Here is a 115343-nt window from a genome sequence, read left to right on the forward strand (position 1 = left end):
GGGGACGTTCCGATCCGCGCGGTGCGCAACGTGCCTTCGACGAATGTCGGAGGAGGTGTCGGCTGGCGTTCCTCCCGGAAGGTTCTGGCTCGGTCGTGACGTCGCGACCGTGCTGATCCGCAGCTCGGACGGGTCCTCGAGGGTCGTGAGGAACTCCCTCCTGTCTGACAAGCCCACCATCGTTCTCGTCCACGGTGCCTTCGCGGACGCCGCCAGCCAGGCGCCCGTGACCCTCCGCCTCCTCGGCGAGGGCTACGGGGTGGCAGCCGCACGCGATGACTGCGGCGGCGCGCGTCGATCGCGTCGTTCGACGCACTGCGCGGGCCCAGCGGATCCCCCAGTCGTTCACGAGTCGCCCCACATATCGCTGAGTATCGTTCGGAGAAACGGAGGTCATCATGAACACGTCATCTTCCTCGACCGGCGGCTTCGGCACCGGCAACCCCATCGACAGCATCTGGCAGGCCATGGAGCAGGCGCGCTCGAGCTTCGAGAAGCGCGTCGGAACGCGCGTCGGCCGCGGCGACGTCCGCGCCGCCGTGCTCGCCCTGCTCGCGGAGCAGCCCATGCACGGCTACCAGATCATCCACGAGATCGAGGAGCGCAGCGGCGGCGAGCTGGAAGCCCAGCCCCGGCTCGGTCTACCCCACCCTGCAGCTCCTGGCGGACGAGGGCCTGATCTCGGCCGACGAGTCGAACAGCCGCAAGACCTACTCGCTCACCGAGGCCGGTCACGCCCAGGTCGCGGCATCCGGAACCGGCTCGCCCTTCTCGGAGGGCGACCAGGTCGAGGCGGGAGCACTGCCGAAGGCCGGCATCGCGCTGGCCCAGGCCGCCGCTCAGGTCCAGCGCTCCGGCACCCCTGCCCAGATCCGGCAGGCCGTGACCGAGCTCGAGGACGTGCGCCGCCGCCTGTACGCGATCCTCGCGCAGGACTGACCCGGGTGTCGTCGGTCAGCCCGGGTCCGAAGTGACCCGGGCCGCCGAGCGAGCGGTGAGCGGCGGCGCTACCGCCGCATCCTGCGTTTCGCCGCCTGGCACCTCGCGGTGACCTGGTGGTTCGATCTCGTCCTCCCCCGGTTCGGGCTGTCGGTGATCGCACTGCGCACCCGCCCCGCCCGGATGCGGCGCTTCGCGCGGAGCTTCCACGTGCTCGCGGTCGAGCTGGGCGGGCTGATGATCAAGGTCGGGCAGTTCATGTCGTCGCGCCTGGACGTGCTGCCGCCGGAGATCACGCGCGAGCTCGAGGGGCTCCAGGACGAGGTGCCGCCGGTGCCGTTCCCGAGGATCGGGCTCTCGCCGAAGCGGAGCTAGGGATGCCGCTGGAGCGCGCCTTCGCGCAGGTCGACGAGTCCCCGGTGGCCGCGGCGTCGCTGGGGCAGGCCCACCGCGCGTCTCTCCGCTCTGGACTCGGGAGGCACCGGGCACAGCACGGCGATCGTCAAGGTGCAGCGTCCCGGCATCGACGCGATCGTCGACGTCGACCTCGCCGCCCTGCGCCGGGTCGGTCGGTGGCTCACCCACGTGCGCCTCGTCTCGGACCGCGTCGATGCTCCCGCACTCGTCGAGGAGTTCGCGGCGACCAGCCTCGAGGAGATCGACTACCTGCGCGAGGCCGCCAACTCGGTCCGCTTCGCCGCGGACTTCGCCGACGACCCGCGGGTGAGCGTGCCGGACGTCGTCTGGGGCGGTCGACCCGCAAGGTCCTCACCCTGCAGGACGTCACGGCCGTCAAGATCACCGACGCCGACGGACTGCGCGACGCGGGCATCGACCCCCGCGACGTCGCCCCCGTCTTCGCCGCGGTCATGTTCGATCAGCTCTTCACCACCGGCTGGTTCCACGCCGATCCGCACCCGGGCAACGTCTTCGTCACTCCGACTCCCGACGGGGAGCTCCCGTGGAAGCTGACCTTCATCGACTTCGGCATGATGGGCGAGGTGCCGCCCACGACCAGGGCGGGCCTGCGGGCGATGCTGATCGCCGCCGCCTCCCGCGACGGCAAGGGCCTCGTCGACGCCGCGCGCGACGTCGGCGTGCTCCTACCCTCGGCCGACTCCCGCGAGCTCGAGCGCGCCATGACCCAGCTGTTCGCGCGGTTCGGGGGCATGGGCTTCGCGGAGCTGCGCGAAGTGGATCCGCGGGAGTTCAAGGAGTTCGCCGTGCAGTTCGGCGACGTGGTGCGCTCCCTCCCGTTCCAGCTGCCGGAGAACTTCCTGCTGATCATCCGCGCCATGTCGTTGACGTCCGGCGTGTGCAGCGCGCTCGATCCCGCCTTCAACCTGTGGGACTCGGTGGAGCCCTACGCGCAGCGGCTGATCCGGGAGGAGCGCGGCAACGTCGTGCAGGATCTCGGTCGGCAGGCCGTCGACAACCTCGACTCTGCTCTGGCGCCTGCCGCGCCGCCTCGACGCGCTCGCCTCGACGCTCGAGGACGGGACGCTCGCCGTCACGGTGCCGAGCGTGGAGCGGCGGCTGAACCGCCTCGACGCGACGGTGCGCCGAGTGGTCTCGGCGGTGCTGTTCGCGGGGCTGCTGATCGGCGGGGCCGTGGTCCGGCCCGACGACGCGGTCCTCGGCTCGGTGCTGATGATCGTCTCGGTCGCGCCGCTGCTGCACGCGCTGTTCTCGGGACGTCGCGCCGCCTGAGGCGCTCCTCCAGTGCCGCTGCGCTCCCTGGGCGCGACCGGTCCCGCTAGGGTGACCGGTCGGGCCCGTCGGGGACCGGTCAGGGGGCGGGTGTGGACACGCTGAGTGCGGTCGTGCTGCTGGTCGTCGCCGTCGGGGCGGTGTGCCAGATCGTCTCGGGAGTCGGATTCGCCCTCGTCACCTCCTCCCTGCTCGTCCTCGCGCTCGGACACGATCGGGGCGTCCGCACCGTGCTCCTGCTGTCGATCCTCCTGAACGTCGTGGTGCTCGTCCGCTCCTTCCGGCATGTGCGCGCCGCCGACGCGCTGCGACTCCTCGTGCCCGCAGCGCTCCTGATCGTGCCGGCCGTCCTGCTCTCGAACGCGTTCCGGCCCGCCGTGCTGGCGGTGGTCGCGGGTGCCGTCATCCTGCTCGCCACCGGCCTGGTCGCGGCCGGACGCGCCCTCCCCTTCCTCGACGGAGCACGAGGGGCGGTTCTGGCGGGTGCGCTGAGCGGGGTGTTCACGGTACTGGCGGGTGCAGGCGGCCCTCGGTCGCCCTCTTCGCCGCGCAGCGGCAGTGGCCGCCCGCGGTGGCGAGCGCCACGCTCCAGGCCTTCGCGCTGCCCCTGAACGTCCTGACGCTGCTGGTGCTCGGTCCGACCGCGGACGACCTGCCCGGGCTGGGCTGGGCGTTCGCGGGTCTCGCCCTCGGCGCCCTGGCAGCCCTGCTCCTGGCCCGACGGGTCCCGGCCGCCGCCGTGCGGCGCCTCACTCTCGCGGTGGCCGCTCTCGGCGGGGCCGCCCTGGTCGTCGGAGGGCTCGCAGGCGCTGCCTGAGCCGGGCCGATCGGATCCTCACAGCACTCTTGACACCTTCTGGCGCGGGGCATACTTTATCGATACACGAAACGCCTGTATCGATACAGGCACCGGAGCACGAAGGAGTGCGATGACCGGCACGACCGCGAGGACCTCCTCGTCACCCCTGGAGCGTTTCCTCGCCGATCCGTCGCTCGTCGTCTCCGGCGGGCGATGGCACCCGTTCCCGACGACGGACGGGATCCAGGACTGGGGGGCGAGCGCCTTCCGCTGCTACTCCTCCCCCGATCTCGTCGACTGGACCGACGACGGCGAGATCCTGCGTCTGGGACGGGACGTGTCCTGGGCGGACTCCTTCGCCTGGGCGCCCGCAGCACTCGAGGCTGACGGGACGCACTACCTGTTCTTCACCGCCGACAACAGCATCGGAGTGGCGCGCGCCTCCGACCCCGCCGGTCCCTACGTCGACCTCGGCGCCCCCCTGGTGCGCGCGGGGAGGTTCGCCGGAACGAGCATCGACCCGTCGGTGTTCGTGGACGACGACGAGAGCGGTCTACCTGCTGTGGGGCAATTCGGTGGCGCACATCGTGCGTCTCGGCCAGGACCTCGTGTCGTTCGACGAGGACGACGTGCACTCCTGGGTCCCCACGGGCTTCCGCGAGGCGGCGCACCTGCACCGCAGGGGCGACTCCTACTTCCTCACCTGGTCCGAGAACGACACCCGGGAGGAGGACTACCGGGTGCGCTGGGCGTTCGGTCCGAGCCCGTTCGGTCCGTGGACGGATGGCGGCGTCCTGCTCGAGAAGAACACGGCGGAGGGGATCCTGGCCACCGGCCACCACACCGTCTGCCGCGTCCCGGGAACGGACGACTGGGTCATCGCGTACCACCGCTTCGCAGTCCCCGACGGCGACGGCGTGCACCGCGAGATCGTCTTCGACCTCCTCCAGCACGACGGCGACGCCCTCGTGCCCGTCGTCCCCCGCCATGCCCACCTCCGGATCCCCCTGCCGGGCTCCTCCTCCCGACTCCACCCCTCCACCCACCCTCATCGAACAGAGGAAATGCAATGTCGCATCGCCCCCACTCCCGCCGCCCTCCGCGCGGCCGCTCTATCCGTCGCCGCGGCGAGCGCTCTCGCCCTGACCGCCTGCGGCTCCGCCGGCGCCGATTCCGGGAAGACGCAGCTCAGCTTCTTCTCCTGGGACAACGAGGCCACGATGACCCCGGTCATCGAGGCGTTCGAGGCCGAGAACCCGGACATCGCGATCGAGTTCTCGAACGCTCCCCCTGTCGCCGAGTACATCTCGACGCTCCAGACGCGCCTCGCGGGAAACAGCGCCGCCGACGTCTTCGTCATCGCCGCCGAGAACAAGACGAACCTCATCGAGGGCGGTTTCGTGAAGGACCTCACCGACGAGCCGTTCATGGCCGACATGTCGCCATACAACACCGAGACGTACAGCAGCGACGGCAAGGCGTACGGCATGTCGACCTCGTCGTGGGCCGGCGGGATCCTGGTCAACCGGGCCCTGCTCGACGCAGCCGGAGTGACCGAGGTCCCGGCCGACTGGGACGGCTTCCTCGACGTGGTGGAGACCGTGAAGGACACGGGGGTCGTTCCGTACTACGACTCGGCGACGCAGATCCCGATGGGCCTCTCGGCCATGGTCGGCTCGGCCGACGCGGAGCAGGGCGGGAACGTCGACGAGGCGATCTTCGACGAGGAGCGCTCAGTTCGGCGACCTGTGGAACGAGCCGCTCACCGCCTGGAGCGAGCTGCTGAGCCGCGGGCTGATGAGCCAGGACGTCGTCAGCCTCACCGGCGATCAGATCGTGGACGAGTTCGCGAACGGCCGGGTGGCGATGATCGCCGCCGGCCCCTGGAACCTCCCCGCCGTGCGCGAGAAGGCGCCGGACCTCGACGTCGTCTTCGCGCCCTTCCCCACCCTCGACGGAGCGGGCTACTGGGCGGGCGCCGCGTCGCCCGGCTTCGCCATCAACGCCAAGACCGACCACGAGGCGGAGGCGGAGGCGTTCCTGAGCTTCCTCGGCAGCGAGGAGGGCGTCCGCATCTACCAGGAGGGCACCTCGGCGCTGACCACCACCGGCAACTACACCCCGGTCGTCGATCCGGCGCTCGAGCCGAACCTCGCGGGGCTGCAGGCGGGGCGCTTCTACCTCCCCTCGATCGCCTGGCCCCGGGAGCAGGACGCCCTGAGCACCGAGGCGGTGGCGCAGATCCAGCTGCTGGCTCAGGGCCAGTCCTCCCCCGAGGACGTCTCCGCAGCGCTGCAGGCGCGTCTCGAGTCGCAGGACTGAGGGCGCGGCCCGGCTCCGGCCGGGCCCGCTCTCCGCGAACGGAGGATCCGTGTCCACTCTCACCGCCCCGCGCCGAGGCCCCGCCCTCGCCCTGCGCCGCCGCATCGACCCGCTGCGCCGGCGGGAGACCGTCAGCACGAGTCTCTTCCTCGTGCCGATCGTCCTCGTCTTCGTCCTGCTGTTCGCCGTGCCGCTGGCCCAGTCCTTCTACTTCAGCCTCACGGACTTCGACGGCTACTCGGTCGACTCCGACTTCGTCGGTCTGGCCAACTACGTCAGCATCTTCCGCGATCCCGCGATGCTCGCGGGGCTGGTCTTCACCCTCACCTACAGTCTCGGGACCACCGTCCTGGTGACAGCGCTGGCCATCCCGCTGGCGCTCGTCCTCAACCGGCCCTTCGTGGGGCGGGGGCCGTCCGGGCGATCCTGTTCTTCCCTGCGATCCCGAGCATCGCGATCCTGGGCCTGGTCTGGGGCCTGATCCTCTCGCCCCTCGGCTCCGGAGCGATCAACCGTGTCCTGGACGCGGTCGCCGGGCTCGGACCCGTGCCGTGGCTCTCGAACGGCGCGCTCGCCCAACTGTCGGTGATCATCGTCGGCGTCTGGTCGAGCACCGGCTGGCACGCGATCCTGTACCTCGCCTACCTCCAGTCGATCCCCGAGGACTACTACGAGGTCGCCCGGATCGACGGGGCGTCGGCCCCGCGCCGGTTCTTCTCGATCACGCTCCCCCTCCTCGCCCCCGCGGTGACGGTGAGCACGCTGCTCCTGATGACGGGCGGGCTGAAGGTCTACGACCTCCCGTTCACCCTGACCAAGGGCGGACCGGGCTTCTCGACCTACACCATCACGCAGTCGATCATCCAGAACGGTGTCGCTCAGGCGCAGTTCGGCAAGGCCTCGGCTCTCGCCGTCGTCTTCCTCCTCGTCGTCGGGTCGATCGTCGCCGTTCAGCTGCTCATCTCGCGCCGCTTCGAGGAGAGGACCTCATGACCTCCACCGCCGTCTCGCTCCCGTCGGCTCCCCCGGCCGGGGATCCGCCCGCCGCCGCCCGTCGTCGGCGACGCACCGCGGCCCAGCGCCGTCGGGGCTGGAGCAGTGCGCTGACGAGCATCGGGATGCTCGCCCTGGCCGCCGTGGTCGGCGCACCCTTCTACTACATCGTCGTCAGCACCCTGAAGACGCAGCAGGAGGTGCTCGAGCGATCCGTTCGCGCTGCCGAGCACCCTCGACCTCGGCAACTACGCCGACGTGTTCGCCTCCGTCCCGATCGTCGGCGCGTTCGCGAACACCTTCTACCTCACGGTCGTGTCCGTCGCGCTGATGCTCGTGGTGGGATCAATGGCGGCCTACGCCATGCTGCTGCGGACGACGGTCCTCACCCGGATCGTCTCGGTGGTGCTGATCATCGCCTTCCTCGTCCTGGGTCAGGCGACCCTCATCCCGCTGTACCGCCTGCTCGCGAACGCGGGGCTCGTCGACAGCCTCGAGGGGCTCATCCTGCTCTACTCGGCGGGCTCGATCTTCTGCTACTTCCTCATCCAGGGCTACATGAAGTCGCTGCCGCTCGAGATCTTCGAGGCCGCGCGGATCGACGGCGCGGGTCCGTGGCAGATCTACTGGCGGATCGTGCTGCCGCTGATCCGCCCGATCCTGATCACCGTCGGGGTCTTCCAGACGATGTGGGTGTGGAACGACTTCATCACGCCGAACGTCTTCATCAGCTCGCCCGAGAAGCAGACCCTCGTCCTGCAGGTGTACAAGGCGGTCGGTCAGTTCGGGGTGAACTGGCCCGCGTTCCTGACGCTCAGCGTCGTCGTGCTCCTGCCGATGGTCGTGTTCTTCATCGCGATGCAGAAGCACATCGTGGGAGGCCTGGTCTCGGGCAGCGTGAAGGGGTGAGCGGCTTCCTGCTCGCCCACTTCCTCCCGGGTGCGGACGGCGAGGCGGTGCGGTTCGCCGTGAGCGAGGACGAGACGCCTCACGCGTTCCTCCCGCTGCCGATCGAGCCGCTGCGGTCCGCGATCGGAACGGGCGGTGCGCGCGACCCCTTCCTGGTCCGCGACGCCGCCTCCGGTCGCGCCGTCCTCCTCGCCACCGACCTGCGGACCGCGGAGGAGGCCGACTGGCACTGCGCCGTGCGGAACGGGAGCCGGTCGATCCTGGTCTGGCGGTCCGCCGACCTCGTGACATGGAGCGACCCCGCGCTGAGGAGGGTGGCGCCGGCGGCTGCGGGCAACCGCGTGGGCCCCGAAGGCGTACTGGAGTGCGGACCGCGACCGCTGGCTGGTCTTCTTCTCCTCGGCTCTTTTCGACCCGGAGTCGGACCGCATCGAAGCGGCGCACCAGCGGATCCTCGTCTCGGAGACGAGGGACTTCGAGAGCTTCACCTCGGCGCGGACCGCGCTGGACACCGGGCGCGACGCGATCGATGCGGCGTTCCTCGAGGACGGCGACGGCTGGCTCCGCTTCACGGTGGAGACCCCGCCCGGGTCGGACTCGACCTCCGTCTCCCTCGCGCAGGGCCCGGCGCTCGAGGGCGCCTTCGAGACGGTGCGCACGGGCATCGGCAGCCCCGAGCTCGCCCGCGGTGAGGGCCCGGCGCTCGCGCGCTCGCCCGACGGTTCGAGGACCTGGCTCCTGATCGACGAGTTCGGGATGCGCGGCTACCGCTTGTTCTCGTCGTCGGACCCCGGCAGCGGAGTGTTCGAGCCCGTGCCCGGTGCTCGGCTGCCGCCCGCCGCGCCGGCACGGATCGCTCCTCGCCCTCGACGACGACGAGGCCGCCCCGGCTCCGCGCCCTGCTGCCGTGATCGGGCCCGCGTTCGTGGCAAGCTCGACGAGGAGGAGGTGCGTCATGGTGACCATCCACGACGTCGCGAAAGAGGCCGGGGTCTCGGCGATGACCGTGTCGCACGTCCTCAACGACCACCCGCACGTCCGGGAGACCACGCGCGAGCGGGTCCTGGACGTGATCACTGCGGCTCGACTACCGCGTGAACGTGGCCGCCCGCAATCTCCGCACCGGCCGCACCGGGACGATCGAGGCTCGCCGTTCCCGAGATCGACCGGCCGTACTACGGGCGCCTCGCCGCCGAGATCATCGCCGCCGCCGAGAAGCACGGGCTCCGCGTCGTCATCGAGCAGACCGGTGCGCGGCGCGAGAACGAGCTCGGCGCCCTCGCGTCGTCGAGGAAGCGGCTCTACGACGGGATCATCCTGAGCACCGTCGGCCTCGGGGCGGCCGACACCGAGCTCCTCCGGGTCGACCACCCGCTCGTGATCCTGGGCGAGCGGATCTTCGAGGGCCTGGTCGACCACGTCGCCATGGCGAACGTCGAGGGCGCGCGGACGGCGGTCGCCCACCTGATCGAGCAGGGCTGCCGCAGGATCGTCATGGTCGACGATCCCGCCGACGACGAGGTGGACGTCTCGAGCCTGCGCCTCGAGGGCTACCGGCGCGCGCACGAGGACGCCGGGCTCGCGATCGATCCGGCTCTGCACGTCGCGGTCGGGGAGTTCACGATGGCGGGCGGGTCCCGCGGCATCCGGGACTTCATCGACCGGGGCGTGCCCTTCGACGGTGTCTTCTGCATCACCGACACGGTCGGCATCGGAGTGCTCCGCGGTCTGGCCGATCGCGGAGTGCCTGTTCCGGGGCGGGTCCGCGTTGCAGCCTTCGACGCGATCCTCGAGGGCGACTACACCGTGCCCCGGCTGACGACCATCGACCCGGATCACGGATTCATGGCGCGGACGGCCGTCGAGCGGCTCGTCTACCGGATCGGCGGCGGGACGACTCCGGCGGAGGAGTACATCGCCGCACCGCGCCTGATCGTCCGCGAGAGCCTCGTTCTGATCGCCCGACCGCTCGCGCTGCGTCGCCGCCGCCGGACTGGCGGCCCTCGCGAGTCGTCGACGCGCAGCACTGGATCGCCTCGCGGAGAGGGGTCCGACCGCCCGCGGGCGACGTCGGCCGCGAGTCCGTCGTCGTGCTCGGCTTCCGGAACCGCGGCACGCGGGCGAACGCGGTGAACCGCTACCGCGTGCGCGCCGCCCTGCGCTCCCGCCATTCCTCGAGGAGCGTCCTCGTGCTCTGCGGCGGGGGCGTCGCCGGGTCGGTCCCGGAGGCCGACCTGATGGCGCGGTACGCACGCGGGGAGAGGCGCTACCGCGGCCCCCTCGTGCTCGAGCGCGAGAGCCGCACGACCGAGGAGAACCTGCGGAACGCCGCCGCGCTCCTCGAGGAGTCCGACACCGTCGTGCTCGTCTCGAACTCCCTGCACGCTGAGCGGGCGCGTCGGCTGCTCCGGACGCTGCGGCCCGACCTCGCCGCCCGGCTCGTCCGCGCCGAGGAGCACCGGTTCGCCGAGATCCCGCTGCAGAAACTCGTCGCTTCCGTCCTGGAGGCGGCTCGCACCGTAGCGGGGCGCACTCCCCCGCTAGGGTGAACCCACCGCAGCGCGAAGGGGGCCTCGATGGCGCGGAGCAGCACACGTGGACGACGGTGGATCGGCACGATCGGGGCGGCGCTGCTGGCGCTGCTGCCGCTCGCCGGGTGCGCCGGACCGACGCCCTACTCCGATTTCGAGCGGGAGCGGACCGAGGCGGACGTGATGCCCGAGGCCGGCGGCATCGACCCGGGCATCGATCCCGAGTCCGTCCGCTTCGCGGGCACCGCCGAGGGGATCGACGTCTACCTCGGCCTGTCGGACGAGCGGGGCCGCTGCGTCGTCGTCGACGACGGCGCCGACTCCGCGAGCGGCTGCAGTGGGAGCGGCGGCTCGGAGACCTCGAAGCCGGGCGCCTGGACCGTCCGCGTGCACCCCGACGGCGAGGGCCCGGAGGACGCGCCCGGACTCGACTGGACCGCGCTCGGGAAGAACGTCTCCGTCCGCGCGGGCTGAAACGGTGAACGGATCGGTCGCCGTCCGGCACCGTGCCCTAGCGTGGACCCATGCCCAGAACCGTCTCCACGAGCACAGAGGTCGACCGCGAGGGAATGCTCTCCTTCGTGCGGCCGAGGCACCGGATGATCGTCGCCACGACCGCGCGCTGACGGCCGCCCGCAGATGTCGCCGGTCTCCGGCGGCGTCGACGAGCAGGGCCGGATCGTGATCTCCACCTATCCCGGCCGCGCCAAGACCCGGAACGCCGAGCGTCGTCCCGCCGCCTCCGTGCTGGTGCTGTCGGACGAGTGGGACGGCGCGTGGATCCAGGTGGACGGCGACGCGGAGGTGCTGCACATGCCGGAGGCCGCCGACGGCCTCGTCGACTACTACCGCTGCATCGCCGGCGAGCACCCCGACTGGCAGGAGTACCGGGAGGCGATGGCGCTGCAGGACAAGTCCCTGCTGCGCATCACGCCCGCTCGCTGGAGCCCCGTCTCGACGGGGGGCTTCCCGGCGGACGTCGCCGAGCGGCTCGACGCCCGCTGACCGGAGCGCGCGGATCCGGGGGTCGGCTCAGGGTTCTCCCCGATCCGCCGGCCAGGTCCTGCGCGGGATGCTCGGAGCATGCCCCCCGCCAGACGCGCTCCCCTCCTGCCCGCCGTCGCCCTGGCGATCGGAGGAGGGCTTCTCCTCGGCGCGCTCACGAGCCTCCTGCAGACCGTCCTGCCGACGTCCGTGAACTCCTTCGCGAACTCCTCCGGCGGCTGGTCGATGCTCGTCTTCGCCCTCGTCCGAGGGGGACGAGCAGTCCGGTCGCCGGCGCGGTGCTCGGACTGCTGTCCTTCTTCGCGATGCTCGAGGGCTACGACATCGTGACGGGCGCCAGGGGCTTCGGCTGGTCCCCTCCGTTCTCCGACCCCTTCTGGCTGCTCGCCGTGCCCGCCGGCCCGATCCTCGGAGTCGCGGCCTCCCTCACCCTGCACGGGACCCGCGGGTGGCGGGTGCTCGCCGTCGCGCCCCTCTCGGGAGTGCTCCTCGGCGAGGGGATCTGGGCGCTGGGCGCGGTCGCCGACACCACGAGCCCCGTCTACTGGTGGCTCGAGATCCTGCTCGGGGTCGGCTTCCTCGTGCTCGCCGTCGTGCGCCGACGTCCGCGCCCCGTCCTGGTACTCGCGGCCGCGGCGATCACCGCCGCCGCGGCGTGGTGCTTCGTCGTGGTCTACTCGCTGTTCTGACCTCCGGGAATGCACGGCCGCCCGCCGTTGCTGAACGAGGGGGCTGAGGAGGATCACGTGGAGCTCGTGCACTGGCTGTTCGATGCGCAGATCGTCCTGGGCGACCAGGAAGTCCTGTGGCGCGAGGTGATCGGCAACGCCTTCGGCCTGGCGAGCGCTCTGGGCGGGATGCGGCGCAAGGTCTGGGCCTGGCCCGTCGGCCTCGTGGGGAACGCACTGCTGTTCACGGTCTTCATGGGCGCGCTCTTCGGCACTCCGAACCCCGTGAACCTGCTCGGTCAGGCGGGTCGGCAGGTCATGTTCATGATCGTGAGCGTCTACGGCTGGTACCGCTGGACGCACCGCCCCGACGCCTCGACGACCGTGCTCGAGCCGCGGTGGGCGTCGTGGCGCACCCGGGGTCTCCTCGTGCTGGCGATGGTCGGCGGCACCGCGCTGCTGACCCCGCTGTTCCGCGCGCTCGGCTCCTACGAGCCCGTGTGGAGCGACGCCTGGATCTTCGTGGGATCGCTGCTCGCGACCTACGGCATGGCGAAGGGCTGGGTCGAGTTCTGGCTGATCTGGGTCGCGGTCGACGTCGTGGGCGTCCCGCTCCTCTTCTCGGCCGGGTACTACGCGTCCGGCCTGATGTACGTGGTCTACGGGGGGTTCACCCTGGTGGGCTTCTTCGTCTGGATGCGGCACGGCCGCAAACCCTCCAGTGCGGCGGTCACCGTCGGCTGACTTCCCGGTCGGCCTGGGCGCGACGCCGCGGCGAGCGCCGTGAGCACCCGCCGTCGTGCTTCTTCGCGAGTGGAGGAGCAGACGGTGGCGAACCGGTCTGCGTGCGCGGTGGAGAGCGGCCCGTAGGCTGGCACGATGACGTCCAGGTGCGCCTCCTGCTGGCCTCGTCCACCCCGGGCCCACGGTCGCGGTGACGGTGCTCGCGACAGTGCTCGCCGCCGCCGCGGGCCGCCCCCGGGCACCGTCGTGCTGGTCGCCCTCGCCGTCGTCTGCGGTCAGCTCTCGATCGGCCTCGCGAACGACTGGATCGACGTCGACCGCGATCGCGCCGTCGGCCGCACCGACAAGCCGGTCGCGTCGGGCCTGATCGATGTCCGGACGGTCCGGGCGGCGGCGATCGGCACGGCTGCCGCGTCGATCCTGCTCTCCCTCCTGCTCGGACCGGTGGCGGCCGTCGCCCACCTCGTCCTCGTCGCGGCCGGCTGGGTCTACGACGCCGGGCTCAAGCGCACCGCGTTCTCGGTGGTGCCCTTCGTCGTGGCCTTCGGCCTCCTGCCCGTCGTCGCCGTCTCGGCGGGGGTGCGGGGCGCTCCCTGCCGCGTGGGCGATCGCCACGGGCGCCGTTTTCGGTGTCGCGATCCACTGCACGAAGCGTGCTCCCCGACCTCGTCGACGACGCGGCCACCGGGGTCCGCGGCTTCCCGCACCGGCTCGGACTGCGCCTGTCCGGCGTCGTCGCCTTCGGGTCCCTGGTCGCGGGTGCGCTCCTCGTGCTGGTCGGCCAGCTGTCGGGCGACGATCCCGTCAGCGGTCCCGGCGCCCTCCTGGCGGTCGTCGGCACCCTCGCGGTCGTCGTCCTCGCCGCTGTCGGCGTCCGCCTCGTGCTGACCGGGCCGCCGACGCGGCTGCTCTTCCGGATCGTCATCGCCGCCTCGCTCGTGCTGGTGGTCGAGCTCGGCCTGTCGGGCGCGCGCCTGGTCGCCTGAGGTCAGGACCAGCGCATCGCGTAGACCCTCGCCAGGACGTGCGACGTCGGCGGCGCGAGGAGCACGCGCAGCAGTGCCGTTCGCCCGCGGTGCGCGGCCGCACACCGAGCGGCCTCCCGAGCGCCATGTTCAGCTCCGCCTGGCGAGCCGCCCGCCGGGCGGCCCGCGCCCGCCGCCGCGCGTAGGACGGCCAGGGACCGGGAGTCCCCGAGCGGAGCGACTCCGCCAGGAGCGGAGCCAGCGCCGCGGCGTCGAGCCAGCCCAGGTTCATCCCCTGACCGCCGATCGGGCTGATCTCGTGCGCGGCGTCGCCGACGAGCACGACTCTGCCGTCGTCGAGCGCGCCGGCCTCGCGACGGCGGACCCGGAAGCCGCTCACCATCGTGCAGGTCGCGGCATCGACCGGTGCGCCGGTGCGGGAGCGGACGACCGCTGCGAGACGCGCCGCCGCGTCGTGGTCCGGCGGGTCCTCGGGGCGCCAGGCGGGAGCGCCGAGCGAGGCGTCCGCTCCGACGAGTGCCACGTAGCGGCGACGACCCCCGGGAAGCGGGAACGACTCCACGACTCCGGCCGGCCCGACGTCGACGAGGGCCGAGCCCGCGAGAAGGCCGGCTCGGGATCGGCGAAGTCCCCCATCACGTAGCGGTCGGGGTAGTCGCGGCCCGAGACGCCGATGCCGAGCAGATCGCGCACCGTGCTCCGGGCTCCGTCCGCCCCCACGACGAACGAGGCGCGGACGGTGGCCGTCCCACCGCCGTCCGTCAGGCCGACGGCCTCGACGAGCGGACCTCGCCGATGGAGAGAAGTAAGGGATCGCCCGGGTCGCAGGGCCCCGGGCGAGAGCTCCTCGAGCCGCCCCCGGAGGATCGACTCGGTGCGGTGCTGATCGAGGGTCGCGACGTAGGGGTGCGAGCGCGAGGCGCGGGCGAACGACAGGGCACCGAGGGCGCGGCCCTCACTGCCGGCGATCCCCCGGGTCACGAGCGCCGCCTCCGCGAGGACGGACTCGGCCGCGCCGATCCCGGCGAGGACATCGAGGGACGGCGGATGGATGCCGATCGCCCGTGATCCCGCTGGGAGCGCGACCCGGCGCTCCCACACCTGCACGTCGATCCCCGATCGCGCCAGCAGGGCGGCGAGGAGGACGCCCACCGGACCGCCGCCGACCACGAGCACGTCCGTCCGCTCCGCTTCCACGCTCCGAGACTACGGAGCCGGCGAACCGCTCGCGGGCACTCGTGCGGGCGGCGCCCGGTCGTTAGGGTGACGGCATGACCGACCGCGTGCTCGCTCCGGAACCCCCCGCCGACGGCTCCAAGCCCAAGGGGCCGGCGTCCTACTTCCCCAGCATCGAGAAGACCTACGGGCGCCCCGTGCAGGAAGTGGCTGGACCTGGTCGACGCGCGGCTCGACACCGAGCCGCACATGCAGGTCGTGGCGTGGCTGAAGTCCGAGCACGGCCTCGGGCACGGGCACGCCAACGCGCTCGTCGCCTACGTCAAGGCCGCTCGGGCCTGATCAGGGCTTCGCGGCGGCGCGAGCGGCCTTGGCCGCCTCCCGCGTCGCGATCGCGGCGGCCGCGCGCTCGCCGACGCGTCGGCGGTTGAAGGCGATCGCCTCCTGCACGAGTGCGGTCAGGGCGCCGGCGTCCACCCGGTCGCCTTCGGCGAATTCGGCGGAGCGGCGCTGGTTGCCGCCGAGCTCGCCGTTGAAGACGCCCTGCGGGTCGGGCAGCGAGGCGCCGTAGAGGAAGCCGAGCTTGACCTTCGAGGTGAAGACGTTGCCGACGCAGAGGATCCCGTCGAGCTCCCACACCGGTGCCCCCTCCACTTCCACTCCTCGACGATGCCGGGGTCGGCGGCGCGGACGACGCGGCGCAGCTCGGCGAGGGTCTCCCCGCGCCAGTCGGGCGTGCGGGCGATCAGGGCGTCGATCTCGTCGCTCGGGGTCATGGGGTCCTCTCGTCGCAGGAACGCGCCGATGCTGCTCCGCGGTGCGGCGGCGCGCCCGTCAGGAGAGGATCCGCCGCACGGCCTCCTCGACCAGCGCGTCGTCGGCGGGCTCGTCGTCCAGAGCGCGGTGGATCGTCAGCCCCTCCATGGAGCGCGTCGAGCATCCGCGCGGTCGCCGGATCGAAGTGCTGCTCGAGCGCCGCGCGCGTCCTGGCCATCCACGAGTGCGTGAGGCTGCGGAACGCGGGCTGACGCGCAGCGAGCGTGTAGAGCTCGTGGGTGAGGACGAGCTCGCGGTGGCTGCCGAGGACGTCGTGCACGACCAGGTCCACGAGCGCCTGCCGGGCCTGCTCGGGCGAGCCGGCCGCGTCCATCCGCCGCTGCGCCTGGTCGGCGACCGAGTCGGCGAAGCGCGAGAAGGCGGCGTGCAGCAGCTCGTCCATCCCGGCGAAGTGGTAGGTCATGGAGCCTAGCGGCACGTCGGCGGCCGCCGCCACCCGTCGGTGCGAGGTCCCCGAGACGCCCGCCTCCGCGATCACCTCCAGGCACGCGTCGATGATGCGGGTCACGCCGGTGCGGATCCGTCCGCCGCGCCGCACGCGCCGGAGCGTCCTCGCTCACTCGTCGACCCTCCGGATCACCGTGGCCGGACTGCCGACCGCGACGACCCCGGACGGGATGTCGCGGGTCACGACCGCCCCCGCTCCGATCACGCTGTCATCGCCGATGCTCACACCCGGGCAGACGATCACGCCGCCGCCGAGCCAGACGTTGTCGCCGATCGTGATCGGCCGGGCGGCCTCGAGCTTGTCGCGTCGCGGGCCGGGCTCGATCGGGTGCGTCGGCGTCAGCAGCTGGACGTTCGGTCCGATCTGGCAGTCCTCGCCGATCGTGATCGGCGCGACGTCGAGGGCGGTGAGGTGGTAGTTGACGAAGGTCCGCGCACCGATGCGGATGTTCTCGCCGTAGTCGACGAACAGCGGCGGCTTGACGGAGGCGCCCTCGCCGAGCTCGCCGAGGAGCGCCTCGAGGAGCGCTCGGGCGGCGTCCTCGTCGGCGAGCGAGGCGCGGTGGTAGGCGTCGGCGAGGCGGGCAGCAGCGCTGCGCGATCCGGATGCTCTCCGGATCGTCGGCGAGGTAGAGGTCTCCGGCGAGCATGCGCTCGCGATTGGTGCGGTCGTCTCCCGCGAAGTGATCGGTGGTCATGCGCACGATCGTACACACTGCGTGTACGGTCGTACGCATGTCTGCTCCCGCTGCCGCTCCTCCGAGCAGAGGTCCGCCGTGCCCGCGGGGCCGTCGCCGCTCTGTTCCTCACCAACGGGGCGCTCTTCGCCAACCTCGTCCCCCGCTTCCCCGAGATCAAGGCCGACCTCGGGCTCGACAACGCCGCGTACGGAGTCGCGATCGCGGCGTTCCCGGCCGGCGCGATCCTCGCGGGCCTCGCGTCCGGTGCCGTCCTGCGCCGGATCGGGAGCGGTCGCGCTGCCGTCCTCGGCACGATCCTCACGGCGATCGGCACCGTGGTCGCGGGCGTCTCGCCGACCCTCCTCGCGTTCGCGGCAGCGCTGCTCGTGTCCGGCGCGACCGACGCCGTCACCGATGTCGCCCAGAACACGCACGGCCTGCGGGTGCAGCGCCGCTTCGGCCGCTCGCTCATCAACTCCTTCCACGCCCTCTGGTCGATCGGAGCGGTCCTCGGCGGCGCGATGGCCGCGGGAGCGATCGCCGTGGGCCTCCCCGCTCGACGCACCTCGTTCTCTCCGGCACCCTCTTCGCGATCGTGGCCCTGACGGCGCTGCGCTTCTGCTCTCCCGGGGCCGCGACGACGCGGAGCGCCCCGAGAGGGCGGCGACCGGTCCCCGGTCGAGCGTGAGGGGCCGTGTCGTGCTCCTGCTCGCCGCCCTCGTCGGCGTCGCGATCGCCGGAACGCTGGTCGAGGACGCCGCCTCCACCTGGGCCGCGGTCTACCTCTCGGGGAGCTCGGGGCGCCGGCCGCCGTCGCCGCGACCGGGTTCGTCGCCCTCGTCGGCGCGCAGTTCGTGGGGCGGATACTGGGCGACCGCCTCGTGGACCGCTTCGGTCAGCGCGCGGTGGTGCGCACCGGCGGTGCCATCGCGCTCCTCGGGATGGGCGCGGCGCTCCTGCTCCCCTCCGTCCCCGGCACGATCCTCGGCTTCGCCGCGGCGGGTCTCGGTCTCGCTACGACAGTGCCCGCGGCGATGCACGAGGCCGACGAGATCCCCGGGCTGCGCGCCGGCACCGGAGTGACGCTCGTCTCGTGGCTGATGCGCCTCGGCTTCCTCCTGTCGCCGCCGCTGGTCGGGCTCGTGGCCGACAGCGCAGGCCTCCGCGCAGGCCTGGCCGTTGTCCCGCTCGCCGGCCTCCTCGCCGTCGTGCTCGCGCCCGCCCTGACGGCCCGCCGCAGGCCCGGATCCGCGTCCGCGGACGGGGTCGCGGAGGTGAGGGGGCCGCTCGCCGCCGTCCTCTGGGACATGGACGGGACGATCGTCGACTCCGAGCCCGCCTGGATGGCCGCTCAGCACCGTCTCGTGACCCACTGGGGCGGCGAGTGGAGCGAGGACGACGCGCTGGCCCTCGTCGGCTCGACCCTCGAGCAGACCGCCCTCGCACTCCGGGGCGCGGGGGTCGGGCTCGACGACCGCGCGATGGAGGAGGAGCTCGAGGGCGACGTCGCGCGGACCTGCGCGCAGGGATCGTCTGGCGGCCCGGAGCGCTCGAGCTCCTCCGCAGCGTCGCGGCCGCCGGGATCCCCAGGCGATCGCGGACCACCTCGTCCCGCCGTCTCGCCTCGATCGTGGCGGCGGCGCTCGCCGAGCACGTCGTCCTCGCCGGGGTCGTCACCGGAGAGGACGTCTCCCGCGGCAAGCCGGATCCCGAGCCCTACCTCCTCGCCGCTCACCGCCTCGGAGTCCCGATCACGGAGTGCGCAGCCGTCGAGGACTCGCCGATCGGGCTCGCCGCCGCGGTGGCCTCGGGTGCCGCGGCGGTGGGGGTCCCGCACCGGGTGCCGCTGGCGGAGGGCCCGGACCGGACCCTGTGGCCGACCCTGCACGGACGCACCGTGGAGGATCTGCGCGCGCTGCTGCTCTGACCGGCCCGGGCGGCGGCTGCTGCCGGTAGGACGCCAGGAAGTTGCCGAGCCGCTCGATCGCCTCCGAGATCACCCGCTCCTCGGGGAGGGTGACGATGCGGAGGTGATCCGGCGTCGGCCAGTTGAAGCCCGTCCCCGAGCACCAGCAGGATGTGCTCCGCGAGCAGCAGGTCGCAGACGAGCCTCCCGTCGTCCCGGATGTCGTGCACCTCGGGATCGAGCCGCGGGAAGGCGTACAGGGCCCCTCTCGGCAGCTCGCAGGACACCCCGGGGATCCGCTCGAGGCCCCGACCACGCCGCGTCCCGCTGCCGGTGCAGGCGCCCCTCCGGTGCCACCAGCGCCTCGATCGACTGCACCCCCGAGAGGGCGGCCTGGATCGCGTACTGCCCCGGGACGTTCGGGCAGAGCCGCGTCGACGCGAGGAGCGTGATGCCCTCGAGGAACCCCTCCGCGTGGTCGCGCGGACCGGTGATCGCCAGCCAGCCCGAGCGGTAGCCCGCGACGCGGTAGGTCTTGGACAGTCCGTTGAAGGTCAGGCAGAGCAGGTCCGGCGCCAGCGACGCGAGCGGGATGTGCTGAGCGTCGTCGTACAGGATGCGGTCGTAGATCTCGTCTGCCAGCAGCAGGAGGGAGTGCTCCCGCGCAACGGCGACGAGTCCCTCGAGCACAGCGCGGCTGTAGACCGCGCCGGTGGGGTTGTTGGGGTTGATGACGACGATCGCCTTGGTCCGCGGAGTCACCTTCGAGCGGATGTCCTCGAGGTCCGGCTGCCAGCCGTCCTCCTCCGCGCAGCGGTAGTGCACCGCCGTCCCACCCGAGAGGCTCGTCATCGCGGTCCACAGGGAGTAGTCGGGGGCGGGGATGAGAACCTCGTCGCCGTCGTCCAGGAGCGCCTGCATGGTCATCGTGATGAGCTCCGACACCCCGTTGCCCAGGAACACCCACTCGGGGTCGACGGGCGGGAACCCCGCGATCTCCTCGTAGCGGTACGTCACCGCGCTGACGGGCCGAGAGGATCCCCCGGCTGTCGCTGTAGCCGTGCGCGTGGGGCACGGCGGCGATCATGTCCCGCACGATCTGGTGCGGGGCCTCGAAGTCGAAGCCCGCCGGGTTGCCGGTGTTGAGCTTGAGGATGCGGTGCCCCTCGCTCTCGAGCCGCGACGCCTCGACGAGCGCCTTCCCCCGGATCTCGTAGAGGACGTTCCGGAGTTTCGCGGACTGCTCGAGGGGCGCGGAGTGCTCATCCGGCCAGGGTAGTCACCGGGCGGGGTCGGCACCGCCTCCCGCGCTGCTGGGCGGAGGACGTGTCACGCTGGAGCCATGAGCGACGCCGCCGATCCCCGTACCTACGACCTCGACGCACTGCGCCGTCGCGTCTTCGCCGACGACCTCGAGGACGACGGAGCCGTCGACGACAGCATCCCCGAGCTCGCCGCGGCCGACCCGCGCCTCTGCGGCCTCGCTCTCGTGCTGCCGGACGGCTCGGTGCGCTCCAGCGAGCAGGCCGACGTGCTCTTCAGCATCCAGTCCGCCGTCAAGCCGTTCCTGTTCGCTCTGGCGCTGCTCGACACCGCCGCGGGAGGCGCTCGAGCGCGTGGGCATCGAGCCGACCGGCGAGGCCTTCGACGCGATCAAGCTCGAGGGCGGCACCGGCCGCCCGCCGAACCCCATGGTGAACGCGGGCGCGCTGCTGACCGCCTCCCTCGTCGACGGCGACGGTGCCCGGGAGCGCAGTGAGCGCATCCTCCGCGGCCTGTCCGCCTTCGCGGGACGCCCGCTCGAGGTCGACGAAGGGGTCGCCCGCAACGAGCACCTGCTCGGCGACCGCAACCACGCTCTCGCGCACCTCATGCGCTCCGAGGGGGACGATGCACGTCGGCGCCGACGACGCGGTCTCCTCCTACGCCCGGGCCTGCGCGGTGCTGGTCGACGCCCGGGCGCTCGCCGTGATGGGCGCCACGCTGGCGTTCGGCGGAGTCAATCCCGTGACCGGGGAGCGGGTCGTGCCTCCCGCGGTGGCTCGCGACGTCCTCTCGGTCGTGGCGACCTGCGGCGTGTACGACGGATCCGGTCGCTGGATGCAGGCGGTCGGCATCCCGGCGAAGTCGAGCGTCTCGGGAGCCCTCGTCCTCGCGGTGCCCGGTCGCCTCGGAGCCGCCGTGGTCAGCCCTCCGCTGGACGCGTCCGGGACGAGCGTCCGCGGCCGCCGCGTGAGCGATCGGCTCAGCGCCGATCTCGACCTGCACGCGTTCGGCCACCGAGGCACCGGCGCCTGAAGCCGGTGCTCGCCGACCGGGGACTCCGGCGTCCTAGGGTGAGCGCCATGACCGCTCCGCTCCCCTACCTCGCGTTCCCCGGCACGGCGCGCGACGCCCTCGGCTTCTACCGCGACGTCTTCGGCGGCGACCTGTCGCTGCACACCTTCGAGCAGTTCGGTCGGACCGACGGCCCGGGTGGGCTGATCGCCCACGGCGTGCTCACGGGGCCGGTGTCGCTCGCCGGCTCCGACACGTCGGTCGGAGAGGAGCCGCTGCATCTCGAGGGCGTGCTCTTCGCGCTCCTGGGAGCAGCGGCGCCGGACGTCCTCGCACGCTGGTTCGACGCCCTCGCCGAGGACGGCCGGGTCGTCGATCCTCTCGAGGCGAGGCCGTGGGGTGCGACCGACGGACGGGTGCGGGACCGGTACGGCGTGTCCTGGCTGGTCGGCTGGGAGCACTGACCCCGCGACCGCGGCCGGCGTCGACCCCCCGGACGCGTCCAGCACCCGCCCGCTACAGTGCCATGATGCGCCGCTGGGAGTTCATCGATGACCGCCGTCCGCTACGTCGCGATCGGCGACTCCTTCACCGAGGGCGTCGGCGACGAGCTGCCCGACGGGTCGACCCAGGGCTGGGCCGATCTCGCCGCGCAGGGCTGGGCCGAGGCGAGGGGCGAGCGGATCGAGTACGCCAATCTCGCGATCCGCGGTCGGCTCATCCGGCCCATCGTCGAGGAGCAGCTCGAGGTCGCTCTCGCGCTCGAGCCCACTCACCTCTCCTTCAACGGTGGCGGGAACGACATGCTGCGGCCGCGCGCCGACATCGAGCGCATCGCCGACTCCTATTCGCGGGTGCTGCAGCGCTGCGACGAGGAGGGCGTCGTCCTGATCGCGCTCGCCGGAGCCGACCCCTCGGCCAGGCTCCCCCTGAGCCGGATGATCAAGCGGCGCGGAGACGCACTGACGAGCGCGGTGCTGCGCCGGATCGAGGCCCGCGACGACGTCGTGGTCGCCGACAACTGGAACGACCCCGCGTTCCAGAACCCCCGGATGTGGTCGGAGGACCGGCTGCACATGGGACCGCGGGGCCACCACCGCGTCGCCTCGAAGGTGCTCGGCTCACTGGGACTCACTCCCCCGTCCCAGTGGCGGGAGATGCCGTCGGATCAGGCGTCGCGACTCGGGTCCGCGCGCTACTACCGGGAGCACGTCGCACCCTGGGTGCGCCGTCGCCTCACCGGCACCTCCTCGGGCGACGGCCGCACGGCGAAGTACCCGGAGTTCGTCCCGATCGATCCGATCGGCTGAGGCCGGACGGTCAGCGCCAGCCGTAGCGCGCCGAGACGGTCCTGGCGACGGTGTCGAAGCGCGAGCGCTCGAGCACCGCGCCCTCGCGGCGCATACCGGCGGGGTGGATGCGGAAGACCCGCTCCGGATCGACCCAGCTCGGCCGCCCCTCGGCGTCCCACTCCCCGGTGCCGACCGGCAGGTAGCCGTCGTGCTGCTTGGAGCTCAAGCGCACCGCCAGCACCGTACCGGCCTTCTCGACCGCGAGGACGAGCACCGGGCGGTCCTTGCCGCGCCCGTCGTCCTCCTCGTAGGGCACCCAGGTCCAGACGATCTCGCCCGGATCGGGATCGCCGTCGGCAGTGGGCGCGTAGCCCGCGTGCACCCCGCGGAGGCGGGCGGGGTCGACCTCGACGGTGCGGCCGACGCCGCTCGCGCCGGGAGTGGTCGCCGTGGGCGTCAGGAAGGGACGCTGCGCCGGCGGTCCCGCGTCGGGCCTCGGCGCGACGGTGCGGCCGAGGAGTCGGAGGAGCAGGGACACGACGGAGCGTGAGGAAGTCACCCGGGAACCCTAGCCCGGAAGCACGGCCGCGCGCGGGAACGGGAACGGGGTGCCGCCCTCGAGAGGGCGGCACCCCGTCGGGTGCAGTGCGGAGTGGAGGGGTCAGTCCGCGAGGACGTAGCCCGCCTCGCCGTGGATCGCGGTGTCGATCCCGGCGACCTCGTCCTCGTTCTTGACGCGGAACCCGATGGTCTTCTGGATCACGAAGCCGATCAGGAGGGTCATGAGGAACGAGTAGGCGAGGACCGTGAAGGCCGCCAGGGCCTGAGCGCCGAGCTGGGCGAAGCCGCCGCCGAGGAACAGCCCGACGTCGGTTCCGAAGAAGCCGATGTAGAGCGTTCCGATGAGGCCGCCGACCAGGTGGACGCCGACCACATCGAGCGAGTCGTCGTAGCCGAGGCGGTACTTGAGGTCGATCGCCAGGGCGCAGACCGCACCGGTGATGACGCCGAGGACGATCGCCCAGAACGGCGAGAGGCTGGCGCACGCCGGGGTGATCGCGACGAGACCTGCGACGGCGCCCGAGGCGGCGCCGATCGAGGTGGGCTTGCCGTCCTTGATCTTCTCGACGACGAGCCAGCCGAGGATCGCGGCGGCGGGAGCGGCGATGGTGTTCAGGAACGCGATCGCCGCGATGCCGTCGGCCGCGAGCTCCGAGCCCGCGTTGAAGCCGAACCAGCCGAACCAGAGCAGACCCGCGCCGAGCAGCACGAACGGCGGGTTGTGCGGCTGGTGCGCGCCCTTGGTGAAGTTGACGCGCTTGCCCAGGACCAGGGCGAGGGCCAGGGCGGCCGCACCGGCGTTGATGTGCACCGCGGTGCCGCCGGCGAAGTCGATCGCGCCGACGTTGTAGGCGATCCAGCCGCCGTCCACGACGCCCTCGTCGCCGACGGTGAAGTTGAAGACCCAGGAGGCGACGGGGAAGTAGACGACCGTGGCCCAGACGCCGGCGAAGACCATCCACGCGCCGAACTTGGCGCGGTCGGCGATCGCACCCGAGATGAGCGCGACGGTGATGATGGCGAACGTGGCCTGGAACGCGGCGAAGGCGATCGTCGGGTAGGCGCCGGTCTGCTCGGCGAGCGCGTCGTTGTAGACGCCCTGCAGACCGATCTGCGCGACGTCGATGCCGAGGAAGCCGTCGATGCCGAAGAAGGAGTCGGTGCCGGCGGGGCCCGCGGGGCCGTTGCCGAACACGATGGCGTAGCCGTAGAGGACCCAGAGGACTCCGATCAGCCCCATCGCGCCGAAGCTGAGCATCATCATGCTGATGACGCTCTTCGCCCGGACGAGACCGCCGTAGAAGAACGCCAGTCCTGGCGTCATCAGCAGCACGAGTGCTGCGGCGATGAGAAGGAAGGCGGTGTTGCCTTGATCCATTCTGAAACCTTTCTTCGGGTGCGCAGGAGCGACCCGGAGAACGCCTGGGCGTCAGCGGAGTCGAGTCGCTTGAGTACGCCCGTCAGTCTGGCGGCGCGACGTTTCGGTTCGAGGGGACCTGCGTTTCGAGCGCGTTACAGGGAAGCCGTTCGTGTGAACAACGCGTTACACGGACCTGCCGAGGCGCTCGGCGCCGGACCGCCGACGGGGCGTGGAGCCCCCGATCCTACGAAGCGGACGACCGGAAAGGGCTCATGCTCGTGAGCGCGATGGAGCCGGGACATCGAGCGCGAGGTACTTCTTGCGGTAGCCGCCGGTGAGCATGTCGCCGCCGAAGACCCCGTCCAGCGGCACACCCGAGGCGAGGACGGGGATCTGCGCGTCGTAGACGCGGTCGATGAAGGCGACGAGGCGGAGGGCGTCGGTCTGATCGGTCAGCGCGGTGACGTCGCGGAGCACGATCCGCGTCCACGCCGTCGATGACCTTGATGTAGCGGGACGGGTGCACGGAGCCCAGGTGGTCGACGGCCGCGCGGAACGCGTCGTCGGTGACGACCGCTCCGGAGGGCGCCTGCGCGAGCGCGGTCGAGATCTCCTCGTCCGTGCGCACGACGGCGTGGCCCTCGATGTCGCGGCGGCGGTAGTCGGTCCCGTCGATCCGCATGGGTCTGGAAGTGCTCCGCCATCGCGTGGATCTCGCGGAGGAAGTCGGCAGCGGCGAACCGGCCCTCGCCCAGCGCGTTCGGCGGCGTGTTCGAGGTGGCCGCGATGCGGGTCCCGGAGGCGACGAGCTCGCCCAGCAGGCGGGTCATCAGCATCGTGTCGCCCGGATCGTCGAGCTCGAACTCGTCGATGCAGAGCAGCGCCGATCCCTTGAGGAGGGACACCGTCGCCGCATAGCCCAGCGCCCCCACGAGGGCCGTGTACTCGATGAACGTGCCGAAGTAGGTGCGGCCGGGCACCGCGTGCCAGATCGCCGCGAGGAGGTGCGTCTTGCCGACGCCGAAGCCGCCGTCGAGGTACACGCCGGGCTTGACCTCGGGAGCCTTCTTCCGGCCGAAGCCGAAGAACCCGCCGCCGCCCCGGGAGCCGCCGCCCGCGGCGAAGGCGCGCAGAGCCTCGACGGCCTCGGCCTGCGAGGGGTACTCCGGGTCCGGGCGGTAGCTCTCGAAGGTCGCGCCCTCGAACTGCCGGGGCGGTATGAGGCGTCGAGGCGATCTCGTGACCGCTGATCTGCGGCGAGCGCGTCGTGAGGCTGCTCGTCGAACGGACGTCGTCGGGGATCACGCGCACCTCGCATCGTGCGTCCGGAGGAGGCCGGCCGCTCTGTCTGACTCTGCATCGAACCGTCCGGCCCGGCGCCGGCGGGCTCCCGGCTCTGTGTCGAACTCTTGCGGCGCCTTCCGTGCACCCGCGCTCGGGGGCGCGTACTGTCGCTGAAGGGCGGGCTCCAGCGTAGCCCGCTCCTGGATTCACGCCCGCGCTCCGCGCACCACCCTGGAGGTCCTCCTTGTCCGTTGAACTCGATCCGTCGCCGAAGTTCGCCGCCTACGCGCACCCCGAACGACTCGTCAGCGGTGAGTGGCTCGAGCAACGGCTCGGCACCCCGGGTCTCGTGGTCGTCGAGTCCGACGAGGACGTCCTGCTGTACGAGACCGGCCACATCCCGGGATCGGTGAAGATCGACTGGCACACCGACCTCAACGACCCGGTCGAGCGCGACTACATCGACGGCGCGGCCTTCGCCGCCCTCCTCGGCGCCAAGGGCATCGCCCGCGACACGACCGTCGTCGTCTACGGCGACAAGAACAACTGGTGGGCCGCCTACGCCCTCTGGGTGTTCACCCTCTTCGGTCACGAGGACGTCCGTCTCCTGGACGGCGGCCGCGACAAGTGGATCGCCGACGGCCGGCCCGTCACGACCGACGCGTCGACTCCCGACGCGGTCGAGTACCCCGTCGTCGAGCGCCGCGACGCGGACGTCCGCGCGTTCAAGGAGGACGTCCTCGCGCACTTCGGCAACCCGCTGATCGACGTCCGCTCCGCCGAGGAGTTCTCGGGCGAGCGCACCACGGCGCCGGCGTACCCGGAGGAGGGGCACTGCGCGCGGGCCACATCCCGAGCGCGCAGAACGTGCCGTGGGGCAAGGCCGCCGCCGAGGACGGCACGTTCCGACCGCTGGACGAGCTGAACGGCATCTACCGCGACGGAGCCGGCCTGCAGGACGGCGACACCGTGATCGCCTACTGCCGCATCGGCGAGCGCTCGTCGCACACGTGGTTCGTGCTCACCCACCTCCTCGGCTTCGAGGGCGTCCGCAACTACGACGGCTCGTGGACCGAGTGGGGCAGCGCTGTGCGCGTCCCCATCGTCAAGGGCTCCGAGCCCGGCGAGGCCCCCACGGCCCGCTGACCGTCGTCCAGGGAGACCCCGACCGCTCCGCGGCCGGGGTCTCCTGCTCTGAGAGGATGGACGGGATGACTTCCGACGACCTTCTGCCCGATGCTCTGCGCGACATCCGCGACGAGTTCCTCGCCCTCGAGAAGCCGGAGCGACTGCAGCTCCTCCTCGAGTTCTCGAACGACCTCCCCGAGCTGCCCGAGCGCTACCGCGATCACCCGGATCTCTTCGAGCGGGTCGAGGAGTGCCAGTCCCCCGTCTTCATCGTCGTGGAGTTCGACGGCGACGTGATCCACCTGCACGCCACCGCGCCGCGGGAGGCTCCCACGACCCGTGGATTCGCCTCGATCCTCGCTCAGGGGCTCGACGCACTGACGCCGGAGCAGGTCCTGGCCGTCCCCGACGACTTCCCCCAGACGATCGGCCTGTCCGAGGCCGTCTCGCCGCTGCGCCTGCGCGGGATGAGCGCCCTGCTCGGCCGCACCAAGCGCCAGATCCGCGCCCACCTGGCCGCGTGATCCTCCAGCCGCTCGTCCCCGCGGGACCCGCGGTCCGCCTGGGGGACGACGGCGCCCGAGCGGCGGTCGAGGACGCGTACCGGCCCTCCGACTCGGTGCGCGTCCGACTGAACATGATCGCGAGCGTGAACGGCTCGAGCATCGGCTCGGACGGCACGAGCGAGACGCTCACCAATCGCGTCGACCGCACGATCCTCGGAGTAATCCGCGCGCAGGCGCAGGTGGTCCTCGTCGGCGCCGCGAGCGTCCGGGCCGAGGGCTACCGCCGTCCCCCGGCGGGTCCCGCTGGCGATCGTCTCCTCGGAGCGGCGATCTCGCCGGTCACCGGTTGGAGCTGCAAGAAGGTGCTCGCGTGCTCCTCCTCGTCCCCGAGTCGCTCCACCTCCGCCGCGGTCCCCGACGGTGCCGAGGTCGTGCACGTCCCCGCTCTGGGACGGGCGGATGCGCGTCGAGGACGTGCTCGCCGCCCTGGCCGCGCTCGGTCTGGACCGCGTCGTCTGGCGAGGGCGGCGCCTGCTGTCCGCCATCCTCGCCTCGGACTCGTGGACGAGATCTGCCTGGACCACCGCTCCGCGCGTCGTCCTCCCCGGGCTGCCCGTCGCCGCGACCGGAGCGGTCGTCGACGACTCCTACTCGCTCGAGCGCCTCGCCGTCGACGACGCCGGCTTCACCTATGCGCGCCGGACGCGGACCAGCTGAGCGCCTGCCGCCGCAGCCACGCCCTCGACGGCCTGGCCCCCAGCGGCCGAGGCCGTCGTTCCAGATCCTGGTGTGCCGAGCACCCTGCACCAGCACGAGCTCGACGAGATCGAGCGCGCCGCGCGCGAGCGCCTCGGAGGTGCCCGCTCGGCACGAAGTCGTCGTCGACGCTGTGCAGAGAGGAGGACCGGAGTCGCGCGCTCGTCGGCGCGGGACACGAGGTCGAGGTCCGCGAGCGGCACGACGGCGCTCTGCCCGGTGAGAGCGGTCGACAGCGGGCTCTGCATGGCGGTCAGAGCGAGCGCCGCGATCACCGGCGGGATCCCTCGCAGCCGCGCCTGGCCGCGCAGGGTCTCGTGCCAGTCGATGACCGGGGAGTCGAGGACGAGTCCGGCGATCAGGTGCCGCCGGGGCGAGCGCAGCACCGTCTGCAGAGCGATCGCCCCGCCCATCGACCAGCCCACGAGCACCACGGAGCGGGCGCCCCGCTCCTGGGCGAAGCGGATCGCCGCGTCCACGTCGCGCCACTCGGTGTCGCCGAGGCCGTAGCGTCCGTCCGGGCTCGACGGGGCGTCGCCGTCGTTGCGGTAGGAGACCACGAGGGACGTCAGCCCCTGCGCGGTGGAGGACAGGGACGCCGCGGAGCGTCTCCTCCCGGTGGGTGGCACGCCCGTGCACGTCGGATCGCCCAGGTCGCTCCGTCCCCGCCGGGGAAGAGCCAGGCGGGCGCGGGGCCGTACTGGGTCGCGACCTGCTCCGCCGTGAACGGCACCTGCGTCTGGCGCGGCGACAGGAACAGCCAGCCGTTGATGCGCGCGCGGGCACCGGCGTGCAGCCGTCCCCGATCCACCGTCTCGGAGCCTCGCGCACGACCCTGCCCGCACCGGTGGCGATGATCCGACCGACGCGGGCGTGGCCCCGGCCGCCGTCGAACCAGAGGCTGAAGCCGCCCTGCACGGTCGTCTCCGGCCCGGCCGCGAGGACGATCTCGCGCGCGTCGGGCCGCACGTCCAGCACCCTCGCGTCCTCGCTCCGTCGCGACGGCGGGATCACGACCCCGCGCAGGAAGGCGGTGACGAGGGCCGACGCCCCCAGGGCGAGCGTCGCGGCGAGAGCGGGCGGGGCGAGGAGGGTGAGCAGGAGGGCGCCGGTGCGCCGACCGCCCTCCGCGGCGTGCCTGCGGGGATCGGGCATGCGGGAACTCTAGTCTTCGGAGCGTGCCCGACTTCCCAGCGCCGTCTCAGCCACCGGAGGAGTTCCGGGCCGCGACGGAGGCGATCCGCGCGGCCCCGACCCGCTCCGAGCTGACCGTGTCCGAGATCCCGTCGCCGACCGGGCTCGCTCCGTGGGCCCTCGCCCTGTCCGCCGATGTCGCCCCGCATCCGCACGGGCGCGACTCCGAGCTCGGCACGGGGCGGTTCATCCTCCTCTACGACCCCGAGGAGCCCGAGCAGTGGGGCGGCGCCTTCGCGTCGTCTGCTTCGCGCAGGCACCGCTCGAGGTCGAGATCGGCACCGACCCGTTCCTCGCCGAGGTCGCCTGGTCGTGGCTGATCGATGCGCTCGACACCCGGGGCGCCGCTTACCACGCGGCGTCCGGCACGGCGACGAAGGTCCTCTCGACAGGATTCGGCGAGCTGGCCGCCCAGGGCGACGGCGCCCAGATCGAGATCCGCGCGTCCTGGAGTCCCGAGGATGCGCAGCTCGCCGCCCACGTGGAAGGCTGGGGTGAGCTGTTGTGCATGCTCGCGGGCCTCCCGCCCGTATCGAGCGACGGTGTGACCTCGCTCGCCTTCCGACGGAACAACCGTGACTGATTACCGCGTCCTCTCCACCCGCGACGAGTTCCTCGCCGCCGTCGACGCCCTCGCCGCAGGCGAGGGGCCCGTCGCGGTCGATGCCGAGCGCGCCTCCGGCTTCACGCACTCGCAGCGCGCGTACCTCATCCAGGTGTACCGCCGCGGAGCCGGCGCGTTCCTCTTCGATCCCCCTGCGATCGGCCGGATGGACGCTCTGCAGGAGGTCATCGGCGACGAGGAGTGGGTGCTGCACGCCGCCAGCCAGGATCTCGCGTGCCTGCGCGAGGTGGGCCTGGACCTGACCCGCATCTTCGACACCGAGCTGGCGGCCCGCCTGCTGGGACTGGCGAAGGTGGGTCTCGGAGCGGTCGTCGAGGACCTGCTGGGCATCCATCTCGCCAAGGAGCACTCGGCAGCGGACTGGTCCACCCGTCCCCTCCCCCAGAGCTGGCTCGTCTACGCCGCGAAGGACGTCGAGCTCCTGGTCGACCTCCGCGACCGGATGGAGGAGATGCTCATCGAGGCGCGCAAGACCCGCATCGCGCGCGAGGAGTTCGAGGCCACCCTGGCCCGGCAGCCAAGGCCGCCCTGGCCGACCCGTGGCGGCGGCTCTCGGGCATGCACTCGCTGCGCGGACTCCGCGCCCTCGCCGTCGCCCGCGAGCTCTGGCTGGCTCGGGACGCCTTCGCCCGGAGCGCGACATCGCGCCCGGCCGCCTGATCCCCGACTCCTCGATCGTCGCGGTCGCCCGCAACATCCCCAGCAGCATCGGTCAGCCTCGGGCCGCCGCGACTTCACCGGCCGCGCGAGCCGGGAGGCGAGGTGGAGCGCCGGTGGGCGGCGATCCAGCGCGGTCTGAGCACCGAGGACCTCCTCGGCCACCCGGCCCGCCGTCGAGACCCTCCTCCGCCCCGGGCATGGGCCGATCGGAACCCCGCCGCCGATCTGCGGCTCAAGTCGGCCCGCGCCGTCGTCATCGAGATCGCCGAGCTGCTGTCACTGCCCGTCGAGAACCTGCTCACGCCGGACCTGCTGCGCCGGCTGGCGTGGAACCCGCCGGAGCCGCTGACGCCGGAGACCGTCGCCGCGGAGCTGGCGCGGGGCGGAGCGCGCTCCTGGCAGATCGACGCGACGGCGGGTCCGCTCGTGACCGCGTTTGTGGAAGCCGCCCAAGCGCCCGAGGAGAGCATCGGAAACCGCTTCGTAGGAAGCGGCAAAGGATTCCGGTCGAAGCCGTGCTCTTCCTACGATCGGGGCGACCGTGAGTTCCTGGGAGGCATTGTGGCCGAGAGATCCGAAGTCGTGTTCGTCGACGGAGTCCGTACTCCGTTCGGGCGTGCCGGCGAGAAGGGCATGTACTGGCAGACGCGGGCCGACGACCTTGTCGTGAAGGCCATGATCGGTCTGCTGGAGCGCAATCCGTCACTCCCGAAGGATCGCGTCGACGACGTCGCGATCGCGGCGACCACGCAGCGGGGGGACCAGGGTCTGACCCTCGGGCGGACGACCGCGCTGCTCGCGGGGCTGCCCCGCAGCGTCCCCGGCTTCGCGATCGACCGGATGTGCGCCGGCGCGATGACCTCGGTGACGGCGACCGCGGGCGGCATCGCCTTCGGCGCGTACGACGTGGTGATCGCCGGCGGTGTCGAGCACATGGGGCGCCACCCCATGGGCTTCGACGCCGATCCCAACCCCGCTTGCCTGGTCCGAGCGCCCCGTCGGCGACGAGGCGCTGAACATGGGGAAGACGGCGGAGAAGATCCACGACCGGTTCCCGCAGCTGACCAAGGAGCGCTCCGATCGCTACGCGCTGCGCAGCCAGCAGAAGCTCGCGGCGGCGTACGAGTCCGGCGACATCCAGCCCGACCTCATCCCCGTCGCCACTCGCAGCGCCTCCGGATGGGGCCTCGCCACCGCCGACGAGGCGCCCCGTCCTGAGACGACCCTCGAGGCTGGCGGGGCTCCGCACCCCGTTCCGTCCGCACGGGGCGTGACCGCGGGCAACTCCTCCGGTCTGAACGACGGGGCGACCGTCTCGCCCCTCGCGAGCGCGGACGCGGCGAAGGAGCTCGGGCTCTCCACCAAGATGCGCTCGTCAGCTTCGCCTTCGCCGGCGTGGAGCCGGAGATCATGGGCATCGGCCCCGTCCCCAGCACCGAGAAGGCGCTGCGCAAGGCCGGTCTCGGCATCGAGGACATCGGCCTCTTCGAGCTCAACGAGGCGTTCGCGGTGCAGGTGCTCTCGTTCCTCGACCACTTCGGCATCGACGACGACGACCCCCGGGTCAACGAGTACGGCGGAGCGATCGCCGTCGGCCATCCGCTCGCCTCCTCGGGCGTGCGCCTGATGATCCAGCTCGCGCGGCAGTTCGAGGTGCACCCGGAGGTGCGCTACGGGCTCACGGCGATGCGTCGGGCTCGGCCAGGGGGAACCCTCGTCTGGGAGAACCCGCACTTCGACGGCAAGCGCACACGACGGAAGGGACGCCGATCATGCTCGACGGTTTCGAGGACCTCGCAGACCTCACGGAGGGGAGGTCGTCACCCACTCCTACGTGCGCGACGTCCGGCCGCCAGCGGGCGCGTGCTCGCGCTCGTCACTCTTCGACAACGACCGCGACCACACGCGGCCGAGCACCTTCGGTCCGGCGTCCCTGTTCGAGCTCGCCGACGTCCTGATCGCGCAGAAGGCGCGCGCGGCGGACGGGGAGATCCAGGGCGTCGCCCTGACCGGCAAGCCGTTCATCCTGGCCGCGGGCGCCGATCTGAGCAAGGTGGGCACCATCCCGAGCCGGGAGCTCGGCCGCCAGCTGGCTCGACTCGGGCACCGGCACCCTCGGCATGCTGTCCGACCTCGGTGTCCCCTCGTTCGTCTTCATCAACGGGCTGGCGCTGGGCGGCGGCACCGAGATCGCGCTGAACGCCGACTACCGGACCGTCGACGAGTCGATCCCCGCGCTGGGCCTGCCCGAGGTGTTCCTGGGCATCATCCCCGGGTGGGGCGGGACCTACCTGCTCCCGAACCTGATCGGCATCGAGAACGCTCTGAAGATCGTCGTCGAGAACCCGCTGAAGAACAATCGGACGATCAAGGGGCGGGAGGTGCTGGAGCTCGGCATCGCCGACGCGCTCTTCCCGTCGGCGTCGTTCCCTCGAGGACTCGCTGCGCTGGGCCGACGGCGTCCTGGGCGGCAGCGTGACCGTCGCGCGTCCCCATGCTCCCGGGAGTGATCGAGCGGATGGTGAAGTGGGACGTCGCCGTCGGCATCGCCCGCAAGCAGCTCGAGTCCCGCATCGGCACCGTCGTAGCTTCGCCCTACCGGGGCGCTGGAACTCCTCAAGGGCGCGAAGACCGCCACCCGCGAGGAGGCGTTCGCCGCCGAGGACGAAGTGCTCGCGGATCTGATCTCGGGCGATCAGTTCCGGGCGAGCATCTACGCCTTCGACCTCGTGCAGAAGCGGGCCAAGCGGCCGGCCGGCGCTCCCGACAAGGCGCTCGCCAAGCCCGTGACGAAGGTCGGAGTGATCGGCGCCGGCCTGATGGCCACCCAGTTCGCTCTCCTGTTCGTCCGACGCCTCCAGATCCCGGTGGTCATCACCGACCTCGACCAGGAGCGGGTGGACAAGGGCGTGGCGACGATCGTCGGGGAGATCGACGCGCTGCTCGCGAAGGGGCGCCTCTCCCCCGACGACGCCAACCGCCTGCGCAGTCTCGTCACCGGCACGACGGATCGCCTCCGAGTTCGCCGACGCGGACTGGGTGATCGAGGCGGTCTTCGAGGAGCTGTCGGTCAAGCAGGAGGTCTTCGCCGACATCGAGCGGTACGTGTCCCCCACGGCCGTCCTCGCGACCAACACCTCCTCGCTGTCCGTCGAGCGGATCGGAGAGGGTCTGGAGCACCCCGAGCGCCTCGTCGGCTTCCACTTCTTCAATCCGGTCGCGGTCATGCCGCTCATCGAGGTCGTGCGACCCCGCTGACCGACGACGAGACGCTCTCGACCGCCATGGTGACGGCGGCGAAGCTCAAGAAGAACGCCGTCATCACGCGGGACACCCCCGGTTTCGTGGTCAATCGCGTGCTCGCGAAGGTGCTCGGCGAGGCGATGCACGCGGTCGACACCGGCACGCCCTTCGAGGTGGTCGAGCAGTCGCTCGCGCCGTTCGGCCTGCCCATGACGCCGTTCGAGCTCCTCGAGCTCGTCGGGCTGAAGGTCGGAGCGCACGTGCTGGACACCCACCACGCGGCCTTCCCCGACCGCTTCTTCGAGAGCGCGAACCTGCACCGGCTGGCCGAGCTGGGCCACGTGTTCGAGCGCGATGCGAAGGGGCGGGTGAAGGGCGTCGACAAGCGGGCGGTGGCGATCGTCGCCGGCGGCTCCGACCCGATGACCGCGGAGGAGCTGCGCCTGCGCGTCGAGACCGGGCTCGCCGACGAGGTCAAGCGGATGCTGGACGACGACGTCGTGCACGCGGCCGAGGACATCGACCTCTGCCTGATCCTGGGCGCCGGCTACCCGTTCCAGATGGGAGGGCTGACGCCCTACCTCGACCGGGTCGGAGCGAGTGAGCGCGCGTTCGGCGACACGTTCCACCACCCGGTGATCCGCGGCGTCGACTGACGCCGCGCCTGATGACCGTCTCCGGCTCGCCGCCTCGCACGGTGAGCCGGAGGCGGTGCCGGCGCTGCGGGCGGCCGTCGAGGGTCGTGTCGGTGGTCCGTCGTACCGTGCCCGCATGACCCGCATCGTCTACTACGTCGCCTCCTCCCTCGACGGCTTCATCGCCGATCCCGACGACGACCTCGGCTGGCTCCTGCAGTTCGGCTTCGAGGCGTTCCAGGAGCACTACGACCGCTTCCTCGCGAGTGTGGGGGCCGTCGTGATGGGCTCCACCACCTACGAGTTCGTCCGTCGCGAGGGCGCCTGGCCCTATGATCTGCCGGCGTGGGTCCTGACCTCCGCCGAGCGTCCGCAGCCCGAGGGCGGTGAGGTCCGCTTCGCCTCCGGCGACGTCTCCGAGCTGCTGCCGGCCATCCGGGAGTCCGCCGGGGAGCGCGACGTCTGGATCGTGGGCGGCGGTGCCGTCGCCGCCCGCTTCGCCGAGGCCGGCGCGCTCGACGAGGTCAGGGTGACGGTCATGCCCGTCCTCCTCGGAGGCGGGCGGGCGCTCCTGCCGATGCGGCGCACCGAGCCCTTCGAGCTCGTGGGTCGACGCCGTTCTCCGGCGGCGCGATCGAGCTCGTCTACCGGCTCTGACGCGGGTCCCACGACGACGGAGCTGCCCGGAGGCCGCCTCGCAGGTGATCCCTGCGCGACGGGCGCCGAGGGTCGATCCTCAGTCGGTGCGGGCCTTCGTCGTGCGCCGCGGCTTCCTCGGGGAGCGGTCGAGCCACGGGGATCTTGCTGCCGAGCACCTGGGCGACGACGTCCCGAGCGATGTGCTGCGGGGTGAGATCCGACGTCCTCGAGGATCTCCTCGCGCTTCGCGTGATCGAGGAACTGGTCCGGCAGCCCGAGCTCGGTGACGGCCGTGTCGACTCCCGCCTCGCGGAGGTCCTGCCGGATGCGGGTCCCGATGCCGCCCACGCGGACGCCGTCCTCGATCGAGACGACGAGGCGGTGCTCGCGTGCGAGCTCGATGATGCTCCGCGGGGACGGGCACGACCCAGCGGGGGTCGACCACCGTGGCGCCGATGCCCTGGGCGGCGAGACGACGGGCGACGTCGAGGCCCATCGTCGCCATCGGTCCGACGGTCACGATCAGCACGTCCTGGCGCTCGGCACGCGAGAGCACGTCGACCCCGATCGTGCAGCCGCTCGAGAGCCTCGATCTCGTCGCCGACGTTGCCCTTCGAGAAGCGGACGACGGTGGGAGCGTCCGTCACTCCGACGGCCTCGCGGAGCTCCTCGCGGAGGCGGACCGAGTCGCGGGGAGCCGAGAGGCGGATGTTCGGGACGACCTGCAGGATCGCGAGATCCCACATCCCGTGGTGGCTCGGGCCGTCGGGTCCGGTGACCCCCGCGCGGTCGAGGACGAAGGTCACACCGGCCCGGTGGAGGGCCACGTCCATCAGCACCTGGTCGAAGGCGCGGTTCACGAAGGTCGCGTAGAGCGCGACGACGGGGTGCAACCCTCCGAACGCGAGGCCGGCGGCGGAGGTGACGGCGTGCTGCTCCGCGGATGCCGACGTCGAAGACGCGATCGGGGTGCTTCTCGGCCATCTTGCAGTCCCACCGGCCGGAGCATCGCGGCCGTGATGCCGACGATCGTGGCGTCCTCGTCGGCGAGGGTCACGATCTCGTCGGCGAACACCGATGTCCACGAGCGGGCGCCGGGCGCGGCGAGCGGCTCCTCGGTCTCGGGCGTCGATCTGGCCGACGGCGTGGAACTGGTCGGCGAGGTCGTCGACGGCCGGTCGGAAGCCCTTCTCTCCTGCGGATCGCGTGCACGATGACGGGCTGGCCGTAGTCCTTGGCCTGCTGGAGCGCCTCCTCCATCGCCGTCACGTCGTGCCCGTCGATCGGGCCGAGGTACTTGATGTCGAGGTTGGAGTAGAGGGCCTCGTTGTTGATGAAGCGGCTGAGGAAGCCGTGCATCCCGCCGCGGACCCCGCGGTAGACGGCGGCGGCAGGGCTGCCGAGCCGCTCGGAGACGGCGCGCGAGCCCCGGTGCAGCGTGCGGTAGCTGCGCTTGGTGCGCACCTCCGTTGAGGAACCGGGCCATGCCGCCGATGGTGGGGGCGTAGGAGCGCCCGCTGTCGTTGACGACGATGACGAGACCGCGGGCGTTGTCGTCGCTGATGTTGTTCAGCGCCTCCCAGGTCATGCCGCCGGTGAGGCACCGTCGCCCACCACCGCGACGACGCGCCGGTCGGTCTGGCCGGTCATCGTGAAGGCGCGCGAGATGCCGTCGGCCCAGGACAGGGAGCTGGACGCGTGCGAGCTCGACGATGTCGTGCGGCGACTCGGAGCGCTGCGGATAGCCCGCCAGTCCGCCGCGCTGACGCAGGCCCGAGAAGTCCTGGCGGCCGGTCAGCAGCTTGTGCACGTACGACTGGTGGCCGGTGTCGAAGATGATCGCGTCGCGCGGCGAGTCGAAGACCCGGTGGATCGCGATCGTCGTCTCGACCACTCCGAGGTTCGGCCGAGGTGACCGCCGGTCTTCGAGACCTCGCGCACCAGGAAGTCCCGGATCTCCTGCGCCAGGGCCCGAGCTCGGAGCGGGTCAGGCGATCGAGGTCGCGCGGTCCGCCGATGGTCTCGAGAACAGCCATTCGCGCCGCCTTCCGGGGTCGATGAGAGGGAGTGGACGTCTGTCGAGTCTACGCACCGGGGTGCGCAGGAACGCCTGTGCGCCTCCCCTTGCGGGAAGGCGCACCAGGCGTGTCGGCTCTAGACGAGCGAGCGGAGGACGTACTGCAGGATGCCGCCGTTGCGGTAGTAGTCCGCCTCACCGGGAGTGTCGATCGGACGACCGCCTCGAACTCGATCGGCTGCTTGGCCTGCGGGCGAGTGCTCGGTCGGCTCGGCGACGACGTGCACCGTCTTGGGGGTGACACCCTCGTTCAGCGCCTCGATGCCCGAGATGCTGATCGACTCCGTGCCGTCGAGCCCGAGCGACGCCCAGGTCTCGCCGGCCGGGAACTGCAGCGGGATGACTCCCATGCCGATCAGGTTCGAGCGGTGGATCCGCTCGAAGCCTCGTCGACGATGACGGCCTCGACGCCGAGGAGGCTGGTGCCCTTCGCCGCCCAGTCGCGCGAGGAACCGGAGCCGTACTCCTTGCCGCCCAGGATGACGAGCGGCGTGCCCTCGGCCTGGTAGTTCTGCGACGCGTCGTAGATGAACGACTGGGAGCGCTCGGCTGCGTGAAGTCGCGGGTGTAACCGCCCTCCACGCCGTCCAGCAGCTGGTTCTTCAGGCGGATGTTCGCGAACGTGCCGCGGATCATCACCTCGTGGTTGCCACGCCTGGACCTCGTAGGAGCTGTAGTCCTTGCGGTCGACGCGGTGCTCGGCGAGGTACTGGCCGGCGGGGCTGGTCGGCCTTGATCGAGCCGGCGGGGCTGATGCGGTCGGTCGTCGCTCGGAGTCGCCGAGTTCGGCGAGCACGCGGGCCGAGGCGATGTCGGCGACCGGGGCGGTCTCCATCGTCATGCCGTCAGCGGGTACGCGGGCTTCCGGACGTAGGTCGACTCCTGGTCCCACTCGAACGTCGCGCCCTCGGGGCCTGGAGCGAGCGCCAGCGCTCGTCGCCGTCGAACACGCCGCTGTACTGCGTGTCGAACATCGACTTGTCGATCGACCGAGTCGATCGTCGCCTGCACCTCGGCGCGCGTCGGGCCAGATGTCCTTGAGGAACACGTCGTTGCCGTCGCCGGCCGGTGCCGAGGGCGTCGACCTCGAAGTCGAAGTTCATCGACCCGGCGAGGGCGTAGGCGATGACCAGCGGCGGGCTCGCCAGGTAGTTCATCTTGACGTCGGGGTTGATGCGGCCCTCGAGCTGCGGTTGCCCGAGAGCACCGCCGTCACGGCGAGGTCGCCGTCCTTGGACCGCGGCCGAGATCTCCTCGAGCAGCGGGCCGGAGTTGCCGATGCAGGTCGTGCAGCCGTAGCCGACGGTGTAGAAGCCGAGCGCCTCGAGCGACTCGGTCAGACCGGCCTTCTCGTAGTAGTCGGTGACGACCTTGGAACCCGGTGCCAGCGTGGTCTTGACCTGTCGGCTTGGCCTTGAGGCCCTTCTGCGCCGCGTTGCGAGCGAGCAGGCCGGCGGCCAGCATCACAGAGGGTCTCGACGTGTCCGTGCACGAGGTGATCGCCGCGATGGCGACCGCGCCGTGGTCGATGGTGAAGGTCTCGCCGGGTCGCCGAGCTCGACGGTCGTCGGCTTCGAGGCCGTGCTCGGTGCGTGCGAGCGGTGGATGTGCTCGTGCGCGCAGGCTCGTCCTGCGGTTGAGCTCGCCCGGGTCCGACGCGGGGAAGGACTCGGCGATGGTCAGGTCGACGATGTCGTGCGAGACGTCGGCGTAGTTGTTGAGGTCCGACTCCGAACTGCGTCTTGGCCGAGGTCAGCTCGATGCGCCTGCTCCTCGGGCCGGCGATCGACGGGACGACGGTCGACGAGGTCGAGCTCGAGGTACTCGCTGACCACGGGCTCCACCTCGGCGTCGTGCCAGAGCTTCTGGAGCTTGGAGTACTGCTCGACCAGTGCGATCTGGCTCGTCGCTGCGCCCGGTGAGGCGCAGGTAGTCGAGGGTCACGTCGTCGATCAGGAACATCGCGGCGGTCGAGCCGAACTCGGGGCTCATGTTGCCGATGGTGGCGCGGTTCGCGAGGGGACCTCGGCGACGCCGGCTCCGTAGAACTCGACGAACTTGCCGACGACGCCGTGCTTGCGCAGCATCTCGGTGATGGTGAGCACGACGTCGGTCGCGGTGACGCCCGTGGGGATCGCGCCCGACAGCTTGAAGCCGACGACCTTCGGGATGAGCATCGAGACGGGCTGGCCGAGCATGGCCGCCTCGGCCTCGATGCCGCCGACGCCCCAGCCCAGCACGCCGAGGCCGTTGACCATCGTGGTGTGAGAGTCGGTGCCGACGCAGGTGTCGGGGTAGGCGCGCAGGACTCCGCCGACCTCGCGGGTCATGGTGACCCGGGCGAGGTACTCGATGTTGACCTGGTGCACGATGCCCGTTCCGGGCGGGACGACCTTGAAGTCGTCGAAGGCCGTCTGGCCCCAGCGCAGGAACTGGTACCGCTCGCCGTTGCGCTCGTACTCGAGCTCGACGTTGCGCTCGAGGGCGTCCTCGGTGCCGAACAGGTCGGCGATGACGGAGTGGTCGATGACCATCTCGGCCGGAGCCAGCGGATTGATCTTGTCGGGGTCGCCGCCGAGGGCCGCGACGGCCTCGCGCATGGTGGCGAGGTCGACGATGCAGGGAACGCCGGTGAAGTCCTGCATGACCACGCGCGCGGGCGTGAACTGGATCTCGGTGTCGGGCTCCGACTCCGGGACCCACTCGCCGAGCGCGCGGATGTGGTCGGCGGTGATGTTCGCGCCGTCCTCCGTGCGGAGGAGGTTCTCGAGCAGCACCTTCAGGCTGAACGGGAGCTTCTCGTGACCGGGGACCCGGTCGATGCGGAACACCTCGTAGTCGGTCTGCCCGACCTTCTAGAGTGTCTTTCGATCCAAAGCTGTCTACCGCGGACACGTCGCCCTCTCCTTCGCTGACGTGGATCCCGCCGACGGGCGGACCCACATATCCGAGTCCATCTTGGCGACCGCGCAGAGCGGGCTCCACCAAGGAGGACCTAACACCGGTGCGTCGCCGCACCCGTTGCGCCCTGCGTCGGAGCGCGGGGCGGCCGGGAGCTATTTATCTCGACGTCGAGACACCTACGTCCTCGACCCGGCGGTCACGCACCCGGCGCGGCGACCTCGTCCTCGTCCTCGTCCCGTGCGCCGCGGTACCCGCTCGGACCGCGAGGACCGTCAGCACGAGCAGCGGGGCGTACAGCGGGAGCCCGAGGACCAGCTCCACCGTGCCGAGGGCCGGGTGTCCTCGGCGAGGAAGAGCGGGTACTGCACCGCGAGCCGCAGCAGGAACAGTCCCGCCCAGGCCAGGGTCAGTGCGGCGAACAGCCGTCGCTTGCGCTTGTCGTCGCGCCAGGCGGTCCCGTCGCGCCATGAGGTACCTGGCCGCGACTCCGATGAGCGGCCAGCGCACGAGCACGGACGCGAGGAAGACGAGTCCGTAGACCAGGTTCGTGATGAGTCCGGGGACGAAGTCGTCCACCGCCCGACCGGTGACGAGTGCCAGCGCCGCCGAGACGACGACCCCGAGGAGTCCGCCGACCGCCTGGATGACCGGGGTGCGGCCGAGGATGCGCGCCACGGTGAACAGGACGGCCATCCCCACCGAGGCGACGAGCGAGAGCACGAGCTCGCCGGTGACGGCGAACAGGAGCACGAAGGCGACGCCGGGGACGACGGCCCGAGGATCCCGCGGACCCTGCCCATCGTGCGCAGCAGCGCGCCCGTCGAACGGCTCGCCGTCGGCGACGACCCCGAGACCGGAACGGCGCGCCGCCTGGGCGATGGCCTCCCCCACCTCGGGGCGGATCGGCTCCGGCTGCTGCTCGCGGTCGGGCGGGCTCTGCTCCATGCGGGTCAGCTCGCGCTCTGCTGCGTCTGACCGCCGGTGGGGACCTTCAGGGGGATGAGGTCGCGCGGGGCATGGGGCCGGAGCCGCGTACGACGACGATGCTGCGGAACAGCTCCTCGACCGCCGCGGCGGCCTCCTGGTTCACCGCTCCCGCGCCGGCGATGACACCGCGCAGGAACCAGCGCGGTCCGTCGACGCCGACGAAGCGGGCGACACGGGACTCCCTCCCGCGATCGGGAGCTGGGCGACGAGCTCGGGGCCGAACACGCCCTCGCGCTCGGCCGTGCGGCCGCCCTGCTTGGCGACCTGCTCGGCGATCTGGCCCCGGATCTCGTGCCACAGCCCGGAGGAGCGCGGCGCGGGCGAACGGCTGCACCTGCAGAGTGGAGCCCGCGTAGTCGAGACCGACGGCGATGACCTGCTTGGTCCCCTCCTCGACCTCGAGGCGGATGTGCATGCCCTCGCGCGGGAGGACCTTCACGCCGCCGAGGTCGATGTAGGGGCGCACGGGGTTGGCCTCGCGCTCGTCGAGCGGCCCCGCCTCGGCGCGATCGGCGGGCGCGGACTTCCGAGATCCTGTTCGACGACCTCCGCCGGTGCGTCCGGTCCTGTCGCTGCCTGGATGTCGCTCATGCGTTCTCCTTCGGAGTGCTGGTCGGGGAGGCGTCGTAGCCCGTCGATCCGAAGCCGCCGAGCCCGCGGACGGACTCGGGCAGCTCGTCGACCGGGGTGAAGCGCGCGCGACGACGGGGACGATCACGAGCTGCGCGATCCGGTCGCCCGCCGTCACGCGGTACGCGCGCTCCGCGTCGGTGTTGAGCAGCGCCACCCGGATCTCGCCGCGGTAGCCCGCGTCGATCGTCCCGGGCGCGTTGACGATGGTGATGCCGTGCTTGAAGGCGAGTCCGCTGCGCGGGACCACGAAGCCGACATGGCCCTCGGGGAGGGCGATCGCCACTCCCGTGCCCACGCTGGCCCGCTCACCGGGCTCGAGGACGACGTCCTCGGTCGAGAGCAGATCGGCTCCGGCGTCCCCCGGGTGCGCGTAGCCGGGAAGGGTGTCCGCGCGGATCGCGACGTCGACGGATTCGTTCACGTGACGAGGGTAGACCAGTTGTCTCGATGCAATAGGGACATGCAGTCGTACCGGGAGAGGCTCTGGCCCGCGCCGTGGCTCTTCGTCTCCACAGCCCTCGTGATCCCTGCCAGCATCCTGGTGTTCGCACCGATCGACCCGGTCGTCGGAGTCGTCGTCGCACTCGTCCTCTACGCGGGCTGCATCGGCGCCCTGCTGGCGCTCTCGCCGGTGATCGAGGTCGTCGACGGCGAGCCCGCGCGGGGAGGGCGCACATCCCTCTGGAGCTGGTGGGCGAGCCCTCGTCGCACGAGGGCCGCGAGGCGTTCGCCGAACGCGGACCGCGGCTGGACGCTCGCGCCTACCTCGTGATCCGGGGCTGGGTGCGCGACGTCGTGCGGGTGCCGATCGAGGATCCGCAGGACCCGACGCCGTACTGGCTGCTGTCGAGTCGTCGCCCGAACGACATCGTCGCCGCGATCCGGGATCACGGCGACGGAGCGGTCGTCCTTCGGAGCGAGGAGAGGCCTAGGCGGCGCACTCCAGGCAGATCGGTCCGAGCTTCTCCTCGTGGTCGATCTGAGAGCGGTGCTTCACGAGGAAGCAGCTCACGCACGTGAATTCGTCCGCCTGGGGCGGAAGGACCACGACGTCCAGATCGAGGTCTCGAGAGATCGGCTCCGGCAGTTCGAATCCGCCCGGGTTGTCGGCGTCATCGACGTCGACAACTCCGGACATCTTGTCGGGGACTCGCTCCTTCAGGGCCTCGATCGACTCGGAGTCGTCATCGGTCTTGCGGGGGGCGTCGTAGTCCGTAGCCATTCCCATCCACTTCTTATATTCAGCTGTTCAACAAATCGGCGGGGACAGTGTGCATCAAGGCGGATCGATTCGCAAACCAAATGGATCCGTGGTTGACACCGCCTGTCAGCGCCTCCTTCCGCCCCAACTTTCGACCCGCCCGCGGTATTCCCCGGCATCGGGCGGAACCCGTGCCATCCTTGCCCCGGTTCGCGTCCAGAAGGAGGTCCCGCACGATGATGGAACTGAAGGTGATCGGCGTCGAGAGCGGATCGCTCGTGCTCGTCTCCGGCGGAGGCGAGCGGTTCTCGGTGCGGATCGACGAGACTCTGCAGAGCCAGCCGCGGCCGCGCGTCCACACCCTCCCGCCGCGCGAGAAGCGCGTCTCACCCCGCGAGATCCAGGCGCACATCCGTTCGGGCCTCTCCGCCGAGGAGGTCGCCGAGCTCACGGGCGCGCCCCTCGAGCACGTCCAGCGCTTCGAGGGTCCGGTCACCGCCGAGCGCGAGCACATCGTCGCCTCCGCGCTGTCGGTGCGCGTCTACACGAGCGCCGACCCCGATCCCCCGAGGAGGGCACCCCCTTCGGCGACGTCATCCGCGAGCGCCTCGCCGCGCTGGGCGCCGAGGGCGAGCAGTGGTCGAGCTGGAAGGAGGAGGACGGCTGGGCCGTCAAGCTCCTGTTCCGCTCGGACGAGATCGACCACGACGCCCGCTGGCGCTTCGACCCCAAGAAGGCCGTCCTGTCGCCCCTGACCCCCGAGGCCACGACGCTCTCGCAGCAGGGCGAGATCCGGCCCACCCTCATCCCGAGGCTCCGCGCCGTCATCCCCGCCGCGGTCGACGAGCTCGCGACGCGCTTCGACACCGACGCGTTCTCCCGGCCGTCCGAGCCCGAGCGCAGCTCCCGTGGCGAGCACCCCGCGTCCGGTCGCCCGACCGCCCTCCCGCACGCGCGCCCGTCGGCCGTCCGGACCTCCGACACCGAGCCGCAGCCGGCGCTGTCCGACACGCCGCGCGTGGTCTCGACCCTCCCTCGCCCCGTGTCGAGCACGACCGAGCAGCGCGAGCGCAATCTCAACGACACCGCCGATCTGCTCGACGCGCTCCGCCGCCGTCGCGGGGAGCGCGACCACGCGTCCTCTCTCCGATCCGCGAGGAGCCGAAGCAGGAGGCTCCGACCGTCGAGAAGGCGCCGGAGCCCGAGCGCCCGGCTCCCGCCGCGCCTCCTGCGGCCGCCGCCCCTGCGAAGGAGCACGCACCGACCGGTACCCGGGGCGGATTCCGCCGCGGGCGCACGTCGATGCCCAGCTGGGACGAGATCGTCTTCGGGGCGCGCAGCGACGACTGACCGGGTGGAGGGTCCACAGGGCTCCCTCCACCCGCGACCGTCCGCGGTCGTGGGGACGTCCGGATCGTGCACCGCCCGGACGTCGACGCCGTCGAGCGCTCCGAAGCCGATCAGCGGGACCTGGGTCTCCTCCGGGGTGAGCGAGCCGTGCTGGCCGATCATCGATCGACCCGACGAGTCCTCGGCGTCGTAATAGGCGATCGCCTTGCGCGCGGCGACGAACACGTCGCCCATCCGCTCCGCCGCGGGCGCGCCGATGTCGCCGAACCAGCCGCTCGCGGCGATCTCGGCCCGGGTCGCGATCCAGGCCTGCTCCCTCCGCATCGCGCCAGTGCGCCGCGACGCTCTCCGCCTCCGCCCCGGGCCCGAGGTGGAGCTGCAGGCGGCGGGGCTCCCGCCAGGTGCCGCACGCCCTCGAGCAGGGACCCGTGCTCGACGAGGACGTGGGAGGAGGCGGGGACGTCGAGCACACCGTGGTCGGCGGTGACGAGCGCGGCCTCCGGCGGTCCAGACGCCGCGCGAAGGAGCCGACCTCGCCGTCGAGCAGCTCGAGCGCGGCGGTCCACTCCGGCGACTCCCACCCGCGCGCGTGCGCGGTCATGTCGAGCTCGGGGACGTAGAGGTACACGATGCGCCGGCCACCGGCGTCGAGGGGGTCGCGGGCCGCGGCGAAGCGCTCGGCGATGCTCCCGGCCGACCGGTACTCGGCGCCCCGGAGGATCGCGCGCGTCAGTCCTGAGCGGGCGTAGCGCGAAGGGCCGATCACGCTCGCAGCGACCCCCTCGACGACGGCGCGCTCGAAGACGGTGGGTGGCTGCCACTGCGCGGGCACCATGCCCTCGTCCCAGCCCGAGAGCTGATTGACGAGTCGATCGGCACCGCGGTCGAGGACCCGGTAGCCGACCATGCCGTGCCCGCCCGGCCGCAGACCCGTCGTCAGGCTCGCGAGTGCGGCCGCCGTCGTCGTCGGGAAGCCCGAGGGGATCGTCGTGGCGGGTGAGGGCGGGGGCGAGCGTGCGGGTGCCCGACCGCTGCCTCAGGCTGGAGGCGCCCAGGCCGTCCACGAGCACCACGACGACGCGGTCGAGGCGGGGAGTTCCGAAGGCACCGCGCCGTCCGAGGATCGCATCGAGGGCCCCGGGGAGCACGTCGGCGAGGCTCCGCCGCCCGGCGGGGGCGGCGGGTATGTGGGACATCGCGCTCAGTTTCGCACAGTGCTCCTCGCTCGGGGCGAGCCCCGCGGGCGGAGGTCCGAGCGGGGACGCCGTCCGGCGCCTCCCCGAGCACGACGGGGTCCGGTGCGACGAGGCACTCGGAGCTTCCCGCCCGGTCGTCCCGGCCCGCGAGCCCCGTGCTGAGAGCGAGAGGCGCCACCCGGCGCCGTCGCCCTGCGCCCGCCACCGAGCGTGAGTCATGAACGCCGCATCCCCCTCGTCCGGATCCACTCCGGCCGCACACTCCTCGCTGTCCGAGCGCATCGAGGACGTCGACGTCTCGACCGAGATGGAGGGGTCGTTCCTCGAGTACGCCTACTCGGTCATCTACTCGCGGGCGCTGCCCGATGCCCGCGACGGACTGAAGCCGGTGCAGCGCCGCATCCTCTACATGATGAGCGAGATGGGCTTGCGGCCGGACCACGGCCACGTCAAGTCGGCGCGGGTGACCGGCGAGGTCATGGGCAAGCTGCACCCGCACGGCGACGCCTCGATCTACGACTCGCTCGTGCGCCTCGCCCAGCCCTTCACCCTGCGGGTCCCCCTGGTCGACGGCCACGGCAACTTCGGCTCGCTCGACGACGGCCCCGCGGCCGCCCGCTACACCGAGGCGCGGCTCGCGCCCGCCGCCATGGCGATGACCGAGCACCTGGGCGAGGACGTCGTCGACTTCGTCCCCAACTACGACAACTCGCACCAGCAGCCCGAGGTCCTGCCCTCGGCGTTCCCGAACCTCGGCTGGTCAACGGCGCCAGCGGCATCGCGGTCGGCATGGCGACGAACATGGCGCCGCACAACCTGATCGAGGTGATCGGAGCGGCGCGGCACCTGATCGCCCACTCCGAGGCCTCGCTCGAGGACCTCATGTCCTTCGTGCCGGGTCCCGACTTCCCCAGCGGCGGGACGATCGTCGGTCTCGCCGGCGTGCGCGACGCCTACGCGACCGGGCGCGGGAGCTTCAAGACCCGGGCTCGGGTCTCCGTCGAGAGCATCACCGCCCGGAAGTCCGGGCTGGTCGTCACCGAGCTCCCTATCTCGTCGGGGCCGAGAAGGTCATCGACAAGATCAAGGACGGCGTTCAGAACAAGAAGCTCAGCGGCATCTCGGACGTCACCGACCTCACGGACCGCGACAACGGCCTGCGTCTCGTGATCGGCATCAAGACGGGCTTCAGCCCGGAGGCGGTCCTCGGCGAGCCTCTACCGCTACACGCCCCTCGAGGACGGCTTCGCGATCAACAACGTGGCCCTGGTCGACGGGCAGCCCGCACGCTCGGACTCCGGGGAGCTCCTCCAGGTCTAGCGGCCACCGCGTCACCGACGGCGACGCGGCGGTCGCAGTACCGCTCTCCGCAAGCGCCAGGAGCGCCTGCACCTCGTCGAGGGACTCCTCGTGGCCATCGTCGACATCGACGAGGTCATCCAGCTGATCCGCGCGAGCGACGACACCGCTGCGGCCAGAGCGCGCCTCATCGAGGTCTTCGATCTCAGCACGATCCAGGCCGACTACATCCTCGAGCTCCAGCTGCGCCGACTGACGAGGTTCTCCCGGATCGAGCTCGAGACCGAGCGCGACACTCTTCTCGCCGAGATCGCCGAGCTGGAGCGCTGCTCGCGAGCCGCAGCCGGATCGAGTCGCTCGTGTCCGACGAGCTGGACGACGTCGCGCAGCGCCTGGGCACCCTCGTCGCACGCTCCTCACCGAGGCGCGCCCCTCCGTCGCGACCACCGGGCGCAAGACCGCCGCAGTACTCGAGATCGCCGACGTGCCGTGCCGGGTGCATCTCAGCACCACCGGCCGCATGGTCCGCGTCGACCGCGATCCCGAGGCGGCGGCGCAGCCGGTCAGGGCGACCCGGCGCAGCAAGCACGACGCCGTCCTCAGCGCCCTCGACACGACGAGCCGCACCGACATCGGCGCCGTGACGAGCGCGGGACGGCTGCTCCGCTTCTCCCCGTCGACGTCCCCTCCGTCCCGTCGTCCTCCGTCCAGCTCGGCGCCGGCGTGCGCATGGCGGACTACCTCCCGGCGCTCGGCAAGGACGAGCGCGTGCTCGCTCTGGTGGCGCTCGACGACACCCGCCCGATCGCCCTCGGCACGCTCCAGGGTGTCGAAGAGGGTGTCGGCCACCGAGCTGCAGAACCGGCCCGACGTCGAGCTCATCGCGCTCAAGCCCAAGGACGCGGTCGTGGACGGCGCCCGCCGGCGACGAGGACGAGCTGGTCTTCGTCACCGGGGAGGCCCAGCTCCTGCGCTTCCCGGCGTCGGCGGTGGCCTCAGGCCGGACAGCAGGGGGCATGGCCGGAGTCAAGCTCGGCGAGACCGACGAGGTCGTGCACTTCGCCGTGGTCGAGGCGGACGACCGCGAGGACGCGGTCGTCGCGACCGTCGCGGTCGACAGCTGGGCGCTGACCGGCACCGACACCGGCAGCGCGAAGGTCTCGCCGTTCTCGGAGTTCCCGTCCAAGGGCCGGGCGACCGGCGGCGTCCGCGCCCAGCGCTTCCTCAAGGGCGAGACGGCCCTCGGGGTCGCCTGGGTCGGTCCGGGCCCGGCGCACGCCCTCGAGGCCGACGGGTCCGTCGCGGCACTGCCGGAGTCCGGCATGAAGCGCGATGGATCGGGAGTGCCGCTCTCGGCGCCCGTGGCGACGATCGGCGCGGCTCCCGAGCTGCTCGACCGCCGTCGGGCCCGGGACGGTCACACGTCGATGCGGTCGCGCGAGAGCGTCTCGGATCCGCGGACGATGAAGTCCTTCCGCGGCGCCACCTCGTTGCCCATCAGCAGCTCGAAGACCCGGCCCGCGTTCTCGGCGTCGGACACGCGGACTCGGCGCAGCGTGCGGCGGGCGCGGTCCATCGTCGTCGTGGCGAGCTGATCCGCATCCATCTCGCCGAGGCCCTTGTAGCGCTGGATCGGGTCCTGGAATCGCCGCCCGCCTTCGCCAGGGCGGCGAGCACGCTCTGCAGCTCCTTCTCGGAGGTACGTGTAGATCGTCTCGTTCGGCTTCTTGCCCGCGTTCATCACGACCACGCGGTGCAGCGGAGGCACGGCCGCGAACACCCGGCCCGCCTCGACCAGCGGCCGCATGTAGCGGAAGAACAGCGTGAGCAGGAGGGTGCGGATGTGCGCGCCGTCGACGTCGGCGTCGCTCATCAGGATGATCTTGCCGTAGCGCGCCACCGACAGGTCGAACGAGCGACTCCGAGCCCGCGCCGATGACCTGGATCATCGAGGCGCACTCCGTGTTCGAGAGCATGTCGGCGACGCTCGCCTTCTGCACGTTCAGGATCTTGCCCCGGATCGGCAGCAGTGCCTGGTACTCGCTGTTGCGCGCGAGCTGCGGTGCCGAGGGCGGAGTCGCCCTCGACGATGAAGAGCTCGCTGTTGTCGACGTCGTTGCTGCGGCAGTCGACGAGCTTCGCGGGCAGCGACGACGATTCCAGCGCGTCCTTGCGGCGCTGCGTCTCCTTGTGCGCGCGCGCCGAGATGCGCGACTTCATCTCGGCGACGACCTTCTCGAGCAGCTGGGACATCTGCGTCTTGTCCTCGCGCTTCGCCGAGGAGAAGACGGCGCCGAGTGTCGAGCCGACCGTCTGCGCGACGATGGCGCGCACGGCGGGGGTGCCGAGGATCTCCTTCGTCTGGCCCTCGAACTGCGGCTCGGGGAGACGGACCGTGAGCACCGCCGTGAGGCCGGCGAGCACGTCGTCCTTCTCGACCTTGTCCGAGCCCGCCTTCAGCCGGCGCGCGTTCGCCTCGACCTGGGAGCGGAGGAGCTTGAGCAGTCCCTGCTCGAAGCCGGTCTGATGCGTGCCTCCCTTGGGCGTGGCGATGATGTTGACGAAGCTCCGCATCACCGTCTCGTAGCCGGTGCCCCAGCGCAGGGCGATGTCGACCTCGCAGCTGCGCTCCACCTCGGTGGACACCATGGCGCCACCTGGGGTGAGCACGGGGACGTTCTCGGTGAAGGGTCCCGGTGCCGGTCAGACGGAGCACGTCGGTCACGGCGGAATCGGGCGCGAGGAACTCGACGAACTCCGAGATGCCGCCGTCGTAGCGGAACATCTCGGCGCGCCGCTCGTCCTCCCGGTCGTCGACGATGTCGAGGGTGAGCCCGGGAACCAGGAACGCCGTCTGCCGTGCGCGCGTGACGAGATCGTCCGTCTGGAAGGCCGCGCCCTTCGTGAAGATCTGGCGGTCGGTCCAGTAGCGCACGCGGGTGCCGGTGACTCCTCCGCGACCTTGCCGACGACGGCGAGCTCCGAGCCGTTCTCGAAGGGCGTGAACGGCGCGTCCGGAGTGGGCTCCCCGCATCCGCGAAGCGACCGGGCTCGCCGCGGTGGAACGACATGCGGTAGGTGTGGCCGTTGCGGTCGACCTCGACGTCGAGCCGCTCCGAGAGGGCGTTGACCACGGAGGCGCCCACGCCGTGCAGGCCGCCCGAGGCCGCGTAGGGAGCCGGAGTCGAACTTGCCGCCGGCGTGCAGCTTGGTGAAGACGACCTCGACGCCGGACAGGCCGGTCTTGGGCTCGATGTCGACCGGGATCCCGCGCGCGCGGTCTCGCACCTCCACGCTGCCGTCGGCGTGGAGGACGACGCTGATCTCGGTGCCGTGCCCCGCGAGTGCCTCGTCGACGGAGTTGTCGATGATCTCCCACAGGCAGTGCATCAGGCCGCGTGGATCGGTCGAGCCGATGTACATGCCCGGCCGCTTCCGGACCGCCTCGAGGCCTTCCAGGACGGAGAGGTGCCGGGCGGGGTAGTCGGTGGAGGCCATTCCTCCAGCTTGCTTTCGCGGAACCCTCACTCCGGGACGCGACCCGGGCGGTGCCCTGCACCGAGCGCCAGTGATCCGGCGGGCCTACGCGCACAGCGAAATGCCCTCCGATCGTCTCGGTGCAGAAACAATCGCGTGCTTGGATGGGTTCCACTCAAGCAGAGATCGAAGACCGAGTGCAGGAGGCCAAGTCATGTCGACCACCGCAACCCCTACTGGCGTGGACGAGCTCGCGGGTGCCCACCAGCTCCCGCCGCCGACCGCTGCGACAGCTGTGGAGCCCAGGCGTGCACATCCGCGTCGTCGTGAACAGCGGAGAACTGCTGTTCTGCGCCCACCACGGCAAGAAGTACCAGGAGAAGCTCTCCAGCATCGCTCAGAGCTGGCACGACGAGTCCGCGCGGCTCTTCGAGGAGCAGCGCCCCTGATCGTCCGGGCCACCGCCCCGGATCGGCCCGACGGACGCTGAGCGCGTCCTACAGGCCGACGCCGAGCCGCTTCGCGATGACCTCGCGGGCGGCTCGAGCTGCTTCATCGGCACGGACGAGTCGCTGATCCACGACCGCGTACTCCAGGCCGTTGCGCTCGGCGATCCTCGTCAGGATCGCATCGGCGAGCACCGGGTTCTTCGCGAGCAGCGGACCGTGCAGGTGGGTCCCGAGCAGCGATCCGGCGAGGTGGCCCTCGGACCCTCCTCGTCGCCCGTCCCGTGCAGGACACGACCGAGCACGGTGCCGGGGTCGATCCCCTCGAAGCGCCGCAGATGGTTCTCGAAGCCCACCAGGACGCCGGCGGGCGACTCGACGACCAGATCGTCGGTGGCGCGGGCGGCAGCGGGACGGCGCGACCCGGGAAGACGCCGATCCCCTGCACGATGCCCGACGCGGTCGTGAACGACTGCGCGAGCAGCCCCAGCCCGCCCCGATCGCGACGAACTCGGTCCCGGAGTCGGCCCAGCCCCGCACGGTGGCATCGACGTCGCGGAGCACGTCGAGGACCGCCGGGAGGTCCTCATCGGCCCCGGTGCCGGCGACCAGCACGTCGGGACGATCGCGGAAGTCGTCCCGGTGACGCAGCGGGACGACGTCCGCATCGAGTCCGGCCCATCGCGCCCGGGTGACGAGGACGCGGGCGTTCGCCGCATCGCCGTTGCTGTCGAGCACGTCGGGGGCGAGCACGCCGATCCGCAGAGAGGTCACGAGGTCTCCTCGCGGTTGGAGGTGAGCTGGAGGTGGGCGCGGGTCCGGCGCATCGAGTCGGCGGAGAAGACGATCGTCTTGCGCCCGGTCGTCGACGGTGCCGGCAGCGCCAGGAAGCCGTCGAGTGCTCGGCCGAGATCCTCGTCGACCGCGTCGATCGCTACTCCGTCGTACTGCAGGTGGAGCGCGGCCTCGTGGGCCTTGGATCCCGAGACCACGCGCACCCGGCCGAGGCCGGACGTGTCGACGGGCCAGAAGTACGAGGGATCGCGCACGTCGGAGCCGATCGCGAGCATGATCTGCTCGGTCCCCGTCGGGATCTCGGAGATGTTCAGCCGGTAGCTCGCCGGGTTCTGCACCAGGACGAACTCGACCTCCTGGCCGCGGACCACGACGACCTCGCCTCGTCCGAACACGGGAGCGATCGAGGACAGGGCGGCGGAGGCGGTGTCCGCGTCGAAGCGGTCGCCGAGCACGGCGCGCGCAGTCGAGACGGCGGCAGCGGCGTCCACGGCGTAGTGGATCCCGCGCGCCGGGAGTCCGATGTCGAGCAGGACCCCGTCGCTCAGATCTCGGCCGCCGCCCCGTTTGTAGCGGAGACGATCGTCGTCGCGCGGTCCGTTCCCGTCGCTGCCTCCGCCGCGTAGCCGAGTCCGCCGGGAGCGGCGGCACGGACGGCCGGAGCGACTCCGTACCACTGCACCCGATCGGCGGGGAGGCTCGTCGGCGATGTCGGCCACGTGGCGGTCGTCGGCGTTGAGCACGACCCGACCGGTCGCCCGCTCCGAGATCGAGGCGAGCATCCGCGCGACCATCGAGGGGTCGAAGAAGCGGTCGATCTGATCGACCACGACGTTGGTGAGCACGACGACGCGGGGGCGCATGCGGGGAGCGAGCCGCGCCCGTGCCCCTCGTCCATCTCGAGGACGGCGATGTCCGCGTCGATGCGTCCCCGCAGGTCCGTCCGCTCCAGGAGGGCGGAGGTGAGGCCCTGCGCGATGTTGGCGGTCGACGGGTTGGTGAACACGCTCAGCCCGTGGGCGCGGAGGACGGCGACCAGCATCTTCGTGGTCGTCGACTTGCCGGCCGACTCCGGTGACGACGACGAGCCCCTCGGGGAAGCCGTCGAGGACCGCGGGCAGGAACCCGGGAGCGACGCGGTTGACGACGAGCCCGGGCACGGCGGATCCTCCGCCGGGCTTCCGGAGGCGTGCCGCGAAGCGGGCGGCCCTCCCGAGGAGGACCGCCGGCGCGTAGCGGATCACCGGCCTACTCGAGGTAGTCGCGGAGCGACTGCGAGCGGGACGGGTGGCGGAGCTTCGCCATGGTCTTCGACTCGATCTGGCGGATGCGCTCGCGCGTCACGCCGAAGGTGTCCCCGATCTGGTCGAGGGTCTTCGGCATGCCGTCGCCGAGGCCGAAGCGCATGCGGATCACGCCCGCCTCGCGCTCGGACAGGGAGTCGAGGAGCGACTCCAGCTGCTTCTGCAGCATGGTGAAGCCCACGGCGTCCGCCGGGACCACGGCCTCGGTGTCCTCGATGAGGTCGCCGAACTCGCTGTCGCCGTCCTCGCCCAGGGGCGTGTGCAGCGAGATCGGCTCGCGGCCGTACTTCTGCACCTCGATGACCTTCTCAGGGGTCATGTCGAGCTCGCGGGACAGTTCCTCCGGGGTGGGCTCGCGGCCCAGGTCCTGGAGCATCTGACGCCGGACGCGGGCCAGCTTGTTGATGACCTCGACCATGTGCACAGGGATGCGGATGGTGCGGGCCTGGTCGGCCATCGCGCGGGTGATCGCCTGGCGGATCCACCACGTCGCGTACGTCGAGAACTTGAAGCCCTTGGTGTAGTCGAACTTCTCGACCGCGCGGATCAGACCGAGGTTGCCCTCCTGGATCAGATCCAGGAACTGCATCCCGCGACCGGTGTAGCGCTTGGCGAGGCTGACCACGAGTCGGAGGTTCGCTCCGAGCAGGTGGCTCTTCGCCCGCTGCCCGTCCTTCGCGACCCAGCGGAGCTCGCGGACGAGCTCGGGGCTGAGATCGGTGGAGTTGGCGAGCTTGTCCTCGGCGAAGAGGCCCGCCTCGATGCGCATCGCGAGCTCGACCTCCTCGGCCGCGTTCAGGAGCGCGACCTTGCCGATCTGCTTGAGGTAGTCCTCGACCGGGTCGGCGGTGGCGCCGGTGATCGCCGTCGAGTAGACGGGGACCTCGTCGTCCTCGCCGCCGAAGGAGAGGACGAGCGCGCCGCTGGGGAGCGGGGCCTTCGGGCGCGGCGGCGGGGGCCGCGGGGGCGTCCGCCGTCTCGGCGTCGTCCTTCGACTCGGTCTCGGGCTCCTCGACGACGGCGACGACCTCGGTCTCGTCCTCGTCGACCTCCTCGGGCTCGACGGCCTCGGGCGAGTCCTCGTCCTCGACGGGCGCGGCGGCCTTGGTCGCGGCCCGGGCGCGCGGGGTCTTGGCCGCAGCGGGCTTGCGTGCGGCGGGGCTTCTTGGTCGTCGTCGCGTCGTCGTCGACGGCGTCGAGCGTTGCGGTCTTGGTAGCTCTGGCGGCCATGGCGGCACCTCTCCATCCGTTGCGTCCCGGTTGCGAGCGGCTCCGGAGGGCGCCGTCCGTCGGTGGGCATTACGAGGACCCATGTCAAGTCGAGGACGTCGCACGCCCGACGTGGGCGTGGTGCTCCTCGACCCGAACGGGTCCTATTGACAATTATTGCACGCCTGAGTAGTACGAGTCGCGCGCGGAGCCCCTGAGGACTCCGATCGATCGGTCGCGAGCCTCCGGTGCCGATCCCGTCGACCCGCTGCCCCGCCGCAGTGGAGCCGGTCGCTCGATCAGCGTCCGGGACGTCCTCGACGGAGGCGGTCACTCAGTGCAACCCAGAGAGGGGCCACCATTATTCCCTCGTCCCCGGCGAGCCGGCGCCTCGTCCGGCGCCGGGCGCTGATCAGACCGACGACCCCGAGGCCCACGACGACGTACTGGACGCACCACGCGAGGCGGAAGCTCTCCATCGAGTAGAGCCGAGCGGCGTCGCCGTCCGGTCCCGCGAGCGCGTCGAGGATGAGCCCCATCGCGAACATCATCGTGAAGCTCGCCAGGAACCCGCCGACGTTGACCACGCCGTTGGCGGCGCCGAGGGCACGGGAGGGATTGAAGGTCCGGGCGAAGTCGAAGCCGATCATCGACCCGGGTCCCCCGGCGCCGATGACGATCAGCAGGAGGACGATCAGCCAGTACGGCGGTACGCCGGGCCAGTGAGCAGGACGACGGTCCACGCGACGCCCATGGTGGTGACGATCCCCAGCACGAGGTTGCTCCGCCGCATGGGATGCCGGGCGGTGAGCACTCCGAGGACGGGGCCGACCACGATGCCGGCGACGACGACGATCGTGAGGGTCGGCGCCGCGACGGCCGGCGGCAGCCCGATCGCGTAGACGAGGAACGGATAGCCCCAGAGCAGGGTGAAGACGGTTCCCGAGGACTGCGTCACGAAGTGCGACCAGAATCCCAGCTGGGTTCCCGGTCGACGCAGGCTCACGCCGAGCTGGGCGATGGTGGCCCGGAGTGTCGGCGGAGTCAGGACGATTGGCTCCGTGCGCGGCGGCAGATCGCTGATCAGGAGCAGCACTCCGAGGAAGGCGACGGCGCCCAGCGCCGCCGCGGAGAGGAACGCCGGCGTCCAGCCGACGGAGTGCAGGATCGCGGCGAACGGGAGGGCCGAGAGGATCTGCCCGATCTGCCCGATGTTGCCGATCCACTGCGACAGCTGCGGGACGATCGGGCCGCTGAACCACGCGACCGTCAGGCGGATGACGGAGGTGAAGATCGCCGCGTCGCCGGCACCCACCAGGATCCGCCCCACGATCGCGACTCCGATCGACGGGGCGAGGGCGAGCACGACCTGCCCGACCATCATGAGCGCCGTGCCGGAGAGGATGAGGGTCTTCGGCCCGAAGCGGTCGATCAGGATCCCGACCGGGATCTGCATCCCGGCGTAGACGATCAGCCGGACGACGGCCAGCGAGGAGAGCACCGCTGCGGCGACCTCGAAGCGCTCGGCGGCGTCGACTCCCGCGACGCCCAGAGTGGTGCGGTCCAGGACCGCCACCAGGTAGGCGAAGGCACCGGCTCCGAAGACGAACCACGCTCGACGAGATCGCACTCGTCCGATCCTACCGACGGCGGGTGGGCCCTAGGACGCGGCGGAGTCCTCCCCCGGGCGCCGGATCGCGAGGAACTCTCCGAGCTCGGCGGCCAGAGCATCAGCCGTGGGAACGGAGCCGTCCTCGTCGGTGAGCGGGGACCGGAGGCTCGTGCCCTCCATGTAGGTGTCGTGCCGCGACTCCAGCGCCGCGACGAGCTTCTGCAGCTCCTCGTTCCCCGCGACCTGCTCGTCCACCTTGGCGAGGAACTCGCGCCCGCTCTCGCGGAGGCGGTCGGTCGGGAAGATGAGGCCCGTCGAGGCCGAGATGCTCCTCGAGCGCCGCCACGGCGGCCTGCGGGTACTCGGTGTCCGAGAGGTAGTGCGGGATGAGGAGCGCGAAGCCGACCGCCGGCATCCCGCGCTCGAAGAGGCGGAGCTCGGAGCAGGTGCAGGACGTTCGAGGGGATCTGCGTGTGCGGGCGCCAGACCGACATCGCCTCGACGAGGTCCTCGCGGTTGCCGCTGACCGTGACCCCGACGGGTCGGGTGTGCGGCACGGGCATCGGGATCGCGTGGACCCAGGTGGTGCTCGCGACCTCGAGCCGCTCGATGAGCGAGACCACGGCCCGCGTGAAGCGCTCCCACTGGAAGTCGGGCTCGAATCCGGTGAGCAGGAGGAACGGCTGGTGCAGCTCGTCGCGCGCGACCGAGAGGCGCAGGACGGCCGGGCGGTAGTCGGTCAGGTGGTCCTGATCGAACGTGATGATCGGCCGGCGAGCGCGGTAGTCCAGGAGCTGGTCCTGGTCGAAGGCGGCGATCGGGCGGTGCTCGAGGGTGTCGAGCAGGTACTCCCCCAGCTGTCCGACGGCGCCTCCGGCGTCGGTGAAGCCGGTCAGGCCGGCGACGAGGTGCAGCCCGCGCGGAACCTCGGAGAGGTCGCCCTCGATCTCGAACAGGTCTTCCGGATCCAGCATGCCTCTCACTGTAGACGGCACCCGTCGGGCCCCTGGCGAGCGGCGCTCGGCCCTGAGCGAACAGCGCCTAGCATTGCCGCCATGCCCCTCTCCTCTCCGAGTACACGTCCGCGCCCGCCTCCGACATCGACACCGACGCCCTCGTCCTGGGCGTCGCGCCGGGCCCGGACGGGCCGCAGCTGCTCGGGGCGACGGGCTTCGAGGACCTGGTCGGCGCCCTCCCGGCGCTCGGCGCCACGGGAGCCGTCGACTCGATCCTGCGCGTGCCGTCGACCGGTCGCGCGGGCGTCGTCGTGCTCGTCGGCCTCGGCTCGGCGGAGCCGGCCACCGACGCCCTCCGCGCCGCAGCGGGTCTCGCGGTGCGCACCCTGGCGGGGACCGCGTCCGTCGCGCTCGCGCTTCCCGCCACGACTCCGGAGGCACTCGCCGCCGTCGCCGAGGGCGCCGCCCTGGGCTCCTACTCGTTCACCGCCTTCCGCGGCACCACCGCCGCGACGGTGAAGACCCCCGTCGAGTCCGTCCTGCTCGTCTCGACCCAGGAGACGGCGGACCCCGCGATCCTCGAGCGCGCGCTGATCGTCGCCCGGGCTGTCGCCGAGGTCAAGGACCTCGTCAACACGCCGCCGTCTCACCTCTACCCGCAGACCCTCGCCGAGGCAGTCCAGGAGGGCGCCGCCGGGCTGCCCCTCGAGGTCACCGTCTGGGACGAGGCGGCACTGGCCGAGGAGGGCTTCGGCGGCATCCTCGGAGTGGGCAGCGGCTCGACCCGGCCGCCGCGCCTGGTGAAGGTCTCCTACTCGCCGGAGGGAGCGACCGCTCACCTCGCGCTGGTGGGCAAGGGCATCACCTTCGACAGCGGCGGACTCTCGCTCAGCCGCCGGCCTCGATGGTGGGGATGAAGTACGACATGACGGGCGCGGCGACCGTGTGGGCCGTCGCACGCGCCGTCGCGGAGCTCGCGCTCCCCGTCCGGGTGACCGCCTGGCTCTGCATCGCGGAGAACCTCCCCTCCGGCAGCGCCATCCGGCCCAACGACGTGCTGACGATCCGCGGCGGGACGACGGTCGAGGTCCTCAACACCGACGCCGAGGGGCGACTCGTGCTCGCCGACGGGCTCGTCGCGGCGAGCGAGGAGCAGCCCGACGCGATCATCGACGTCGCGACCCTGACCGGAGCCGCGAGCGTCGCCCTGGGCAACCGCTACACGGGCGTCATGGGCGACGACGACTTCGCCGCCCGGGTCGTCGCCACCGCCGCCGATGCGGGCGAGCCCTTCTGGCAGATGCCCTTCCCGGCCGAGCTGCGCCCGCTCCTGAACTCCGACGTCGCCGACCTCGCCAACGTGAAGATCGGCAGCACGGCCGGCGGCATGCTGATCGCCGGGCACTTCCTGCGCGAGTTCATCGGCACCCGCGGGGAGGGCGAGGCCGCGACCACCATCCCCTGGGCCCACCTCGACATCGCGGGTCCCGCCAACAACGCCGGAGGGGCCTACGGCTTCACGGCGGGCGGGCCGACGGGAGTCACCGTACGGACGCTCGTGGCGCTGGCCGAGGGCTTCGCGAGCGCGTAGTAGGGTCGACGGGGCGGGAGATCCCGCCTCGTCCCCTCCTCCGCCGGTCCTGAGCGCTCCGCGCCGCGGCCCGCGGGAGACCGGGACCGCACGTCGCAAGGGAGTCACTGGGTGTCGGAAGAGAGCTACGACCTCGGTCGTGCTCGGCGGGGGCAGCGGCGGTTACGCCGCCGCGCTGCGGGCGACTCAACTGGGGCTCAGCGTGGCTCTCGTCGAGCGGGACAAGCTCGGCGGCACCTGCCTCCACCGCGGCTGCGTCCCCACGAAGGCCCTGCTGCACGCCGCCGAGCTGGCGGACGGGGCGAAGGACGCGCAGAAGTACGGCGTCCTCGCGAGCTTCGAGGGCATCGACATCGCCGGCGTCACCCGGTACCGCCGGGGCGTGGTCGCCGGCAAGTACAAGGGCCTGCAGAGCCTCGTCTCCTCGCGCGGCATCACGGTCGTCGAGGGTGACGGCCGTCTGGCCGGCCCGAGGACCGTCGTCGTCGGCGAGCACGTCCTCCACGGCGGGTCGATCGTCGTCGCCACAGGCTCGGCCTCGCGGACCCTGCCCGGGATCGCGATCGGCGGTCGCGTCCTCACCAGCGACGAGGCCCTCGAGCTCGACCACGTGCCCGACCGGGTCGTCGTGCTCGGCGGCGGGGTCATCGGAGTCGAGTTCGCGAGCGTCTGGCGCTCCTTCGGCGCCGAGGTCACCATCGTCGAGGCGCTCCCCCACCTCGTGCCGAACGAGGACGAGAGCGCGAGCAAGCAGCTCGAGCGCGCCTTCCGCAAGCGCGGCATCTCCTTCCAGCTCGGCTCGCGCGTCTCCTCGGTCTCCCAGTCCGAGTCGGGCGTGAGCGTGAGCCTCGAGAGCGGAGCCGTGCTCGAGGGCGACGTGCTCCTGGTGGCGGTCGGCCGCGGTCCCGTCACCGCCGGCCTCGGCCTCGGAGGAGGCGGGGGTGGCTCTCGATCGCGGCTACGTCGTGGCGGACGAGCGCCTGCAGACCTCCGTTCCGGGCGTCTACGCCGTGGGGGACATCGTGCCCGGTCTCCAGCTGGCCCATCGGAGCTTCCAGCAGGGCGTCTTCGTCGCCGAGGAGATCGCCGGCCTCGGCCCGCAGGTCGTCGCCGATGTCAACGTCCCGAAGGTCACCTACAGCGACCCGGAGGTCGCGTCGGTCGGACTCACCGAGGCGCTGGCCGTGGCCGAGTACGGTGCGGAGCGCATCGCGTCGTACGACTACAACCTGGGCGGGAACGCTCGCGGCACCATCCTCGGCACGAGCGGCTCGGTCAAGGTCGTCCGCGTCGTCGACGGCCCTGTCGTCGGCGTCCACATGGTCGGCGCCCGCGTCGGCGAGCTGATCGAGGAGGCCCAGCTCATCGTGAACTGGGAGGCGCATCCCGAGGACGTCGCGCCCCTCGTGCACGCGCACCCCACTCCAGAACGAGGCGCTCGGCGAGGCGCATCTCGCGCTGGCCGGGAAGCCGCTGCACGCCCTCTAGACCCACCGCGGGGGCGGCGACCCGTCGCTCCCGCTTCACTAAGCTGAACACTGCACGCACACGTCTTAAGGAGACAGGATCATGAGCGAATCCGTCAGCCTCCCGGCACTCGGAGAGAGTGTCACGGAAGGAACGGTCACCCGCTGGCTGAAGAACGTGGGGGATCGCGTCGAGGCCGACGAGCCCCTGCTGGAGGTGTCGACCGACAAGGTCGACACCGAGATCCCGTCGCCCGTCGCCGGTGTCATCGAGGAGATCCTCGTCCAGGAGGACGAGGCCGTCGAGGTCGGGGCCGAGCTGGTCCGGATCGGCGACGGTTCCGCGTCGGCCGCCCCCGCCGAGCCCGAGGCCCCCGCGGCCGAGGAGGCTCCGGAGGTCCAGGCCGCCGAGACCGAGCCCACCGACGTCGCGACCCCGTCCGTCGACTCGGACAGCGAGGAGGAGGCTCCGGCCCCCGCCGAGCCCGAGCCGGCCCCCGCCGCTGAGAAGCCCGCCGCCCCCGAGGCGTCGGCTCCGGCCCCGTCGGTGCCCGCGCCGGCGCCCGCCGCCGCGGCTCCGCGCAGGCCGCGACCCCCGAGCCGACCGACTCGAACCCCGGATACGTCACGCCGCTCGTGCGCAAGCTCGCGAGCGAGCACGGCATCGACCTGGCCTCCCTCACCGGTACCGGTGTCGGCGGGCGCATCCGCAAGCAGGACGTCCTCGACGCGGTCGAGGCCGCCAAGTCGGCTCCCGCCGCCCCCGTGTCGGCTCCTGCCGCCGCCGCTGCGAAGGCCGCGCGCACCCCGCTCGAGACCTCGCCCCTGCGCGGCACGACGCGGTCGCTCTCGCGTCTGCGGAAGGTCCTCGCCCAGCGCGCCGTCGAGTCGATGCAGTCGACCGCTCAGCTCACCTCGGTCGTCGAGGTCGACGTGACCAACGTCGCCCGATTCCGCGACTCGGTGAAGAAGAGCTTCCAGGAGAAGACCGGCGCCAAGCTGTCCTTCCTCCCGTTCTTCGCACTGGCGGCCGCCGAGGCGCTGAAGGCCTACCCGGTCATCAACTCGACGCTCGACGGCGACTCGATCGTCTACCCGGACCACGAGAACATCAGCATCGCGGTCGACACCGAGCGCGGCCTGCTGACCCCGGTCCTGAAGAACGCATCGGACCTCGACCTCGCGCAGATCGCCTCCACCATCGGCGACCTCGCGGAGCGCACCCGCAACAACAAGCTCAAGCCCGACGAGCTGGCCGGCGGCACCTTCACGCTGACCAACACCGGATCGCGCGGGGCGCTGTTCGACACGCCGGTCGTCTTCCTGCCGCAGACCGCGATCCTCGGCACCGGCATCGTGACCCGCAAGCCCGCCGTGGTGCAGGTCGACGGTCAGGACGCCATCGCGATCCGCTCGACCGTCTACCTCGCGCTCTCGTACGACCACCGCACGGTGGACGGCGCAGACGCGGCGCGGTTCCTGGTCGCGATCAAGGAGCGCCTCGAGGAGGGCTCGTTCGAGAACGACCTCGGCATCTGATCGCGAGGTGCCGCTGAGGCCGGGGCGTCCCGCCCTCACTCGGTGAACACCTCGCGCAGCAGCCAGCCGGCCTCCGTCCTGATGATCAGGACGGAGGCCGCTCGTCGTTCCTCCGTCCACGCCGACCTCGACGAGTGCGGTCGCACCGTGCGTGTCGGTGAGGATCGCGCCGTCCAGTGGTCCGAGCGACACGACGTAGTCGGACCCGCCCTCGGAGCGCAGCGGCGAGTCGTCCGTCGTCAGACTGCGGAGGCAGGAGGCGTCCTCGCCCGCCGTGCACGACGCAGCGGCGAGGAGCAGGGCCGTCGCCGCGTCACCGGCGGAAGTGCCGGGGGACGGCGGTGAGGGAGCCGCAGGTGACGAAGTGCTCGGGCGGGCGGACGCGCCGCTCCGATCGTCCGCCGCCGCCGACCGCGCCGACTCTCCGCCGCCCTGCGCCGCGAGCGAGGCGATCAGGGCGCCCAGCACGACGACCGCGGCCGACAGCAGCGGTCCCCGTCGCTCCACCACGACGGTGAGTGCCTCCGTCTCCAGCCGTCGAGAGGGTGCACGCGCCGGTGCCTCGCGGGGCCGCCGTCCAGGGCGGGCCCTGCCGGACCGGGTGGCCGGCTCGGGGACCGCGACGAGCCCGACGCGTCCGGCGGCTCAGCGCGACGAGGGCTCTCCGTGCGCGATCGAACGCGGCGACCGGCGCGACAGGATCCTCCTCCGCGGGCACCGTCGGAACGACCGGAGACGCGAGCAGGTCCCCGAGCGGCGCCGGGGCCGCCGAACGGTACAGGTGCGCTTCGAGCTCGGCGAGATCCGCTGTCGCCGGAGGCGGGGACAGCGGCAGGACGACGAGCATCAGTCGCCGCAGCGCTTCGGCGGGGGCCGTCGTCGCGCCGTCGCCACCGGTCAGCAGCAGCACGGGCCGCCCCTGGGCCGTCAGCCCGACCGTCCCGGCCTCGACCGAGAGGAGCACTCCGTGATCCTGGGCGTCGCGGAGCGCGGCGGCGATCGGGGCGAGGACCGTGACCGCCGTTCCCGCAGTGAGGACACGGCCGCGGGTCAGGAGGCCCGCGAGAGTGTCGACGACGGCCGGTCGGGTCAGCAGCACGACGGTGTCCTCCTCCTCGTCCTCGTCGGCGAGGTCCACGAGGCTCTCCCGATGCTCGTGGGGAGGCAGATCGGCGAGGCCGGAGCGGAGCGAGGCCGCCGCCTCCTCCCGCGAGTACCGGCGGGCCAGCAGGACGGCTCCGTCGGGAGCGCGGACGAGCTCGCCGAGCGCGGAGGGCCCGACGAGCTCGTGTCCGGCGAGGGCCGGTCCCGGCCCGGCGTCGTGCTGATCGGAGGTCGATGCCATGCGCCGAGTGTGCCCTCGGCGGGAGCCCCGGCGCCCGGCCCGGGCGATCGGTGGAGGGAAGGCCCGCACGGCGGGCTGGGGAGGCGCCCCGCCCGGGTTCCGACGCGATCGGTCCCGATCCCCGGGTCGGCTCGGTATCCTTGACCCCATGGCACGCAGCACGGAACCGTCGACGAAGGCGGTCAAGGAACCCGGACGTCTCAAGCAGATGTGGCAGGTGTTCCAGATGACCCGCCGCTACGACAGCAGCGCCGTGTGGATCATCCTCCTCGCCGCCCTGCTCCCCGTCCTGCTCGGCGTGCTCCTCGGGATCCTCCTGGGCGACGGCAACGGATTCGTCATCGCCCTCTGGATCCTCGTCGGCCTCCTCGCCGGCATGGTCGCCGGTCTTGCGGTGCTCTCGCGTCGCGCCGAGCGTGCGGCCTACGGTCAGATCGCCGGTCAGCCCGGCGCGGTGGGCGCCGTGCTGCGCAGCGGACTCCGCGGCAGCTGGACCGGCACCGAGATGCCGGTGGCCGTGAACGGCAAGACGCAGGACGCGGTCTACCGCGCCGTCGGTCGCGGTGGTGTCGTGCTGATCGCCGAGGGGCCGTCCGGGGCGCACGAAGCGGATGCTCGACGACGAGCGCCGCAAGGTCACTCCGGATCCTGCCGAACGTCCCCGTCACGTTCGTGCACGTCGGGCCCGACGCCGACTCGGTGCCGCTGCACCGCATCCCCTGGACCCTCGCCAAGACGAAGAAGACCCTCACCAAGGCCGAGGTCCTCGCCGTCAAGAACCGTCTCGCGTCGCTGAACACCTCGCTGCCGATCCCCAAGGGAGTGGACCCGTTCAAGGTCCGTCCGCAGCGCTCGCGCTGATCACTCCCCCACCGGGGCCGTTCGCCGTCGAGGCGCACGGCCCCGCTGTTCTTCCCGGCCCGAAGCGGTTCCCGGATCCTCACGGTCCGGCCCATCGGGCGGAGCGGCGTGCGGCCGAGGGTTCAGCAGCGGGCGAGTGGTCAGTAGCGGACGAGCACCGTTCCGGCGACCTTGTCGTGGAAGCCGCGCTGGTCCGAGTCCCAGACGAGCGCCGGGACGAGCACCGCGAGCAGGACCGAGCGGACGAGGGGCCGCCACGCTCCGACACCAGCCGCCGCCGAGGCGGACCACGCGCATCCGCAGGAGCCGGTGGCCGATGCTGCCGCCGATGGTGGGGATGAACACCGCCTGCAGAACGACGAACAGGATCAGGCTGGCCCACCGGTCGTACTGGAAGAACGCCAGCGACAGGAGCGCGGCGATCGCGAAGTCCACCACCAGGGCCGCGATCCGGCGTCCGGGGCGGAGCGATCGACATCCGTCCCTCACGGGGGAGTCCGAGGCGCTCCCGGCCAGCTTGCTCGGCGCGACATCGGCGAAGGTCCTGCGTTCGGGCATGCGTCCCATGCTATCCACCGTGTCTCGGAGGCGGCCGCGAGCCGGTGAAGGACCGTAGAGCCAGGTTCACGTAACACGCCGGAAACAGAGGGGACACGGCAGGGACACACCCTGTCACTAACCTGGGACGGCTGCGCTCCGCAGTCACCCGTTACGCCATTGGAGACCTTTGCGATGTTCGGAAGATTCTTCCGAGGTGCTCAAGTTCATCAAGGACACGGACGTCAAGTTCCTCGACATCCGGTTCACCGATCTCCCCGGTGTCCAGCAGCACTTCAACATCCCCGCCTCGACTGTCGACGAGGAGTTCTTCTCCGTCGGCCAGCTCTTCGACGGGTCCTCGATCCGCGGATTCGCGAACATCCACGAATCGGACATGCAGCTGATCCCCGACGTGACCACCGCCTACGTGGACCCGTTCCGCGTCGAGCGCACGCTGATCCTGGTCTTCGACATCTACAACCCGCGCAACGGGGAGATCTACTCGAAGGACCCCCGCCAGGTCGCCAAGAAGGCCGAGAAGTACCTCGCCTCGACCGGCATCGCCGACACCGCGTTCTTCGCCCCCGAGGCGGAGTTCTACATCTTCGACGACGTCCGCTACGAGATCACGCAGAACTCGGCCTTCCACTCGGTGGACTCGGTCGAGGGCGCCTGGAACTCGGGACGCGTCGAGGAGGGCGGCAACCTCGGCAACAAGACGCCCTACAAGGGCGGCTACTTCCCCGTGAGCCCCGTCGACAAGCAGGCCGACCTGCGCGACGACATCTGCCTCAAGCTCATCGACGCCGGTCTCATCCTCGAGCGCTCGCACCACGAGGTGGGCACGGGCGGCCAGGCCGAGATCAACTACCGCTTCGACACCATGGTGCACGCGGCGGACGACATCCTGAAGTTCAAGTACATCGTGAAGAACACGGCCGAGCAGTGGGGCAAGACCGCCACGTTCATGCCGAAGCCGCTCTTCGGCGACAACGGGTCGGGCATGCACACCCACCAGTCGCTGTGGAACGACGGCACGCCGCTCTTCTACGACGAGAACGGCTACGGCGGACTCTCGGACCTCGCCCGCTGGTACATCGGAGGCCTGCTCAAGCACGCTCCGGCCGTGCTGGCGTTCACGAACCCGACCGTCAACCTCGTACCACCGCCTGATCCCGGGCTTCGAGGCTCCGGTCAACCTGGTCTACTCGGCCGGCAACCGCTCCGCGTCGATCCGCATCCCGATCACGGGCACCAACCCCAAGGCCAAGCGCATCGAGTTCCGTGCGCCCGACGCCTCGGGCAACCCGTACCTCGCGTTCGCCGCGCAGCTCATGGCGGGCCTCGACGGCATCAAGAACCGCATCGAGCCGCACGAGCCGGTCGACAAGGACCTCTACGAGCTGCCCCCCGAGGAGGCGAAGCTCATCCCGCAGGTCCCCGCGACCCTCGGCGAGGCGCTCGACGCTCTCGAGGCCGACCACGACTTCCTCCTCCAGGGCGGCGTGTTCACGCAGGAGCTCATCGACACCTGGATCGAGTACAAGCGCGAGAAGGAGATCAAGCCGCTCGCGCAGCGCCCGCACCCCTTCGAGTTCGAGCTCTACTACGGCGTCTGATCCGTCGAGGCCCGGTCCGATCAGGACGGGTCCGACCGGATCGCAGAGGGCCGCTCTCCTTCGGGAGGGCGGCCCTCCGTCGTTGCACGAGGGCGCGCTCGGCCGCGGCGGTCGCCGGTCAGCGCGTCGTCGGCTCGCCGTCGGCGGGCCCGTAGAAGCAGCGCTCGAAGACCGCGCGTGCGCGGCGCGTGACGCCGAGGTAGTCGTCCTCGAGCTGCGTGGCCGATCCGGCCGGGTACTCGAGCAGTCGGGCGACGCCCTCGAGCTGCATCCGATCCGTCGGCAGGACGTCGCTCGTCCGGTTCGACCACAGCGTCATGGCGGAGCGGACCCGGGAGGAGAGGAGCCACGCTGCGCGCAGACGCTCGGCGTCGGTGGGCGTCAGCAGCTCGGCCTGCTCCGCGACCTGCAGGGCGGTGAGCGTCGAGGTGGTCCGCAACTCCGGGATCGTGTGCGCGTGCTCGAGCTGCAGGAGCTGCACGAGCCACTCGACGTCGCTGAGCGAGCCGCGGCCGAGCTTGAGGTGGCGTCTCGGGTCCGCGCCCTGGGGCAGACGCTCGTTCTCGACGCGGGCCTTGATCCGCTTCACCTCGCGGATGTCGCGGTCGGAGACCTCGGCGGGATAGCGCACGCCGTCGGCGAGAGCGGCGAAGTCGGCGATCAGGGGCGCATCACCGGCCACTCCGCGAGCGCGGAGCAGCGCCTGCGCCTCCCAGGTCAGGGACCAGCGGGCGTAGTAGGCGCGGTAGGAGTCCAGAGAGCGCACCAGAGGCCCGTTCTTGCCCTCGGGGCGCAGATCGGCGTCGAGGTCGAGCGGCAGCCGGGAGTCCTCGGTCAGGCGCACGAGCTCGGCGACCAGGTGCTGCGCGTAGAGCTGGGCGTCCCGCGGCTCACCCGAGCCCGGGCGCTGGACGTAGACGACATCGGCGTCCGAGCCGAAACCGAGTTCCGCTCCCCCGTAGCGACCCATGCCGATCACGGCGAACTGGAGGTCGGAGCCCGGTCGATGGGCGCCCTCGAGCGCCGCACGGCCGCGAGGACTCCGCTCAGGCAGAGCCGAGATGATGTCGGTCAGGCTGCGGGCGATCTCCTCGATCGTGCTCAGACCCAGCACTCCCCCGATCGCGGTGCGCAGCACCTCGCGCCGGCGCATCGCGCGCAGCACGGCGGCGACCGCCTCGGGGGTGTCGTGACGGGCCAGGACGGCGCGCACCTCCTCGTTCAGCTGCGCGGCCGTCCGGGGACGGAGATCGTCGTCGTCCTCGAGCCAGGCGGCCGACTCCGGGATCCGGTCGAGCAGCTCCCCGACGTAGCGGGAGCCGGACAGCACCGTCGTCAGCCGCTTCGCCGCGCCGGAGGAGTCGCGCAGCATGCGCAGAAACCACGGCGTGCCGCCGAGGGTGTCGCTGAGCCGGCGGAACGCGAGGAGTCCGTAGTCGGGGTCGGCGCCGTCGGCGAACCACTGGAGCATCACCGGCACGAGGTGCCGCTGGATGCTCGCGCGCCGCGACACTCCCGAGGTCATGGCGGCGATGTGCCCGAGGGCGCCCCGGGCGTCGGTGAAGCCGATGGCCGCGAGGCGCGCCTCGGCCTGACCGGTCGAGAGCTCCGCTCCTCCTTCGGGCAGCGAGGCGACCGCCGACAGCAGCGGACGGTAGAAGAGGCGTTCGTGCAGCCCGCGCACGCGGTGCTTGATCCCGTTCCACACGACGAGCAGCTCCTCGGCCGAACGGGCGAGCCCGGTCGATCGCGCGAGGGTCCGCAGCTCGTGCTCGTCGCGGGGCATGAGGTGGGTGCGGCGGAGCCGGCGCAGCTGGAGCCGGTGCTCGAGCAGGCGCAGTGCTCGGTAGTCCTTCGAGAACTCGTCCGCCGCCGATCGCCTCGATGTAGCCCCGGTCGGCGAGCGCGCCCAGGGCGAGCAGCGTGCCTGGCATGTGGATCTCGTCGTCCGTCTGGCCGTGCACGAGCTGGAGGAGCTGCACCGTGAACTCGATGTCACGCAGCCCGCCCGGGCCGAGCTTGATCTGGTAATGCACGTCGTTCTGCGGGATGTGTTCGGTGACCCGCTCGCGCATCCGCTGCACGGATTCGACGAAGTTCTCGCGCGAGGCGCTCGACCAGACCTTCGGAGCGACGGCGTCGACGTACGCCTGCCCGAGCCGCGCATCGCCGGCGAGCGGCCTCGCCTTCAGCAGGGCCTGGAACTCCCAGCTCTTGGCCCACCGGTCGTAATAGGTGACGTGCGACTCGAGCGTGCGGACGAGGGCGCCCTGCTTTCCCTCCGGACGCAGGTTCGGGTCCACCTCCCACAGCTCCGGCTCGAGCGCCAGGGCGGACGTGCCGCGCATTAGCAGGACCGCGAGGCGCGTCGCGACGTCGATCGCCCGGGCGTTCGAGAGCTCGCGCTCCGGATCCCCCTCGGCGACGAAGATCACGTCGACGTCGCTCACGTAGTTGAGCTCGGAGGCGCCCGCCTTGCCCATGCCGATGACGGCGAGCCTCGTCGCCGCGACCTCGTCCCGCGTGAACCGCCCCGGGCCGATGCCGGCGACCAGGTCGGCCCGCGCGACGGCCAGGGACGCCTCGAGCGCGGCGCCCGCGAGGTCGGCCAGCGTGCGGGTCACCCGGTCGATCGCCGTGACGGGGTCGGCCTGCGTGAGGTCGTGCACCACGATGCGGGTGAGCAGCCGGCGGTAGCGCACGCGCAGCGCCGTCCCATCCCGCTTCCTCCCCGAGTGCGGCGAAGCCGTCGACGGCTCCGACGGAGTCGAGCATGTCGTCGCGCAGCTCCGCCCGGCCGGGCAGCGAGAGCACCGGATCGAGGAGGCTCGCAAGCTCGTCCGGACGCCGCTGCAGGAAGTCCGCGATGCCGGAGGACGCCCCCGTGACCTTCAGGAGTCGCGTGAGCGCGTCGTCGTCCGCCAGGACGGCGTCCATCCGATCGCGGTGACTGCGCAGCAGATCGATGAGCGCCAGCAGCGCTGCATCCGGATCGGCGACCGAGGCGAAGGCCGGCACGACCGATCCCAGCGAACGGCCCGCGAGCTGCTCCGCCTCGGCGATGCGCGCCCCGGTCTCGCCGAGTTCGGCGAAACCGAGGCGCGCGATGTCACTGAGAGTGCGTTCGCGGGCCATGGGGCGAGAGGATCAGAGCATCTCGAGGTTGCTGCGCAGCTCGTACGGAGTGACCTGGGCGCGGTACTCGGCCCAGTCCTTCCGCTTGTTGAGCAGCACGAAGTTGAAGACCTGCTCCCCGAGCGTCTCGGCGACCAGCTCCGACTCCTCCATCAGCGAGATCGCGCGGTCCAGGCTCGCGGGCAACGGGCTGTAGCCCAGCGCGCGGCGCTCGGCGTCGGTCAGCGACCACACGTTGTCCTCGGCCTCGGCCGGGAGCTCGTAGCCCTCCTCGATGCCCTTGAGCCCTGCGGCCAGGAGCAGCTGAGTACGCGAGGTACGGGTTCGCCGCCGAATCGAGCGCGCGGTACTCGATGCGCGAGGACTGGCCCTTGTTGGGCTTGTACAGCGGCACCCGCACGAGTGCGGAGCGGTTGTTGTGGCCCCACGAGACGTAGCTCGGCGCCTCGTCGCCGCCCCAGAGCCGCTTGTAGGAGTTCACGAACTGGTTCGTGACGGCGGTGATCTCGGGCGCGTGCTTCAGCAGGCCGGCGATGAACTGGCGGCCGAGCTTGGAGAGCTGGTACTGCGCGCCCTGCTCGTAGAAGACGTTGACGTCGCCCTCGAACAGCGAGAGGTGCGTGTGCATGCCGGATCCGGGGTGGCCCGAGAGCGGCTTGGGCATGAAGGTCGCGTAGACGCCCTGCTCGATCGCCACCTCCTTGATGACCGTGCGGAACGTCATGATGTTGTCGGCCGTGGTGAGCGCGTCGGCGTAGCGGAGGTCGATCTCGTTCTGACCGGGCCCGGCCTCGTGGTGGCTGAACTCGACCGAGATGCCGAGATCTTCGAGCATGCGGACGGAACGGCGGCGGAAGTCGTGCGCCGTGCCTCCCGGGACGTTGTCGAAGTACCCGGCGGAGTCGACGGGCTCGGGCCCCTCGGCGCCGAACGTCGACGACTTCAGCAGGTAGAACTCGATCTCGGGGTGCGTGTAGAACGTGAACCCGCGCTCGGCGGCCTTGGCGAGCGTCCGCTTGAGGACGTTGCGCGGGTCGGCGACGGCCGGCTGACCGTCGGGCGTCGTGATGTCGCAGAACATCCGGGCCGTGGGGTCGATCTCACCGCGCCACGGGAGGATCTGGAACGTCGACGGATCCGGATGCGCGAGCACGTCCGCCTCGAAGGAGCGGGTGAGGCCCTCGATCGCCGAGCCGTCGAAGCCCAGGCCCTCGGCGAACGCCCCTTCGACCTCCGCCGGCGCGATCGCGACCGACTTCAGCGTGCCGACGACGTCGGTGAACCAGAGGCGAACGAATTTGATCCCTCGCTCTTCAATGGTGCGAAGAACGAAGTCCCTTTGCTTGTCCATCGAGGCCCTTCCTGCTCGTCCCTAAGGCTAGCGGCTCCGCCGACCGCCGACGGCGGCCCGCCCGGTGCCGCCCGGACCGCCGCCCGTAGACTGGGTCCATGTCAGCGCAGCCCGTGAAACGCGTTCGAACCCGCCACTTCCAGACCGCGAAGGACTCGGGTGTGCGCATCACGGGTCTGACGAGCTACGACCAGCTCACCGCGCGGATCTTCGACGAGGCGGGGATCGACTTCCTCCTCGTGGGAGACTCCGCCGGCAACAACGTGCTGGGCTACGACACGACGCTCCCCGTCACCGTCGACGAGCTCATCCCCTTCGCCAGGGCGGTCGCCGGAGCCGTCGAGCGGGCCTTCGTGGTCGCGGACATGCCCTTCGGCTCCTACGAGTCCGGTCCGGACGACGCGCTGCACACCGCCTTCCGCTTCATGAAGGAGACGCACGCGCACGCCGTGAAGCTCGAGGGCGGGGTGCGCTCCGCGGAGCAGATCCGCCGGATCGTCGACGCGGGCATACCGGTCATGGCGCACGTCGGCTTCACCTCAGAGCGAGCACGGCCTCGGCGGCCACATCGTCCAGGGCCGCGGCGAGGGTCTCGAGCAGCTCCTCGCGGACGCCCGCGCCGTCCAGGAGGCGGGCGCCTTCGCGGTCGTGCTCGAGATGGTGCCCAGCGAAGCCGCGCGCCGGGTCACCGAGGAGCTGCGCATCCCGACGATCGGCGTCGGAGCCGGCCCCCACGTGGACGGCCAGCTGCTCGTGTGGACCGACTTCGCCGGCTTCACCACCGGTCGCGTCCCCCGCTTCGTCAAGCAGTACGCGGACCTGCGCGGGGTGCTGACCGGGGCCGTCACGGCGTACCGCGAGGACGTGGAGTCGGGCGAGTACCCGGCCCCCGAGCACAGCTACGAGTAGAAGGCCGTCAGCGGTCCTCGGCCGCTTCCTCGGCCCACCTGCGGCTGTTCTCCCGGAGCCGCTCGGCGCCGCCGCCGCCTCCTCGCGCGAGGCGAAGGGGCCGACGCGGTCCACGGACGGGGACTGGAACCCTGCTCCACCGCACCGGTCTTGGAGTTGTACCACCAGGAGGTCTCGTCGCCGTCAGCCATGGGGCCGATCCTACGCTCGGGCACCGGGGAGCTGCTCCTCGCGCTTCGCCAGCATGACCGGTATGACTGCTTCGACGACCGCCATCGGCATCGACATCGGGGGAACCGGGATCAAGGGGGCGTTCGTCGACCTCGACGCGGGAGCGCTCCTCAGCGACCGCGTGAAGCTCGCGACGCCCGAGGGCGGACGACCGAAGGACATCATCGCGGTCGTCACCCAGATCATCGACGCGCTCCCCGACGTGGCCGCCGACACTCCCGTGGGCATCTGCTTCCCGGCCGCCGTCGTGCACGGGCGCACGATGTCGGCCGCGAACGTCTCGGACGAGTGGATCGGCCTCGAGGCCGAGAAGCTGTTCGAGGACGCGATCGACGCGACATCTTCTTCGTCAACGACGCGGATGCCGCGGGCTATGCGGAGGCGCGCTTCGGCGCCGCGAAGGACAAGCCGGGACTCGTCCTCATGACCACGCTGGGCACCGGCATCGGAACCGCGCAGATCTACAACGGCGTGCTGATCCCGAACGCCGAGCTCGGCCACCTCGAGATCCACGGCGGCGACTACGAGAAGAAGGCGTCGTTCGCCGCGAAGGAGCGCGAGGACCTCGACTACAAGCAGTGGGCGAAGCGGCTCCAGCGCTACTACTCCCACCCCGAGGCCCTGCTGTGGCCCGACCTGATCATCGTGGGAGGCGGGATCTCGAAGCACTACAAGGAGTTCCTGCCTCTGCTGGACCTGCGGACCCCGATCGTCCCGGCCGAGCTGCGCAACAACGCGGGGATCCTCGGCGCCGCCGCCCTCGCGGGTGGAGGGGTCCACTCCTGAGCACCCCGTCCTGAACGAGGACCCCGCAGCGTCGAACGCTGCGGGGTCCTCGTGCGGAAGGGGCCGGCTGATACGCCGGGTTCTGTTCACGCCGCGCCTCTCGGCGGGCGCTGGACGGCCATCCTCTCGGAGCCGTGTCGCCGCGGCCCTCCAGCGGTCTACCCGAGGACCCGACGAGCAGCCGCATCGTCCTCTGTCTGACCTTGCTCCGGGCGAGGTTTACCGAGCGGACCGGATCACCCGGCCCCTGGTGGTCTCTCACACCACCGTTTCACCCTTACCGCGGGCCGGAGCCCGTGGCGGTCTGTTCTCTGTGGCACTGTCTCGCGGGTCACCCCGGGTGGGTGTTGCCCACCGCCCTGCTCTGCGGAGCCCGGACGTTCCTCGGCGCCGGAGCTCTCCGCCCCGGCGACGCGGCCGTCTTGCCGACCCGTTCGCCCGTCCAGTGTAGGACGGTGCTCAGGCGAGCGTCGACTCGTCCCCTCGGACGAGGACGGCGCCGCTGTCGGGGCAGAGGACGACCTCGTCCGGAGCGCTGGCGCGGATCCAGGAGAGGTCCGACTCGGTGAGGGCGACTCCGCTGCCCTCGGACACCTTGCCGCGCAGGAGCGCCGCGCCGACGCCGTAGCGCGCCCGCTGCTTCTCGTAGAGCTCGACCAGGTCGGACGGGATCGTCTCGACCAGCGAGGCGCGATCGCGAGCGAGCGACTCCTGCTTGCCGGCGAGCTTCTCGGCCAGGGCCGCCTTCTCGTCGGCGAGGGTGTCCAGGGCCGCGACGACCTCGTCGCGCTCGGCCCGGGCGGTCGCCACCTCGGCGTCGATGCCCTCGATGCGCTCCATCAGGGTCAGCTCGATCTCCTCCAGGTCGCCGCGGCGCTTGAGCAGCGATGCGATCTCGCTCTCGAGGGCCGCGATGTCCTTCGCGGAGGAGGAGACCTGCAGTCGCTCCCGGTCGCGGGCGAGCCGCTTCTCGACGACGCTCACATCGGACTCGATGCGTCCGAGCTCCGTACGGGCGTCCTCGAGGCGTCCGAGGCCGCTCGGCGAGGGTGCGCCGGGTCTGGTCGTTGCGCGCCTGCATGGCCTGGATCTTCGCGATCTGCGGCAGCGTGGCGACGGCGTGGCGCAGCCGGGCTGCTCGCGTGTCGAGCGTCTGCAGGGTCAGTAGCTCGCGCTGGTCGGCGGGGCTGGCTTTCACGTCGCGGTCCTCGTTCCCGGCACAGGGGTCGTCGTGCCGCGTCCATTCTCGCGTGTCGAGCGCCGCTCAGTGGACGATCGCGAAATCCCAGGGATCGGTGCGGGTCTCGCTCACGTCGACGGCGAGCGTCGGCAGCGCCCGGCGGAGCGCCTCGGCGGCCACGTCCAGCCAGAGCCACTCCCGCTCGCCCAGTGCGAGACGTCCAGCAGCGCGGGGCCGGTGCCGTGCAGGGCCTTCTCGCGCGCCTCCGAGGCCGGGTGGTGCCGGAGGTCGGCCGTGATGTACACGTCGCTCGTGCGGACGCCGGGGGCGTCGAGGAGGGAGTCCCCCGCTCCCCCGCAGAGCGAGACTCGGCGGACCGGCGTGCCGTGGAGCCCGGCCGCGCGCACTCCTCCGGCCGTGGCGGGGAGCAGATCCGCCACCGCGGAGGCGCAGACGGCCCAGCGTCACCTCCTCGGGCAGGTCGCCGACGCGACCGAGCCCGACCTCCGGATCGGCGCCGGGCACGATCGGCGTGGTCCCCGTGAGGCCGAGGCGGGAGGCGATGACGTCCGAGACCCCGTCCGCCACGATGTCCGCGTTCGTGTGCGCCGACACCAGCGCGCAGCCTCCGCGGATCAGGTCGGCGAGCAGGCGGCCCTTGTAGCCGTCCTCGGCGATGGAGGTCACCCCGCGCAGGAGCAGGGGGTGGTGCGCCACGAGGAGCTGGTACCCGCCGTCGACGCCCTCCTGCACGGTGTCCGAGACGACGTCCACGGTGAGGAGGATGCGCTCGATCGACGAGTCGGGGTCGCCCGTGACGAGACCGGGTGCGTCCCAGCTCCGGCGGCGGCCTCTGGCCAGAGTCGGTCGATGACGGCGTGGACGTCGCGCAGGGAGGGCATGCCACAAGGCTAGGGTGCGGAGCGGTCGGGCCGCGTCAGTGCGCGTGGTCGGATTCGACCGCTCGGATGGCGGCGTCCGACACGGATGCGTCGTCGTCGAGGTCCGCCGCGAGGTAGTCCTCGGACTCCGGCAGCCGGACGGTGATGCCCCCGTACTGCTCCCACCTCGAGGGCGCCGTGCAGACCGGAGGCCGCGAGGACGTGGCCGCCCACCGTCCCGGTGGTGTCGACGAAGTGGGTGTGCAGCCCCGCGACGCTGATGCCCTGGAACGGCTTGGGCGCGACGAAGCCGACCAGCGTGCCCTCGACGGACTCCAGGTGCAGCTCCCGCTGGTCGTGCATGGCGTCGGCGAGGCGCAGGTAGGGCTTCGTCTGCGCGATCGGCTGGCGTAGCGTCAGCCGATCGAAGCGTCCCCGCACGCGGACGCCCAGGAACACGTTGTGGCTGGCGACCAGGCCGCGCACCGCCGCGAGCAGGGCGTCGAGCGACGGGACATCGTGCAGCGGCACCACGACGTCGGCGCGGAAGTGCGAGACCTCGACGAAGGCGACGCGGTCGTCGGGCTCGAGCACCAGGACCGACCCGTCCTCCGCGCGGAACAGCCGGTGGACGCCGTCGAGGACGACGAGCTCCCCGGTCCATCCGATCGCCGCAGCCCAGGCCGAAGTCGCCCGCGAGATCGACCTCGGAGCGGGACACGACGCCGTCGAAGAGACCGGCCAGCAGAGCGTCGACCAGGGAGAACTGCGTGATGAGGCCGCGAGAGGCGGTCGATGCGGGCATGCCCACAGTCTGGCGGAGCGGGACGCGGTGCCCTCACCCCCTGTTCGTGCCGGCGACGGCCCGAGCTCCGGAGGGGGAGCGGATCATCGAGAAGTCTCGGTGATCCGCCGCGATGCTTCAACGCAGAAGGCCGCCCCGGAGGGCGGCTCGTCTGTCTCGGTGGATCCGAGGGGATTCGAACCCCTGACCCCCTGCATGCCATGCAGGTGCGCTACCAGCTGCGCCACGGACCCGTTCGTCTTGCCTGTTCTGTTCCCTCCGCCCGGCGGAAGCAACTCGAATAATCTAGCACGAAGTGCGTCAGACGAAATCGAGAGCCGCCACCGGGCGTGTTCCTCAACTGGAGGCGGTCGAGGACTCCGCCACGACGGGCTGGTCGAGGGTGAACGGAACCGTCGGGCAGTCCTTCCAGAGGCGCTCGAGGAGTAGTACATGCGGTCCTCCTCGTGGAAGACGTGGACGACGAGGTCGCCGAAGTCGATCAGGATCCAGCGGCCCTCCGAGCGGCCCCCTCGCGGCGCAGGGCTTCCGCCCGGAGGCGATCAGCCGATCCTCGACCTCGTTGGCGATCGCGACGACGTTGCGCTCGGAGCGCCCGGTCACGAGCAGGAAGATGTCGACGAGCGGCAGCGGACCGGACACGTCGAGCGCGACCAGGTCCTCCCGGCCCTGGGAGTCGGCGGCGGTGGCCGCGATGTCGAGCAGGGCGCGGGCGGAATCGGTCGCGGTCATGAAGCCTTCAGTGTCGGGAGAGCGGATCAGAAGATGTTGAGGACGAAGCCGCCGATGAACAGCGCGATGGAGGCCACGAGGAGCACGGCCGCCGTGATGGCGAGCACCACGGAGCGCTGATGCCGCGCTTCTTCTGCGGCGCGATCATGGCGGTGCCGGCGGCGTGCGTCGAGACGGCGCTCGACGCCCGGACGGGCTCGGAGTCGGCAGCGGGCTGCTCGCGGTCGATGCGGTCGACGTAGCGGTCCACATCGGGCGAGTCGTAGAGGTTGGGGTGCTGACCCGTCGAGCCGAGGCTGCGCGGGAGCTCGAAGGTGCCGGTGACGATCACCTCGCCGGTGTCGGCGCGGCCCTCGACGACGGCGCCCGCACCCGTGGTGGGCAGGATCAGCGCGTTGGTGGTCGTGACCGCGCCCGTCGAGGCGACTCCGCGGGCGATGAGCTCGTCGAAAGAGGCGTCGACCTCCTCCTTGGACTTGCTGTCGAGCTCCTCGGTGATGGCGAGGTGCTCGATCGGCGGCTGGAAGCTGCCCGTGATCTCGGTCGCCTTCTCCTCGCCGAGGTCGATCGAGCCGCCGACGGTGGCGAAGAGGGCGGTGTTGAGCTTCGGCTCGACAGGCCGCGGCTCCTCATCGGAGTCGTCGACCGCGGGCAGTGCCCGCGGCCCGATCGACGGCTCCTTCGATGTCGGACGACTCGACGTCGGACGACTCGACGCCGGACGGCTCGACGGCGGACGACTCACCGGGGGTGGAAGCGCGGGACTGCTCGCCCTCCCCCGGGCCGTCGTCAGCAGCGGACGGCTCGTCAGCGGCGGCTGGCCCGGAGCCGGCCGGGACGTCGACGGCGGGCGCGGCGGCGAGCTTCTCGGCCTGCTGCTGGGCGTGCAGGGCACGCAGCTCGCGCCGGGTCAGGCTCGAGCGCTCGACGCCCTCCGGCAGGACGACCTCGAGGGCCGAGGTGCGGAGGTCGGGCTCGCGGGCGGGCTCGGCCTCGGGGGCGGCGATCCGCAGGGTCTGCGTGGGAGTGAGCACGGGCATGTCGCCCGCGGCGGTCACGGAGGCGGTGGCGGCTCGACGCGATGTCGTCGGCGCCGCTGCAGCGGGGGCGACCCCGGCCTCGCGGCGTTCGCGCTCGCGGATCTCGCGCCGGGTGAGCGGCTTCTCCTCGGGCTGGACTGTCATGGCGTGCTCCGATACAGGTGGTGCTTCGAGATGTACTGGACGACACCGTCGGGAACCAGGTACCAGACCGGATGACCCCGGTTCACGCGGCTCCGACAATCCGTCGAGGAAATCGCTAGCGCCGGAATTTCCAACAAGGATACGTCCTGCGCCGGCAATCCCGGAAACGTTGAGCACATGGCCGGGCCGGCTCACCGCGACGAAGTGCGCGAGCTCCCAGAGCTCGTCGTAGTCCTTCCAGCTCAGGATCTGCGCGACGGCGTCGGCTCCGGTGATGAAGAAGAGCTCGGCGTCCGGGTGCGCGGCGTGGATGTCGCGCAGGGTGTCGATCGTGTACGTCGTCCCGATCCGGTCGACGTCGACCCGGCTCACCGTGAACCTCTGGATTGGAGGCCGTGGCGATCACCGTCACGAGGTACCGGTGCTCGGCCGAGGTGACCGTCTTCTTGTGCCACGGCTGACCGGTGGGCACGAAGACCACCTCGTCGAGGTCGAACGACTGGGCGACCTCGGAGGCCGCCACGAGGTGCCCGTGGTGGATCGGGTCGAACGTTCCGCCCATCACGCCGATGCGGGGACGCCGGGGGTCTCCGCTGGCGGCGGACGTCACGAGCGCGGGGCCTCCGGACTGGTGGCCGTGGCCGTGCTGGTCGGCCTGCCCGGTGGTCTTGTGCGAGTGCCGGTTGGCGACGTCGCGGTAGCTCCACGTCACGAAGCCGAGACCGACGAACGCGACGGCGGCGATGAGGCCGAACACGATCGACGGGAACGGCAGCTCGACGTGGGTCGATGCTTCTGCCAGGACGGTCGTCACCAGGGACATTCGGTGCTCCTTGAAGTTCGGGGTGCCCGCGCGGGCGCTGTCGAGTCTACCCGGACGCCACTCGGGCTAGGCGCGGACCTGACCGGCCCCGCGCAGGAGCCACTTCGTGCTCGTCAGCTCGGGCAGTCCCATGGGACCGCGGGCGTGGAGCTTCTGGGTCGAGATCCCGACCTCGGCGCCGAAGCCGAACTCGCCGCCGTCGGTGAAGCGGGTCGACGCGTTGACCATGACGACGGCGGAGTCGACCTCCGCGAGGAAGCGCTCGGCGCTCGCGAGGTCGTTGGTGACGATGGACTCGGTGTGGTGCGTCGAGTAGCGGGCGATGTGCTCCATCGCCGCGTCCAGGTCGTCGACGATCGCGACCGCGATGTCGAGAGAGTAGTACTCGGCCGACCAGTCCTCCTCGGTCGCGGCGACCGCCCCCGGATGCAGGGCCACGACCCGCTCGTCGCCGTGCACAGTGACCCCGGCGCGCTCGAGGCGTCCGAGCACCGCAGGGAGGAGCCGCTCGGCGGCGTCCCGGTGCACCAGCAGGGTCTCGAGGGCGTTGCAGGTGCTCGGGCGCTGGGTCTTCGCGTTGTGCACGATGTCGACGGCCCACTGCTCGTCGGCGGAGGCGTCGAGGAAGACGTGGACCACTCCGGCGCCCGTCTCGATGACCGGGACCGTGGACTCCGTGACGACGGACTCGATCAGCCCTGCGCTGCCCCGCGGCACCAGGACGTCGACGTAGCCGCGCGCGCGCATCAGCGCCTTCGCGCCCTCGCGACCGTGGTCGTCGACCGTCTGCACGAGCTCGCGCGGCAGTCCGACCGAGGCGATCGCCTCCTGCAGCAGCTCGACGAGGACGCGGTTGGTGTTCTCTGCGGCCGTTCCGCCCCGGAGGATCACCGCGTTGCCGCTCTTCAGGGCGAGGGCCGCGATGTCGATGGTCACGTTCGGCCGGGCCTCGTAGATCGCCCCGACGACGCCGAACGGCACGCGGACCTGCGTCAGCGAGGCGCCGTTGGGCAGGGCGGACCCGCGCACGGTCTGGCCGACGGGGTCGACGAGCCCCGCGACGGCGACGACCGCATCGGCGAGGGATCCGAGCCGCGCCTCGTCCAGGCGCAGCCCGTCCTGCAGGCCGGTGCTCATGCCGTTCTCGCGACCGTTCGCGAGGTCGAGCGCGTTGGCGGGGACGATTCGCGCCGCCCCCTCGCGGACGGCGTCCGCGATCGCGAGGAGCGCGCGGTTCTTGAGGTCGGTCGTGGCGCTGCGGAGGGAGCGGAGGCGGCGCGGGACGCGGCGAAGCGGTCGGTCAGCGCGGTGCGGTCGAGGGTCGTCTGCGGCATCCGCACAGTGTAGTGCGGGTGGGAGGCGGACGGACGGGCCCCGGCACCCTGGTGGGTGCCGGGGCCCGAGGTCAGTCCTCGCGGTCGGGTTCGACGCCGTCCTCCTCGTCGGAGACGCGCCACACCCCGCCCTGGCGCTCCCGCTCGAGCTCGGCCCGGGCCGCGGCCTTGGCGTCCATCCGCTCGAAGTACTCGTCGCGGCGCTCGTTGCGCGTCTTGCGCTGGTTCTCGTCGAGCCGCATGTCGGTCCCGCGGGGGCCGTCATCAGCTCGGCTGTCGAGGTGAGCGTCGGCTCCCAGTCGAAGACGACTCCGTCGCCCCTGCCGATCACGACGGTGGAGCCCGCGACGGCGCCCGCTGCGAACAGGCCGTTCTCGACGCCGAGCTTGGCGAGCCGGTCGGCCAGGAACCCGACGGCCTCGTCGTTCGTGAAGTCGGTCTGGGCGACCCAGCGCACCGGCTTCGTGCCGAGGACGCGGTAGACGTTGCCGTACGAGCCGCCCTCGACGCGGATCTCGAAGTCCTTCTCGTCGACCGCGCGCGGACGGATGGTGATGCGCTCGACCTGGGGCGCGGCGGCGAGCTCCGCCCGGTGCTGCTCGACGATCTCGGCCAGGGCGAACGTCAGCTGGCGCAGCCCTGCGTGGCTGACCGTGGAGATCTCGAAGACGCGGTAGCCGCGGGCCTCGAGGTCGGCTCGGACGAAAGCGGCGAGCTCCTGGGCCTCGGGGACGTCGACCTTGTTCAGGGCGACGAGCTGGGGGCGCTCGAGCAGCGGGACCTGGCCCTCGCCGACCGGGTAGGCCGCGAGCTCGCCGAGGATGATGTCGAGGTCGGTGAGCGGGTCGCGACCGGGCTCGAGCGTGGCGCAGTCGAGGACGTGCACGAGGGCCGTGCACCGCTCGACGTGCCGGAGGAACTCGAGGCCGAGCCCCTTGCCCTCGCTGGCGCCCTCGATGAGGCCGGGGACGTCGGCGACGGTGTACCGCGACTCCCCCGCCTGCACGACGCCCAGGTTGGGCGCGAGAGTGGTGAAGGGGTAGTCGGCGATCTTGGGCTTCGCGGCCGAGATCGCGGCGACGAGACTCGACTTGCCCGCGGAGGGGAAGCCGACCAGTGCCACGTCGGCGACGGTCTTCAGCTCGAGGACGATGTCGCCCTCCCAGCCGGGGGTGCCGAGCAGCGCGAATCCGGGGGCCTTGCGCTTCGTCGTCGCGAGCGAGGCGTTGCCGAGACCGCCCTGACCGCCGGGGGCGATCACGAACCGCAGTCCGGGCTCGTCCATGTCGATGAGCTGCTCGCCCTCGGGGGACTTCACGACGGTTCCCACGGGCACCGGCAGTTCGAGGAGGTCGCCGTTGCCGCCCGCGCGGTGATCGCCCATGCCGGGACCGCCGTTCGGCGAGGACTGGTGCGGGTGGCGGTGGTAGGCGAGGAGCGTCGTGACCTGCGGGTCGGCGACGAGGACGATGTCGCCGCCGTGACCGCCGTTGCCTCCGTCGGGGCCGGCGAGCGGCTTGAACTTCTCGCGGCGGACGGAGACGCAGCCGTTCCCGCCGTGGCCGGCACGCAGGTGCAGCGTGACGTTGTCGACGAAGGTGACCCATGGTTGTTCTGTCCGTCCGATCGGGAGTGGAGGCGCCGGTGGGACCGTGCGCCGGGTGCCGAGCAGCGAGTGCCGCTGCAACGCGCAAGGGGCGAGCCGAAGCCCGCCCCTTGCGTCCTGTGCCTGCTCGGCCGAGGAGGCCGACCCTACTGGGCGGCCGCCACGATGTTGACGACCTTGCGGCCGCCCTTGGTGCCGAACTCGACCGCTCCGGCCGACAGGGCGAACAGGGTGTCGTCGCCACCGCGTCCGACGTTCGCGCCGGGGTGGAAGTGGGTGCCGCGCTGGCGGACGATGATCTCGCCTGCGTTCACGACCTGACCGCCGAAGCGCTTGACGCCGAGACGCTGCGCGTTCGAGTCACGACCGTTGCGAGTGGAGCTCGCGCCCTTCTTGTGTGCCATTTCTCATCTCCTCGAGACCGGGGGCCGCAGCCCCGTGCTGATGATCCGCGGTGCGATGGCTCGCCCCGCGGTCAGCGGTTAGCTTGATGCCAGTGACCTTCACGCGCGTGAGCTCCTGACGGTGCCCCTGGCGCTTCTTGTAGCCGGTCTTGTTCTTGAACTTCTGGATGACGATCTTCGGGCCGCGGAGCTCTTCGAGCACCTCCGCGGTGACCGAGACCTTCTCGAGCGCCGAGGCGTCCGAGGTGATCGAGTCGCCGTCGACGAGCAGCACGGCAGCCAGCTGCACGGTGCCGTTCTCGTCGGCCTTGACGCGGTCCATCGTCACGATGGTGCCGACCTCGACCTTCTCCTGCCGACCGCCGGCGCGCACAACTGCGTAAACCACTTCTCGTACCTGTTTTCTCGTCTGGGCGGGGCAGTGCTCGTGGAGCGGATGCTCGTCAGCACTGCGCCGACCGGGGCTTGTATGGACGGGGCGGGGCCCCGTTTCTTTCCCGTCCTCCCACACCGAACGAGGGAACCGGTACCGCGTCCCGCTCTCCGTGAGGAGTCGGACGACGACGGAAATCTGCGTGAGCGCATGGTTCGCGCCACACCAACGGTCAAGAGTACGGGATGGGAGGTCGGCGGTCAAACGGACACTCGGGTGAGCGCGTGTCCGCGGGGTCCGTGCTCCTGCGAGCCCGGCGTCCACGATCCGACGACCCCGTCACGATAGTGGACAGCGCGTCGGCCGGGGCGCAGGCGCGCCGCCTACGATCGACGGATGACGATCCTCCTGGATGCGGCGCGGTGGCCGGCCCACGACACGTTCTGGGCGCATCTCGTCAGCGACGAGTCGCTCGAGGAGCTCCACGCGTTCGCGCGTCGGAACGGAGTGCCGGAGCGCAGCTTCGACCTCGACCACTACGACGTGCCCGAGGAGCGGCGGGCCGAGCTGATCGCGGCCGGCGCGACCCCCGTCGCAGCCCGCGAGCTCGTCGAGCGGCTCCGGAGCAGCGGACTGCGAGTGAAGGGCCGGGACCGCGAGACCGAGAGGGCCCGGCGCCGGCTCTCGCCGGGCACCGGGCCCCGATGACGTCGTCCGCGCGAGCTACTGCTGCTCGGCGCGGCGCGGAGTCTGCTCCGGGATGACCGCGACACCCGTCAGGGCTGCCGTGGTCACCCGGCGGCTCTTGGCACGACCCTGACCCGGCTCCTTCGGTGCGGGGAGCGCGTCGAGCACGGAGTCGAGCAGGTGCTCGGCGACCTCACTGCGGACACGACGGCCCGCGGCCGCCGGGGCGGGCGGGATCGGGATGTCGAGGATCGGCACGACCGGCGCCTCGACCGCGGTCGGAGCTGCCGCCTCGGCCGACGGTGCCCTCAGCGGGCGCGTCGGCGCTCTCCTGGCGCGGCTCGCGGTCGCGTCCCCTGCGGCGGCGCTCGCCCCGGGCGGGACGCTCCGACCGTCGCGAGGACTCGCGGGGAGCGGACTGCTCGGACGGCTCCGACTCCGGTGCCGACGCCTCGACGAGCGCCGACTCGGCGGAGGCCTCATCGACCAGCGCTGCAGCCTCCTCCGCCGCCTGGCGGACGTTCGCCGGGTGGATGGTGCTCGCCGCGATCTGCGCGAGGGCGTTCTTGGCGTCGTCGGTGATGGCGTGGGTGCTGACGGGCTTCGCAGCGGCGCCCTGGCCGTTCTGTCCGTTCGACCCCGAGGAGCCGTTCTGACGGGGCGAGCCGCCGGGTGCGCCCTCCCCGAGCGGCCGCCACGGCGGCGCTCCTGCTGCGGTGCGGCGGTGGAGCGGTGCTTGACCACGGGATCGTGCTGCACGATCACTCCGCGACCGGCGCAGACCTCGCAGTTCTCGCTGAAGGTCTCGAGCAGGCCGAGACCGAGCTTCTGCGGGTCATCTGCACGAGACCGAGCGAGGTGACCTCGGCCACTTGGTGCTTGGTGCGGTCGCGGCTGAGGCACTCGACCAGACGGCGCAGCACGAGGTCGCGGTTGGACTCGAGGACCATGTCGATGAAGTCGACGACGATGATGCCGCCGATGTCGCGCAGCCGGAGCTGGCGCACGATCTCCTCGGCGGCCTCGAGGTTGTTCTTGGTGACCGTCTCCTCGAGGTTTCCGCCGGAGCCGACGAACTTGCCGGTGTTGACGTCCACGACCGTCATGGCCTCGGTGCGGTCGATGACCAGCGAGCCGCCGCTGGGCAGCCACACCTTGCGCTCGAGCGCCTTCTCGATCTGCTCGGTGATGCGGAACTCGTCGAAGGCGTCCTGCTCGCCGGAGTAGACCTCGACCCGCTCGAGCAGGTCGGGGGCGACCTGGCTGAGGTAGAGCTCGATGGTCTCGCGGGCGTCGTCCCCGGCGATGACCATCTTCTCGAAGTCCTCGTTGAAGACGTCGCGGACGATCTTGATCAGCAGATCGGGCTCGCTGTGCAGGAGCGCCGGCGCCTGTCCCGTCGCGGCCTTCTCGCTGAGCGCCGTCCACTGCGCGGTGAGGCGCTCGACGTCGACGGTCAGCTGCTCCTCGGTGGCGCCCTCGGCCGCCGTGCGCACGATGACGCCGACGTTCTCGGGGAGGACCTCCTTGAGGATCTTCTTCAGGCGCGCGCGCTCGGTGTCGGGGAGCTTGCGCGAGATGCCGTTCATCGAGCCGTTGGGCACGTACACGAGGTAGCGGCCCGGGAGCGAGATCTGGCTCGTGAGGCGGGCGCCCTTGTGGCCGACGGGGTCCTTCGTGACCTGGACGAGGACGCGGTCGCCGGGCTTGAGGGCCAGCTCGATGCGACGGGGGCCGCCGGGGTTCGCCGCGGCGTCCCAGTCGACCTCACCGGAGTAGAGGACGGCGTTGCGTCCGCGTCCGATGTCCACGAACGCCGCCTCCATGCTCGGGAGGACGTTCTGCACGCGGCCGAGGTAGACGTTGCCGATCAGGGACGCCTCCTGCGAGCGGGCGACGTAGTGCTCGGCGAGGACGCCGTCCTCGAGCACGCCGATGCGGATGCTGTCCTGCTTCGAGCGGACGACCATCACGCGATCGACGGCCTCGCGGCGGGCGAGGAACTCGGACTCGGTGACGACTGTGCGGCGTCGGCCGGCGTCGCGGCCGTCGCGGCGACGCTGCTTCTTGGCCTCGAGACGGGTGGAGCCCTTGATGCGCTGGGGCTCGGTGATGAGCTCGGGCTCGCGCTGCTCCCGCTGCTCGCGGGGCTGACGGACCCGGACGACGGTGTTCTCGGGGTCGTCCGACCCTCCACGGTCGCTCTCGCCGCTGCGACGGCGCGAGCGCCGCCGGACGGAGCCCTGCTCCTCGGCCGGCGCCTCGCGCTCCTCCCTGACCCCGAGCGGCGCTCCGCGCGGAGGGAGAGGGGCCAGCTCGACGTAGTCGGGCAGGTCGGGAGCCTGGAACAGGAGCGACGTGCTCGGCAGCGCGGGACGCGCCGGGCGCGACTCCTCCTGCGCGGCGGGAGTGACGGGGAGGCGTTGAAGAACGCCGGTCCCTGCGCCTCGCTCGTCGCCTCGTCGTGCGTCTCCTGGCCGGTCGTGTCGGTCTCGTCGGTATCGATGATCGTTCCCCCTGTCGCTGGCGCGCTCGACTCCGGTCCGCCGGGTCGCCCGGCGGCCACCGAAGAGGCGGCTGATCTTCTTGGCCCCGCTGCGGGGCTCGTCGCGGTCCGGATCGGATCCGCTCGAACTCTTGTCTTCCACCATTACTGGTGCACTCCTCGGCCGGGTCGTCCGCCGCGCCTTCCTACCCGGATCTCTCCTCGTGCGAGGGGCCGCCTGGGGCCCGTCGCGAATCCTTCCGCTCCCCCGGTCCGGTCGCTCACGTGGCGCAGGACTCTGGGTGCAGCTTCACTCTCGGAACTGACTATCCGACACGTGCTCCGTCTCGCTGCGACCGTCGGTCGCGTCGTGGTGGAGCGGGTGACCCGTCGCGTCCATTCGCGGAACGCGGTCGATCTCCTGTGGCCCGGTGTTCGCCCGGTAAACCTTCTGGTGCCGGTGCGGGATCTTCCGGACCGACGGCTCCGATTATCGCACGCATTCCCAGAGGCGCCGATTCGGCCCGTGCGATAATCCCCCGGTGTCCGACGCCCCCACCACTCGACGCCCGGTCCTGTTCGCCGCACTGCTCATCGTGCTGGGGATCGTGGGCTGGATCGCGGCGTTCGCACTGACACTCGACAAGTTCGCCGCGCTGACCGATCCGTCGACCGAGCTCGGGTGCGACTTCAGCATCCTGGTGCAGTGCAGTGCGAATCTCGACTCGCCGCAGGGCGCCGTCTTCGGCTTCCCGAATCCGCTCATCGGGGTCGCGGCCTGGATCGCGCCGGTCGTGGTCGGTGCGGGCCTGCTCGCGGGCGCACGGTTCGACCGCTGGTTCTGGGCGGTGTTCAATCTGGGCTTCGTCCTCGCGCTCGGATTCGTGATCTGGCTGATCTCGCAGAGCATCTTCCTGCTCGGCACGCTGTGCCCGTGGTGCATGCTCACCTGGTCGGTGGTGATCCCGGGCTTCTGGCTCGTGACCCTCCGGAACCTCCGTGAGGGCGTCTTCCCGGTTCCGGTGCCCGTCCGCCGCTTCGCCGGGGCCGCCTACGGCTGGATCCCGTTCATCACGATCCTCTGCTACCTCGCGATCGCCGTCATCGCCCAGCTCCGCCTGGACGCCCTCTCGTACCTCTGAGCCGCGGAGGGGCGTGCGGCACTCCGGCTGATCCGTGGATCTCGACACGCCCGTTGCGCGGGCTACTCGATCAGCAAGGGGCGGCGCGGGACGGAGCCGGTGGACGGCATCTCTGCACGCCGTCCGAGGCCCGGATCCGCAGTGCCGCGGAGATGACGACGGGCACCCCGGAGGAATCCGAGGTGCCCGTCACCGGATCGCCGAGCAGCGCGAGGCGTCATCCGGGAAAGCGCGTTTCAGCGCTTTCCCGTCGCCGGAGGCGCGACGCTCTGCGTATCGGGACCGCCTCCGAGAACCGACCGCGGTTCCGCGGATCACCGCGGAACACCGCGGAGCGCGAGCTCGCGGCGGTTCTCCGTCAGGAGAACCAGAGGGAGAGCCTCGCGCTCCGCGGATTCCACACTGTCCGAGCCGTGCACCAGGTTCTGCTGGACCTTCAGGCCCCAGTCCCGGCCGAGGTCGCCGCGGATGGTGCCGGGAGCCGCGGTGGTCGGGTCGGTCGTGCCGGCGAGGGAGCGGAAACCCTCGATGACGCGGTCGCCGGCGATGCGGATCGCGACGATCGGACCGCTCTCCATGAACTCCACGAGCGGCTCGTAGAACGGCTTGCCCTCGTGCTCCGCGTAGTGCGCGCCGAGCAGGTCGCGGTCGGCCTCCACGAGCTTGATGTCGACGAGCGAGTAGCCCTTCGCCTCGATGCGGCGGAGGATCTCGCCGGTGAGGTTGCGCGCGACTCCGTCGGGCTTGACGAGGACGAGGGTCTCCTGGATGGCCATGATTCAGCGGTCTCCTTCGGTGGGGTCGGGGGGCCCGGCCGCCGGAGGGCGCGCCTGGGCGTCGAGGCGGGTGCCTGTCACGATGCAGTAGGTCCAGAGCGCCACGAAGGCCGCGCCGATGACGAACATGATCGGGACGAGCAGACCCGAGGCAACGATAACGAACTGCAGCACCCAGCCGATCCTGATGCCGAGCGGGCGGTCCAGGAGCCGGAGCGTCGCGAGCATGGCGAGGCAGACGACTCCGCCGCCCACCAGGACCACGACCGGATCGCCGACCTTGAGCCCGAACGCGACCAGCGTCGCGAGGAACACGATGACGACCTCGAAGCCGAGCACGATCGAGGCGAGGCTCTCGCGGACCGTCCTGCTGCGGCGCGGCCGCCCGGCTCTCACGAACCCTGCCAGTTCTCGTCGCGGGCGACCGTGAGCGCCCGGCCGACGAGGGTGAGCGAGCCCGTGATCACGAGGGCGCCCTTCTCGGTGCGGGCGGCGAGGAGGCGACCGGCGGTGAGCGCCGCGTCCGGATCCTCCGCCACGCGCACCGACTCCGCCGGGAAGACGGTGCGCGCCATAGCGGCGAGATCGTCGGCCGCCAGCGCCCTGTCGCTCGGAGCCCGGGTGACGATGAGCTCGTCGACGACCGGGCGCAGAGCCTGCAGGATGCCCTCGGCGTCCTTCTCGGCCAGGACGCCGAGCACCGCCGTGACCCGGTCGAAGTCGAAGTAGCGCCCCAGAGCGGCGGCGAGGGAGGCGGCGCCGTGCGGGTTGTGCGCGGCGTCGACGACGGTGCGGGGCGACGCTCCGACGATCTGGAGACGTCCGGGCGAGGTCGCCGCGGCGAGCCCCTCGTCGAGCACGTCGCCGGTGAGCTCCTGCGAGCCCCCGCCGATGAACGTCTCGACGGCGGCGATCGCGACGGCCGCGTTCTCGGCCTGGTGGTCGCCGAAGAACGGCAGCAGGAGCTGGCCGTAGGTCGTGGCGAGTCCGCGCACCGAGACGAGCTGCCCGCCGACCGCGACCGTGGTCGAGAGGACGTCGAACTCGGAGCCCTCGAAGGCGATCGAGGACTCGGTGGCCTCGGCGGCGTGCCGCAGGACGGCCTCGGCCTCGGGCGTCTGGCGTGCCGAGACGACCGAGGCGAGAGGCTTCACGATGCCCGACTTGGTCCGCGCGATCTCCTCGATGCTCGAGCCGAGACGTTCCGTGTGGTCGAGAGCGATGGGGGTGAACACGGCCACCTGCGCGTCGGCGACGTTGGTCGAGTCCCACTCGCCGCCCATCCCGACCTCGACGACCGCGACATCGACCGGCGCGTCGGCGAAGGCCGCGTACGCGAGCACCGTGATCGCCTCGAAGAACGACAGCGGGGGCTCGTCCTGCTCGGCCAGCTCGGCGTCGGTCATGCGGATGTAGGGCTCGACGTCCTGCCAGTTCGCGACGAGGCTCTCGTCCGAGATCGGCTCCTCGTCGATGACTATGCGCTCGTTGAAGCGCTCGAGGTGCGGGCTGGTGAACAGCCCCACCCGCAGTCCGTGCGCGCGCAGCAGGCTCTCGATCATCCGACTGGTGGAGGTCTTGCCGTTGGTGCCCGCGATCTGGATCACCGGGTACGCGCGCTGGGGGTCGCCGAGGATCTCGACGGCCCGCCGCGTCGGCGCGAGCCGCGGACGCACGTTCGCCTCCCCGAGCCGCTCGAGCAGGGCGCTGTAGACCGCCTCGGCGGCGACGCGATCGGAGTCGTTCCCGAACGGATCAGACATCGGCGGCCTCGACCTTCTCGACGCGGATGATGGCGGTGCCGGCCGGTCCGAAGGCGACCGCGCCCTCTCCGCCCTCGAGGGCGACCGTCATCGGGGTGAAGGCGGACCCGGTCGCGAGCGTCTCCTCGGCGATCCAGGTGCCGTGCGGCGCGAGCGCGGCGAGGCTGACCTCGTCGAGCATGACGTCGAGGACGATGCGGTCGCTGACGTCGAGCCCGGCCGACTTGCGGGCGTCCTGCACCGCCCGGATGAGGTCGCGGGCCAGGCCCTCGGCCTCGAGCTTCGGCGTGGTCGCCGTGTCGAGCAGGACGAAGCCGCCGCGGGGCAGCAGAGCGATGGCGCGGTCGTCCGCTCCGGATCCCGCGACCTCGAGGGTCAGCTCGTACTCGCCCTCGACGAGCTCGACGCCGCCGGCGGTGACGACGCCGTCGATCTCGCTCCAGTCACCGGCCTTGGCGGCCTTGATGACGGTCTGGACGCCGCGGCCGAGGCGCGGACCCGCGGCCCGCGCGTTCACCGACAGCCGGGAGGTGACTCCGTAGTCGGCGGCACTCGAGTCGACCAGCGGCACGAGCGCCACCTCCTTCACGTTCAGCTCGTCGCGCAGGATCGCCTCGAAGGGCGCCAGCTCGGCGGCGTCGGCGACGACGGTCAGGCGCGCGAGCGGCAGGCGCACGCGGAGCCCGGCCTGCTTGCGGAGCGAGAGCGCCGTGGACGAGATCCCGCGGACGGCGTCCATCGCGTGGACGAGGGACTCGTCGACGGGGAACTCGTCCGCGCTCGGCCAGTCGGTGAGGTGGACGCTGCGGCCGCCCGTCAGGCCCTGCCAGATCTCCTCGGAGACCAGCGGGAGCAGCGGAGCGGCGACCCGGGTCACGGTCTCGAGGACGGTGAAGAGCGTGTCGAACGCCTCCGCTCCCCGCCCTCGGCGTCGACGCCCTGCCAGAACCGGTCGCGGGACCGGCGGACGTACCAGTTGGTCAGCACGTCGGCGAAGTCGCGCAGCGCGGCGGCCGCGAGGGTCGAGTCGAGCGCCTCGAGGTGACCGGTGACCGTCTCGATCAGGTCGTGCGTCTTGGCGAGCAGGTAGCGGTCGAGGACGTCCTCGGAGTCGGTGCGGCGGGTCGCCGAGTAGCCCTCGTCACCGGACGCGTTCGCGTACAGCGAGAAGAAGTACCAGGTGCTCCAGAGCGGCAGCAGGACCTGGCGCACGCCCTCGCGGATCCCCTCCTCGGTGACGACCAGATTGCCGCCGCGCAGCACCGGACTCGACATCAGGAACCAGCGCATCGCGTCGGAGCCGTCGCGGTCGAAGACCTCGGCGACGTCGGGGTAGTTGCGCAGCGACTTCGACATCTTCTGGCCGTCGTTGCCGAGCACGATCCCGTGGCTGACGACGTTGCGGAAGGCGGGACGGTCGAAGAGCGCCGTCGAGAGCACGTGCAGCGTGTAGAACCAGCCGCGCGTCTGCCCGATGTACTCGACGATGAAGTCGGCCGGGTTGTGCGAGTCGAACCAGTCGGCGTTCTCGAACGGGTAGTGCACCTGCGCGAAGGGCATCGAGCCCGAGTCGAACCAGACGTCGAGGACATCGGTGATCCGGCGCATCGTCGAGCGCCCCGTCGGGTCGTCGGGATTCGGGCGCGTGAGCTCGTCGATGAAGGGGCGGTGCAGATCCTGCGGACGCACGCCGAAGTCGCGCTCGAGCTCGTCGAGCGAGCCGTAGACGTCCATGCGCGGGTACTCGGGGTCGTCGCTCTTCCACACCGGGATCGGCGACCCGAAGTAGCGGTTGCGGCTGATCGACCAGTCGCGCGCGCCCGAGAGCCACTTGCCGAACTGGCCGTCCTTGACGTTCTCCGGGACCCAGGTGATGTCCTGGTTGAGCTCCTCCATGCGGTCGCGGAACGCGGTCACCCGCACGAACCAGCTCGAGACGGCCTTGTAGATCAGCGGGTTCCGGCAGCGCCAGCAGTGCGGGTACGAGTGCTCGTAGCTCGCCTGGCGGAGCAGTCGGTGCTGCGCCTTCAGCAGCTGGGTCAGCGGCTTGTTCGCCTCGAAGACCTGCAGGCCGGCGACCTCCGCGATCTGCGGGAGGAAGCGGCCGCCGTCGTCGACGGAGATGATGACGGGGATGCCCGCCGCCTCGCAGACCTTCTGGTCGTCCTCGCCGTAGGCGGGCGCCTGGTGCACGATGCCCGTGCCCTCGGTCGTGGTGACGTAGTCGGCGACCAGGATGCGCCAGGCGTTCTGCGTGCCCCAGGCCTCGGTGTCGGCGTAGTGGTCCCAGAGCCGGTCGTAGCTGACGCCCTCGAGCTCGCGCCCGCGCAGGGTCCTCGAGGACGGCGGCGCGGGCGGACTCGGCGTCGTCGTAGCCCAGGTCCTTCGCGTAGGCGCCGACCTGGTCGATCGCCAGGAGGTACTCGGCCGAGAGCTCGCGCTCCTCCGGCTCGCCCTTGCCGTCGGCGGCACCGTTCGGGCCTGCGGCCAGCACCGCGTACTCGATGTCCGGGCCGACGGCCAGCGCGGCGTTGGTCGGCAGGGTCCACGGGGTGGTCGTCCAGGCGAGCGCGCGCACGGCGGTGAGGCTCAGCGCCTCCGCCGTCTCGCCGACCAGCGGGAACGTGACCGTCACCGTCTGGTCCTGGCGCATCTTGTAGACGTCGTCGTCCATCCGCAGCTCGTGGTTCGAGAGCGGGGTCTGGTCGCGCCAGCAGTACGGGAGGACGCGGTAGCCCTCGTAGGCGAGGCCCTTGTCGTAGAGCTGCTTGAACGCCCAGATGACGGACTCCATGAAGGAGGGTCGAGCGTCTTGTAGTCGTTCTCGAAGTCGACCCAGCGCGCCTGGCGGGTGACGTAGTCCTGCCACTCCCCGGTGTAGCGCAGCACCGACTCCTTCGCCGCGGCGTTGAACGCGGCGATGCCCATCTCCTCGATCTGGGACTTGTCGGTGATGCCGAGCTGGCGCTCCGCCTCGAGCTCGGCGGGCAGGCCGTGGGTGTCCCAGCCGAAGCGGCGGTGCACCTGCTTGCCGCGCATCGTCTGGAAGCGGGGGAAGAGGTCCTTCGCATACCCGGTCAGCAGGTGGCCGTAGTGCGGCAGCCCGTTGGCGAACGGAGGGCCGTCGTAGAACACCCACTCGGGGGCGCCCTCGCGGGAGCGGATCGACTCCTGGAAGGTGTCGTCCGCCTTCCAGTAGGCGAGCACCTTCTCCTCGATCTCGGGGAAGCGCGGCGAAGCGGCCACCCCGCGGCCGAAGGCGGAGCCGGACGCGTCGGCGTCACCGGGGGTGGGCGGGGTCAAGGGATAGGTCACGTGCGATCTCCTGGCAGTGATGCTGGGCTGCACGAGGACGGCCCGCCCGGATCTGTCAGCCCGGGCCGGGGTCGCGGTACCACCTCGCTTGGACCGCTCCTCGGCGCGAGCCTCGGAGACGTTCCCACTCGATCGGCTGTCACGGGCCGTACCCGTCCGGTTCTACTGAGCGCAGGCCTGAGCCGACGCCGTTCTTCCGGAGACTCGCCGGTGATGGCCGGGTCGAAGTCGTTGAGGGATATCGTAGCGCGTCGAGCGGATGCGGAGCGGGAGCGATCATGGCGGGTGCGACGGGCAGAGGACGCCCCAGGGCCTCGTCGCGCTCGATGCTCGAGGACGCCGCACTCGACCTGTTTCTGGAGCAGAGCTACGCCGGCACGACCGTCGAGCACATCGCCCAGCGGGCCGGGGTCTCGCGGAACACCTTCTTCAACTACTTCGAGTCCAAGAGCGACGTGTTCTGGGTGCTCGTCGACGACCGCCTGTCCGAGCTGCCCGCCGCGCTCGCCGCGACCGACCCCGAGCGGCCCGCGATGGACGGACTGCGCGACGCGCTGCTGGCGGTCGGCGCCGGCTTCGGCCCCTCCTCCGTGCCGTGGGCGCTCACCCAGAGCGCTCTCATCGGCAGCGTGCACGAGCTCCAGGCGTCCGCGCTCTCCCGCCTCGCCCGGCAGGCCGCGATCGTGGCGGCGTTCATCGAGCAGCGGGCCTCGCGTCCGCTGCCCACGCATCTGACCCGGGCGATCGCCTACGCGAGCGTCGGAGCAGCCGTGGCCGCGGTGCAGGCCTGGGCCGCGGCGGGTCCGACCCGCGGTGAGCTGGTGCCGTACCTCGACGAGGCGCTCGCCCCGATCCGCGCGGGCTTCGCCTCCGTCGTCGACTGACCCCGCCCGGCTCCCGCACCGCGACGCCGCGGTAGGATCGGCGCGGCCGGTGAGCGATCCGCTCCAGCGCCGCCATCCAGGCATCATCACCACCGACACGGTGCCGCCCATATCGAACCGGAGAATCATGACCTTCGCCGACCGCCTCCCCGCGAAGCCCGCCCTCGAGGGCCTCGGAGAGCAAGTGGGGCCTCGTCTGGCAGACCGACGGGACCTACCGGTTCGACCGCACCGGTCTCACCCGCGCAGACGTCTACTCGATCGACACCCCGCCCCCGACCGCCTCCGGCTCGCTGCACATCGGGCACGTCTTCTCGTACACGCACACCGACGTCGTCGCGCGCTTCCAGCGCATGCGCGGCCGCAAGGTCTTCTACCCGATGGGCTGGGACGACAACGGCCTGCCCACCGAGCGCCGCGTGCAGAACTACTACGGGGTCCGCTGCGACCCGACGCTCCCCTACGAGGCCGGCTTCACGCCTCCGTTCGAGGGGGGCGACAACAAGAGCAGCAAGGCGGCCGATCAGAAGCCGATCTCGCGACGCAACTTCATCGAGCTCTGCGAGCGCCTGACCGTCGAGGACGAGAAGCAGTTCGAGGACCTCTGGCGCACCCTCGGCCTCTCGGTCGACTGGTCGCAGAGCTACCGCACCATCGGCGAGGAGTCGCAGGCGGCGTCGCAGCGCGCGTTCCTCCGGAACCTCGCGCGCGGCGAGGCGTACCAGGCCCAGGCCCCGACCCTGTGGGACATCACGTTCCGCACCGCGGTCGCGCAGGCCGAGCTGGAGGACAAGGAGCAGCCCGGCGCCTACCACCGGATCGGGTTCCACCGCGACGGCGGAGACGACGTCTTCATCGAGACGACCCGGCCCGAGCTCCTCCCGGCCTGCGTCGCGCTCGTCGCGCACCCCGATGACGAGCGGTACCAGCCGCTCTTCGGGACGACCGTCCGCACCCCGCTCTTCGACGTCGAGGTGCCGGTGCTCGCGCACCACCTCGCGCAGAAGGACAAGGGCTCGGGCATCGCCATGATCTGCACCTTCGGCGACGTCACGGACGTCGTCTGGTGGCGCGAGCTCGATCTGCCCAACCGCGCGATCATCGGCTTCGACGGACGCATCGTGTCGGAGGCGCCCGCGGCGATCACCAGCGACGCCGGTCGCGAGGCGTACGCGCAGCTCGCGGGCAAGACGGTCTTCTCGGCCAAGCAGGCCGTCGTCGCGCTCCTCACGGAGTCGGGCGAGATGACGGGCGAGCCGCGCCCCATCACCCACCCCGTGAAGTTCTTCGAGAAGGGCGACAAGCCGCTCGAGATCGTCTCGACCCGGCAGTGGTACCTCGTCAACGGGGCGCGGGACGCCTCTCTGAAGGAGCGCCTCCTGGAGCTCGGGCGGGACGTCCGCTTCGTGCCGGAGTTCATGCGCGTGCGCTACGAGAACTGGGTGAACGGCCTCTCGGGCGACTGGCTGGTCTCGCGTCAGCGCTTCTTCGGCGTGCCGATCCCCGTCTGGTACCCGCTCGACGGCGACGGCAACCCCGTCTTCGACCGGCCGCTGGTGCCGGAGGAGTCGGCGCTGCCCGTCGACCCGTCCTCGGACCCCGCACCCGGCTACTCGGAGGACCAGCGCGGCGTGCCGGGCGGGTTCCAGGGCGAGCTCGACGTGATGGACACGTGGGCGACCTCCTCGCTCACCCCGCAGCTCGCCGGCGGCTGGGAGCGGGACGACGAGCTCTGGCAGCTGGTCGCGCCCTACGACCTGCGACCCCAGGGCCAGGACATCATCCGCACCTGGCTCTTCTCGACCCTGCTGCGCTCGCAGCTCGAGGACTCGCGCGCGCCGTGGGGCAACGCGACGATCTCGGGCTTCATCGTCGATCCGGACCGCAAGAAGATGTCGAAGTCCAAGGGCAACGTCGTCACTCCGGCCGGGATGCTCGAGCAGCACGGCTCGGACGCCGTGCGCTACTGGGCCGCCTCGTCGCGCCTGGGCACCGACGCGGCCTTCGATCCGCAGAACCCGACGCAGATCAAAATCGGCCGGCGCCTCGCGATCAAGGTGCTGAACGCGGCCAAGTTCATCCACGGCTTCGCGCAGACCCCGGGTGCGGAGGTGACCGACCCGCTCGATCTGAGCATGCTCGCGACCCTCGACGCCGTGGTGGCGGAGGCGACGACCGCGCTCGAGAACTACGACCACGCCCGGGCCTTCGAGACGACGGAGGCGTTCTTCTGGACGTTCTGCGACGACTACCTCGAGCTCGTGAAGGAGCGCGCCTACGGTGAGGACGGCGCCTCGGCCGCGGCCGCGCTGCACCTCGCGCTCGACGCTCTGCAGCGCCTGTTCGCTCCGTTCATCCCCTTCGCGACAGAGGAGACCTGGTCGTGGTCGCACGACGGATCGATCCACTCGCAGCCGTGGCCCGAGCAGTCCGGTCTCGGCGGCGACCCCGCGGTCCTCACCGCCGCCAGCACGGTCCTCACCGCGATCCGACGCGCTAAGACCGACGCGAAGGCCTCGCAGAAGACCCCGGCCCGCTCGGCCGTCGTCACGGCTCCGGCGGAGCTCGTGTCGGCCCTGCGCCTGGCCTCCGGCGACATCGCCGCGGTCGGCCGGATCGCCGCCCTCGAGTTCGCCGAGGGTGGCACACTGGCCGTGGACATCGAGCTCGGAGACCGAGGCGTAGCAGCTCGCGGGCGGGCGCCGGAGTCCCGGCGCCCGCCTCCCGGACCACCGACGAGAGGACGCACAGGATGCAGCTCGGAACACGCTGGGCCCTCGGCGGCGAACCGCCGCAGACCCTTCCGGAGATCGTCGTCACCGCTCTGCGCGACGTCGAGCAGGAGCTCGTCACGGCCGGCACGGACACCTCCGACTGGCGATGGCAGCTGACCTGGCTCGAGGGGAAGCCGGTGCTCGAGCTCGACGACGGCACCACCGTCACCTACCGTCCCGACGAGGACGCCGCCTACATCACGCAGCCGCAGGGACGCGTCGAGGGCGAGGACGACGACTGGGGCTGATCCGGTTCCCCGGCGCCTAGGCTCGCAGGGTGAGCGCCTCCGATCCCGTCGCCGTCCTCCTCGAGCCGAGCACGCTCCCCCACGGGCTGCCCGATTTCGCCGCCGTCGATCCGGAGGCGTACCGCCCCGCGTTCGAGGAGGCGCTGCGTCGGCACCGCGCCGAGATCGAGGCGATCGCATCCTCCGAGGACGCGCCGACCGTCGAGAACACCCTCGTGGCACTCGAGCGTTCCGGTCGGGCGCTGCGTCGGGTGAGCGCAGTGTTCTCCACCGTCTGCGCGTCCGACCGGACACCGCTGACCGACGCCCTCGAGCAGGAGCTCGCCCCACTGCTCTCGGCCCACAGCGATGCGATCACCCTCGATCCCCGCCTGTACGAGCGCCTGCGCGAGCTGGGCGATCGGCGCGGCGAGCTCGCCCTCGACGACGAGACCGCGTACCTGCTCGAGCGCGTGCTGACGGGCTTCGAGCGTGCCGGAGCGCTGCTGGACGGCGCCGGCAAGGAGCGTCTGAGCGAGCTCAACGAGCGCTTGTCGACATCGACCACCCTGTTCGAGAAGAACCTGCTGGCCGAGTCGAACGCGCGCGCGGTACTGCTCGACGACGGCTCCGCGCTCGACGGTCTCGACTCCTCCGAGGTCTCCGCGGCCGCCCGTGCCGCTGCGGACCGCGGCCTCGACGGCGTTCTGGTGACGCTCCCGCTGTACTCGGGCCACCCGTGGCTCGCGCGCCTGCGCGACCGCGGCGTGCGCGAGCGGATCCTCCGCGCCTCCGTCGGTCGTGCGAGCGAGGGAGGCGAGCACGACAACCGCGAGGTCCTGCAGGACATCGTCGCGCTGCGCGCCGAGCGCGCCCGGCTGCTCGGCTTCTCCTCGCACGCGGACTTCGTGGTGTCGGGTCAGACGGCCGGCTCGCCCGCGCGCGTCCGTGCGCTCCTCGAGGAGCTCGCCGAGCCGGCGGCCCGGAACGCCCGGCGGGAGCTGGCGCGCATGCAGACCCTCGCTGACGAGGAGCAGGACGCGGCGGGGGCTCCCCGTTTCACCCTCGCGGCATGGGATCGGGCCTACTACGAGGAGCGGGTGCGCTCGGCCTCCTACGCCGTCGACGCGAGCGCACTGCGCCCCTTCTTCGAGCTCGAGCGGGTGCTGCACTCCGGCGTCTTCGCCGCGGCGTCGGGTCTCTACGGCCTGCGATTCCAGGAGCGGAGCGACCTGGTCGGCTACAGTCGCCACGTCCGCGTCTTCGAGGTCCTCGAGGAGGACGGGCAGCCGCTCGGGCTCTTCCTCTTCGACCCCTTCACCCGCGACTCCAAGCGCGGGGGCGCGTGGATGAACTCGCTCTCCACACGCACGAGCCTGCTCGGCGACTCCGCCGTCGTCGTCAACAACCTGAACATCTCGGCACCCGGGAGGGCGAGCCGGCACTGCTGAGCCTCGACGAGGTCGGGACGCTCTTCCACGAGTTCGGTCACGCGCTGCACGGCCTGCTCGCCGCAGTCCACTACCCGCGGTTCGGCGGGACGAGCGTCTACCGCGACTTCGTCGAGTTCCCGAGCCAGGTCAACGAGATGTGGGTCCTCCGGCCCGAGCTCCTGTCCGAGTACGCCCGCCACGTCGAGACCGGCGAGCCGCTCGCCCCCGAGGTCGTCGAGCGGCTGACGGCGTCCTCGCTCTGGGGAGAGGGCTTCGCCACGACCGAGTACCTGGCGGCGGCGCTGCTCGATCTCGCCTGGCACGAGCGGGAGGACGGGGCGCAGCGCACGGACGTGCCGTCGTTCGAGCAGGACGCCCTCGGCCGGGCGGGCCTCTCGATCCCCGCGATCCCGCCCCGGTACGGCAGCACCTACTTCGCGCACGTGTTCTCGGGCGGGTACTCCGCCGGCTACTACTCCTACATCTGGAGCGAGATCCTCGACGCCGACACCGTCGAGTGGTTCGAGGAGAACGGCGGCCTCGACCGCGCGGCCGGAGAACGCTTCCGGCAGGGCATCCTCGCGATCGGCGGATCGCGCGACCCGCTCGGCGCCTACCGCGACTTCCGCGGGCGGGACGCGCGGACCGAGCCGCTGCTGCGCCGCCGGGGACTGCTCCCCCGCGCCTGAGACCCTGCCACGGCGTCAGCGGGAGGGACCGCTCGCCGTGGAACCAGCCACGCGAGCACGACCAGACCGACCACCAGGCCCCAGAAGGCCGAGCCGATCCCGGCGACGCTGGTGCCGGAGGCCGTCACGAGCAGCGTGGCGGCCGCGGGAGCCTCAGCCGGCTGTCCTCCACGACCGCCTGGACGGCCGAGACGAAGACTCCCAGCAGGGCCAGGCCCGCGACGGCCTCGATCAGCAGCGGGCTCGCCGAGGAGACGAGCGCGGTGGCCGCGCCCGCCACGAGGCCGAGGACCAGGTACGACGCACCGGCCGACACCGAGGCGATCCAGCGCCGCTCGGGCCGAGGGGACGCCTCGGGACCCGCGGTCAGCGCCGCGCTCAGTGCCGCGAGGTTGATCGGCACGCCGCCGAAGAGGGCGGCGACGCCCGAGAGCGCACCGGAGGAGACGATGGCCGGTCGCGAGTGCGAGGGGAAGCCGAAGCTGGAGAGCACGGCGATGCCGGGGATGTTCTGGCCCGCCATCGTCACCACGTAGAGGGGCAGCCCGATGCCGACCACGGCGCCGATCTCGAACACCGGCGCCACGAACTCCGGGGTCGGCAGCAGCGGTGCGCCCGCGAGGGCCGCCCCGTCGGTCGCGAGCAGCAGCGCGATCGCCAGTGCGATCGCCGCGGGCACCGCCCAGCGCGGGAGCAGCCGCACGAGCAGGAGCCAGAGGAGGATCACCGGGAGGGCGAGCGCCGGGATCTCGACCACCGCGCGGACAGGTGCGAGCACGAGCGGGAACAGGATGCCGGCGAGCATCCCGTTGGCGAGCGGTCGCGGGATTCGGGAGACGAGGCGCCCCAGCGCCGGCCACAGTCCGGTGATCACGAGCAGCAGCGACGCGACCAGGAACGCGCCCACCGCCCGGTCGAAACCCCCGGGTGATGAGGCGGTGGCCGCCAGCAGAGCCGCTCCCGGAGTGCTCCACGCGAACGTCAGGGGAACCCGGTAGCGGAGGCTGAGGAGGATGCAGAGCAGCCCCTGCAGCACGCACACGGCGAGGAGTCCCGAGGCGGCCTGCCTGTCGGTCGCTCCGACGGCGACGACACCGGCGAGGACGATCGCGAACGAGCTGGAGAAGCCGGTCAGGGCGGCGACGATCCCGGCGAGCAGAGGCTGGACGATGACGGTTCCTCCGGTCGCGGACGCCGGGGCGAGCCGGGCGGCGCGTCCACGACGCGCTCCGCCAGGTTAGGGAACGCGAGCGGGGACGACGACGCCCCCGCCGTGCCAATCCTGCTGAACTGGCGCGACGGGGGCGGAGGGCGGTGTCAGGCGCTCTTCTCCTGGCGACGGGGGGCGTGCGGCACGATCGTCGGAGCGGCGTTGTCGAGGACGGCGGCGCGGGTGACCACGACCCGGGCGACCTCGTCGGACGAGGGCACCTCGAACATGATCGGGCCGAGCACCTCCTCGAGGATCGCCCGGAGTCCGCGGGCGCCGGTCTGCCGGAGCACAGCGAGGTCGGCGATGGCCTCGGAGGGCGCCGCGGTCGAACTCGAGCTCGACGCCGTCCAGCTCGAACATGCGCTGGTACTGCTTCACGAGGGCGTTGCGCGGCTCCGTCAGGATCTGCATCAGCGCGTCCTGGTCGAGCTGTGTGACCGTGGTCACGACCGGGAGGCGCCCGATGAACTCGGGGATGAGCCCGAACTTGTGCAGATCCTCGGGGAGGACCTCGCTGAAGATGTTGATCTCGTCGCCCTTGCTGTGCAGCGGAGCGCCGAAGCCGATGCCGCGCTTGCCCGCGCGCGACGAGATGATGTCCTCGAGCCCGGCGAACGCTCCCGCGACGATGAAGAGCACGTTCGTCGTGTCGATCTGGATGAACTCCTGGTGCGGGTGCTTCCGGCCGCCCTGCGGCGGGACCGAGGCGACCGTGCCCTCGAGGATCTTGAGCAGCGCCTGCTGCACACCCTCGCCCGAGACGTCGCGCGTGATCGACGGGTTCTCGGCCTTGCGCGCGATCTTGTCGACCTCGTCGATGTAGATGATGCCGGTCTCGGCCCGCTTGACGTCGTAGTCCGCGGCCTGGATCAGCTTGAGCAGGATGTTCTCGACGTCCTCGCCGACGTAGCCCGCCTCGGTGAGCGCCGTCGCATCGGCGACCGCGAAGGGGACGTTCAGGCGCTTGGCCAGAGTCTGGGCGAGGTAGGTCTTGCCGCAGCCGGTCGGCCCGATGAGCAGGATGTTGCTCTTCGCGATCTCGATCTCGTCGTGGATCGCGTCGGCCGACGTGATGGTGTTGCGCACGCGCACGCGCTTGTAGTGGTTGTAGACCGCCACCGCGAGGGCGCGCTTGGCCTGCTCCTGGCCGATGACGTACTCCTCGAGGAAGCCGAAGATCTCCTTCGGCTTCGGGAGGTCGAACTCGTGGCTCGTCTCCTCGCTCGACTCGGAGAGGCGCTCCTCGATGATCTCGTTGCAGAGCTCCACGCACTCGTCGCAGATGTAGACGCCGGGCCCGGCGATGAGCTGCTGCACCTGCTTCTGGCTCTTGCCGCAGAACGAGCACTTGAGCAGGTCGGCGCTTTCGCCAATACGTGCCACGGGGATGCCCCACTTCCTTGTCGTGCGTCGGTCGTGTCGTGCCTGATGGTGCCTGTTCGTGCGGGCCGCAGGGGTCCGCGTGACGCCCTCGGGCGCCGGTCGAGATCACGAGCGGCCGTGCGGGGACCGGTGATCGCCCTCCCGAGCCTAGCCGTTGCGCCGCGAGGGGCCGGCAGGCGGGCCGGGATTGGCCACCGTTGTCCCGGTCGTGTGGATCCGCTACGAGCCGGTGCCGTGCATCGGCTCGGCCCGGAGCCGGATGCACGGAAGGGCCGGACGCGGATCGCTCCGCTCCGGCCCCTCCGGGTCGATCAGGCCGTGAGAGCCGGGAGGCTCTTGCGGCTGGTCAGGATCTGGTCGATCAGCCCGTACTCGAGCGCATCGTCCGCGCCGAGGATCTTGTCGCGGTCGATGTCCTTCTTGACCTGCTCGATCGAGCGGTTGGAGTGCTTCGAGAGCGTCTCCTCCAGCCACTCGCGCATGCGCATGATCTCGGCCGCCTGGATCTCGATGTCCGATGCCTGCCCGCCGCCCTGCTGCACGGCAGGCTGGTGGATGAGGATGCGCGCGTTGGGAAGCGCGAGGCGCTTGCCCGGCGTGCCCGCAGCGGTCAGCACGGCGGCGGCGGAGGCCGCCTGCCCGAGCACGACGGTCTGGATGTGCGGGCGGATGTACTGCATCGTGTCGTAGATCGCCGTCATCGCGGTGAACGAGCCACCGGGCGAGTTGATGTACATCACGATGTCGCGGTCCGGGTCCTGGCTCTCGAGCACGAGGAGCTGGGCCATGATGTCGTCCGCCGAGGCGTCGTCGACCTGCACGCCGAGGAAGATGATGCGGTCCTCGAAGAGCTTCGCGTACGGGTCCTGGCGCTTGTAGCCGTAGGCCGTGCGCTCCTCGAAGGTGGGGAGGATGTAGCGCGAGGACGGCGCGGCTCCGGAGCCGAAGGCCGTTCCGCCGAAGGTGGGTGCGTTCATTGTCTGTTCCTGATCTCTCGGCGCGTCTGGAAGGCTCACTCGGTGGCGGTTCCGCCGCCGCCGGCGACGTCCGTCGCAGAGGCGCGGATGTGGTCGACGAAGCCGTAGGCCAGGGCCTCCTCGGCGCTGAACCAGCGGTCGCGGTCGCCGTCCTCGTTGACCTGCTCGACCGTCTTGCCGGTCGCCTTGGCGGTGATCTCGGCGAGGCGCTTCTTCATGTCGAGGATGAGCTGCGCCTGGGTCTGGATGTCGGACGCGGTGCCGCCGAACCCGCCGTGCGGCTGGTGCAGGAGGACGCGGGCGTTCGGCGTGATGTACCGCTTGCCCTGGGTGCCGGCGGTCAGGAGGAGCTGGCCCATGGAGGCCGCCATCCCGATGCCCACGGTCACGATGTCGTTCGGGACGAACTGCATCGTGTCGTAGATCGCCATGCCCGCGGTGATGGAGCCGCCGGGCGAGTTGATGTACAGGAAGATGTCCTTCTCTGCGTCCTCGGCCGCGAGGAGCAGGAGCTTCGCGGCGATCTCGTTCGCGTTCTCGTCGCGCACCTCGGAACCGAGCCAGATGATCCGGTCCTTGAGCAGGCGGTCGAAAACACTGTTGGGCATAACCATGTCGGCCATGTATTGCTCCGTTTCAGTTGTCGCTTCGGAGGCGAATCTATCGGACGCTCCCCCGCCGACTCCGCCGTGTTCGCCGGGGGCGGAGCGGGAGGGGGCGGTGTTCGCCGGGGGCGGACCGGACGGCGCGCCTCCCCGAACGACAGGAGCCGCCCCCGACGGATCGGGGGCGGCTCCTGTGCTGCTGCAGCGGGTGCTACTCGGCGGCCGGGGTCTCCTCGGCGGGAGCGGCGACCTTCTTCTTGGCGGGGGCGCGCTTCTTCTTGGGCGCCGGTGCGGGCTCCTCGGCGGGCTCATCGGCGACGGGCGCGTCCTCGGCGGCGGGGGCCTCGTCGACGACGGGCGCCTCGTCGGCCGCCGGGGTCTCGTCGGCGGGCGCCTCCACGGCGGCGTCGTCCGTCTCGTCCTCGTCGCCGGGGACGGCGGTGAAGGCGGTCAGGTCGACGGCCTTGCCGTCGGTGTCGACGACCTTCGCCTTGCCCAGGACGATCGCGAGCGCCTTGTTGCGGGCGACCTCGCCGACCATCTGGCCGATCTGGTTGTTCTCGGACAGGATCTTGATGAACTCGTTCGGCTCCATGCCGTACTGCGCAGCACCCTGGATGAGGTACTGGGTGAGCTCGTCCTGGCTGACCTGGACCTTCTCCTGCTCGACGACGTGGTCGAGGAGGATCTGGGTCTTGAAGGTCTTCTCGCTCGCCTCGGTGACCTCGGCGCGGTGCTCGTCGTCCTCGAGGCGGTTCTCACCCTCGAGGTGGCGGTGCACCTCGTCCTCGACGAGCGACGCGGGGACCGGCACCTCGACGAGGGCGAGCAGGGCGTCGACGAGCTTCTCGCGCGCCTGGCCGCCCTGACCGAAGGTCTTCTGCTGAGCGGCCTGATCCTTGAGCGACTCGCGGAGCTCGGCGATCGTGTCGAACTCGCTGGCGATCTGCGCGAAGTCGTCGTCGGCGTCGGGGAGCTCGCGCTCCTTGACGGCGGTGAGGGTGACGGCGATCTCGGCCTGCTCACCGGCGTGGTCGCCGCCCAGGAGAGGAGCGGTGAAGGTGGTGCTCTCGCCGGCGGTCAGCGAGTCGAGCGCCTCGTCGATGCCCTCGATCAGCTCTGCCCGAGCCGAGCTCGTAGGAGATCGCGTTGGCGGTGTCGACCTCGACGCCGTCGATGGTCGCGATCAGGTCGATCTGGGCGAAATCGCCCGTCTTCGCGGGACGGTCGACCGTCACGAGCGTGCCGAAGCGGCTGCGCAGGCGGTCGAGCTCCGCGTCGACGTCGGCGTCGGTGACCTCGGCCGCGTCGACCGTGAGCTCGATGCCCTCGTAGTCGGGCACGTCGACCTCGGGGCGGACGTCGACCTCGATGGCGAGCTCGAGGTCGCCGGTGAAGTCCTTGTCGCTCGGCCAGGCGACGATGTCGGCCTGCGGGCGGCCCAGGGGCGCACCTCGGTCTCGCGGACGGCCTCGCGGTAGAAGCCGTCGAGGCCTTCGTTGACCGCGTGCTCGAGCACGGCGGCCTTGCCGACGCGCTGGTCGACGATCGCCGGCGGGACCTTGCCCTTGCGGAAGCCGGGGACGTTGATCTGCTCGGCGACGTGGCCGCAGGCGTGCGTGATGCTGGGGCCGAGCTCGTCGGGGGTGACCGAAATCGCGAGCTTCACGCGGGTCGGGCTCAGCTTTTCTACCGTGGTCTTCACGTGAGGGATCTCCTGTGCTGGTTGGTGTCGGCGCCGTGCAACCGGTCGTCACGGGTCGAGGTCTTCACGATGAGAATCGTGGTCGGGGCGACAGGATTCGAACCTGCGACCTCCCGCTCCCAAAGCGGGCGCTCTAGCCAAGCTGAGCTACGCCCCGGATGCGCGGGCCGGGGCACCGTGCTGTGAGACTCTCGTCGAGCCGTCCCCGCACGTCCGCTCTCGCGACACGCCGAAATGGCCTTCGCAAGTGTACTCCACGGCGACTCGCCCGGTCGGAACACCCTCCGGCCCGCGCGCCGCGACGATCGGTTCGGGCACCACGCTCCGGATGTACTACAGTGTCATGGTGCCCGATCGGGAGGTCGGCACGGACCTCCGGGTCAGCGGCGGATGAGCCGCGAATCCGGGGCTGTAGCTTAGTGGTAAAGCCTCTGTCTTCCAAACAGATGATGCGAGTTCGATTCTCGTCAGCCCCTCCATCACGTCGAAGAGCCCCTGCTGATCGCAGGGCTCTTCGCAGTTCCTGCCCGTCGTGTCGGCGCGGATGCTCTACGCGACGTCCACCGCCCCGCGGTGCAGCTCGGCGAGGGCGAGGTACGAGTCCGCGTTCCTGCGGATGCCTGCGCGCTCCTCCTCCGTCAGCTCACGGCGCACCTTCGCCGGCACCCCGGCGACGAGCGAGCCGGGGCGGGATCACCGATCCCTCGAGCACGACCGCTCCGGCGGCGACGAGGGACCTCGGATCCGGATGACCGCGCCGTTCAGGACGGTCGCGTTCATGCCGACCAGGACGTCGTCCTCGAGCGTGCAGCCGTGCAGCACCGCGTTGTGCCCGACCGAGACCCCCGCTCCGATGACAGCATCGGAGCCGGCGTCGACGTGAACGACCACGCCGTCCTGGAGGCTGCTCCCCGCGCCGATCCTGGATGGCGGCGCCTCGGCACGGAGGACCGCGCCGTACCAGACGCTCGCGCGCTCTCCGAGTCCGACGTCGCCGACGAGGACGGCGCCCGGGGCCGCCCAGGAGGTCGCGGCGAGACGCGGAGTGCGCCCCGAGCCGAATCCGAGGAGGCGAGGGCCTCGCACGCCCGTGTCCGTCATGACGACCGGTCCTCTCGTTCGACGACGTCTTCCCGGGCATCCTCCCACTTCGGCCGTCGTGGTCTGGTCACCGGCATCTGCTGGACAGATGCTGGGAAAGCGGTCGCTGTGTCATCGGTGGGGGTTCGCGGGGATTCGCATCGCTCGCCTATCGTGACGGGGTCCGGGGGTCCGCCCGGGCAGGCACAGGGGGACGACGGAATGGGTTCGATCAAGCGCGGTGGCCTGCTGGCCGCCCTGGCGGCACTCGTGGTGCTGCCGATGGCGGTCTCCGGAGCGGGGAGCGCCGCGGTCGCCGCGACGGACACCATCCGGCCCACCGTCTCCATCACCGCCCCCGGCGACGGCGCGACCGTCTCGGGCACGACCGCGTTCCGAGCGGCCGCCGCCGATGCCGTCGGCGTGACGCAGGTCTCGTTCTGGTCCGGCACGACACGGCTCGGATACGCGGTGAAGGACGCCGCCGGGTGGTCGCTCCCGCTCGACACCCGGGTGCTCGGCACCGGGATCAGGCCGATCACGGCCAAGGCCCGGGACGCCGCGGGGAACATCGGCACGAGCGCCGCGATCCGCGTGACGGCGTCGGCGAGCTCCCCGACCCCGTCCTCGTCACCCACGCCGATCGGCACGGCGGCGCCGCAGCCGACCAGCACTCCCGGACCTGCGCCGACCGCCACCGCCTCCGCGACGCCTCGGCCGACGGCGCCCTCCGGCCCGGACACCGTGAAGCCGGCGACGGCCATCACCGCTCCCGCGAACGGCTCCACCGTCTCCGGCCCCGTGACCTGGATCGCCACGGCCTCCGACGCCGTCGGCGTCACGGCCGTGTCCTTCTGGGAGCTCGACCCGGCTCGGCAACGCCGTGCAGCGGCCGAGCGGGGACTGGGGGCTCACCACCTCCGCGACGGCCCTCCCGGCCGGTCCGCACACCGTCATCACGAAGGCTCGCGACGCCGCGGGCAACATCGGCAGCAGCGCGGCCGCGGATCACGGTCTCCTCGACCCCCGTCCCGTCTGCGACTCCGACACCCACGCGCACCCCGGCGCCGACCGCGAGTCCGACGGCCACGCCGACCGCGACGCCGACGGCCACTCCGACCGCGACCGCGACGCCGAAGCCGACGACGACGCCCGCTCCTCCTGCGACGGGGGTCCCCGCGCCCCTGGCCGCCTGGGACTTCACGGAGCCCACCGGTCCGTACTACTCGACGGCCGGCGACCTCCCGCTCCTGCAGGCGGGCAAGACGCTCGGCGACCCGCGCCTCGACGCCCTGGGGCACAGGAGTGAACACGACCGGGACCAGCTTCCTGAGGGTGCCCGCGGAGAACGCGGGACGCCTGACGATCGGGAAGACCGGCAACGCGGTCACGGTCGCGAGCTGGGTCTACATGACCGACAACAGCACGGGCTACGTGGCGGGCGCGTGGAACGAGCACGGCACGGTCCAGGGCCGCTCCTACGGGCTCTTCTACGACCTCGGCCTCTACGGCGGCGACGAGCGGACCGTGTTCCACGTCCCGAGAACGGGCGGACCTACTCCCGGCTACCCCTACTCGCGCGACTACTCCGCCTCGGGGAACCTCTTCACGCGCAACGTCTGGCAGCTGCACGTCGGGACCTACGACGGCGCGTACGCCACGTCGTACCTCGACGGCACCGCGGTCGCGTACCCGCGGTTCGTCGACAACCAGAGGAACACCTACGCCAAGAACCCCTACTACTACCCGGACGGGCTCAACCCCAAGGCAGCCGACTTCACCGTCGGCGCCGTCGAGTTGACGTCCGGCCCGGGCAACTACGCGAAGGGGACGTTCGCGAAGATCCGAGTCTGGGACCGGGCTCTCACGCCGGAGCAGGTGCGCGCGATCTACGAGGCGGAGCGGCCCGCCCGCATCGGCGGCTGACACGGGTGCGCAAGCGCGGGATCAGAACGCCGATGCGCGGGATCGCCCCTCGGATCCGGCCCCGGATGTCCCCGCCGCGGGCTCAGAGCGGCACGGTGAGCGTTTCTAGGCTCGTGACGAGACGGGGCGGCCCGGACGGCGGCGACCCGGCGACGGGTGAACGGGAGTGCACAGTGACCCACTCTGGATGGACGACGAGGTCGCCTCGGCACGGTCCTGGTCCTCGCGCTCGTCGCGGCGGTCTTCACCGCTCCCGGCAGCGCCGCGCTGGCCCCCGCCTCGACGGCGTCGGCGGCGGGCGACTCCACGAAGCCGATCGTGTCGTTCCTCGCGCCGACGAGGGGATCCGTCCTGTCCGGCACCACGGTCTTCCGGGCCAGTGCGAAAGACGACGTGGCGGTCACCCAGCTCTCGTTCTGGGAGGGCTCCAAGCGCCTCGGCTACGGTGTCGCCGGAGCCGACGGCTGGACCCTCCCGGTCGACACCCGCACGTTCCCGGAGGGCTCGCACGTCTTCGTGGCGAAGGCGCGCGACGCCGCCGGCAACATCGAGCAGCGCCTCCGTCACCGTGACGGTCTCGCAGGCCGCTGCACCTGCCGCTCCCACGCCCTCCGCCTCGGCGCCCGCGCCCTCCGCGTCCGGGCCGACGACGACGCCGACGCCTCCGACAGCGACGCCGTCCACCCCGTCTCCTCCTGCCGCGCGTCGCCGACGGCACCCGCGCCGTCGGCGACCGCGCCCGCTCCCCCGGACGCGTCGCCGACTCCGACCTCCGCCTCGCCGACGCCGTCGGCGTCGCCCCTCCCCACCACCGGTCCGCCGCCGTCCGCCTCCTCCGCCCCCCTCTCCCCGACGTCGTCAAACCGGTCGCGGCGATCGTCACACCGCGTGACGGAGCGACCGTCGCGGGCAGCGCCACGCTCGTCGCCACCGCGACGGACGCGCACGGCGTGACCAACGTGTCCTTCTGGTCGGGCACCACCCGGGCTCGGCAACGCCGTCATCGGCGGAGGCGGCGAATGGACGCTGATCACGTCGGCCACGGCCCTCGCCCCCGGCCGCCATGTCCTCGTGGCCAAGGCGAGGGACGCCGCGGGCAACATCGGCAGCAGTCGCAGCATCACGATCGACGCCGTCGCCGTCGCAACGACCCCCTCCCCGAGCCCCGGCCCCGGGGCCACCCCGACACCGACCACGTCGACGCCGACGCCCGGCGCGACCCCTGCTCCCACCACGACGCCCGACGCCACCCCGACTCCCACTCCCACCACGACGCCCGACGCCACCCCGACTCCCACCCCACCACGACGCCCGACGCCACCCCGACTCCCACTCCCACCACGACGCCCGTCATCACCCCGACTCCCACTCCCACCACGACGCCCGTCGGGACCCCGACTCCCACTGCCACCACGACGCCGACGGCGGGGCCCACCGCTGCACCCACTCCTCCACTACGCCGACTTCGACTCCGACGCCGACCGCGACGCCGACGCCGACCGCGACACCGACTCCCGCCGCTCCCGGCTCGCCTCCCCTCGCCACCTGGAACTTCACCGAACCCTTCGCGCCGTACTACTCGACGAACGGAGACCTGCCGCTCCTGCAGGCGGGGCGCACGTCGGCGACCCGGACCAGCACGCCCTGGGGGACCGGGGTGACGATGACGGGGACGAGCTACCTCCGCATCCCGGCCGCTCAGACCGGTCGGCTCACCATCGGAGCGACCGGGAACGCGGTCGCGGTCGCGAGCTGGGTGCGGATGACGGACCTCGACACGGGCTTCATCGCCGGCGCCTGGAAGGAGAACTCGGCCGGGCCGACGCGGTCCTATGGGCTCTTCTACGATCTGGGCACCTACGGCGGCAACGAGCGCGCCGCGTTCCACGTGTCGCGCACCGGTGGACCGACGCCGGGCTATCCGTACTCGCGCGACTACTCCGCGTCGGGGGACACCTTCAGCCGGAATGTGTGGCAGTTGCACGTGGGCACCTACGACGGGGCCGCAGCCGTCTCCTACCTGAACGGCCGAGCGGTGGCCTACCCGGTGTTCACCGACAACAAGGGCGCCACCTACGCGAAGAACCCCTATCTGTTCGCGGACGGCCTGAATCCGCTGCCGGGCGACTTCACCGTCGGCGGGGTCGAGCTCACGAGGGGGCCGGGCAACTACGCGATCGGCACCCTCGCGAAGGTCCGGGTCTGGGATCGTGCGCTCAGCGCCGACGAGGTGCGCGCCCTCTACGAGGCGGAGCGACCGACGCGCCTCCTCGGCTGAGGCCGCCCGTCAGCGACCGGCGCGGAGCCAGGCCAGCACGGCCAGGACCCGCCGGTGGTCCGACCCGGAGTCCTCCAGGCCGAGCTTCTGGAAGATCGCCGTGACGTTCTTCTCGACCGCGCCCACTCCGATGAAGAGGGAGGAGGCGATGCCCGCGTTCGTGCGCCCCTGGGCCATCGCCTCGAGCACCTCGCGCTCGCGCGGGGTCAGCGAGGCGAGGGGATCGCGCTGGCGCTGCAGGAGGGAGGCGACGACGTGCGGATCCAGGACCGTCCCGCCCGCCGCGACGCGCTCGACGGCGTCGCGCAGCTCGTCGACCGACGCGACCCTGTCCTTGAGGAGGTAGCCCAAACCGCCCTCCCCCGATCCGAGGAGCTCGTGCGCGTAGGTCACCTCGACGTACTGGCTCAGGAGCAGCACGGCGACCGAGGGGTGGGCGCTGCGGATCCCGATCGCGGCGCGCACGCCCTCGTCGCGGAAGGTCGGCGGCATCCGCACGTCGAGGACCGCCACATCGATGGACGCGGGTCCTCGGCGAGCCGGGCGACGAGGCCCTCGGCGTCCCCGAACGAACCGACGACGGAGAGACCCGCGTCCTCGAAGAGGCGGACGAGCCCTCGCGCAGGAGGACGGAGTCCTCGGCGACGGCGACGCGGATCACGGAGGAGGAGGGCACTCCCTCAGCCTAGGGCGGCGGATCCGTCAGCTCCGGGCTCGCGGCGTCCCGCGCCCGGAAGGGCACATGGACCCCGATGGTCGTCCCTCCCCCGATCGGCGAGTCCACGCGCAGCACGCCGCGAAGTCCGCAGGAAGCCTTTCCTCGACGCCCTCGAGACCGTGACCGGGCACGGCGCCCGCGCCGCCGACTCCGTCATCGATCACCCACGCGTCGAGCCACCGCTCGCCGGTCGTGCGCGCCTCGCGCACGTCGAGGTGGACGCGCACCCGCTGCGCGGAGGCGTGCTTCGTCGCGTTGGCGAGCAGCTCGGCGACGACGAAGTAGACGCTGCGCTCGACCTCCGGCGGCACTCCTCGACCGGGCGGTCGACCAGGACGTCCACCGGCACCGGGCTGAGTGCGGCGAGGAGTGCACGGCGGCCTCGAATCCGCGGTCCTGCAGGATCGGCGGCGCCACCCCGGGACAGCGCACGCAGCTCGTCGAGCGCGGTGCGCACGTGCTCGCGGGCCTGCGCGAGGAGTGCGACGGCCGACTCCGGATCCGACACGACACGGCGCTCCGCCGAGGCCAGATCCATCTGGACGCGGATGAGGCGCTGCTGCGGTCCGTCGTGGATGTCGCGCTCGAGTCGACGCAGCTCCCGGTCCTCGGCGGCGACCGCGGCGCCGCGCGAGGCGCTCAGCTCCTCGACCTCGCGCTGGAGCGCCTCCGATCCCCAGGGGCCGAGCAGGAGCCGGTCGACGAGGTACCGCGCGAGGGTGAGACCGCGGGTGGCGAAGGGAGCGTCGAGGACGAAGAGAACGACCACCGCGATCGCCGCGAGGGTCACGAGCACGGCCGGCGGCTCCGGCACTCCGAGCAGCGAGGCCGCTCGCGAGGCGATCCAGCGGGCAGCGGTGGCCGAGCCCGCACCCGAGCCGTCCAGCGCCGACACCAGGGTGCCGACGCCGGCCCAGGTCCAGAGGGCGAGGACGGCGCCGAACACGACGGCCAGCAGAGGCGACGACCAGCGCGTGCAGCAGCGCGAGCCAGTAGTGGCCGTCGATGACCGGCCCGTAGAGAGCGTGGGTCGCGGGAGGGACACCGGGCGGGGCCCGACGCGTGCGCGGCTCGGGGATGTCGGGCCGGCCGGCGATCCGGTTGATCCCCCGGGTCCCGCGCGCGAAGAAGCGGGCGACGATCAGGGCGACCGGGAGGAAGACCAGCCCGATCAGCACGCCGATCAGTCCCAGCGCCGCGACCAGGGCGAGACCGACCGCGAGCGCTCCTGCGAGGGTGAACGGGACGGCGATCACGAGCGCGAGGGCCTCCTCGGCACGTCGCGCCACAGACGGAGGTACGCGCGGGTCGCCTCCGCGAGCGGTGTCGTCGCGGCGCTCATCCGACCTCCTCCGCGCCCGACCTCGGAGCGGAGCGCGTCTTCGAGCGTATCGGCGCGACGTCGCGTGGACCCGGGGGCGGACCCCCGTTGCGTGCCGAGGGACGGCCCCTGAAGCCCAGGCCAGCCTGTCCTTCACCCCGCGTTAGCGGAGCCTCCGCTTCCTTGCGGCGGCGCGGCTGCGGCGTACAGTTGACGATCAGTCACCCCCTCTCGAAAGGACCCGATCGATGTCCACTGCATCCGTCACGTCGCTCACCTCGTCGAACCCGGATGTCGCATCCGGAGTCGCTCAGTTCCTCAGCCCCGTCGTCGTCGAGATGACCGCGCTGGCCGTCAACGGCAAGCAGGCGCACTGGCACGTCCGCGGTGCCAACTTCATCGGGGTCCACGAGCTCCTCGACACGATCGTCGCCCACTCGATCGAGTGGGCCGACCTCGCGGCGGAGCGCGTCGTCGCCCTCGGACTCCCGGTCGACGCCCGCATCCAGACCGTCGCCTCCGCGACGAGGACGCAGCCGCTCACCCCCGGCTTCCAGCGCCTGGAGAACGCCATCGTCGAGATCATCACCCAGATGGACGTCGCGATCGCCACGGTCAACCACCGCCATCGCCGAGCTCGCCGAGATCGACGCGAGCAGCCAGGACGTCGCCATCGAGATCGGCCGCGGCCTCGAGAAGGACCGCTGGTTCCTCTTCGCCCACGTCAGCGAGAGCTGAGCCCCGCTCCTCACCGCCTCCACGGCCCGCTCGATCCTCGGATCGGCGGGGCCGGTCGGCGTTCGCGCTCTCAGCTCCCGTGCGTGAAGCGCCCGGCCAGGAGGGTGGCCGTGACGGGCATCCCGCGCAGCTCCTCGGGGGTGGCCGTGAGCGGATCGCGCTCGACGACGACCAGATCCGCGACATCCCCCGCCTGCGGCTGCAGCCGGCGCACCCGGGTGGAGGCGGTGATCGCCTCCTGCACGCTCAGCCGCTGCTCGGGATGCCAGGGCTCGTCGCCGGGCCGGGCCCTGGCCACGGCAGCCGCCATCGCGACCCACGGGTCAAGCGGAGCCACGGGCGCGTCGGAGCCGAGCACGACGGTCGCTCCGGAGTCGATCAGCGACCGCAGCGCGAACGCCCGCCCGGTGCGCCCCGCCCAGTAGCGGTCGGCGACGTCGCGGTCGTCGAGAGCGTGCTCGGGCTGCACTCCGGCGACGACGCCGAGGCGGGCGAACCGCGGGATGTCGACGTCCGCCAGCAGCTGCGCGTGCTCGATCCGCCCGCCGCCGACCCGGCCGAGCGCGTCGAGTGCGAGCGAGGCCGCCGCATCGCCGATGGCGTGCACGGTCGGGCGGATCCCGGCGGCCACGGCGCGGTGCAGGAGGGCGTCGAGCTCGTCGGGGTCGACGGTCAGGACCCCGCGGCCGCCGTCGGCGCCGGGGTAGGGGTGGTCGCAGTACGCCGTCCGGGTGTTGAGGGAGCCGTCAATCAGGACCTTGAGCGGACCCATCCGGAGAAGGCCCTCTCTCCCGACGAGCTCGTCGCCGGTCCGCAGCCCCGCCTCGATCGCCCGATCGAGGTCGTCGCGGTAGACGCCCGTCTCCACTCGGAGGGACCGGGATGCCCTGTGCGACGCGACGCGGCCAGTCGCCGATGTTCCACCGCATCTCGAGATCGACGACACCGACGACTCCGCGCGAGGCGGCCTGCCGGGCCGCTGCGTCGACCAGGTCGTCGAGCGCCGCGTCCGTCATCGCGCCGAGCGCCGCCACGAGTTCGAAGCACGCCTCCCTCGCGCAGGAGGTCGTCCGTCCACGGCACCGAGTAGCGGCGGAGGGCGGCCGAGTTCAGCCAGGCCGAGTGGAGGTCCCGCCCACCAGCACCACCGGGCGGTCGGGAGCGACCAGGTCCAGCAGGGCGGTCGACGGGACATCGGGCCGCAGACCGTCCCGGTAGCCGAAGCCGACGAGGGTCGACACCGCCCCGGCGGGCGACACGGCGAGACGATCGCGGACCGCCGCGACGACGTCGTCCGCGGTGCCGGCGCTCGAGACGTCCAGCCGCGGCGCTGTCATGGACCACTGGGAGAAGTGCACGTGCTCGTCCCAGAGTCCCGGCAGGAGCCAGCGGCCGTCGAGCTCGTGGACTTCGGCGGCCGGGTCGTCGACGGCCCCGACCGCGTCGATCCGGCCCTCTCGCACCAGGACGTCGACGGGCTCCGCCGAGCCGAGCAGCTCCCGCTCCGCGCAGGAGCAGCGGTGCGCTCGCCATGCGCGTCCGTCTCGCTCACGACTGGCACACCGGGCACCAGCAGAGCTTGCGCGCGCCGATCTCCTCGAGCAGGACGTTCGTGCCGCAGACCCGGCAGGGCAGCCCTTCCCGCTTGTAGACGTAGTTGCGCTCCGCGCGGCTGCGGACGGCCTTCGAGCGCTCCGACGCGGTGAGCCCGCGCCGGGTGATCATCATCCCCGTGCGGATCCCGTCCTCCAGAAGCAGCGCCCAGTCGGCCCAGAGCTCGTTCGCGAGCTCGAGCGGCACCTGCTTGCCGGGAGTGTGGGGGTCGAGGGCCGCGCGGTAGAGCAGCTCCGCCCGGTAGATGTTGCCGATGCCGCTGACGACGGATTGATCCATCAGCACGAGGCCGACCGGGGTCGCGGTCTTGCGCAGCCCTCGTCACGAAGCGGTCGCGGGCGGCGTCGGAGTCGTCCGCGGCCGGGTCGGGGCCCAGGCGCGCGAGCAGCGTCTCGACCTGCGACGGGTCCATCACCTCGCAGGCTGTCGGGCCGCGGAGGTCGGCGACCGTCTCCTCCGTCTGCAGGGCGCACACGGACGGCCCCGATCGGCGGAGGCGGGAACTCGTCGAGATCGGTGTCGGTCTCGTGCTCGGTCTCGGAGAGGCGGACCGCGCGGCGTCGCCGCGGAGCTCGATGCTGCTGCCCGCCTTCCCGTCAGGGAAGAGCGGCGAGACGTGCCCGAGGAAGTCCCAGGCCCCGTAGAGGCCGAGATGGACGTGCAGGAGCAGATCGCCGTCGAAGCGCAGCAGGAGGTGCTTGCCGACCGCCGTGGACTCCAGGACCGTCCGCCCGTCGAGAACGGCGGCGCCCTCGGCGAAGCGGCCCTGCGGACTGCTCACCGCGACGGCGTGCTCGACCAGGTCGCGCTCGAACTGGAGCGCGATGCGGTGGACGGAGTGGCCCTCCGGCACCTAGAGGCTCTTCGCGCTCGAGGTCGACGACGCGGCCGACGATGTCGCCGGTCGCCTCGTACTCGGCGAGCTGGGCGATGCGGCGCACGTGGCGCTCCTCGAAGGTGAAGGGCTCGGCGACGAACGCGTCGATGAAGCCCGTGGCCTCGTCGACGGTGTGCTGGCGCGCGCCGATCGAGATCACGTTGGCGTCGTTGTGCTGGCGGGCGAGCACGGCGGTGCTGAGGTTCCAGACCAGGGCGGCGCGGACGCCGGCGACCTTGTTCGCGGCGATCTGCTCGCCGTTCCCGGAACCGCCGAAGACGACTCCGAGCGCCTGGACGCCGGCCTCCTGGTCGCGGACGACCGCGGCGGCGGCGTTGATGCAGAACGAGGGGTAGTCGTCGAGCGGGTCGTACGACGTCGGGCCGTGGTCGACGACCTCGTGCCCGGCCGCACCGAGGTGCTCGATCAGGTGCCGGCTGAAGTCCAGCCCGGCGTGGTCCGTTGCGATGTGGATGCGCACGCGCTCGTCCTTTGAGAGTGCCGAATCGATGCCCGCTCGAGCGGGCCGGGAGTCAGAGTACCGCCCGGGGAGGGCGGCGGACCTCAGTCGAACTGCGGGTCGCGGGTCCGCGAGCGCTTGAGCTCGAAGAAGCCGTCGTACGAGGCGGCGGCGACGATGCCGTCCCAGAGGGTCAGCGCCTGCTCGCCGCGCGGAGCGGGCGAGAGGACGGGCCCGAAGAAGGCGACGTCTCCGATGGCGATGACGGGGGTGCCGACGTCCTGGCCGACACGGTCGATGCCCTCGAAGTGCGAGGCGCGCATCGGGGCGTCGTACTCGTCGGAGTCCGCGTAGGAGGCCAGCCCGACGGGCAGCCCGAGCTCCTGGAGGGACTCCGCGATGACGGCATCGACGTCGGTGCGGCCGCCCACGTGGATCCGGGTGCCCAGCGCGTCGTAGAGCGGCTTGACCTTCTCGCGGCCCTCGCGCTCGCCCACGGCGGCGACGAGGCGCGTGTAGCGCAGCGCCCGCGGGAGGAAGCTGCGGTACGAGTCGTCGACGTCCTTGTCCTCGTTCAGGACCGCGAGGCTCATGATGCGCCACGTGACGTCGAGGTCACGGGCCGGAGTCACCTCGTCGACGAAGCGGAGGTCATCCAGGCCCAGGGGCAGGAGGGTCGAACCAGAAATCCACGGAGGTCATGCCCTCACGTTACGCCGCCGTCCGCGCCCTCGGTGCGCCTGAGCGCCGCTCGGGTGCGACCGGGCGCTGCGGCCCTAGGCTGGATCGTCGGCGCCCGCACCCCGGCGCCCACCGGCCGCGCCCGAGACGAACGGATGGAGCACCCCGTGCCAGGAGACAACCTCACCCGGACCGAAGCGCAGGAGCGCGCTTCGCTGATCCAGGTCATCGACTACGACGTCACCCTCGACCTCACCCGGGAGCCGAGACGTTCCTCAGCACGACGACCGTGCGCTTCACCGCGAGCGAGGGCGCCTCGTCCTTCATCGACGCGATCACGAGCGCGGTCCACTCGGTGGTGCTGAACGGCGTCGAGCTCGACCCCGCCGACGTCGCCGACGGCGTCCGCATCCGCCTCGACTCGCTCGCGGCCGAGAACGAGCTCACCGTCGTCGCCGACGCGCTGTACACGAACACCGGCGAGGGCCTGCACCGCTTCGTCGACCCCGTCGACGGCGAGGTGTACCTGTACTCGCAGTTCGAGGTGCCGGACTCGCGGCGCATGTTCGCCGTGTTCGAGCAGCCCGACCTCAAGGCGGCGTTCCGCTTCACGGTCACCGCGCCCTCCGCCTGGCAGGT

Annotated in this window: 68 protein-coding genes, 3 tRNA genes, 1 other RNA gene and 62 pseudogenes (1 of these 134 cut by a window edge); 64 read left to right on the forward strand and 70 right to left on the reverse strand. The window is 71.6% G+C overall.

Translation table 11 applies throughout. The features are described from left to right. Positions 1-160: 160 nt before the first annotated feature. From AC0CII_RS05015 to AC0CII_RS05110, 20 genes and pseudogenes are all read left to right on the forward strand, one after another. Positions 161-262 (forward strand): annotated as a pseudogene (locus AC0CII_RS05015) (alpha/beta hydrolase); the annotation flags it as partial. 136 nt (positions 263-398) lie between these two features. Continuing rightward, a pseudogene (locus tag AC0CII_RS05020) lies at positions 399-939 on the forward strand (PadR family transcriptional regulator). Positions 940-1017: 78 nt separating this feature from the next. Continuing rightward, positions 1018-2649, forward strand: a pseudogene (locus AC0CII_RS05025) (ABC1 kinase family protein). A 92-nt stretch (positions 2650-2741) separates the two neighbouring features. Continuing rightward, the gene (locus AC0CII_RS05030; RefSeq protein WP_465228787.1) at positions 2742-3260 is read left to right on the forward strand and encodes a hypothetical protein; all 519 of its coding nucleotides are present in this window, start codon (positions 2742-2744) and stop codon (positions 3258-3260) included. Beyond that, positions 3221-3466 carry a hypothetical protein gene (locus tag AC0CII_RS05035; protein WP_465228788.1) on the forward strand — a complete coding sequence of 82 codons (246 nt, stop codon included), beginning with the start codon at positions 3221-3223 and terminating at the stop codon, positions 3464-3466. Before AC0CII_RS05030 ends, AC0CII_RS05035 begins: the two co-directional genes overlap by 40 nt. 112 nt (positions 3467-3578) lie before the next feature. Further along, positions 3579-3935 (forward strand): annotated as a pseudogene (locus AC0CII_RS05040) (family 43 glycosylhydrolase); the annotation flags it as partial. 121 nt (positions 3936-4056) lie between these two features. Next, positions 4057-5064 (forward strand): annotated as a pseudogene (locus AC0CII_RS05045) (extracellular solute-binding protein); the annotation flags it as partial. A gap of 181 nt (positions 5065-5245) precedes the next feature. Then, on the forward strand, positions 5246-5770 hold the full coding sequence (locus AC0CII_RS05050) for an extracellular solute-binding protein (protein WP_465228789.1): 525 nt from the start codon (positions 5246-5248) through the stop codon (positions 5768-5770). Positions 5771-5819: 49 nt separating this feature from the next. Further along, positions 5820-6251, forward strand: coding sequence for a carbohydrate ABC transporter permease (locus AC0CII_RS05055; protein ID WP_465228790.1), 432 nt, complete (start codon positions 5820-5822; stop codon positions 6249-6251). Then, positions 6248-6763 (forward strand): carbohydrate ABC transporter permease, encoded by a 516-nt coding sequence (locus AC0CII_RS05060; protein ID WP_465229052.1) that lies wholly within the window; start codon positions 6248-6250, stop codon positions 6761-6763. The genes AC0CII_RS05055 and AC0CII_RS05060 overlap by 4 nt, the downstream gene beginning before the upstream one ends. 258 nt (positions 6764-7021) lie before the next feature. Then, positions 7022-7672 (forward strand): carbohydrate ABC transporter permease, encoded by a 651-nt coding sequence (locus AC0CII_RS05065; RefSeq protein WP_465228791.1) that lies wholly within the window; start codon positions 7022-7024, stop codon positions 7670-7672. Further along, complete coding sequence (locus AC0CII_RS05070; RefSeq protein WP_465228792.1) at positions 7669-8364, forward strand: hypothetical protein; 696 nt, start codon at positions 7669-7671, stop codon at positions 8362-8364. Before AC0CII_RS05065 ends, AC0CII_RS05070 begins: the two co-directional genes overlap by 4 nt. Before the next feature lie 508 nt (positions 8365-8872). Beyond that, entirely contained in the window at positions 8873-9805 is a 933-nt protein-coding gene (locus AC0CII_RS05075; RefSeq protein ID WP_465229053.1) for a LacI family DNA-binding transcriptional regulator, read from the forward strand. After that, complete coding sequence (locus AC0CII_RS05080) at positions 9763-10221, forward strand: YdcF family protein (protein ID WP_465225835.1); 459 nt, start codon at positions 9763-9765, stop codon at positions 10219-10221. The genes AC0CII_RS05075 and AC0CII_RS05080 overlap by 43 nt, the downstream gene beginning before the upstream one ends. A gap of 27 nt (positions 10222-10248) precedes the next feature. Beyond that, entirely contained in the window at positions 10249-10677 is a 429-nt protein-coding gene (locus tag AC0CII_RS05085) for a hypothetical protein (RefSeq protein ID WP_465228793.1), read from the forward strand. 50 nt (positions 10678-10727) lie between these two features. Then, a pseudogene (locus tag AC0CII_RS05090) lies at positions 10728-11208 on the forward strand (PPOX class F420-dependent oxidoreductase). A 78-nt stretch (positions 11209-11286) separates the two neighbouring features. Next, positions 11287-11897: pseudogene (locus tag AC0CII_RS05095) on the forward strand (DUF6518 family protein). A gap of 57 nt (positions 11898-11954) precedes the next feature. Then, positions 11955-12620, forward strand: coding sequence for a nicotinamide riboside transporter PnuC (gene pnuC / locus AC0CII_RS05100; protein WP_465228794.1), 666 nt, complete (start codon positions 11955-11957; stop codon positions 12618-12620). 135 nt (positions 12621-12755) lie between these two features. After that, positions 12756-13148 (forward strand): annotated as a pseudogene (locus tag AC0CII_RS05105) (UbiA family prenyltransferase); the annotation flags it as partial. 125 nt (positions 13149-13273) lie between these two features. Continuing rightward, positions 13274-13606 (forward strand): hypothetical protein, encoded by a 333-nt coding sequence (locus tag AC0CII_RS05110; protein WP_465229102.1) that lies wholly within the window; start codon positions 13274-13276, stop codon positions 13604-13606. Here the strand turns inward: AC0CII_RS05110 and AC0CII_RS05115 are convergent. Both AC0CII_RS05115 and AC0CII_RS05120 read right to left on the reverse strand, forming a co-directional pair. Continuing rightward, on the reverse strand, positions 13542-14168 hold the full coding sequence (locus tag AC0CII_RS05115; protein WP_465228795.1) for an FAD-dependent oxidoreductase: 627 nt from the start codon (positions 14166-14168) through the stop codon (positions 13542-13544). The two genes, AC0CII_RS05110 and AC0CII_RS05115, sit on opposite strands and share 65 nt — an antisense overlap. Positions 14169-14320: 152 nt before the next feature. Next, a pseudogene (locus tag AC0CII_RS05120) lies at positions 14321-14803 on the reverse strand (FAD-dependent oxidoreductase); the annotation flags it as partial. 74 nt (positions 14804-14877) lie between these two features. Here AC0CII_RS05120 and AC0CII_RS05125 point away from each other — a divergent pair. Further along, positions 14878-15124, forward strand: a pseudogene (locus AC0CII_RS05125) (DUF4287 domain-containing protein). On the opposite strand, the gene AC0CII_RS05130 reads toward AC0CII_RS05125, so the two are convergent. The 3 genes and pseudogenes from AC0CII_RS05130 to AC0CII_RS05140 form a co-directional block, all read right to left on the reverse strand. After that, positions 15125-15436 carry a DUF1801 domain-containing protein gene (locus tag AC0CII_RS05130; RefSeq protein ID WP_465228796.1) on the reverse strand — a complete coding sequence of 104 codons (312 nt, stop codon included), beginning with the start codon at positions 15434-15436 and terminating at the stop codon, positions 15125-15127. A gap of 118 nt (positions 15437-15554) precedes the next feature. Next, a complete protein-coding gene (locus AC0CII_RS05135) occupies positions 15555-16157 on the reverse strand; it encodes a TetR/AcrR family transcriptional regulator (RefSeq protein WP_465228797.1) in 603 nt (200 codons plus the stop codon). 18 nt (positions 16158-16175) lie between these two features. Beyond that, positions 16176-16764, reverse strand: a pseudogene (locus tag AC0CII_RS05140) (sugar O-acetyltransferase). Between the two features lie 317 nt (positions 16765-17081). On the opposite strand from AC0CII_RS05140, the gene AC0CII_RS05145 reads away from it, so the two are divergent. The 3 genes and pseudogenes from AC0CII_RS05145 (at position 17082) to AC0CII_RS05155 (ending at position 18673) form a co-directional block, all read left to right on the forward strand. Continuing rightward, positions 17082-17351 (forward strand): hypothetical protein, encoded by a 270-nt coding sequence (locus AC0CII_RS05145; protein WP_465228798.1) that lies wholly within the window; start codon positions 17082-17084, stop codon positions 17349-17351. Positions 17352-17513: 162 nt separating this feature from the next. Further along, positions 17514-18131: pseudogene (locus tag AC0CII_RS05150) on the forward strand (MFS transporter); the annotation flags it as partial. Continuing rightward, complete coding sequence (locus tag AC0CII_RS05155) at positions 18131-18673, forward strand: HAD family hydrolase (protein WP_465228799.1); 543 nt, start codon at positions 18131-18133, stop codon at positions 18671-18673. The pseudogene AC0CII_RS05150 and the gene AC0CII_RS05155, both read left to right, overlap by 1 nt. A 19-nt stretch (positions 18674-18692) precedes the next feature. Here AC0CII_RS05155 and AC0CII_RS05160 read toward each other — a convergent pair. Continuing rightward, positions 18693-19862: pseudogene (locus AC0CII_RS05160) on the reverse strand (pyridoxal phosphate-dependent aminotransferase); the annotation flags it as partial. A 132-nt stretch (positions 19863-19994) separates the two neighbouring features. On the opposite strand from AC0CII_RS05160, the pseudogene AC0CII_RS05165 reads away from it, so the two are divergent. From AC0CII_RS05165 to AC0CII_RS05185, 5 genes and pseudogenes are all read left to right on the forward strand, one after another. Continuing rightward, positions 19995-20186 (forward strand): annotated as a pseudogene (locus AC0CII_RS05165) (glutaminase A); the annotation flags it as partial. Positions 20187-20268: 82 nt separating this feature from the next. Further along, a pseudogene (locus tag AC0CII_RS05170) lies at positions 20269-20475 on the forward strand (glutaminase); the annotation flags it as partial. Positions 20476-20542: 67 nt separating this feature from the next. Beyond that, complete coding sequence (locus AC0CII_RS05175) at positions 20543-20950, forward strand: glutaminase (RefSeq protein WP_465229054.1); 408 nt, start codon at positions 20543-20545, stop codon at positions 20948-20950. A 47-nt stretch (positions 20951-20997) separates the two neighbouring features. Then, entirely contained in the window at positions 20998-21393 is a 396-nt protein-coding gene (locus AC0CII_RS05180; protein WP_465229055.1) for a VOC family protein, read from the forward strand. Between the two features lie 87 nt (positions 21394-21480). After that, positions 21481-22239: an SGNH/GDSL hydrolase family protein gene (locus AC0CII_RS05185; RefSeq protein ID WP_465228800.1), complete on the forward strand. Its 759-nt coding sequence runs from the start codon at positions 21481-21483 to the stop codon at positions 22237-22239. Positions 22240-22249: 10 nt separating this feature from the next. Here the strand turns inward: AC0CII_RS05185 and AC0CII_RS05190 are convergent, their stop codons facing one another. From AC0CII_RS05190 to zapE, 3 genes and pseudogenes are all read right to left on the reverse strand, one after another. Then, positions 22250-22780 (reverse strand): type II toxin-antitoxin system PemK/MazF family toxin, encoded by a 531-nt coding sequence (locus AC0CII_RS05190; protein ID WP_307786168.1) that lies wholly within the window; start codon positions 22778-22780, stop codon positions 22250-22252. A gap of 102 nt (positions 22781-22882) precedes the next feature. Beyond that, the gene (locus tag AC0CII_RS05195) at positions 22883-24160 is read right to left on the reverse strand and encodes an ammonium transporter (RefSeq protein WP_207405760.1); all 1278 of its coding nucleotides are present in this window, start codon (positions 24158-24160) and stop codon (positions 22883-22885) included. 252 nt (positions 24161-24412) lie between these two features. Beyond that, positions 24413-25444: pseudogene (gene zapE, locus AC0CII_RS05200) on the reverse strand (cell division protein ZapE). A 226-nt stretch (positions 25445-25670) separates the two neighbouring features. On the opposite strand from zapE, the pseudogene AC0CII_RS05205 reads away from it, so the two are divergent. The 3 genes and pseudogenes from AC0CII_RS05205 to AC0CII_RS05215 all read left to right on the forward strand — a co-directional run bounded on the left by AC0CII_RS05205 (position 25671) and on the right by AC0CII_RS05215 (position 27777). After that, a pseudogene (locus AC0CII_RS05205) lies at positions 25671-26572 on the forward strand (sulfurtransferase). A 65-nt stretch (positions 26573-26637) separates the two neighbouring features. Continuing rightward, positions 26638-27078 (forward strand): SufE family protein, encoded by a 441-nt coding sequence (locus tag AC0CII_RS05210; protein ID WP_465225822.1) that lies wholly within the window; start codon positions 26638-26640, stop codon positions 27076-27078. Between the two features lie 441 nt (positions 27079-27519). Further along, entirely contained in the window at positions 27520-27777 is a 258-nt protein-coding gene (locus AC0CII_RS05215) for a hypothetical protein (RefSeq protein WP_465228801.1), read from the forward strand. On the opposite strand, the gene AC0CII_RS05220 is transcribed toward AC0CII_RS05215, so the two are convergent. Both AC0CII_RS05220 and AC0CII_RS05225 read right to left on the reverse strand, forming a co-directional pair. After that, complete coding sequence (locus AC0CII_RS05220; RefSeq protein WP_465228802.1) at positions 27750-28376, reverse strand: alpha/beta hydrolase family protein; 627 nt, start codon at positions 28374-28376, stop codon at positions 27750-27752. The genes AC0CII_RS05215 and AC0CII_RS05220 overlap by 28 nt on opposite strands. An 8-nt stretch (positions 28377-28384) precedes the next feature. Continuing rightward, positions 28385-28627 carry a hypothetical protein gene (locus AC0CII_RS05225; protein ID WP_465228803.1) on the reverse strand — a complete coding sequence of 81 codons (243 nt, stop codon included), beginning with the start codon at positions 28625-28627 and terminating at the stop codon, positions 28385-28387. A 367-nt stretch (positions 28628-28994) separates the two neighbouring features. Between AC0CII_RS05225 and AC0CII_RS05230 the strand changes: the two are divergent. The 7 genes and pseudogenes from AC0CII_RS05230 to AC0CII_RS05260 all read left to right on the forward strand — a co-directional run bounded on the left by AC0CII_RS05230 (position 28995) and on the right by AC0CII_RS05260 (position 35026). Continuing rightward, a pseudogene (locus tag AC0CII_RS05230) lies at positions 28995-29593 on the forward strand (DUF3000 domain-containing protein). Next, the gene (locus AC0CII_RS05235) at positions 29586-30434 is read left to right on the forward strand and encodes a ribonuclease D (protein ID WP_465228804.1); all 849 of its coding nucleotides are present in this window, start codon (positions 29586-29588) and stop codon (positions 30432-30434) included. The pseudogene AC0CII_RS05230 and the gene AC0CII_RS05235 overlap by 8 nt, the downstream one beginning before the upstream one ends. Further along, a pseudogene (locus AC0CII_RS05240) lies at positions 30398-31249 on the forward strand (thiolase family protein); the annotation flags it as partial. The gene AC0CII_RS05235 and the pseudogene AC0CII_RS05240, both read left to right, overlap by 37 nt. A gap of 64 nt (positions 31250-31313) precedes the next feature. After that, positions 31314-31550: pseudogene (locus AC0CII_RS05245) on the forward strand (thiolase family protein); the annotation flags it as partial. A 128-nt stretch (positions 31551-31678) separates the two neighbouring features. Then, positions 31679-31981: pseudogene (locus AC0CII_RS05250) on the forward strand (acetyl-CoA C-acyltransferase); the annotation flags it as partial. 127 nt (positions 31982-32108) lie between these two features. Next, positions 32109-34194, forward strand: a pseudogene (locus tag AC0CII_RS05255) (3-hydroxyacyl-CoA dehydrogenase NAD-binding domain-containing protein); the annotation flags it as partial. A gap of 115 nt (positions 34195-34309) precedes the next feature. Beyond that, a complete protein-coding gene (locus AC0CII_RS05260; RefSeq protein ID WP_465228805.1) occupies positions 34310-35026 on the forward strand; it encodes a dihydrofolate reductase family protein in 717 nt (238 codons plus the stop codon). Positions 35027-35079: 53 nt separating this feature from the next. Here the strand turns inward: AC0CII_RS05260 and AC0CII_RS05265 are convergent. The 12 genes and pseudogenes from AC0CII_RS05265 to dut form a co-directional block, all read right to left on the reverse strand. Next, positions 35080-35317: pseudogene (locus AC0CII_RS05265) on the reverse strand (transketolase C-terminal domain-containing protein); the annotation flags it as partial. A 157-nt stretch (positions 35318-35474) separates the two neighbouring features. After that, positions 35475-35897 (reverse strand): annotated as a pseudogene (locus AC0CII_RS05270) (hypothetical protein); the annotation flags it as partial. Further along, positions 35866-36276, reverse strand: a complete 411-nt coding sequence (locus tag AC0CII_RS05275; RefSeq protein ID WP_465228806.1) for a 1-deoxy-D-xylulose-5-phosphate synthase N-terminal domain-containing protein — start codon at positions 36274-36276, stop codon at positions 35866-35868. The pseudogene AC0CII_RS05270 and the gene AC0CII_RS05275, both read right to left, overlap by 32 nt. Positions 36277-36313: 37 nt before the next feature. Further along, positions 36314-36706 (reverse strand): annotated as a pseudogene (locus AC0CII_RS05280) (1-deoxy-D-xylulose-5-phosphate synthase N-terminal domain-containing protein); the annotation flags it as partial. A 260-nt stretch (positions 36707-36966) separates the two neighbouring features. Then, positions 36967-37239, reverse strand: coding sequence for a hypothetical protein (locus tag AC0CII_RS05285; protein WP_465228807.1), 273 nt, complete (start codon positions 37237-37239; stop codon positions 36967-36969). 5 nt (positions 37240-37244) lie between these two features. Further along, complete coding sequence (locus AC0CII_RS05290) at positions 37245-37730, reverse strand: hypothetical protein (RefSeq protein ID WP_465228808.1); 486 nt, start codon at positions 37728-37730, stop codon at positions 37245-37247. A 4-nt stretch (positions 37731-37734) separates the two neighbouring features. After that, entirely contained in the window at positions 37735-38046 is a 312-nt protein-coding gene (locus AC0CII_RS05295; protein WP_465228809.1) for a hypothetical protein, read from the reverse strand. Between the two features lie 9 nt (positions 38047-38055). Next, positions 38056-38277: pseudogene (locus AC0CII_RS05300) on the reverse strand (aconitase family protein); the annotation flags it as partial. Between the two features lie 73 nt (positions 38278-38350). Continuing rightward, positions 38351-39784 (reverse strand): annotated as a pseudogene (locus AC0CII_RS05305) (aconitase family protein); the annotation flags it as partial. A 165-nt stretch (positions 39785-39949) separates the two neighbouring features. Further along, positions 39950-40738 (reverse strand): DUF3159 domain-containing protein, encoded by a 789-nt coding sequence (locus tag AC0CII_RS05310; protein WP_465228810.1) that lies wholly within the window; start codon positions 40736-40738, stop codon positions 39950-39952. 46 nt (positions 40739-40784) lie between these two features. Beyond that, complete coding sequence (locus AC0CII_RS05315) at positions 40785-41246, reverse strand: DUF3710 domain-containing protein (protein WP_465228811.1); 462 nt, start codon at positions 41244-41246, stop codon at positions 40785-40787. A gap of 121 nt (positions 41247-41367) precedes the next feature. Then, positions 41368-41834, reverse strand: a pseudogene (dut, locus tag AC0CII_RS05320) (dUTP diphosphatase). A 39-nt stretch (positions 41835-41873) separates the two neighbouring features. On the opposite strand from dut, the pseudogene AC0CII_RS05325 reads away from it, so the two are divergent. Further along, positions 41874-42433: pseudogene (locus tag AC0CII_RS05325) on the forward strand (DUF3093 domain-containing protein). Here the strand turns inward: AC0CII_RS05325 and AC0CII_RS05330 are convergent. Then, complete coding sequence (locus AC0CII_RS05330) at positions 42342-42635, reverse strand: DUF4193 domain-containing protein (RefSeq protein WP_465228812.1); 294 nt, start codon at positions 42633-42635, stop codon at positions 42342-42344. The pseudogene AC0CII_RS05325 and the gene AC0CII_RS05330 sit on opposite strands and share 92 nt — an antisense overlap. Before the next feature lie 218 nt (positions 42636-42853). On the opposite strand from AC0CII_RS05330, the pseudogene sepH (AC0CII_RS05335) reads away from it, so the two are divergent. Continuing rightward, positions 42854-43114, forward strand: a pseudogene (gene sepH, locus AC0CII_RS05335) (septation protein SepH); the annotation flags it as partial. A 95-nt stretch (positions 43115-43209) separates the two neighbouring features. Then, positions 43210-44157 (forward strand): septation protein SepH, encoded by a 948-nt coding sequence (sepH, locus tag AC0CII_RS05340; RefSeq protein ID WP_465229056.1) that lies wholly within the window; start codon positions 43210-43212, stop codon positions 44155-44157. Positions 44158-44523: 366 nt separating this feature from the next. Here the strand turns inward: sepH (AC0CII_RS05340) and AC0CII_RS05345 are convergent. Beyond that, positions 44524-44949: pseudogene (locus AC0CII_RS05345) on the reverse strand (alkaline phosphatase family protein); the annotation flags it as partial. Positions 44950-45377: 428 nt separating this feature from the next. On the opposite strand from AC0CII_RS05345, the pseudogene AC0CII_RS05350 reads away from it, so the two are divergent. Beyond that, positions 45378-47835: pseudogene (locus tag AC0CII_RS05350) on the forward strand (DNA gyrase/topoisomerase IV subunit A); the annotation flags it as partial. A gap of 41 nt (positions 47836-47876) precedes the next feature. On the opposite strand, the pseudogene AC0CII_RS05355 reads toward AC0CII_RS05350, so the two are convergent. Continuing rightward, positions 47877-49957 (reverse strand): annotated as a pseudogene (locus AC0CII_RS05355) (DNA gyrase/topoisomerase IV subunit B). 193 nt (positions 49958-50150) lie between these two features. Between AC0CII_RS05355 and AC0CII_RS05360 the strand changes: the two are divergent. Continuing rightward, a pseudogene (locus AC0CII_RS05360) lies at positions 50151-50385 on the forward strand (DUF7455 domain-containing protein). A 48-nt stretch (positions 50386-50433) separates the two neighbouring features. Here AC0CII_RS05360 and AC0CII_RS05365 read toward each other — a convergent pair. The 6 genes and pseudogenes from AC0CII_RS05365 to AC0CII_RS05390 form a co-directional block, all read right to left on the reverse strand. After that, positions 50434-51156 (reverse strand): hypothetical protein, encoded by a 723-nt coding sequence (locus tag AC0CII_RS05365; protein WP_465228813.1) that lies wholly within the window; start codon positions 51154-51156, stop codon positions 50434-50436. Next, complete coding sequence (locus AC0CII_RS05370) at positions 51153-52421, reverse strand: hypothetical protein (RefSeq protein WP_465228814.1); 1269 nt, start codon at positions 52419-52421, stop codon at positions 51153-51155. The genes AC0CII_RS05365 and AC0CII_RS05370 overlap by 4 nt, the downstream gene beginning before the upstream one ends. Before the next feature lie 4 nt (positions 52422-52425). Next, complete coding sequence (locus AC0CII_RS05375; RefSeq protein WP_465228815.1) at positions 52426-53727, reverse strand: RNA polymerase sigma factor; 1302 nt, start codon at positions 53725-53727, stop codon at positions 52426-52428. A gap of 262 nt (positions 53728-53989) precedes the next feature. Further along, positions 53990-54433: a hypothetical protein gene (locus AC0CII_RS05380; protein ID WP_465228816.1), complete on the reverse strand. Its 444-nt coding sequence runs from the start codon at positions 54431-54433 to the stop codon at positions 53990-53992. Next, positions 54385-55266, reverse strand: coding sequence for an MFS transporter (locus AC0CII_RS05385; protein WP_465229057.1), 882 nt, complete (start codon positions 55264-55266; stop codon positions 54385-54387). Before AC0CII_RS05385 ends, AC0CII_RS05380 begins: the two co-directional genes overlap by 49 nt. An 84-nt stretch (positions 55267-55350) precedes the next feature. Next, positions 55351-56276, reverse strand: a pseudogene (locus AC0CII_RS05390) (proteasome assembly chaperone family protein). A 125-nt stretch (positions 56277-56401) separates the two neighbouring features. Between AC0CII_RS05390 and AC0CII_RS05395 the strand changes: the two are divergent. From AC0CII_RS05395 to sucB, 3 pseudogenes are all read left to right on the forward strand, one after another. Then, positions 56402-57849, forward strand: a pseudogene (locus AC0CII_RS05395) (leucyl aminopeptidase). A 111-nt stretch (positions 57850-57960) separates the two neighbouring features. Then, positions 57961-59337, forward strand: a pseudogene (gene lpdA, locus AC0CII_RS05400) (dihydrolipoyl dehydrogenase). Positions 59338-59418: 81 nt separating this feature from the next. Next, positions 59419-60854: pseudogene (gene sucB / locus AC0CII_RS05405) on the forward strand (2-oxoglutarate dehydrogenase, E2 component, dihydrolipoamide succinyltransferase). A 313-nt stretch (positions 60855-61167) separates the two neighbouring features. Here the strand turns inward: sucB and AC0CII_RS05410 are convergent. Beyond that, a complete protein-coding gene (locus AC0CII_RS05410; protein ID WP_465228817.1) occupies positions 61168-62199 on the reverse strand; it encodes a hypothetical protein in 1032 nt (343 codons plus the stop codon). A gap of 148 nt (positions 62200-62347) precedes the next feature. Here AC0CII_RS05410 and AC0CII_RS05415 point away from each other — a divergent pair. Then, positions 62348-63060, forward strand: a pseudogene (locus tag AC0CII_RS05415) (DUF4191 domain-containing protein). Here AC0CII_RS05415 and AC0CII_RS05420 read toward each other — a convergent pair. Continuing rightward, positions 63061-63618, reverse strand: a complete 558-nt coding sequence (locus tag AC0CII_RS05420) for an RDD family protein (RefSeq protein ID WP_465228818.1) — start codon at positions 63616-63618, stop codon at positions 63061-63063. A 169-nt stretch (positions 63619-63787) separates the two neighbouring features. Between AC0CII_RS05420 and glnA the strand changes: the two are divergent. Beyond that, positions 63788-65219, forward strand: a pseudogene (gene glnA, locus AC0CII_RS05425) (type I glutamate--ammonia ligase). 118 nt (positions 65220-65337) lie between these two features. Here the strand turns inward: glnA and AC0CII_RS05430 are convergent. Continuing rightward, a pseudogene (locus tag AC0CII_RS05430) lies at positions 65338-68354 on the reverse strand (bifunctional [glutamine synthetase] adenylyltransferase/[glutamine synthetase]-adenylyl-L-tyrosine phosphorylase). Between the two features lie 12 nt (positions 68355-68366). Further along, positions 68367-69705: pseudogene (locus AC0CII_RS05435) on the reverse strand (glutamine synthetase family protein). A gap of 98 nt (positions 69706-69803) precedes the next feature. On the opposite strand from AC0CII_RS05435, the pseudogene panB reads away from it, so the two are divergent. Continuing rightward, positions 69804-70614: pseudogene (gene panB / locus AC0CII_RS05440) on the forward strand (3-methyl-2-oxobutanoate hydroxymethyltransferase). Here panB and AC0CII_RS05445 read toward each other — a convergent pair. Next, positions 70605-70805 carry a hypothetical protein gene (locus tag AC0CII_RS05445; RefSeq protein ID WP_465228819.1) on the reverse strand — a complete coding sequence of 67 codons (201 nt, stop codon included), beginning with the start codon at positions 70803-70805 and terminating at the stop codon, positions 70605-70607. The pseudogene panB and the gene AC0CII_RS05445 sit on opposite strands and share 10 nt — an antisense overlap. Positions 70806-70867: 62 nt before the next feature. Between AC0CII_RS05445 and ppgK the strand changes: the two are divergent. Continuing rightward, positions 70868-71631: pseudogene (gene ppgK, locus AC0CII_RS05450) on the forward strand (polyphosphate--glucose phosphotransferase). 55 nt (positions 71632-71686) lie between these two features. On the opposite strand, the gene rnpB reads toward ppgK, so the two are convergent. The 13 genes and pseudogenes from rnpB to rplU all read right to left on the reverse strand — a co-directional run. Next, positions 71687-72064, reverse strand: an RNA gene (gene rnpB, locus AC0CII_RS05455) — RNase P RNA component class A. A 26-nt stretch (positions 72065-72090) separates the two neighbouring features. Beyond that, positions 72091-72615: a zinc ribbon domain-containing protein gene (locus AC0CII_RS05460; RefSeq protein WP_465228820.1), complete on the reverse strand. Its 525-nt coding sequence runs from the start codon at positions 72613-72615 to the stop codon at positions 72091-72093. Positions 72616-72895: 280 nt separating this feature from the next. Next, positions 72896-73713, reverse strand: a pseudogene (locus AC0CII_RS05465) (Nif3-like dinuclear metal center hexameric protein). Between the two features lie 9 nt (positions 73714-73722). After that, entirely contained in the window at positions 73723-74505 is a 783-nt protein-coding gene (locus tag AC0CII_RS05470; RefSeq protein ID WP_465229058.1) for an acetolactate decarboxylase, read from the reverse strand. A 152-nt stretch (positions 74506-74657) separates the two neighbouring features. Further along, positions 74658-74730 (reverse strand) — tRNA-Ala (locus AC0CII_RS05475). Positions 74731-74833: 103 nt separating this feature from the next. Continuing rightward, positions 74834-75229, reverse strand: a pseudogene (gene rsfS, locus AC0CII_RS05480) (ribosome silencing factor). A gap of 7 nt (positions 75230-75236) precedes the next feature. After that, positions 75237-75974 carry a hypothetical protein gene (locus AC0CII_RS05485; RefSeq protein ID WP_465228821.1) on the reverse strand — a complete coding sequence of 246 codons (738 nt, stop codon included), beginning with the start codon at positions 75972-75974 and terminating at the stop codon, positions 75237-75239. Continuing rightward, entirely contained in the window at positions 75859-76413 is a 555-nt protein-coding gene (locus AC0CII_RS05490; protein ID WP_465228822.1) for a hypothetical protein, read from the reverse strand. The genes AC0CII_RS05485 and AC0CII_RS05490 overlap by 116 nt, the downstream gene beginning before the upstream one ends. Next, positions 76410-76975 (reverse strand): annotated as a pseudogene (gene nadD, locus AC0CII_RS05495) (nicotinate-nucleotide adenylyltransferase). The gene AC0CII_RS05490 and the pseudogene nadD overlap by 4 nt, the downstream one beginning before the upstream one ends. A gap of 327 nt (positions 76976-77302) precedes the next feature. Next, on the reverse strand, positions 77303-78454 hold the full coding sequence (locus AC0CII_RS05500) for a glutamate-5-semialdehyde dehydrogenase (protein WP_465229059.1): 1152 nt from the start codon (positions 78452-78454) through the stop codon (positions 77303-77305). 187 nt (positions 78455-78641) lie between these two features. Then, positions 78642-80197: pseudogene (gene obgE, locus AC0CII_RS05505) on the reverse strand (GTPase ObgE). A 125-nt stretch (positions 80198-80322) separates the two neighbouring features. Next, positions 80323-80580, reverse strand: coding sequence for a 50S ribosomal protein L27 (gene rpmA, locus AC0CII_RS05510; RefSeq protein WP_055792356.1), 258 nt, complete (start codon positions 80578-80580; stop codon positions 80323-80325). Between the two features lie 82 nt (positions 80581-80662). Next, positions 80663-80968: pseudogene (gene rplU, locus AC0CII_RS05515) on the reverse strand (50S ribosomal protein L21); the annotation flags it as partial. A gap of 381 nt (positions 80969-81349) precedes the next feature. On the opposite strand from rplU, the gene AC0CII_RS05520 reads away from it, so the two are divergent. Next, positions 81350-81661, forward strand: coding sequence for a DUF4031 domain-containing protein (locus tag AC0CII_RS05520; RefSeq protein ID WP_207406419.1), 312 nt, complete (start codon positions 81350-81352; stop codon positions 81659-81661). Positions 81662-81676: 15 nt separating this feature from the next. Here AC0CII_RS05520 and AC0CII_RS05525 read toward each other — a convergent pair. After that, positions 81677-84260, reverse strand: a pseudogene (locus AC0CII_RS05525) (Rne/Rng family ribonuclease). 407 nt (positions 84261-84667) lie between these two features. Between AC0CII_RS05525 and AC0CII_RS05530 the strand changes: the two are divergent. After that, a complete protein-coding gene (locus AC0CII_RS05530; RefSeq protein WP_465225794.1) occupies positions 84668-85267 on the forward strand; it encodes a vitamin K epoxide reductase family protein in 600 nt (199 codons plus the stop codon). Positions 85268-85625: 358 nt separating this feature from the next. Here the strand turns inward: AC0CII_RS05530 and ndk are convergent. The 4 genes and pseudogenes from ndk to ileS form a co-directional block, all read right to left on the reverse strand. Then, positions 85626-86043 (reverse strand): annotated as a pseudogene (ndk, locus tag AC0CII_RS05535) (nucleoside-diphosphate kinase). A 3-nt stretch (positions 86044-86046) separates the two neighbouring features. Then, on the reverse strand, positions 86047-86439 hold the full coding sequence (locus tag AC0CII_RS05540) for a DUF4233 domain-containing protein (protein WP_465225793.1): 393 nt from the start codon (positions 86437-86439) through the stop codon (positions 86047-86049). Further along, positions 86436-87806, reverse strand: coding sequence for a bifunctional folylpolyglutamate synthase/dihydrofolate synthase (locus tag AC0CII_RS05545; protein ID WP_465228823.1), 1371 nt, complete (start codon positions 87804-87806; stop codon positions 86436-86438). The genes AC0CII_RS05540 and AC0CII_RS05545 overlap by 4 nt, the downstream gene beginning before the upstream one ends. Continuing rightward, positions 87799-91121: pseudogene (ileS, locus tag AC0CII_RS05550) on the reverse strand (isoleucine--tRNA ligase). Before ileS ends, AC0CII_RS05545 begins: the two are co-directional and overlap by 8 nt. A 326-nt stretch (positions 91122-91447) precedes the next feature. Here ileS and AC0CII_RS05555 point away from each other — a divergent pair. From AC0CII_RS05555 to AC0CII_RS05570, 4 genes and pseudogenes are all read left to right on the forward strand, one after another. Next, the gene (locus tag AC0CII_RS05555; RefSeq protein WP_465225790.1) at positions 91448-92005 is read left to right on the forward strand and encodes a TetR/AcrR family transcriptional regulator; all 558 of its coding nucleotides are present in this window, start codon (positions 91448-91450) and stop codon (positions 92003-92005) included. Between the two features lie 127 nt (positions 92006-92132). After that, positions 92133-94662, forward strand: a pseudogene (gene valS, locus AC0CII_RS05560) (valine--tRNA ligase); the annotation flags it as partial. A gap of 394 nt (positions 94663-95056) precedes the next feature. Next, a complete protein-coding gene (locus tag AC0CII_RS05565; RefSeq protein ID WP_465228824.1) occupies positions 95057-96457 on the forward strand; it encodes a M3 family metallopeptidase in 1401 nt (466 codons plus the stop codon). Further along, positions 96352-97128, forward strand: a complete 777-nt coding sequence (locus tag AC0CII_RS05570) for a M3 family metallopeptidase (RefSeq protein WP_465228825.1) — start codon at positions 96352-96354, stop codon at positions 97126-97128. Before AC0CII_RS05565 ends, AC0CII_RS05570 begins: the two co-directional genes overlap by 106 nt. 124 nt (positions 97129-97252) lie before the next feature. On the opposite strand, the gene AC0CII_RS05575 is transcribed toward AC0CII_RS05570, so the two are convergent. The 6 genes and pseudogenes from AC0CII_RS05575 to AC0CII_RS05600 form a co-directional block, all read right to left on the reverse strand. After that, a complete protein-coding gene (locus AC0CII_RS05575) occupies positions 97253-98299 on the reverse strand; it encodes a benzoate/H(+) symporter BenE family transporter (protein WP_465229060.1) in 1047 nt (348 codons plus the stop codon). A 146-nt stretch (positions 98300-98445) separates the two neighbouring features. Beyond that, a pseudogene (gene clpX / locus AC0CII_RS05580) lies at positions 98446-99724 on the reverse strand (ATP-dependent Clp protease ATP-binding subunit ClpX). Positions 99725-100035: 311 nt separating this feature from the next. Then, positions 100036-100701 carry an ATP-dependent Clp protease proteolytic subunit gene (locus AC0CII_RS05585; protein ID WP_055792392.1) on the reverse strand — a complete coding sequence of 222 codons (666 nt, stop codon included), beginning with the start codon at positions 100699-100701 and terminating at the stop codon, positions 100036-100038. A gap of 35 nt (positions 100702-100736) precedes the next feature. Further along, positions 100737-101324, reverse strand: coding sequence for an ATP-dependent Clp protease proteolytic subunit (locus AC0CII_RS05590; RefSeq protein ID WP_207406431.1), 588 nt, complete (start codon positions 101322-101324; stop codon positions 100737-100739). Positions 101325-101517: 193 nt separating this feature from the next. Continuing rightward, positions 101518-103011: pseudogene (tig, locus tag AC0CII_RS05595) on the reverse strand (trigger factor). Between the two features lie 79 nt (positions 103012-103090). Next, positions 103091-103168: transfer RNA gene (locus AC0CII_RS05600), tRNA-Pro, on the reverse strand. 248 nt (positions 103169-103416) lie between these two features. Between AC0CII_RS05600 and AC0CII_RS05605 the strand changes: the two genes are divergently transcribed. Further along, positions 103417-103490 (forward strand) — tRNA-Gly (locus tag AC0CII_RS05605). Between the two features lie 70 nt (positions 103491-103560). On the opposite strand, the pseudogene AC0CII_RS05610 reads toward AC0CII_RS05605, so the two are convergent. Further along, a pseudogene (locus tag AC0CII_RS05610) lies at positions 103561-104112 on the reverse strand (gamma carbonic anhydrase family protein). 201 nt (positions 104113-104313) lie between these two features. Between AC0CII_RS05610 and AC0CII_RS05615 the strand changes: the two are divergent. From AC0CII_RS05615 to AC0CII_RS05630, 4 genes are all read left to right on the forward strand, one after another. Then, positions 104314-106017, forward strand: coding sequence for an Ig-like domain-containing protein (locus AC0CII_RS05615; RefSeq protein WP_465228826.1), 1704 nt, complete (start codon positions 104314-104316; stop codon positions 106015-106017). A gap of 318 nt (positions 106018-106335) precedes the next feature. Continuing rightward, entirely contained in the window at positions 106336-106971 is a 636-nt protein-coding gene (locus AC0CII_RS05620) for an Ig-like domain-containing protein (protein WP_465228827.1), read from the forward strand. Further along, a complete protein-coding gene (locus tag AC0CII_RS05625) occupies positions 106893-107678 on the forward strand; it encodes an Ig-like domain-containing protein (RefSeq protein ID WP_465229061.1) in 786 nt (261 codons plus the stop codon). Before AC0CII_RS05620 ends, AC0CII_RS05625 begins: the two co-directional genes overlap by 79 nt. A gap of 2 nt (positions 107679-107680) precedes the next feature. Continuing rightward, the gene (locus AC0CII_RS05630; protein WP_465229062.1) at positions 107681-108295 is read left to right on the forward strand and encodes a LamG-like jellyroll fold domain-containing protein; all 615 of its coding nucleotides are present in this window, start codon (positions 107681-107683) and stop codon (positions 108293-108295) included. 9 nt (positions 108296-108304) lie between these two features. Here the strand turns inward: AC0CII_RS05630 and AC0CII_RS05635 are convergent. The 3 genes and pseudogenes from AC0CII_RS05635 to AC0CII_RS05645 all read right to left on the reverse strand — a co-directional run. Further along, positions 108305-108971 (reverse strand): annotated as a pseudogene (locus AC0CII_RS05635) (response regulator transcription factor). A 202-nt stretch (positions 108972-109173) separates the two neighbouring features. Then, positions 109174-109959: a histidine kinase gene (locus AC0CII_RS05640; RefSeq protein ID WP_465228828.1), complete on the reverse strand. Its 786-nt coding sequence runs from the start codon at positions 109957-109959 to the stop codon at positions 109174-109176. 67 nt (positions 109960-110026) lie between these two features. After that, a pseudogene (locus tag AC0CII_RS05645) lies at positions 110027-110302 on the reverse strand (hypothetical protein); the annotation flags it as partial. Positions 110303-110582: 280 nt separating this feature from the next. On the opposite strand from AC0CII_RS05645, the pseudogene AC0CII_RS05650 reads away from it, so the two are divergent. Next, positions 110583-111072, forward strand: a pseudogene (locus AC0CII_RS05650) (Dps family protein). 70 nt (positions 111073-111142) lie between these two features. Here the strand turns inward: AC0CII_RS05650 and AC0CII_RS05655 are convergent. The 5 genes and pseudogenes from AC0CII_RS05655 to AC0CII_RS05675 form a co-directional block, all read right to left on the reverse strand. Next, positions 111143-112018 carry an amidohydrolase family protein gene (locus AC0CII_RS05655; protein WP_465228829.1) on the reverse strand — a complete coding sequence of 292 codons (876 nt, stop codon included), beginning with the start codon at positions 112016-112018 and terminating at the stop codon, positions 111143-111145. 163 nt (positions 112019-112181) lie between these two features. Beyond that, on the reverse strand, positions 112182-112535 hold the full coding sequence (locus AC0CII_RS05660; protein ID WP_465228830.1) for a hypothetical protein: 354 nt from the start codon (positions 112533-112535) through the stop codon (positions 112182-112184). An 85-nt stretch (positions 112536-112620) separates the two neighbouring features. Beyond that, positions 112621-113539: pseudogene (locus AC0CII_RS05665) on the reverse strand (Fpg/Nei family DNA glycosylase). A 25-nt stretch (positions 113540-113564) separates the two neighbouring features. Next, a pseudogene (locus AC0CII_RS05670) lies at positions 113565-114044 on the reverse strand (ribose-5-phosphate isomerase); the annotation flags it as partial. 83 nt (positions 114045-114127) lie between these two features. After that, entirely contained in the window at positions 114128-114655 is a 528-nt protein-coding gene (locus AC0CII_RS05675; protein ID WP_465228831.1) for a mycothiol-dependent nitroreductase Rv2466c family protein, read from the reverse strand. 216 nt (positions 114656-114871) lie between these two features. Here AC0CII_RS05675 and pepN point away from each other — a divergent pair. Continuing rightward, positions 114872-115343: pseudogene (gene pepN, locus AC0CII_RS05680) on the forward strand (aminopeptidase N) (it continues 2074 nt past the right edge of the window).

The sequence above is a fragment of the Rathayibacter sp. AC182 genome, from assembly GCF_979253875.1.

Excerpts from the sequence above, each read along its gene's own strand:
- rpmA (WP_055792356.1), bottom strand. The coding sequence starts at position 80,580 with ATGGCACACAAGAAGGGCGCGAGCTCCACTCGCAACGGTCGTGACTCG.
- AC0CII_RS05590 (WP_207406431.1), bottom strand. The coding sequence starts at position 101,324 with ATGGCCGACATGGTTATGCCCAACAGTGTTTTCGACCGCCTGCTCAAG.
- AC0CII_RS05490 (WP_465228822.1), bottom strand. The coding sequence starts at position 76,413 with ATGACAGTCCAGCCCGAGGAGAAGCCGCTCACCCGGCGCGAGATCCGC.
- AC0CII_RS05290 (WP_465228808.1), bottom strand. The coding sequence starts at position 37,730 with ATGACGATGGAGACCGCCCCGGTCGCCGACATCGCCTCGGCCCGCGTG.
- AC0CII_RS05175 (WP_465229054.1), top strand. The coding sequence starts at position 20,543 with ATGCACGTCGGCGCCGACGACGCGGTCTCCTCCTACGCCCGGGCCTGC.
- AC0CII_RS05410 (WP_465228817.1), bottom strand. The coding sequence starts at position 62,199 with ATGGCATCGACCTCCGATCAGCACGACGCCGGGCCGGGACCGGCCCTC.
- AC0CII_RS05375 (WP_465228815.1), bottom strand. The coding sequence starts at position 53,727 with ATGGAGAGGTGCCGCCATGGCCGCCAGAGCTACCAAGACCGCAACGCT.
- AC0CII_RS05260 (WP_465228805.1), top strand. The coding sequence starts at position 34,310 with ATGACCCGCATCGTCTACTACGTCGCCTCCTCCCTCGACGGCTTCATC.
- AC0CII_RS05180 (WP_465229055.1), top strand. The coding sequence starts at position 20,998 with ATGACCGCTCCGCTCCCCTACCTCGCGTTCCCCGGCACGGCGCGCGAC.
- AC0CII_RS05420 (WP_465228818.1), bottom strand. The coding sequence starts at position 63,618 with ATGCCCGAACGCAGGACCTTCGCCGATGTCGCGCCGAGCAAGCTGGCC.
- AC0CII_RS05545 (WP_465228823.1), bottom strand. The coding sequence starts at position 87,806 with ATGTCTGATCCGTTCGGGAACGACTCCGATCGCGTCGCCGCCGAGGCG.
- AC0CII_RS05185 (WP_465228800.1), top strand. The coding sequence starts at position 21,481 with ATGACCGCCGTCCGCTACGTCGCGATCGGCGACTCCTTCACCGAGGGC.
- AC0CII_RS05445 (WP_465228819.1), bottom strand. The coding sequence starts at position 70,805 with ATGGCTGACGGCGACGAGACCTCCTGGTGGTACAACTCCAAGACCGGT.
- AC0CII_RS05295 (WP_465228809.1), bottom strand. The coding sequence starts at position 38,046 with ATGAACTACCTGGCGAGCCCGCCGCTGGTCATCGCCTACGCCCTCGCC.
- AC0CII_RS05615 (WP_465228826.1), top strand. The coding sequence starts at position 104,314 with ATGGGTTCGATCAAGCGCGGTGGCCTGCTGGCCGCCCTGGCGGCACTC.
- AC0CII_RS05585 (WP_055792392.1), bottom strand. The coding sequence starts at position 100,701 with ATGAACGCACCCACCTTCGGCGGAACGGCCTTCGGCTCCGGAGCCGCG.
- AC0CII_RS05285 (WP_465228807.1), bottom strand. The coding sequence starts at position 37,239 with ATGGGAGTCATCCCGCTGCAGTTCCCGGCCGGCGAGACCTGGGCGTCG.
- AC0CII_RS05050 (WP_465228789.1), top strand. The coding sequence starts at position 5,246 with ATGAGCCAGGACGTCGTCAGCCTCACCGGCGATCAGATCGTGGACGAG.
- AC0CII_RS05310 (WP_465228810.1), bottom strand. The coding sequence starts at position 40,738 with ATGGAGCAGAGCCCGCCCGACCGCGAGCAGCAGCCGGAGCCGATCCGC.
- AC0CII_RS05210 (WP_465225822.1), top strand. The coding sequence starts at position 26,638 with ATGACTTCCGACGACCTTCTGCCCGATGCTCTGCGCGACATCCGCGAC.
- AC0CII_RS05330 (WP_465228812.1), bottom strand. The coding sequence starts at position 42,635 with ATGGCTACGGACTACGACGCCCCCCGCAAGACCGATGACGACTCCGAG.
- AC0CII_RS05195 (WP_207405760.1), bottom strand. The coding sequence starts at position 24,160 with ATGGATCAAGGCAACACCGCCTTCCTTCTCATCGCCGCAGCACTCGTG.
- AC0CII_RS05215 (WP_465228801.1), top strand. The coding sequence starts at position 27,520 with ATGCGCGTCGAGGACGTGCTCGCCGCCCTGGCCGCGCTCGGTCTGGAC.
- AC0CII_RS05555 (WP_465225790.1), top strand. The coding sequence starts at position 91,448 with ATGCTCGAGGACGCCGCACTCGACCTGTTTCTGGAGCAGAGCTACGCC.
- AC0CII_RS05520 (WP_207406419.1), top strand. The coding sequence starts at position 81,350 with ATGACGATCCTCCTGGATGCGGCGCGGTGGCCGGCCCACGACACGTTC.
- AC0CII_RS05630 (WP_465229062.1), top strand. The coding sequence starts at position 107,681 with ATGACGGGGACGAGCTACCTCCGCATCCCGGCCGCTCAGACCGGTCGG.
- AC0CII_RS05085 (WP_465228793.1), top strand. The coding sequence starts at position 10,249 with ATGGCGCGGAGCAGCACACGTGGACGACGGTGGATCGGCACGATCGGG.